105 protein-coding genes, 3 rRNA genes and 2 pseudogenes (2 of these 110 only partly in view) are annotated in these 112,319 nt (G+C 69.8%); 53 read left to right on the top strand and 57 right to left on the bottom strand.

Annotated elements, in window-relative coordinates; genetic code table 11:
* The 4 genes from cysS to STRBO_RS0137800 all read right to left on the bottom strand — a co-directional run.
* On the bottom strand, positions 1-1,273 hold the 5' portion of the coding sequence (gene cysS, locus STRBO_RS0137785) for a cysteine--tRNA ligase (RefSeq protein ID WP_020115719.1). It extends 131 nt beyond the left edge of the window; 1,273 of the gene's 1,404 nt are visible here — the first part of the coding sequence; the start codon lies at positions 1,271-1,273; its stop codon lies off the left edge, out of view.
* Between the two features lie 162 nt (positions 1,274-1,435).
* The gene (ispF, locus tag STRBO_RS0137790) at positions 1,436-1,915 is read right to left on the bottom strand and encodes a 2-C-methyl-D-erythritol 2,4-cyclodiphosphate synthase (RefSeq protein WP_381199685.1); all 480 of its coding nucleotides are present in this window, start codon (positions 1,913-1,915) and stop codon (positions 1,436-1,438) included.
* A gap of 67 nt (positions 1,916-1,982) precedes the next feature.
* Positions 1,983-2,747, bottom strand: coding sequence for a 2-C-methyl-D-erythritol 4-phosphate cytidylyltransferase (ispD, locus tag STRBO_RS0137795; protein WP_005476804.1), 765 nt, complete (start codon positions 2,745-2,747; stop codon positions 1,983-1,985).
* Between the two features lie 351 nt (positions 2,748-3,098).
* The gene (locus STRBO_RS0137800; protein ID WP_003953493.1) at positions 3,099-3,581 is read right to left on the bottom strand and encodes a CarD family transcriptional regulator; all 483 of its coding nucleotides are present in this window, start codon (positions 3,579-3,581) and stop codon (positions 3,099-3,101) included.
* A gap of 722 nt (positions 3,582-4,303) precedes the next feature.
* Between STRBO_RS0137800 and STRBO_RS0137810 the strand changes: the two genes are divergently transcribed.
* Positions 4,304-4,993 (top strand): copper chaperone PCu(A)C, encoded by a 690-nt coding sequence (locus STRBO_RS0137810; RefSeq protein ID WP_005476806.1) that lies wholly within the window; start codon positions 4,304-4,306, stop codon positions 4,991-4,993.
* Positions 4,994-5,068: 75 nt separating this feature from the next.
* Here STRBO_RS0137810 and phoP read toward each other — a convergent pair whose 3' ends face one another.
* Positions 5,069-5,740, bottom strand: a complete 672-nt coding sequence (gene phoP, locus STRBO_RS0137815; RefSeq protein WP_005476807.1) for a two-component system response regulator PhoP — start codon at positions 5,738-5,740, stop codon at positions 5,069-5,071.
* Positions 5,741-5,745: 5 nt separating this feature from the next.
* Positions 5,746-7,011, bottom strand: a complete 1,266-nt coding sequence (gene phoR / locus STRBO_RS0137820) for a two-component system sensor histidine kinase PhoR (RefSeq protein ID WP_005476808.1) — start codon at positions 7,009-7,011, stop codon at positions 5,746-5,748.
* Between the two features lie 287 nt (positions 7,012-7,298).
* Between phoR and phoU the strand changes: the two genes are divergently transcribed.
* The 3 genes from phoU (at position 7,299) to STRBO_RS44025 (ending at position 9,642) form a co-directional block, all read left to right on the top strand.
* Positions 7,299-7,988 (top strand): phosphate signaling complex protein PhoU, encoded by a 690-nt coding sequence (phoU, locus tag STRBO_RS0137825; protein WP_005476809.1) that lies wholly within the window; start codon positions 7,299-7,301, stop codon positions 7,986-7,988.
* A 904-nt stretch (positions 7,989-8,892) separates the two neighbouring features.
* Positions 8,893-9,141, top strand: a complete 249-nt coding sequence (locus STRBO_RS0137830; RefSeq protein WP_020115722.1) for an SCO4226 family nickel-binding protein — start codon at positions 8,893-8,895, stop codon at positions 9,139-9,141.
* Positions 9,142-9,474: 333 nt separating this feature from the next.
* Positions 9,475-9,642, top strand: a complete 168-nt coding sequence (locus tag STRBO_RS44025; RefSeq protein ID WP_005476812.1) for a hypothetical protein — start codon at positions 9,475-9,477, stop codon at positions 9,640-9,642.
* Positions 9,643-9,713: 71 nt separating this feature from the next.
* On the opposite strand, the gene STRBO_RS0137840 is transcribed toward STRBO_RS44025, so the two are convergent.
* Positions 9,714-10,475 (bottom strand): phosphoglyceromutase, encoded by a 762-nt coding sequence (locus tag STRBO_RS0137840; RefSeq protein WP_005476813.1) that lies wholly within the window; start codon positions 10,473-10,475, stop codon positions 9,714-9,716.
* Positions 10,476-10,660: 185 nt separating this feature from the next.
* Between STRBO_RS0137840 and STRBO_RS0137845 the strand changes: the two genes are divergently transcribed.
* Positions 10,661-12,007, top strand: coding sequence for an MDR family MFS transporter (locus STRBO_RS0137845; RefSeq protein ID WP_005476815.1), 1,347 nt, complete (start codon positions 10,661-10,663; stop codon positions 12,005-12,007).
* Positions 12,008-12,076: 69 nt separating this feature from the next.
* Here STRBO_RS0137845 and STRBO_RS0137850 read toward each other — a convergent pair whose 3' ends face one another.
* The gene (locus STRBO_RS0137850; protein WP_005476817.1) at positions 12,077-12,520 is read right to left on the bottom strand and encodes a DUF2000 domain-containing protein; all 444 of its coding nucleotides are present in this window, start codon (positions 12,518-12,520) and stop codon (positions 12,077-12,079) included.
* 49 nt (positions 12,521-12,569) lie between these two features.
* Between STRBO_RS0137850 and STRBO_RS0137855 the strand changes: the two genes are divergently transcribed.
* Positions 12,570-13,436, top strand: a complete 867-nt coding sequence (locus tag STRBO_RS0137855) for a helix-turn-helix domain-containing protein (RefSeq protein WP_051085280.1) — start codon at positions 12,570-12,572, stop codon at positions 13,434-13,436.
* Here STRBO_RS0137855 and STRBO_RS0137860 read toward each other — a convergent pair.
* Both STRBO_RS0137860 and mshA read right to left on the bottom strand, forming a co-directional pair.
* A complete protein-coding gene (locus tag STRBO_RS0137860) occupies positions 13,384-13,896 on the bottom strand; it encodes a type III secretion system chaperone family protein (RefSeq protein WP_005476819.1) in 513 nt (170 codons plus the stop codon). The two genes, STRBO_RS0137855 and STRBO_RS0137860, sit on opposite strands and share 53 nt — an antisense overlap.
* 109 nt (positions 13,897-14,005) lie before the next feature.
* Positions 14,006-15,346 carry a D-inositol-3-phosphate glycosyltransferase gene (gene mshA / locus STRBO_RS0137865; protein WP_020115724.1) on the bottom strand — a complete coding sequence of 447 codons (1,341 nt, stop codon included), beginning with the start codon at positions 15,344-15,346 and terminating at the stop codon, positions 14,006-14,008.
* Between the two features lie 230 nt (positions 15,347-15,576).
* Here mshA and STRBO_RS0137870 point away from each other — a divergent pair, with 230 nt between their 5' ends.
* From STRBO_RS0137870 to STRBO_RS0137880, 3 genes are all read left to right on the top strand, one after another.
* Positions 15,577-16,374, top strand: a complete 798-nt coding sequence (locus tag STRBO_RS0137870; RefSeq protein WP_005476825.1) for a class I SAM-dependent methyltransferase — start codon at positions 15,577-15,579, stop codon at positions 16,372-16,374.
* A 365-nt stretch (positions 16,375-16,739) separates the two neighbouring features.
* Positions 16,740-17,867 carry a C40 family peptidase gene (locus STRBO_RS0137875; protein ID WP_005476826.1) on the top strand — a complete coding sequence of 376 codons (1,128 nt, stop codon included), beginning with the start codon at positions 16,740-16,742 and terminating at the stop codon, positions 17,865-17,867.
* Between the two features lie 605 nt (positions 17,868-18,472).
* Positions 18,473-19,903, top strand: coding sequence for a SpoIIE family protein phosphatase (locus STRBO_RS0137880; protein WP_028797084.1), 1,431 nt, complete (start codon positions 18,473-18,475; stop codon positions 19,901-19,903).
* Positions 19,904-19,965: 62 nt separating this feature from the next.
* On the opposite strand, the gene STRBO_RS0137885 is transcribed toward STRBO_RS0137880, so the two are convergent.
* The 4 genes and pseudogenes from STRBO_RS0137885 to STRBO_RS0137900 form a co-directional block, all read right to left on the bottom strand.
* Entirely contained in the window at positions 19,966-20,310 is a 345-nt protein-coding gene (locus STRBO_RS0137885; protein ID WP_202499175.1) for a DUF2516 family protein, read from the bottom strand.
* Between the two features lie 240 nt (positions 20,311-20,550).
* On the bottom strand, positions 20,551-21,165 hold the full coding sequence (locus tag STRBO_RS0137890; RefSeq protein ID WP_005476830.1) for a hypothetical protein: 615 nt from the start codon (positions 21,163-21,165) through the stop codon (positions 20,551-20,553).
* Positions 21,166-21,279: 114 nt separating this feature from the next.
* Positions 21,280-21,744, bottom strand: coding sequence for a helix-turn-helix domain-containing protein (locus tag STRBO_RS0137895; RefSeq protein ID WP_005476838.1), 465 nt, complete (start codon positions 21,742-21,744; stop codon positions 21,280-21,282).
* Between the two features lie 116 nt (positions 21,745-21,860).
* A pseudogene (locus STRBO_RS0137900) lies at positions 21,861-22,052 on the bottom strand (alpha/beta fold hydrolase); the annotation flags it as partial.
* A gap of 57 nt (positions 22,053-22,109) precedes the next feature.
* On the opposite strand from STRBO_RS0137900, the gene STRBO_RS0137905 reads away from it, so the two are divergent.
* The 3 genes from STRBO_RS0137905 (at position 22,110) to STRBO_RS0137915 (ending at position 25,159) form a co-directional block, all read left to right on the top strand.
* The gene (locus tag STRBO_RS0137905; RefSeq protein ID WP_005476842.1) at positions 22,110-23,003 is read left to right on the top strand and encodes a GNAT family N-acetyltransferase; all 894 of its coding nucleotides are present in this window, start codon (positions 22,110-22,112) and stop codon (positions 23,001-23,003) included.
* A gap of 101 nt (positions 23,004-23,104) precedes the next feature.
* Positions 23,105-23,704 (top strand): DinB family protein, encoded by a 600-nt coding sequence (locus tag STRBO_RS0137910; RefSeq protein WP_005476844.1) that lies wholly within the window; start codon positions 23,105-23,107, stop codon positions 23,702-23,704.
* Between the two features lie 591 nt (positions 23,705-24,295).
* Positions 24,296-25,159 (top strand): nitroreductase/quinone reductase family protein, encoded by an 864-nt coding sequence (locus STRBO_RS0137915; RefSeq protein ID WP_005476846.1) that lies wholly within the window; start codon positions 24,296-24,298, stop codon positions 25,157-25,159.
* A gap of 265 nt (positions 25,160-25,424) precedes the next feature.
* On the opposite strand, the gene STRBO_RS0137920 is transcribed toward STRBO_RS0137915, so the two are convergent.
* From STRBO_RS0137920 to STRBO_RS0137940, 5 genes are all read right to left on the bottom strand, one after another.
* Positions 25,425-27,743: a HelD family protein gene (locus STRBO_RS0137920; RefSeq protein ID WP_005476848.1), complete on the bottom strand. Its 2,319-nt coding sequence runs from the start codon at positions 27,741-27,743 to the stop codon at positions 25,425-25,427.
* 162 nt (positions 27,744-27,905) lie between these two features.
* Positions 27,906-28,529: a TetR family transcriptional regulator gene (locus tag STRBO_RS0137925; protein WP_005476850.1), complete on the bottom strand. Its 624-nt coding sequence runs from the start codon at positions 28,527-28,529 to the stop codon at positions 27,906-27,908.
* Positions 28,530-28,539: 10 nt separating this feature from the next.
* Complete coding sequence (locus STRBO_RS0137930) at positions 28,540-29,631, bottom strand: phosphotransferase (RefSeq protein WP_005476852.1); 1,092 nt, start codon at positions 29,629-29,631, stop codon at positions 28,540-28,542.
* Between the two features lie 206 nt (positions 29,632-29,837).
* Entirely contained in the window at positions 29,838-30,554 is a 717-nt protein-coding gene (locus STRBO_RS0137935) for an HAD family hydrolase (RefSeq protein WP_005476853.1), read from the bottom strand.
* Positions 30,555-30,583: 29 nt separating this feature from the next.
* Entirely contained in the window at positions 30,584-31,444 is an 861-nt protein-coding gene (locus STRBO_RS0137940) for a GntR family transcriptional regulator (RefSeq protein ID WP_005476856.1), read from the bottom strand.
* A 194-nt stretch (positions 31,445-31,638) separates the two neighbouring features.
* Between STRBO_RS0137940 and STRBO_RS0137945 the strand changes: the two genes are divergently transcribed.
* The gene (locus STRBO_RS0137945; RefSeq protein ID WP_005476857.1) at positions 31,639-31,830 is read left to right on the top strand and encodes a hypothetical protein; all 192 of its coding nucleotides are present in this window, start codon (positions 31,639-31,641) and stop codon (positions 31,828-31,830) included.
* A gap of 72 nt (positions 31,831-31,902) precedes the next feature.
* On the opposite strand, the gene STRBO_RS0137950 is transcribed toward STRBO_RS0137945, so the two are convergent.
* The 3 genes from STRBO_RS0137950 to STRBO_RS0137960 form a co-directional block, all read right to left on the bottom strand.
* Entirely contained in the window at positions 31,903-32,820 is a 918-nt protein-coding gene (locus STRBO_RS0137950) for a winged helix-turn-helix domain-containing protein (protein WP_020115730.1), read from the bottom strand.
* A gap of 285 nt (positions 32,821-33,105) precedes the next feature.
* Positions 33,106-34,395, bottom strand: coding sequence for a GNAT family N-acetyltransferase (locus tag STRBO_RS0137955; RefSeq protein WP_005476859.1), 1,290 nt, complete (start codon positions 34,393-34,395; stop codon positions 33,106-33,108).
* Between the two features lie 121 nt (positions 34,396-34,516).
* Entirely contained in the window at positions 34,517-35,134 is a 618-nt protein-coding gene (locus STRBO_RS0137960; protein ID WP_005476860.1) for an RsiG family protein, read from the bottom strand.
* A gap of 216 nt (positions 35,135-35,350) precedes the next feature.
* On the opposite strand from STRBO_RS0137960, the gene dtd reads away from it, so the two are divergent.
* Positions 35,351-35,776 carry a D-aminoacyl-tRNA deacylase gene (gene dtd / locus STRBO_RS0137965; RefSeq protein ID WP_028797086.1) on the top strand — a complete coding sequence of 142 codons (426 nt, stop codon included), beginning with the start codon at positions 35,351-35,353 and terminating at the stop codon, positions 35,774-35,776.
* A gap of 182 nt (positions 35,777-35,958) precedes the next feature.
* Here dtd and ygfZ read toward each other — a convergent pair whose 3' ends face one another.
* Genes ygfZ through STRBO_RS0137980 form a run of 3 tightly spaced genes read right to left on the bottom strand, consistent with a single transcriptional unit; the run spans position 35,959 to position 38,038 of the window.
* A complete protein-coding gene (gene ygfZ / locus STRBO_RS0137970) occupies positions 35,959-36,924 on the bottom strand; it encodes a CAF17-like 4Fe-4S cluster assembly/insertion protein YgfZ (protein ID WP_005476863.1) in 966 nt (321 codons plus the stop codon).
* 9 nt (positions 36,925-36,933) lie between these two features.
* A complete protein-coding gene (locus STRBO_RS0137975) occupies positions 36,934-37,446 on the bottom strand; it encodes a Fur family transcriptional regulator (RefSeq protein ID WP_005476866.1) in 513 nt (170 codons plus the stop codon).
* A gap of 16 nt (positions 37,447-37,462) precedes the next feature.
* Positions 37,463-38,038 carry a heme-binding beta-barrel domain-containing protein gene (locus tag STRBO_RS0137980; protein WP_005476868.1) on the bottom strand — a complete coding sequence of 192 codons (576 nt, stop codon included), beginning with the start codon at positions 38,036-38,038 and terminating at the stop codon, positions 37,463-37,465.
* A 300-nt stretch (positions 38,039-38,338) separates the two neighbouring features.
* Between STRBO_RS0137980 and STRBO_RS0137990 the strand changes: the two genes are divergently transcribed.
* Entirely contained in the window at positions 38,339-38,701 is a 363-nt protein-coding gene (locus STRBO_RS0137990; RefSeq protein ID WP_005476871.1) for a DsrE family protein, read from the top strand.
* A gap of 15 nt (positions 38,702-38,716) precedes the next feature.
* Here STRBO_RS0137990 and STRBO_RS0137995 read toward each other — a convergent pair whose 3' ends face one another.
* From STRBO_RS0137995 to STRBO_RS0138025, 7 genes are all read right to left on the bottom strand, one after another.
* On the bottom strand, positions 38,717-38,980 hold the full coding sequence (locus STRBO_RS0137995) for a DUF3099 domain-containing protein (RefSeq protein WP_005476872.1): 264 nt from the start codon (positions 38,978-38,980) through the stop codon (positions 38,717-38,719).
* Positions 38,981-39,068: 88 nt separating this feature from the next.
* On the bottom strand, positions 39,069-39,356 hold the full coding sequence (locus STRBO_RS0138000; RefSeq protein ID WP_013002600.1) for a DUF1416 domain-containing protein: 288 nt from the start codon (positions 39,354-39,356) through the stop codon (positions 39,069-39,071).
* 93 nt (positions 39,357-39,449) lie between these two features.
* Positions 39,450-40,289, bottom strand: a complete 840-nt coding sequence (locus STRBO_RS0138005; RefSeq protein WP_005476880.1) for a sulfurtransferase — start codon at positions 40,287-40,289, stop codon at positions 39,450-39,452.
* A gap of 432 nt (positions 40,290-40,721) precedes the next feature.
* Positions 40,722-41,450: an LmeA family phospholipid-binding protein gene (locus STRBO_RS0138010; RefSeq protein WP_005476884.1), complete on the bottom strand. Its 729-nt coding sequence runs from the start codon at positions 41,448-41,450 to the stop codon at positions 40,722-40,724.
* 427 nt (positions 41,451-41,877) lie between these two features.
* Positions 41,878-43,056, bottom strand: coding sequence for a hypothetical protein (locus STRBO_RS0138015; RefSeq protein ID WP_005476886.1), 1,179 nt, complete (start codon positions 43,054-43,056; stop codon positions 41,878-41,880).
* A gap of 10 nt (positions 43,057-43,066) precedes the next feature.
* Entirely contained in the window at positions 43,067-43,321 is a 255-nt protein-coding gene (locus tag STRBO_RS0138020; RefSeq protein WP_005476887.1) for a MoaD/ThiS family protein, read from the bottom strand.
* 116 nt (positions 43,322-43,437) lie between these two features.
* A complete protein-coding gene (locus tag STRBO_RS0138025; protein ID WP_037627712.1) occupies positions 43,438-44,376 on the bottom strand; it encodes an alpha/beta hydrolase in 939 nt (312 codons plus the stop codon).
* A 216-nt stretch (positions 44,377-44,592) separates the two neighbouring features.
* On the opposite strand from STRBO_RS0138025, the gene STRBO_RS0138030 reads away from it, so the two are divergent.
* The 6 genes from STRBO_RS0138030 to STRBO_RS0138055 all read left to right on the top strand — a co-directional run bounded on the left by STRBO_RS0138030 (position 44,593) and on the right by STRBO_RS0138055 (position 50,521).
* Complete coding sequence (locus STRBO_RS0138030; RefSeq protein WP_005476889.1) at positions 44,593-45,372, top strand: winged helix-turn-helix transcriptional regulator; 780 nt, start codon at positions 44,593-44,595, stop codon at positions 45,370-45,372.
* Between the two features lie 94 nt (positions 45,373-45,466).
* Entirely contained in the window at positions 45,467-46,489 is a 1,023-nt protein-coding gene (locus STRBO_RS0138035) for a LacI family DNA-binding transcriptional regulator (protein WP_005476890.1), read from the top strand.
* Between the two features lie 226 nt (positions 46,490-46,715).
* Positions 46,716-47,885, top strand: a complete 1,170-nt coding sequence (locus STRBO_RS0138040; RefSeq protein ID WP_005476896.1) for a S1C family serine protease — start codon at positions 46,716-46,718, stop codon at positions 47,883-47,885.
* A 115-nt stretch (positions 47,886-48,000) separates the two neighbouring features.
* On the top strand, positions 48,001-48,186 hold the full coding sequence (locus STRBO_RS0138045; protein ID WP_020115734.1) for a hypothetical protein: 186 nt from the start codon (positions 48,001-48,003) through the stop codon (positions 48,184-48,186).
* 143 nt (positions 48,187-48,329) lie between these two features.
* On the top strand, positions 48,330-49,064 hold the full coding sequence (locus STRBO_RS0138050; protein ID WP_005476898.1) for a response regulator transcription factor: 735 nt from the start codon (positions 48,330-48,332) through the stop codon (positions 49,062-49,064).
* Positions 49,061-50,521 (top strand): HAMP domain-containing sensor histidine kinase, encoded by a 1,461-nt coding sequence (locus tag STRBO_RS0138055; protein ID WP_005476899.1) that lies wholly within the window; start codon positions 49,061-49,063, stop codon positions 50,519-50,521. The genes STRBO_RS0138050 and STRBO_RS0138055 overlap by 4 nt, the downstream gene beginning before the upstream one ends.
* A gap of 28 nt (positions 50,522-50,549) precedes the next feature.
* Here STRBO_RS0138055 and STRBO_RS0138060 read toward each other — a convergent pair whose 3' ends face one another.
* The 5 genes from STRBO_RS0138060 to STRBO_RS45790 form a co-directional block, all read right to left on the bottom strand.
* On the bottom strand, positions 50,550-50,948 hold the full coding sequence (locus tag STRBO_RS0138060) for a PIN domain-containing protein (RefSeq protein WP_005476905.1): 399 nt from the start codon (positions 50,946-50,948) through the stop codon (positions 50,550-50,552).
* On the bottom strand, positions 50,945-51,253 hold the full coding sequence (locus STRBO_RS0138065; protein ID WP_005476908.1) for a hypothetical protein: 309 nt from the start codon (positions 51,251-51,253) through the stop codon (positions 50,945-50,947). The genes STRBO_RS0138060 and STRBO_RS0138065 overlap by 4 nt, the downstream gene beginning before the upstream one ends.
* Before the next feature lie 66 nt (positions 51,254-51,319).
* Positions 51,320-51,520, bottom strand: coding sequence for a DUF397 domain-containing protein (locus tag STRBO_RS0138070; RefSeq protein WP_020115735.1), 201 nt, complete (start codon positions 51,518-51,520; stop codon positions 51,320-51,322).
* Positions 51,517-51,864, bottom strand: a complete 348-nt coding sequence (locus STRBO_RS45785) for a DUF5753 domain-containing protein (protein ID WP_005476914.1) — start codon at positions 51,862-51,864, stop codon at positions 51,517-51,519. The genes STRBO_RS0138070 and STRBO_RS45785 overlap by 4 nt, the downstream gene beginning before the upstream one ends.
* Entirely contained in the window at positions 51,861-52,349 is a 489-nt protein-coding gene (locus tag STRBO_RS45790; protein WP_005476917.1) for a helix-turn-helix domain-containing protein, read from the bottom strand. Before STRBO_RS45790 ends, STRBO_RS45785 begins: the two co-directional genes overlap by 4 nt.
* Positions 52,350-52,497: 148 nt before the next feature.
* On the opposite strand from STRBO_RS45790, the gene STRBO_RS0138080 reads away from it, so the two are divergent.
* The 3 genes from STRBO_RS0138080 (at position 52,498) to STRBO_RS0138090 (ending at position 54,069) form a co-directional block, all read left to right on the top strand.
* The gene (locus tag STRBO_RS0138080) at positions 52,498-52,734 is read left to right on the top strand and encodes a hypothetical protein (protein WP_005476919.1); all 237 of its coding nucleotides are present in this window, start codon (positions 52,498-52,500) and stop codon (positions 52,732-52,734) included.
* Complete coding sequence (locus tag STRBO_RS0138085; RefSeq protein ID WP_005476921.1) at positions 52,731-53,048, top strand: hypothetical protein; 318 nt, start codon at positions 52,731-52,733, stop codon at positions 53,046-53,048. The genes STRBO_RS0138080 and STRBO_RS0138085 overlap by 4 nt, the downstream gene beginning before the upstream one ends.
* A 160-nt stretch (positions 53,049-53,208) precedes the next feature.
* Complete coding sequence (locus STRBO_RS0138090; RefSeq protein WP_005476925.1) at positions 53,209-54,069, top strand: hypothetical protein; 861 nt, start codon at positions 53,209-53,211, stop codon at positions 54,067-54,069.
* Positions 54,070-54,172: 103 nt separating this feature from the next.
* Here STRBO_RS0138090 and STRBO_RS0138095 read toward each other — a convergent pair whose 3' ends face one another.
* Complete coding sequence (locus STRBO_RS0138095) at positions 54,173-55,984, bottom strand: bifunctional metallophosphatase/5'-nucleotidase (RefSeq protein ID WP_005476926.1); 1,812 nt, start codon at positions 55,982-55,984, stop codon at positions 54,173-54,175.
* A 319-nt stretch (positions 55,985-56,303) separates the two neighbouring features.
* On the opposite strand from STRBO_RS0138095, the gene mshD reads away from it, so the two are divergent.
* The 8 genes from mshD to STRBO_RS0138135 all read left to right on the top strand — a co-directional run bounded on the left by mshD (position 56,304) and on the right by STRBO_RS0138135 (position 65,162).
* Complete coding sequence (gene mshD, locus STRBO_RS0138100) at positions 56,304-57,245, top strand: mycothiol synthase (RefSeq protein WP_005476927.1); 942 nt, start codon at positions 56,304-56,306, stop codon at positions 57,243-57,245.
* A 140-nt stretch (positions 57,246-57,385) separates the two neighbouring features.
* Entirely contained in the window at positions 57,386-57,799 is a 414-nt protein-coding gene (locus tag STRBO_RS0138105; RefSeq protein WP_005476928.1) for a GntR family transcriptional regulator, read from the top strand.
* Positions 57,796-58,734, top strand: coding sequence for an ABC transporter ATP-binding protein (locus tag STRBO_RS0138110; RefSeq protein ID WP_005476929.1), 939 nt, complete (start codon positions 57,796-57,798; stop codon positions 58,732-58,734). The genes STRBO_RS0138105 and STRBO_RS0138110 overlap by 4 nt, the downstream gene beginning before the upstream one ends.
* Positions 58,731-59,753, top strand: coding sequence for an ABC transporter (locus STRBO_RS0138115; protein WP_005476930.1), 1,023 nt, complete (start codon positions 58,731-58,733; stop codon positions 59,751-59,753). The genes STRBO_RS0138110 and STRBO_RS0138115 overlap by 4 nt, the downstream gene beginning before the upstream one ends.
* Positions 59,750-60,730: a hypothetical protein gene (locus STRBO_RS0138120; RefSeq protein ID WP_005476931.1), complete on the top strand. Its 981-nt coding sequence runs from the start codon at positions 59,750-59,752 to the stop codon at positions 60,728-60,730. The genes STRBO_RS0138115 and STRBO_RS0138120 overlap by 4 nt, the downstream gene beginning before the upstream one ends.
* A 468-nt stretch (positions 60,731-61,198) precedes the next feature.
* Entirely contained in the window at positions 61,199-63,433 is a 2,235-nt protein-coding gene (locus STRBO_RS0138125) for an RNA degradosome polyphosphate kinase (protein WP_028797087.1), read from the top strand.
* Entirely contained in the window at positions 63,414-64,553 is a 1,140-nt protein-coding gene (locus STRBO_RS0138130; protein WP_028797088.1) for a CHAD domain-containing protein, read from the top strand. Before STRBO_RS0138125 ends, STRBO_RS0138130 begins: the two co-directional genes overlap by 20 nt.
* A 177-nt stretch (positions 64,554-64,730) precedes the next feature.
* Positions 64,731-65,162, top strand: a complete 432-nt coding sequence (locus tag STRBO_RS0138135; protein WP_005476934.1) for an NUDIX hydrolase — start codon at positions 64,731-64,733, stop codon at positions 65,160-65,162.
* Positions 65,163-65,283: 121 nt separating this feature from the next.
* On the opposite strand, the gene STRBO_RS45585 is transcribed toward STRBO_RS0138135, so the two are convergent.
* Entirely contained in the window at positions 65,284-66,441 is a 1,158-nt protein-coding gene (locus tag STRBO_RS45585) for an ice-binding family protein (protein WP_005476935.1), read from the bottom strand.
* Positions 66,442-66,851: 410 nt separating this feature from the next.
* Here STRBO_RS45585 and STRBO_RS45285 point away from each other — a divergent pair.
* The 3 genes and pseudogenes from STRBO_RS45285 to STRBO_RS0138155 all read left to right on the top strand — a co-directional run.
* Positions 66,852-67,226, top strand: a pseudogene (locus tag STRBO_RS45285) (NUDIX hydrolase); the annotation flags it as partial.
* A gap of 365 nt (positions 67,227-67,591) precedes the next feature.
* Positions 67,592-68,422: an SCO4651 family lipoprotein gene (locus STRBO_RS0138150; protein ID WP_005476937.1), complete on the top strand. Its 831-nt coding sequence runs from the start codon at positions 67,592-67,594 to the stop codon at positions 68,420-68,422.
* Between the two features lie 110 nt (positions 68,423-68,532).
* Positions 68,533-68,718, top strand: coding sequence for a hypothetical protein (locus STRBO_RS0138155; protein ID WP_020115737.1), 186 nt, complete (start codon positions 68,533-68,535; stop codon positions 68,716-68,718).
* A 95-nt stretch (positions 68,719-68,813) separates the two neighbouring features.
* Here the strand turns inward: STRBO_RS0138155 and STRBO_RS0138160 are convergent, their stop codons facing one another.
* Entirely contained in the window at positions 68,814-69,179 is a 366-nt protein-coding gene (locus STRBO_RS0138160; protein WP_020115738.1) for a metal-sensitive transcriptional regulator, read from the bottom strand.
* 188 nt (positions 69,180-69,367) lie between these two features.
* Here STRBO_RS0138160 and STRBO_RS0138165 point away from each other — a divergent pair, with 188 nt between their 5' ends.
* Positions 69,368-69,988 carry a DUF47 domain-containing protein gene (locus tag STRBO_RS0138165; protein WP_013002574.1) on the top strand — a complete coding sequence of 207 codons (621 nt, stop codon included), beginning with the start codon at positions 69,368-69,370 and terminating at the stop codon, positions 69,986-69,988.
* Positions 69,989-69,995: 7 nt separating this feature from the next.
* Positions 69,996-70,994: an inorganic phosphate transporter gene (locus STRBO_RS0138170; protein ID WP_005476941.1), complete on the top strand. Its 999-nt coding sequence runs from the start codon at positions 69,996-69,998 to the stop codon at positions 70,992-70,994.
* A gap of 118 nt (positions 70,995-71,112) precedes the next feature.
* On the opposite strand, the gene pstB is transcribed toward STRBO_RS0138170, so the two are convergent.
* The 4 genes from pstB to pstS all read right to left on the bottom strand — a co-directional run bounded on the left by pstB (position 71,113) and on the right by pstS (position 75,302).
* On the bottom strand, positions 71,113-71,889 hold the full coding sequence (pstB, locus tag STRBO_RS0138175) for a phosphate ABC transporter ATP-binding protein PstB (RefSeq protein WP_028797089.1): 777 nt from the start codon (positions 71,887-71,889) through the stop codon (positions 71,113-71,115).
* Between the two features lie 82 nt (positions 71,890-71,971).
* Positions 71,972-73,027 carry a phosphate ABC transporter permease PstA gene (gene pstA / locus STRBO_RS0138180; protein WP_005476943.1) on the bottom strand — a complete coding sequence of 352 codons (1,056 nt, stop codon included), beginning with the start codon at positions 73,025-73,027 and terminating at the stop codon, positions 71,972-71,974.
* Positions 73,024-74,031: a phosphate ABC transporter permease subunit PstC gene (pstC, locus tag STRBO_RS0138185; RefSeq protein ID WP_028797090.1), complete on the bottom strand. Its 1,008-nt coding sequence runs from the start codon at positions 74,029-74,031 to the stop codon at positions 73,024-73,026. The genes pstA and pstC overlap by 4 nt, the downstream gene beginning before the upstream one ends.
* Before the next feature lie 137 nt (positions 74,032-74,168).
* The gene (gene pstS, locus STRBO_RS0138190) at positions 74,169-75,302 is read right to left on the bottom strand and encodes a phosphate ABC transporter substrate-binding protein PstS (protein WP_020115739.1); all 1,134 of its coding nucleotides are present in this window, start codon (positions 75,300-75,302) and stop codon (positions 74,169-74,171) included.
* A gap of 595 nt (positions 75,303-75,897) precedes the next feature.
* Here pstS and STRBO_RS0138195 point away from each other — a divergent pair.
* The gene (locus STRBO_RS0138195; RefSeq protein WP_005476946.1) at positions 75,898-77,454 is read left to right on the top strand and encodes an FAD-binding oxidoreductase; all 1,557 of its coding nucleotides are present in this window, start codon (positions 75,898-75,900) and stop codon (positions 77,452-77,454) included.
* A gap of 262 nt (positions 77,455-77,716) precedes the next feature.
* Here the strand turns inward: STRBO_RS0138195 and STRBO_RS0138200 are convergent, their stop codons facing one another.
* The 3 genes from STRBO_RS0138200 to STRBO_RS0138210 form a co-directional block, all read right to left on the bottom strand.
* The gene (locus tag STRBO_RS0138200) at positions 77,717-78,439 is read right to left on the bottom strand and encodes a phosphatase PAP2 family protein (RefSeq protein WP_005476947.1); all 723 of its coding nucleotides are present in this window, start codon (positions 78,437-78,439) and stop codon (positions 77,717-77,719) included.
* Positions 78,440-78,673: 234 nt separating this feature from the next.
* Positions 78,674-79,681 (bottom strand): C40 family peptidase, encoded by a 1,008-nt coding sequence (locus tag STRBO_RS0138205; RefSeq protein ID WP_020665676.1) that lies wholly within the window; start codon positions 79,679-79,681, stop codon positions 78,674-78,676.
* Positions 79,682-79,747: 66 nt separating this feature from the next.
* The gene (locus STRBO_RS0138210; RefSeq protein WP_005476949.1) at positions 79,748-80,083 is read right to left on the bottom strand and encodes an ATP-binding protein; all 336 of its coding nucleotides are present in this window, start codon (positions 80,081-80,083) and stop codon (positions 79,748-79,750) included.
* A gap of 241 nt (positions 80,084-80,324) precedes the next feature.
* On the opposite strand from STRBO_RS0138210, the gene STRBO_RS0138215 reads away from it, so the two are divergent.
* From STRBO_RS0138215 to STRBO_RS0138235, 5 genes are all read left to right on the top strand, one after another.
* Positions 80,325-81,173, top strand: a complete 849-nt coding sequence (locus STRBO_RS0138215) for a helix-turn-helix domain-containing protein (protein WP_020115742.1) — start codon at positions 80,325-80,327, stop codon at positions 81,171-81,173.
* Between the two features lie 10 nt (positions 81,174-81,183).
* A complete protein-coding gene (locus STRBO_RS0138220) occupies positions 81,184-81,375 on the top strand; it encodes a DUF397 domain-containing protein (protein WP_005476951.1) in 192 nt (63 codons plus the stop codon).
* Positions 81,368-81,646 carry a hypothetical protein gene (locus STRBO_RS0138225; RefSeq protein WP_005476952.1) on the top strand — a complete coding sequence of 93 codons (279 nt, stop codon included), beginning with the start codon at positions 81,368-81,370 and terminating at the stop codon, positions 81,644-81,646. Before STRBO_RS0138220 ends, STRBO_RS0138225 begins: the two co-directional genes overlap by 8 nt.
* Before the next feature lie 75 nt (positions 81,647-81,721).
* A complete protein-coding gene (locus STRBO_RS0138230; protein WP_005476953.1) occupies positions 81,722-82,021 on the top strand; it encodes a hypothetical protein in 300 nt (99 codons plus the stop codon).
* Positions 82,018-82,488, top strand: coding sequence for a hypothetical protein (locus tag STRBO_RS0138235; protein ID WP_005476955.1), 471 nt, complete (start codon positions 82,018-82,020; stop codon positions 82,486-82,488). The genes STRBO_RS0138230 and STRBO_RS0138235 overlap by 4 nt, the downstream gene beginning before the upstream one ends.
* 138 nt (positions 82,489-82,626) lie before the next feature.
* Here the strand turns inward: STRBO_RS0138235 and STRBO_RS0138240 are convergent, their stop codons facing one another.
* Together STRBO_RS0138240 and STRBO_RS0138245 are read right to left on the bottom strand one after the other, a co-directional pair.
* Positions 82,627-83,490 carry an immunity 49 family protein gene (locus STRBO_RS0138240; RefSeq protein ID WP_005476960.1) on the bottom strand — a complete coding sequence of 288 codons (864 nt, stop codon included), beginning with the start codon at positions 83,488-83,490 and terminating at the stop codon, positions 82,627-82,629.
* Entirely contained in the window at positions 83,487-86,051 is a 2,565-nt protein-coding gene (locus STRBO_RS0138245) for a hypothetical protein (RefSeq protein WP_005476962.1), read from the bottom strand. The genes STRBO_RS0138240 and STRBO_RS0138245 overlap by 4 nt, the downstream gene beginning before the upstream one ends.
* Before the next feature lie 609 nt (positions 86,052-86,660).
* Here STRBO_RS0138245 and STRBO_RS0138250 point away from each other — a divergent pair.
* The 6 genes from STRBO_RS0138250 to STRBO_RS0138275 all read left to right on the top strand — a co-directional run bounded on the left by STRBO_RS0138250 (position 86,661) and on the right by STRBO_RS0138275 (position 94,087).
* Entirely contained in the window at positions 86,661-86,969 is a 309-nt protein-coding gene (locus STRBO_RS0138250; protein ID WP_005476966.1) for a hypothetical protein, read from the top strand.
* Positions 86,970-87,173: 204 nt separating this feature from the next.
* Positions 87,174-88,034, top strand: a complete 861-nt coding sequence (locus STRBO_RS0138255; RefSeq protein ID WP_005476967.1) for a DUF8175 domain-containg protein — start codon at positions 87,174-87,176, stop codon at positions 88,032-88,034.
* Positions 88,024-89,340 carry a hypothetical protein gene (locus STRBO_RS0138260; protein ID WP_028797091.1) on the top strand — a complete coding sequence of 439 codons (1,317 nt, stop codon included), beginning with the start codon at positions 88,024-88,026 and terminating at the stop codon, positions 89,338-89,340. The genes STRBO_RS0138255 and STRBO_RS0138260 overlap by 11 nt, the downstream gene beginning before the upstream one ends.
* Before the next feature lie 23 nt (positions 89,341-89,363).
* Positions 89,364-90,902, top strand: a complete 1,539-nt coding sequence (locus tag STRBO_RS0138265; RefSeq protein WP_005476969.1) for an SCO6880 family protein — start codon at positions 89,364-89,366, stop codon at positions 90,900-90,902.
* A gap of 54 nt (positions 90,903-90,956) precedes the next feature.
* Positions 90,957-92,393 carry an ATP-binding protein gene (locus STRBO_RS0138270; RefSeq protein WP_028797092.1) on the top strand — a complete coding sequence of 479 codons (1,437 nt, stop codon included), beginning with the start codon at positions 90,957-90,959 and terminating at the stop codon, positions 92,391-92,393.
* Between the two features lie 71 nt (positions 92,394-92,464).
* A complete protein-coding gene (locus STRBO_RS0138275) occupies positions 92,465-94,087 on the top strand; it encodes a type IV secretory system conjugative DNA transfer family protein (RefSeq protein WP_005476976.1) in 1,623 nt (540 codons plus the stop codon).
* A 31-nt stretch (positions 94,088-94,118) separates the two neighbouring features.
* On the opposite strand, the gene STRBO_RS0138280 is transcribed toward STRBO_RS0138275, so the two are convergent.
* The 6 genes from STRBO_RS0138280 to STRBO_RS0138305 all read right to left on the bottom strand — a co-directional run bounded on the left by STRBO_RS0138280 (position 94,119) and on the right by STRBO_RS0138305 (position 101,617).
* Entirely contained in the window at positions 94,119-94,505 is a 387-nt protein-coding gene (locus tag STRBO_RS0138280) for a cupin domain-containing protein (protein ID WP_005476977.1), read from the bottom strand.
* A gap of 36 nt (positions 94,506-94,541) precedes the next feature.
* The gene (locus STRBO_RS0138285) at positions 94,542-95,078 is read right to left on the bottom strand and encodes a GNAT family N-acetyltransferase (RefSeq protein ID WP_202499179.1); all 537 of its coding nucleotides are present in this window, start codon (positions 95,076-95,078) and stop codon (positions 94,542-94,544) included.
* Between the two features lie 125 nt (positions 95,079-95,203).
* Positions 95,204-95,320: ribosomal RNA gene (gene rrf / locus STRBO_RS0138290) — 5S ribosomal RNA — on the bottom strand.
* Between the two features lie 89 nt (positions 95,321-95,409).
* Positions 95,410-98,533, bottom strand: a 23S ribosomal RNA gene (locus tag STRBO_RS0138295).
* A 319-nt stretch (positions 98,534-98,852) separates the two neighbouring features.
* A 16S ribosomal RNA gene (locus STRBO_RS40820) occupies positions 98,853-100,379 on the bottom strand.
* The 16S, 23S and 5S rRNA genes sit together here, the layout of an rRNA operon.
* Before the next feature lie 680 nt (positions 100,380-101,059).
* Positions 101,060-101,617 carry a MarR family winged helix-turn-helix transcriptional regulator gene (locus tag STRBO_RS0138305; RefSeq protein ID WP_005477488.1) on the bottom strand — a complete coding sequence of 186 codons (558 nt, stop codon included), beginning with the start codon at positions 101,615-101,617 and terminating at the stop codon, positions 101,060-101,062.
* Positions 101,618-101,773: 156 nt separating this feature from the next.
* On the opposite strand from STRBO_RS0138305, the gene STRBO_RS0138310 reads away from it, so the two are divergent.
* Positions 101,774-103,036, top strand: coding sequence for an MFS transporter (locus STRBO_RS0138310; RefSeq protein WP_237547386.1), 1,263 nt, complete (start codon positions 101,774-101,776; stop codon positions 103,034-103,036).
* A gap of 263 nt (positions 103,037-103,299) precedes the next feature.
* Positions 103,300-105,954, top strand: a complete 2,655-nt coding sequence (locus STRBO_RS0138315; protein ID WP_005477492.1) for an RICIN domain-containing protein — start codon at positions 103,300-103,302, stop codon at positions 105,952-105,954.
* A gap of 64 nt (positions 105,955-106,018) precedes the next feature.
* Here STRBO_RS0138315 and STRBO_RS0138320 read toward each other — a convergent pair whose 3' ends face one another.
* Both STRBO_RS0138320 and STRBO_RS0138325 read right to left on the bottom strand, forming a co-directional pair.
* Positions 106,019-107,689, bottom strand: a complete 1,671-nt coding sequence (locus STRBO_RS0138320) for an ATP-binding SpoIIE family protein phosphatase (protein ID WP_005477493.1) — start codon at positions 107,687-107,689, stop codon at positions 106,019-106,021.
* A gap of 223 nt (positions 107,690-107,912) precedes the next feature.
* Positions 107,913-109,277 (bottom strand): NAD(P)/FAD-dependent oxidoreductase, encoded by a 1,365-nt coding sequence (locus STRBO_RS0138325; protein ID WP_005477495.1) that lies wholly within the window; start codon positions 109,275-109,277, stop codon positions 107,913-107,915.
* Positions 109,278-109,758: 481 nt separating this feature from the next.
* Here STRBO_RS0138325 and STRBO_RS0138330 point away from each other — a divergent pair, with 481 nt between their 5' ends.
* Entirely contained in the window at positions 109,759-110,559 is an 801-nt protein-coding gene (locus STRBO_RS0138330) for a TetR/AcrR family transcriptional regulator (protein WP_005477498.1), read from the top strand.
* A gap of 346 nt (positions 110,560-110,905) precedes the next feature.
* A protein-coding gene (locus STRBO_RS0138335) for a sigma-70 family RNA polymerase sigma factor (protein WP_028797094.1) crosses the window boundary here: on the top strand, positions 110,906-112,319 show its 5' portion. 545 nt of this gene lie beyond the right edge of the window; only the first 1,414 of its 1,959 coding nucleotides appear in the window; it begins with the start codon at positions 110,906-110,908; its stop codon lies off the right edge, out of view.

Consider the following 112,319-nt stretch of genomic DNA (forward strand, 5'->3'; position numbering starts at 1 on the left):
GGAGGACCAGTCCCACGAGCGTGTCGACGACCCCGTGGAGGTCCTCGCCGCGGTCGCCGGCGGACCCGGCCCAGTGCGGGTCGAGCGGGTCGAGGCCGAGGACACCGAGCATGGCCCGCACCTCGGCGAGGCGCGCCACGGCCTCTTCCTTGTCGTCGGCGGCCAGCGCGCTGTTGCCCTGCCGGACCGTGGTGTGCACGACGGCCAGCGCCTGCGGCACCCCCAAGTCGTCGTCCATCGCCTCGGCGAACGCCGGCGGCACCTCGGCCGCGGGCTCCACGACCCCGCCGGCCTTCTCGACGACCCGCTGGACGAACCCCTCGATCCGGGCGAACGCCGACTCGGCCTCGCGCAGGGCGTCCTCGCTGTACTCGATCATCGAGCGGTAGTGCGGGGTGCCCAGGTAGTACCGGAGCACGATGGGCCGCCAGTGCTTGACCATCTCGGAGACGAGGACGCTGTTGCCCAGCGACTTCGACATCTTCTCGCCGCTCATGGTGACCCAGGCGTTGTGCACCCAGTACGTCGCGAACGCGTCGCCGAAGGCCTTGGCCTGCGCGATCTCGTTCTCGTGGTGCGGGAAGATCAGGTCGAGGCCGCCGCCGTGGATGTCGAAGGCGGTGCCCAGGTACTTGTGCGCCATGGCCGAGCACTCCAGGTGCCAGCCCGGCCGCCCCCGCCCCCAGGGCGTCTCCCAGGTCGGCTCCCCCGGCTTCGCCGACTTCCACATAGCGAAGTCACGGGGATCGCGCTTACCGGTCTCGCCCTCGCCGGAGGGCTGGAGGAGGTTGTCCAGCTCCTGGTTGGACAGCGCCAGGTACTCGGGGAAGGACCGCACGTCGAAGTAGACGTTCCCGTCGGCCTCGTACGCGTGTCCGCGCTCGATCAGCCCGCGCATCATCTCGACCATCTCGGTCACATGCCCGGTGGCCCGCGGCTCGTAGGTGGGCGGCAGGCAACCGAGCACGCCGTACCCGTCGTTGAACGCGCGCTCGTTCTCGTACCCGATGGACCACCAGGGGCGGCCCTGGTCGGCCGACTTCGCGATGATCTTGTCGTCGATGTCCGTGACATTCCGGATGAACGTCACGTCGTACCCGCGGTACTCGAACCACCGGCGCATGATGTCGAAGTTGAGCCCCGACCGGATGTGCCCGATGTGCGGGGCCGCCTGCACCGTGGCGCCACACAGGTAGATCGAGACACAACCCGGCGTGAGCGGGGCGAAGTCACGAATCTGCCGGGCGCTGGTGTCGTACAGGCGAATAGTCACGCCCCCAAGCGTAGTGGCCCACCAGCCGTGCCCAGAGCCCTTCACCCCAAGGACGGCAGATTCGTGACGTATGCCCGCCCGGCATACGGCCACCGCGCCCTTCGGACGGCCCGAGGGCCCGAAAAAGGGGCGCGGGGAACGGCGCGAGCAAAGGCCAAGAAGTCACCCCGCCCGCACCACGAGCGCCGTGGCCACCGCCATCAGTCCTTCACCCCGCCCGGGGAAGCCCAGCCCGTCCGTGGTCGCCCCGGACACGGAGACCGGCGCCCCCACCACCTCGGACAGCACCTTCTGCGCCTCGTCCCGCCGCTTGCCGATCTTCGGCCGAGGCCCTACCACCTGCACGGCCACGTTGCCGATGACGAACCCCCCGGCCCGCACGATCCGCGCCGCCTCCGCCAGCAACGTCACCCCGGACGCCCCCGACCACTCCGGCCGCCCGGTCCCGAAGTGCTGACCCAGATCACCGAGCCCGGCGGCGGAGAACAGCGCGTTGCAGGCGGCGTGCGCCACGACGTCCGCGTCGGAGTGCCCGGCGAGCCCCGGCCCCTCGCCCTCCCACTTCAGCCCGGCGCACCACAGCTCCCGCCCCTCCTCGAAAGCGTGGATGTCGGTACCGATCCCGACCTGCGGCAACACCATCGCGCCGGACACGGACCCGACCGCCGGCACCCCGGAACCCTCGGCCTTCTCGGAACCCATGGCCTTCTCAGAACCCATCGTTCAGCCTCCTGCGCGCCAGAACCGCCTCCGCGAGCACCAGATCCAGCGGCCGCGTCACCTTGAACGCCTCCTCGTGGCCGGGCACGACCACGACACCGCGCCCGAGCCGCTCCACCATGCTCGCGTCGTCGGTCACCTCCCCGGTGACCGTCTCGTGCGCCCGGAGCAGGGTCTCCCGGTCGAACCCCTGGGGCGTCTGCACGGCTCGCAGCCGCGCGCGCTCGGGCGTGGCGACGACCGGCTCCGGCGCGCCCGGCGCGTCCGCGGGCTCGACCTCCTTGACCGTGTCGGCGAGCGGCAGCGCGGGCACCACGGCGGGCGCCCCGTCCCGTACGGCCTCGATGACCGCGTCGACGGTGTCGACGGGCACGAGCGGACGGGCCGCGTCGTGGACGAGGACGATGTCGTAGCCGGGCGGCAGCGCGTCGAGCCCGAGTTTCACCGACTCCTGGCGCGATTCGCCGCCGGGGACCACGAGGAAGTCCGTCCGCTCGGGCAGGGCGTGCGCGTCGAGCAGGGTCTTGACCTCGGGGGCGCCGTCGGGCGGAGCCACGACGATCACCAGGGAGACGGCACGGGAGGCGGCCATGGCGCGTACCGCGTGGATCAGCATCGGGGTGCCGTTCAGCGCGCGCAGCGCTTTGGGCGCGCCCGGGCCGAGGCGTACGCCCCGGCCGGCTGCCGGGATCACGGCCGCCGTACGGGTTGCCGTAGCGGTCGCGGAAGGCGAAGGACGCGAATCGTCAGACATCGGTTCCTGTCAGGTTTGTGTGCTCGGCCTAGGTGGGTATGGCCACAGCGTGCCGGGCGCGACACCTTGACCGGACCCTTCCGTGACATCTGGTCGAGCCAGCTGCCCGGGCCCGGCACGCCAAGTAGGAGCGGCAGTACGCGTACGACAGGTACGAGCACTCCGTACACACATGAGCACCGGGGCACGCCAAGTATCGCCGAGTATCGGAGTCCCCATTAAGGCGTTCGGCATCCGGACATGAACATGCCGCAGCGCCCGGCGACATTACGTACGTCATCGGGCACCGCGGCATTTCGATGTGCTGCGCCGAACGGCTGAGCGGGCTGGCTGCCTGCCTCAGGAGTCAGTTCAGGACGCGAGGACCTCGTCGAGCAGGGCCTCGGCCTTGTCCTCGTTCGTGTTCTCCGCGAGAGCGAGCTCGCTCACCAGGATCTGGCGGGCCTTGGCGAGCATGCGCTTCTCACCGGCGGAGAGTCCGCGCTCCCGCTCGCGACGCCACAGGTCACGCACGACTTCCGCGACCTTGATGACATCGCCGGAGGCGAGCTTCTCCAGATTTGCCTTGTAGCGACGCGACCAGTTCGTGGGCTCCTCGGCATACGGTGCGCGCAGCACCTCGAAGACCCGGTCCAGGCCGTCTTGACCGACCACATCACGTACGCCGACGAACTCCGCATTGTCCGCCGGCACACGCACTGTCAGGTCGCCCTGAGCGACCTTGAGCACCAAGTAGGTCTTGTCCACGCCTTTGATCTGGCGAGTTTCGATGGCCTCAATCAGCGCGGCCCCGTGATGGGGATAGACCACGGTGTCGCCAACCTTGAACGTCATGTGACAGGTACCCCTTCCGTGGCTATCCAGAGTAACACGGAAACGGCGTGTTCTGAATGGCGTTTTCGCAGGTCAGGGCGCATCTCGGGGCTTGACAACTGCGACAGGAACGTGCTGCGAGGGCCGATCGGAGGAGGGTATTCGCAGGTCGGAGCGGCTCTCCGGGCGGAGTGAAACGCGTACGTTACACGCATCCGGAGGGCCGCACGAGCGCCCGAACGTCCTGCTTTGTCCGCCCCCATGTGTGCGACTTACGCTACTCCGTTCGGTGAGCGGAGTCGGGTACGAGACGAATCCGGAATTGATCAAGGAGTTCGATCAACGGGCGCTGTTCCGCCGTTACCGGATCGTGTTCTGGGCCTGTTCCGCCGGCCTTCCGGCGACGGTTCCCGCGCGTTCTGCCCGGTGTTCGGTCCTGTTCCGGCCCACGTTCCGGCCCGAGTTCCGGCCGGTGTTCCGACGGGCGTCCGGCTGCTGTTCCGACGGCTGATCGATTTTCCGTACCGGAGCGCATTCCCCGGGGGAAATCCAGGGCGCGGCGGCGGCGAGTTCGGCGGGGGTTATGTGAATGCCGGACAGGCGTGTCGGCGGCGACCGTCAATTGCCTCCGACGACTTGCCGGGGGACTTGGGGAGGGTCGGGTGCGGCGGGGACGGGACGGCTCGGTAACCTGAGCCCGCCACAGACCACGTACCGCCCACGTTCTAGGAGTTGCCGCCGCCGTGAGCAGCAGCCTTCGACGCGGCGCCCTCGCCGCCGCCGCCATCGCGTTCTCGATCGCCTCACTCGCCGCGTGCGCCGCCGGCAACAACGCCCAGACGCTGGGGGTCAAGCCGGACAACGCGGCCACGAGCGTCGGCGACATCAAGATCCAGAATGCGATCGTGGTCACCCAGCCCGGTACCGACACCAAGGGCCCCGCCGTGGTCTCCGCGACCGTCTTCAACGGCGCCGACACCGACCAGACCCTGGACTCCGTCACCGTCGAGGGCGCCGGCACCGCCGAGCTGAGCCCCGCCAAGGGTGGGGGCAAGGGCGGCAAGATCGTCGTGCCGGCCGGCGGCTCCGTCACCCTGGGCGGCGAGAACAACGCCTCCGCGGTCCTGACGGACCTCACCGACGCGGTCCAGGACGGCAACGCCCAGAAGGTCACCTTCGACTTCAGCGAGACCGGCGAGGTCGGCCTGCGCGCCTTCGTGGTCCCCGCCGAGCACTACTTCGAGAAGTGGGGCCCGAGCGACATCCCCGAGGCCCCCGCCACCAGCGCCTCCCCGTCCGAGGAGACCTCCGGCTCCCCGTCCGCGACCGCCTCGGGCTCACCCGCCGGCGACGAGACCGCCGAGGAGGGCACCGCCGCCGGCTCCACGGCCTCCCCGTCCACCTCGTCCTCCGAGGAAGCCACCGGCCACTGAGCCCCGCGCACCTACGCCGAAGGGCGGCACCCCTCTCAGGGGCGCCGCCCTTCGGCGTAGAACCACCGGATCGGCCTACGGCTCGAACTTGTACCCCAGACCCCGCACCGTCACCAGGTATCTCGGGGCGCCCGGGTCGGGCTCGATCTTGGCGCGGAGGCGCTTGACGTGGACGTCGAGGGTCTTGGTGTCGCCGACGTAGTCGGCGCCCCAGACGCGGTCGATGAGCTGCATACGGGTCAGGACACGCCCCGCGTTGCGCAGCAGCATTTCGAGCAGGTCGAACTCCTTGAGGGGGAGGTCGACCTTGGAGCCGGAGACGGTGACGACGTGGCGGTCGACGTCCATCCGGACGGGACCCGCCTCCAGCGCGGCGGGGGTGACCTCCTCGGGCTCGCCGCGGCGGCGCAGTACGGCCCGGATACGGGCGACGAGCTCGCGGGAGGAGAAGGGCTTGGTGACATAGTCATCGGCTCCTATTTCCAGGCCCACGACCTTGTCGATCTCGCTGTCCTTGGCGGTCACCATGATCACCGGGACATTGGAACGGCCGCGCAGCTGACGGCAGACCTCGGTGCCCGGCAGTCCGGGCAGCATCAGGTCGAGCAGGACGAGGTCGGCTCCGTTGCGCTCGAACTCGTCGAGACCGTCGGGTCCGGTGGCCGCGATGGCGACCTCGAAGCCCTCTTTGCGGAGCATGTAGGACAGGGCGTCGGAAAAGGACTCCTCGTCCTCGACGACGAGCACTCGGGTCACGGAAGGACCTCCGGGGCGGGAAGCGGGTCGTACGATCCGTACGGGGATGGGTCGGGGTGAGGCTGTCCGTCCTCGGCGTCGAGGTCCGGGTGCTGTGCCGCACGGTCACGGGCCGTGCCCGCCTCCGGCAGCCTGAGGGTGAACGTGGAGCCCTGTCCCTCCGAGCTCCACACCGTGACCTCCCCGCCGTGCGAGGCGGCCACGTGCTTGACGATCGCGAGACCGAGACCCGTACCGCCGGTCTGGCGGGAACGGGCCGGGTCCACGCGATAGAAGCGCTCGAAGATGCGCTCCTTGTCCTTGTCCGAGATGCCGATGCCCTGGTCGGTCACGGCGATCTCGATATGGTCCCCGCCGGGCGCGCTCACCTGGCGTGCGGCTATGCCGACGCGGGTGCGGGCCGGGGAGTAGTTGACGGCGTTCTCGACGAGGTTGCCGAGGGCGGCGGCGAGCTGCCCCCGGTTGCCCCAGACGCGCAGCTCGGCCGTGCCGCCGGCGGCCATCGTGATCTGCTTGGTGCCGGCCTGGTGGCGGCAGCGGTCGACGGCCTCGGCGACCAGCTCGTCCACCCGGACCGGCTCGGCGTCCTCCAGCGGGTCGTCGTTCTGCACCCGGGAGAGGTCGATCAGCTCCTGCACCAGGTTGGTGAGCCGGGTGGCCTCGATCTGCATGCGCCCGGCGAACCGTTCCACGGCCTCGGGGTCGTCCGACGCGCCCATGACAGCCTCGCTCAGCAGCGACAGCGCGCCCACCGGCGTCTTCAGCTCGTGGCTGACGTTGGCGACGAAGTCACGTCGTACGGCCTCGATCCGGCGGGCCTCGGTGAGGTCCTCGACCAGGAGCAGCACGAGCCGGGAGCCCAGTGGCGCGACGCGCGCGGAGACGGCAAGCGCCTCCCCGCGTCCCGTGCCGCGCCGGGGCAGGTCCAGTTCGACCTGGCGTATCTCGCCGTCCCGGCGGGTGTCGCGCGCCATCTTCAGCATCGGCTCGATGGAGAGCTTCCCGCCGCGGACCAGCCCGAGGGCGTACGCGGCGGAGCTGGCCTTGACGACGGCGTCGGCCTCGTCGAGCACGACCGCGGAGGAGCGGAGCACCGACAGCACCGTGTCGACACCGGGCGGAAGCACCGGGTCCGTGTGCAGGGAGGTTCTGGTGGGACGCTTCTGCTCGCGTTCGCTCACACGGAACGCCAGCATGGCGATGACGCCGGTGAGTACTCCGGCGATCGCTGCCGCTGCGGCGACCGCCGCGTTCACGTCCATGCTTCCAGGTTAGGCACGAGGTCGGACATCCCCACAGCGATCGGAGGGCGACCTCGAACACTCGTCGCCCAGAGTTCACCTTGGAGCCAGTATTGGTTCATTTGGGATGGCCGAAACGGACGCGTACGGGCCTGAACGTGGGAGCGTGGGATTCGTCCGGGCCCCCGGTCACCGTTTCGCCGTCGCCGTTCATTCGGTCGTTCGGCCTTCCTGGCCTGGCGGAACGGCCTCCGGAACGGCTTTTCTGGTTACCCACGAGCTGACGTACGTAAGAGAGGGACACCCTGATGCGGGACGCGTACCACGAGGAACTTGACTCGATCGGTGAGGGCCTGGTCGAGATGGCCCGACTGGTGGGGTCGGCTATCGGTCGCGCCACGACGGCGATGCTCGACGCCGACCTCAAGCTGGCCGAGAGCGTGATCGAGGCGGACAAGAAGGTCGACGACCTTCAGCACGACCTGGAGGCCCGCGCGATAGCCCTGCTGGCCAGGCAGCAGCCGGTGGCGACGGATCTGCGGATCGTCGTGACGTCGCTGCGCATGTCGGCGGACCTGGAGCGCTCCGGCGACCTCGCCCAGCACGTGGCCAAGCTGACCCGGCTCCGTTTCCCCGAGAACACCGTCCCGCGTGACCTGCACGCGACGATCCTGGAGATGGGCCAGCTCGCGCAGCGCCTGATGGCGAAGGCCGCCGAGGTCATCATCACCAAGGACGTCGACCTCGCGCTCCAGCTGGAGAGCGACGACGACGCGATGGACCTCCTGCACCGCACCCTCTTCCAGCACCTCATGGACGACCGCTGGAAGCACGGCATCGAGACCGCCGTCGACGTCACCCTCCTCGGCCGCTACTACGAGCGCTTCGCCGACCACGCGGTCTCCGTCGCCAAGCGCGTGGTGTACCTGGTGACGGGTGAGCACGCGGACGAGCTGCAGGCGGACATCCAGCCCGTCACGGGGGTGGAGGGGGCGTAGGGCTCCCGCTGGTGCGGGGGTGGAGGGGGCGCAGGGCTCCCGCTGGTGCGGGGGAAGGTGAGGAGCGCGGGGCTCCCGTTTGCGGGGCTCCGGCGCCTCACGGTCCGGCGGGGCGTGCGGACGCCTCCGTGCGCCGTTGATGCGCCCGGCTGAACCGGCCTGCAATGGGGCAACCCATGGGCAAGGGCAGGAGACGGGCAGCGCACAGGCCGCCGACCCTTCGCGGTCCTGGCTGCCCGGCTGCCACCGACTGCCCCGCCGCCCAGCTACCTCCGAGGAGGGACCATGGCCGAATCCGCATCCCCCGCCAGCCCCAGCACTCCGGACCCGACACAGCCACGGGACACCCATCAGCCCGCGGACATCAGGACTCTGCCTCTGTTCGGCGCCTGTGGCTGCGGCTCCGGATGTGCGTGCGGATGCCAGTCCGGCAACCCGTGCCAGTGCGGCTGACCGGCACGGGCTGCTGCTGTCCGTAGCCGCGAGGAGGGGCCGTCGCTCGGGACGGCCCCTCCTCGCGCTCACGCGTCCCGCCCGTGCCGCATGCGTTCAGCACCAGGCCTCGGAGCTGTCGCCAGCGGCAGCGATCTCCACCGCGAGCGAGCCGTGGCCGGCCTCTCCGAGGGCCGGAGGACACCCTCCCTGACACCGTCCGTGCCCACGACGGCGGCCCCGGCTATCCCCACCGAACACGGGCTCATCGGGTCGGCGGGCGTCACCCCGAACCGCTCCTCCTGCCTGCCGCGCCCGTCGCCGTCGTCCCCGCCCTGCTGAACCCCATGACCGGGACGCCAGCGCACGGTGGTCCGACACCGGTCCGATGCGCGAGGGGTCGCACGCACGGCCGCGCGGGCGCAGCATGAAGGGAGAGGACGGGACGCTGAGAGAAGAGGGAGGTGCGGCCATGGGCAAGTTCATGGACGTCCACCACAACATGAAGGGCATCACGGCGGACCAACTGCGCGAGGCGCACAACGCCGACCTGGCCATCGAGAAGGACGAGAAGGTCCACTTCGAGAGCGCGTGGGCCGACCCCGAGTCCGGCACCGTGTACTGCCTCTCCGAGGCCCCCTCCGCCGACGCCGTCCAGCGCATCCACGAACGCGCCGGCCACAAGGCGGACGAGATCCACCCGGTGCCCCTGGCGATCTGAGCGCGCGGGGCCCTCGGGCAACGACACCGTGCGATACGCGGTCGGCTGGGAGCCGGTACCGGCGGCCGGCGGCCGGCTGCACGTGGCCTGGTTGGACGAGCAGGGCCTCCAGGTCGCCCACGTCTGGGAATCCCAGGAGGCTTTCGAGACCTTCTTCACTGAGCCTCTTCGTGCCGAGGGCCACCCCCCGTCCGGGGCAGGCCCCTCCCCACGGCGCGGTCGGCGCGTCGGATGGCGGACCCGTCAACTGAGCTTGCTGCGAGCCGAGTGGTACCAAGTCCCCGGCGGGAATCCGATGAACGCTCGCACCCTGTTTCGCCTGGCCTTCGCCACGTGGGGACAACAGGTGCCATCGGGGCGCTCCGGGGTGCGGACGCGCCCTACTGCTACCTGGCCGTCGGGGTCGCCATCAGCACGCTGGTCCAGTCATTCGCCCTCGGAGAAGCCCTGCAGGCCCTGCTCGGCGGCGGCCGCGGCCTCGCCCGCCCGAGCCGCGGTTGAGCTGAGCTGAACACAGCAACGAGCCCCCTACCGGCGGAGAGGCCGCGGGTAGGGGGCTTGTTCTGCCCTGCTTACTTCTTCTTGCCCTGGTTCTTGACCGCCTCGATCGCGGCCGCCGCCGCGTCCGGGTCGAGGTAGGTGCCGCCCGGGTTGAGGGGCTTGAAGTCGGCGTCCAGTTCGTAGGAGAGGGGGATGCCCGTGGGGATGTTGAGGCCGGCGATGTCGGCGTCCGAGACGCCGTCGAGGTGCTTGACGAGGGCACGGAGGGAGTTGCCGTGGGCGGCGACGAGGACCGTGCGGCCGGCGAGGAGGTCGGGGACGATGCCGTCGTACCAGTACGGGAGCATGCGGACGACGACGTCCTTGAGGCACTCGGTGCGGGGGCGCAGCTCCGGCGGGATGGTCGTGTAGCGCGCGTCCGAGGCCTGGGAGTACTCCGAGTCGTCCGCGAGCGGGGGCGGCGGGGTGTCGTACGAGCGGCGCCACAGCATGAACTGCTCCTCGCCGAACTCGGCGAGGGTCTGGGCCTTGTCCTTGCCCTGGAGGGCGCCGTAGTGGCGCTCGTTCAGGCGCCACGAACGGTGCACGGGAATCCAGTGGCGGTCGGCGGACTCCAGGGCCAGCTGCGCGGTGCGGATGGCGCGCCGCTGGAGGGAGGTGTGGAGCACGTCCGGGAGCAGGCCGGCGTCCTTCAGCAGCTCACCGCCGCGCGTCGCCTCCTTCTCTCCCTTCGGCGTGAGGTTGACGTCCACCCAGCCGGTGAACAGGTTCTTCTCGTTCCACTCGCTCTCGCCGTGGCGGAGGAGGATCAGCTTGTACGGTGCGTCGGCCATGGCTCCGAGCGTAATCCACGGCCGGGAATCGTCGCCCACCTGGCCGACAGGCGGACAGGCCCGGCCCGCCGCACCCCTTCCACCAACGACAACGGGCCGGGGTCGCTAATTGAGTGGTCCGGCCCCCGACCCCGCTCGTAAGGTGTGCCCGCCGACTTGGCTACTTACGTCCGTGGGGGATCCGCATGCCACTCGTCGCTGCCAGACGTGCCGTCCGGGAGTCCGTCTCCGGGCTGCCCAGGGAGTTCTGGTGGCTGTGGACCAGCACGCTGGTGAACCGGCTGGGTGCGTTCGTCGCCACGTTCATGGCGCTGTATCTGACGCTGGACCGCGGGTACTCCGCCTCGTACGCCGGTCTCGTCGCCTCGCTGCACGGCCTCGGCGGGGTCGTCTCCTCGCTCGGCGGCGGGGTCATGGCCGACCGCCTCGGGCGCCGGCCCACCCTCCTCATCGCGCAGGCGTCGACGGCCGGATCGGTCGCGCTCCTCGGCTTCGTGCAGGATCCCGTGGCCATCGCCGCCGTCGCGTTCCTCGTCGGCGCGACCAGCAACGCCTCCCGCCCCGCCGTTCAGGCGATGATGGCGGACATCGTCCGGCCGGAGGACCGCGTACGCGCGTTCTCCCTCAACTACTGGGCCATCAACCTCGGTTTCGCCGTCTCCTCTATGGGCGCCGGGTTCATCGCCGAGGTCAGCTACCGCGCCGGCTTCCTGGCCGAGGCGGGGATGACGCTGGTCTGCGCGATCGTCGTCTTCCTGAAGCTGCCGGAGTCGCGGCCGGAACCGACGGCGGTGGAAAAGGCCGGGACGCAGGACGTCGGGTTGGGGACCGTGGTGCGCGACGGGCGGTTCATGGGCGTCGTCGGGCTCTCCTTCCTCGTCGCGCTGATCTTCCAGCAGGGGTCGGTGGGACTGCCGGTCGCCATGGGAGAGGCCGGTTTCACGCCCGCCGACTACGGGCTCGCCATCGCCGTCAACGGGGTGCTGATCGTGGCCCTGCAGATACCGGTCACCCGGGTCATCGAACACCGCGACCCCGGGCGGCTCCTCGTCGTCTCGTCCGTGCTCGCCGGATACGGCTTCGGCCTCACCGCCTTCGCCGGGTCGATCGGCGTCTTCGCCCTCACCGTCTGCGTCTGGACCCTCGCGGAGATCGTCAACGCGCCCACCCAGACCGGCGTCGTCGTCCGCCTCTCGCCCGTACAGGGGCGCGGCCGCTACCAGGGCATGTACACGATGTCGTGGTCCGTCGCCGCGCTCGTCGCACCGCTGATGTCCGGGGTCGTCATCGACCGCTGGGGCGCCGAGTGGCTGTGGGGGCTGTGCGCGGTGATCGGGACCGTGGCCGGGGTGGGGTACTGGGTGTTGATGAGCCGGATGCCGGGGTCGCAGGCGGAGGCGGAGGTGGAGGTCGAGTTCGAGGTGGAAGCGGAGGCCAAGGCCGCCTCGTGGGGGCCGACTGTGGAGACGCCGTCCCTTGCGCGTCCGCGTCCGTGCCCGGGCCCGGACGCGGACGTGCGTACGAACCCGTAGGCGGCACGAACCCGTACGTCCCCCGAGGCCGCGCGGCCGGCACCGGCTCGGCCTGAGCGGCCCGGCCGCCTACGGGTGCATCCGCGCCCCCTTCACCACCTTGTCCACCCCGTTGCGCGGCCCGTACACCGCCAGCCCCACCAGGTCCAGCTCCCCCGCCCCCACTGCTCGTACGGCCGCGCGGTTGTCACGGTCGTTGCCCGTGCTGAAGAGGTCGGACGTGAACACGGCGCGGGGCAGGGCCCGGGCCAGCGCACGGGCGTGCGCCGTCCTGAGCACCTCCTTCGTCCCCTCGAAGACGAGGACGGGCTGGCGGAACATCGGGAGGTACGCCGTGCCGTCGGCGTCCTCGTACGGGTCGCCGATCACCTCCGGGATCATCGGTCCGATACCGCTGACCAGGAAGGACGTGACGTTGAGGCGTTGCCAGGTCTCCAGGTCGTCGCGGAGGAGGACGACGATCTTGGTGTCGAAGCGGATGGGGGCCGTGCTCGCGGAGGTCTCGCTGCTCATGAGACGAGACTGCCGACCGGCGTACGCCCCCGTCTTGTACGTTCTTTGCATGTGCCCCCAGCGGCCGAAGTCCGACCGGCCGACAGCTCGGCCGACCCCCCAACGCGAGGTCACCGCCTGGCGGCCGCGGGTGCCCGGCATCGTCGAGGTGTTCCACGCGCACTACACGGAGTACGCGTACCCGATGCACGTGCACGACGTCTGGACGCTGCTGATCGTCGACGACGGGGCCGTGCGCTACGAGTTGGACCGGCATGAGCACGGGACACCGAACGACACGGTCTCGTTGCTGCCGCCCTACGTGCCGCACAACGGGGCGCCGGTCACGGACGAGGGTTTCCGCAAGCGGGTGTTGTACCTGGACCTGGATAGCACCCTGGACGAGAGCCTGATCGGGGCGGCCGTGGACGGCCCCGACCTGCGGGATCCGCTGCTGCGGCGGCGGGTGGGGCAGTTGCACGCGGCCCTCGCGCGGCCGGGGGACGAGCTGGAGGCGGAGAGCCGGCTGGCGCTCGTCGGGGAGCGGCTGCGCGGTCATCTGCGCAGGCCACCGGCGCGTGCGGCCGCACAGCCGCCCGGCGGCCCCACGGTCGCCCACCGGCTGCGCGAACTCCTCGACGAGCGGGTCGCGGACGGGGTCACCCTGGCGGAGGCCGCGGGCACGGTGCACGCCCACCCCGCACATCTCGTACGGGCGTTCGGAGCGGCCTTCGGGATCGCGCCGCACCAGTACCTGATGTCCCGGCGGGTGGAGCGGGCCAGGCGGTTGCTGCTGGACGGGATGCGGCCGGGCGAGGCCGCGGCGGTGGCCGGGTTCTACGACCAGGCCCATCTGACGCGGCACTTCAGGCGGTGGGTGGGTGTCACCCCTGGCCGCTTTCGGAGCGGTCGGCCTTCGCACGGGTCAGGTGGCTGAACGCGTCCAGGTTGCGCGTCGACTCCCCTCGGGACACGCGCCAGGCGTACTCCTTGCGGATCGCGGAGGCGAATCCCAGTTCGAGAAGGGTGTTGAAGGCGCCGTCGGCCGCTTCCAGGACCTGGCCGAGGAGGCCGTCGATGCCGTCGGGGGTGACGGCGGAGAGGGGCAGCCGGGCCGTGACGTAGACGTCGCCGAGCGGGTCGACGGCGTAACTCACGCCGTACAGCTTGAGGTTGCGCTCCAGGAGCCAGCGGTGGACGCCCGCCTCGTTCTCGTCGGGGTGGCGGATCACGAAGGCGTTGAGGGAGAGGGAGTGCCGGCCGACGATCAGGGAGACGGTCGTCGAGAGTTTGCGGGTGCCGGGGAGCTTCACGACGTAGGTGCCGGGTGCCGGGCTCTCCCACTCCAGCTCGGCCTCGTTGAGGACCTGCTCGATGATCGACGCTTCGTCAGCCATGGGGCGAGCGTACCCGTCGGTAGGGGTGGGCGGCGGGTGGCGGATGGGGGGTGGCCACCGCCCTTTCGGTCGGGCGGGCAGTCGGGCGGGCGGTGGGCCACACCGCCGCTCACGCGTAGTGGCCCCGCACCCGGTGCCTTCGGTGGTCCTGCACGGCCGCCGCGTAGACGTCCGCGGTGGCGGCGGCCGAGGTGTCCCAGCCGAAGGACTCGGCGTGGGCGGCGGCGGCCGCGCCCATGCGGGCGGGCAGTTCCGGGTTGTCGGCGAAATCGCGGAGTACGCGCGCGTAGGCGGCGGGATCGTGGCCCTGCACCAGGAAGCCGGTCCGCCCGTCCCGCACGGCGACCGGGAGGCCGCCCACCGAGGCCGCCAGCACCGGCGTACCGGCCGCCTGCGCCTCGATGGCGACGAGCCCGAAGGACTCGCTGTACGACGGCATGACCAGCACGGACGCCGCCCGGAACCAGTCCGCGAGCTGCTCCTGGCCGACGGGCGGCCGGAACCGTACGACATCGGCTATCCCGAGCCGCGCGGCCAGCTTCTGCAGGCCTTCCGGCTTGGCGAGGCCACTGCCGCTCGGCCCGCCGACCACCGGCACCACGATCCTCGACCGCAGCTCGGGACGCTCGTCGAGGAGGACGGCGACGGCGCGCAGCAGGACGTCAGGGGCCTTCAGGGGCTGGATACGGCCGGCGAAGAGGGGGATCAGGGCGTCCTGGGGCAGGCCGAGACGGGCCCTCGCCGCCGCGCGGCCGTCGGCCGGCCGGAAGCGGTCGAGGTTCACGCCCGGGTGGACGACGGCGACCTTGGCCGGGTCGGCCTCGTAGTGGCGTACGAGTTCGTCGGCCTCCTCCGCCGTGTTGGCGATGAGGCGGTCGGCGGCACGGACGATCTGGGTCTCGCCGATGACGCGGGCGGCGGGCTCGGGGGTGTCGTCGTCGGCGAGCGCGGCGTTCTTGACCTTGGCCATCGTGTGCATGGCGTGCACCAGGGGGACGCCCCAGCGTTCAGCGGCGAGCCAGCCGACGTGACCGGAGAGCCAGTAGTGCGAGTGGACCAGGTCGTAGTAGCCCGGCCGGTGGCCCGCCCACGCCTGCATCACACCGTGCGTGAAGGCGCACAGCTGGGCCGGGAGTTCCTCCTTCGCCAGCCCTTCGTACGGGCCCGCGTCGACGTGCCGGACGAGGACGCCCGGGGCCAGCTCGACCGTCGGGGGCAGGGCGCCCGTCGTGGCCCGGGTGAAGATCTCCACCTCGACGTTCTGCGCGGCCAGCCGCTGCGCCAGCTCCACGATGTAGACGTTCATCCCGCCCGCGTCACCCGTGCCGGGCTGGTGCAGCGGCGACGTGTGCACCGACAGCATCGCGACCCGGCGGGGCTTCCGGTGCAGCCGAAGCCGCCCGGCGCCGACCGGGGAGCGCCGTCCGAGCCTGCTGACGTAGTGGCTCACGTGGCGTCCTCCTCGCTCCGGGCATGCCGTTCGGAGGGTGTGGGGCCCTCTGGTCAGGCAGAACGCCGGAGGAGGCCGTTCCATTTCCGTTTTGCAGAAATATTACCGAATCTCGCTCAACCGTTCGATCGCATGGTGAGTGGTGGGGCGGTGACGCCGTCCAGGGACGGGTGCCCCTCGGCAGGGAAGCGCGCGATCACCCGAAGGCGCCGGAGGAATACGCTCACTGCATGGCAAGACCAGTCGGCACCGTGACGCGCGGCACCACCAACCCCAACCGCCTGCGCCGCATGGACCGCTGGATCGCGGCGACGCACGGCGCCGAACTCCGCCGTGCCACCGCGCCCCTCGCCGTCGACCTCGGCTACGGCGCCGCCCCCTGGACCGCCGTCGAGCTTCTGCGCCGCCTGCGCGAGACGGCGCCCCGCACCGAGGTGGTCGGCGTCGAGATCGACCCGGCCAGGGTCGCGGCGGCGAAGCCGTACGCGTGCGAGGGCCTGACCTTCCGGCACGGCGGCTTCGAGGTGCCCGTACCGGGCCGCCCGACCCTCGTCCGGGCGGCGAACGTCCTGCGCCAGTACGACGAGGAGGAGGTCAGGGCCGTCTGGGAGCGCCTGTGCGCCCGCCTCGCGCCGGCCACGCCCTCGTCATCGGGGGGCCTGCTCGTCGAGGGCACCTGCGACGAGATCGGCCGCCGCCACGTCTGGGTCGCGCTCGGCCCGGAGGGCCCCCGCACGGTCACCTTCGCCACCCGCCTCGGCTCCCTGGACCGCCCCTCCGACCTCGCCGAACGCCTCCCCAAGGCCCTCATCCACCGCAATGTCCCCGGCGAACCGGTGCACGCCTTCCTCCGCGACTTCGACCGCGCCTGGGCCGCCGCGGCCCCCTACGCCTCGTACGGGGCCCGCCAGCGCTGGATCCGCACCGCTCGCACCCTCGGCGCGGACTGGCCGGTTCGGGACGGGGTGAGGCGATGGCGGCAGGGCGAAGTCACGGTGGCGTGGGAGGCGTTGGCGCCGAGGGTGTGAGCGGGCATCCCGACCCCATCCGCACCGATTACACAGAGCGATTTTTCGTGACAGACGGGAACGATCGCCTCGGGCCGATCGTCACACGGACGGGAGCAACGCTCTCCCCGACTCGTGAGTCACACAGATGCGAGCGGAAGCGGGCGAGCGGAAGAGCGCACAGAGAGGAGGGGCGGGGAAGGCAGGGCGGACAGGGCAGGGCGTGCAGGGGGCGGACGCGGAGCAGCAAGGGGGAGCCAGGGACGGAGAGTTCGTGGTCGCTCACCCCTGTTGGATCACGCGACGCCGTGACACGATCACCGAGCACCGGCAAGTTACTGACGGTTAACCAGTTCTTTTTCCAAGTGGGGTTGGGGGCAAGAGGTATGGGAGCCGGCAGGCGCAGCCTGACCATGGCGGCCGTGGCCGTGGTCTGCGCGATGACCGTGCTGGGCGCACCGGTCAACGCGTACGCGAGCCAGACGAAACCGACCGAGCCGACCCCGGGTCCGGCCCCGTCGCCGTCGAACACCGCGGGCGGTTCCGGCACTCCGGAGACGTACCCGACTCCCGTGACGAACGAGGAGTTGGAGGCCGTACGCACGAAGCTGGAAGGTCTCTACCACGACGTGGCGGTCGCCACGGACGCGTACAACGCGGCCGAGGAGAAGGCCGACAAGCAGTCCGAGGAGCTCGTCGATCTGGCCCACGAGGTCGACAAGGGCCACGCGAAGCTGGACAAGTTGCAGGATCTCATCGGCGCCGCGGCCCGCGCCCAGTACCGCGGCGGCGGCCTCCCGCCCGAGGTGCAGCTGTGGCTGACGGAGAACCCCCAGGACTTCCTGGAGGGTGCGGACCGTCTGCGCCAGGGCCAGCTCGCGACCAAGGGTCTGCTCGCGGAGATGACCCGGACCCAGGAGGACTTGGAGCAGTACGCCAAGGACGCCTCCGCGCGCTGGAAGAAGCTGGAGACCAACCGCAAGGCCAAGGAGAAGGCCAAGAAGAAGATCAAGAAGCAGATCGCCGCCGCCGAGGAGCTGGAAGGCCAGCTGGAGGACGACGAGCGTGAGCGGCTGGTGCAGTTGGAGGAGGCCGCCGCGGAGAAGTCACAGGCCACGTGGCTGGACTCCGGCATCCTGGACGAGATCAACGGCAAGGCGTCGCCGCAGGGCAAGCAGGCCGTGAAGTTCGCGACGGACCAGATAGGCAAGTGGTACGAGTGGGGCGCCGAGGGCCCCGACACCTACGACTGCTCCGGTCTCACCAGCAAGGCCTGGGCCGCCGCCGGCCTGACCATCCCCCGCACCTCCCAGGAGCAGTGGCGTCTGCTCAAGCACATCGACATCCAGGACATGCGCCCCGGCGACCTCATCATCTATAACGCCGACGCCAGCCATGTCGCCATGTACCTGGGCAACGGCTCCATAGTCCACGCCCCCCGCCCGAACCGTAAGGTGTCGATCGCCGGGGCAGGGACGATGCAGATCCTGGGAGTCGTACGACCGGACGCGTGAGCGGGTCGCCTGCGGCGGGGCGATCCCGGTGCCGGTGCCGACGGCGATGCGGGTGCCGGTCGGCAGCGGCAGCGGCAGCGGCAGCGGCAGCGGCAGCGGCAGCGGCAGCGGCAGCGGCAGCGGCAGCGGCAGCGGCAGGTGAAACGTCGCCCCTGCCGGGCGGGTGCGCCTGACGCGTGAGTGATTCCCGTACCGGGTGGCCGGTGGGGCGGGCGGCTGCGTGGCGACGCGCACCAAGCCGTTGGCCGCACGGCCACCGGGCAGGCGGCAGGCGGCAGGCGGCAGGCGGCAGGCGGCGCACGACCCGCGGGGGCTGGCCAGTGGGCGCCGACCGCGCCCCCGCCGTTCACGTGACCCAGCCCACGTGACTCGCACCACCTTTCCCGACCCGGCTCAACCTCCGCCGCGTGACATACGTCATCCCAGGAGAAAGCCCTGCCATGTCCAAGTGCGGTACATGATGCGGCATATGACTCCGGCCGTTTGCCGCCCGGCGTCCCGCCGAGCATTCCGTTGCGGCGGCGCCTGACGCTATGGTCCCCGTCGGTGGGTCGAGGTCCCTCGCCCCACCGTGCCCTCGGGGGGAGGGAAGGAACCCAAACACGATGCCCGTACCCGTACCGCGGCAGAGAGCGATCCCGGCCGTGGAGAGTGGTCAGGCGCACGCCGTGTCCGCATCCAGCGGACCGTCCGGAGAGGGGGCGGCCATGAACGCCTCGGCCCTGGCCCCTGCAGACAATTCGAAGACGCCCGGCCCCACCGGCGACCGCGCCACGGGCCCGGCCGGCCTGCCCGGCCCCGCCGCACAGCCCGGCGGACCCACCAACCTCACGGTCCTCCTCATCGAGGACGACCCGGCGGGTTCCCTCAACGTGCCCGAGCTGCTCGACTCCACGGGCAAGCCGATCCGCGTCCGCACCGCCCGCAACCTCACCGAGGCCCAGCGGCTGCTGACCGACGACGTCAACTGCATCCTCCTGGACCTGGCACTCCCGGCCCCGGCCCGCCCGACCGACACGGACACCGAGGCGGCCGACTGCCCCGAGGACGAACTCTTCGTCCTCAAACACGTCCTGCGACTGGCCCCCCGCCACGCCGTTCTGGCCCTCACAGACTCCGGCGACGTCGAACGCGGCACGGAGGCAGTACGGGTCGGAGCACAGGACTACCTCTTCCGGGACGAGGTGGACGGCCGCCTGCTGAGCCGCGCGATCCGCTACGCGGTGGAGCGCAAGCGCTCGGACACCGCCGAGCGCCGGCTCACGGAGTCCAAGCTGCGCGCCCAGGAGAACGCCCGCCTGGAGCGCGGCCTGCTGCCGACGCCGCTGCTGGAGGGCTCGTCCCTGCGGTTCGCTGCCCGCTACCGGCCGGGCCGTTCCCGCGCCCTGCTCGGCGGCGACTTCTACGACACCGTCCGCACTCCCGACGGCACCGTGCACGTCATGATCGGTGACGTCTGCGGGCACGGCCCCGACGAGGCGGCACTCGGTGTGGAGCTGCGGATCGCGTGGCGGGCGCTGACGTTCGCGGGGCTGTGCGGCGACGAGTTGCTGTCCACGCTGCAGCGCGTCCTGGAACACGAACGCGAGAGCGACGAGATCTTCGCGACGCTCTGCACGGTCGACATCGCCCCCGACGGCCGCCGCGCGGGCCTCTGCCTCGCCGGCCACCCGGCCCCGCTGATCGTGCGCCACGGCCGCGGCATCCGGCCCACCCAGCCGGCCGACCTACTGCCGCACGACAACGGCGGCCCGGCCCTCGGCCTGCTGCCGAACGCCCGCTGGCCGCGTACACAGATCGAGCTGGGCGCCGCCTGGAGTCTGATGCTCTACACGGACGGCCTGATAGAAGGCCGGATCGGCCAGGGCAAGGAGCGGCTGGGGCAGGACGGCATGGTCGAGATGGTCCGCCGTCAGCTCGCCGAGGGTCTGCGCGGCGAGGATCTGCTGCGCGCGGCGGTGAACGAGGTCCGCGACCTCAACGGCGGCGAACTGACCGATGACGTGGCGGTCCTCCTGCTGGACCGAGAGGGCTGACGGGTCCGCCGAGGCTCCTCCCCGGCTCTTTCCCCTGCCCTTCGCCCTGCCCTGCTCCGGGGTCAGCGACCGCCGTTGTACGGGCCGTACGGACCGTCGCTGCTGGAGCCTCGGCGGCCGCCGCCACCCCCGCCGCCGGAGATCTGCTTGACCGCGGGACGCACATCCACGATGTACACGATGCTCGCGATGACGCCGATGATCGGCAGGAACGACAGGATCGAGAACAGATAGCTCACGACGAGGGCGATCCCGAGGATGATCAGCCAGAACACCTTGGTCTGCTTGTCCGCCGCGCGGAACGCGTCCTCACGCCGGAACGCGGCGTCGAAGAGCCCGAACGCGGCGAGAGCCATCAGGACGATCTTCAGAAGTCCCAGGAACCCCACGAAGCCCGTCATCAGCATGCCGCCCACACCACCCGTTCCGTTCGCTCATCCGACTGCCGACCGGCTGTCCGGTGCCGAGGCCGACTCCTACGCGGCCACCGTACCCGTAGAACGGGCCGGCCACCCCAAAGGTGCCCGGCCCGTCTCCGTACCGCGAAGTACCGCGCGGGTACCTCCGAGATACCGCGCGGGTACCTCTCGCTCTGTCGCCGACTTCTCCGTCGGCTATGTCGCCCACCGGGCGGCGCGTCCTGCCGCCTACTTCGCGGGCGGGGTGGTCTTCTTCGCGGTCGGCGCCTTGCGGACCGGGGCCGGCTTCTTCGGCGCGGCCTTCTTGGCGGCGGGAGCGGGGGCGGGCGCGGCCTGGCCCGGAACCGGCTTGGCGGCCGCCGGCTCGTCCTTGACCTCGACCGGCTTGGAGTTCGGCTCGACGGCGATCGCCAGCTCCTCGATCTCCTCGGCGGCCTCGCCACGCCAGGTCTTCACGGCCTGCTCACCGTGCTCGGCGACCTTCTCGTACGTCTCGCGGGCCTTCACCGCGTACTCGGCGGCGACGCCGACGCTGCGCAGCGCGAGGTCCTGCGCGGTCTCACCGAACTTCTTCAGGTCGGTGTCGAGGGTGCCGATGAACTCGGTGACCTTGGTCTGCAGGTTCTCCTGGGTCTCCTTGACCCGGGCGGTCGCCTTCTCCTGGACGGCCTTCGGGTCCGTCTGGCGTACGGCGTCGATCCGGGCCGGCGCCTCGGCGCGCAGCTGCTCGACGATGCCGGGGACCTTCTTCGCCTGCTGCAGGGCGAGGTCGGCGGTGCCGGCGGCGAAGTAGAACGGCGTCGGGTCGGTGACGGCCTTGCGGATGTCGTCGGTGATGGCCATGGTGATGGTCCTCCGGGTTGCTGTCAGCTGAGGGTTTGTGTGGTTCGGGTCCGCGTACGAGACTTTGGCGCCGAAGCGGGCGAAGTCAGCGAAGTCTTCTGATCATCGAGGTCGTCAACTCGCCGTCCGCCGCGAACCGGCATCGCCGCCGTCGCCGGCCGTACCGGAGCCCGGGCCGGGGGCCGAGGGTGCTTCGGCCTCCGTCACCACGCCGAGGTCCAGGTCGATCTCGAATCCGTTCTCCTTGCGGAAGGACTCGTAGATCTGGAGCAGCACCTGCTTCTGCCGCTCGTTCAGCGTGGGGTCGGCGAGGATGACGGCACGCGTCTCCACCTCGACACGATCCCGCTCGGCGTCGAGAATGCCGGCCCGCACGTACAGCGTCTCGGCGGAGATCCGCAGCGCCTTGGCGACCTGCTGCAACACCTCCGCGCTCGGCTTGCGCAGCCCGCGCTCGATCTGGCTCAGATACGGATTGGACACCCCGGCGGCGTCGGCGAGCTGCCTGAGCGACAGCTGCGCGTTTCGCCGCTGTTCACGCAGGTACTCACCGAGATTGCCGACGTTGAGCGATGCCATGCCTCCACCATGCCCCACCCCCGCTAACTATTGCAAGCACCCGCTTGCAAAAGTGCGCTAGGCCACTCGCGGGCCGGATGCCGGGGCGTGTGCGGGCACGCCCTGAAGCCCGACAGCTACGTCCGCAGGGCCAGGAAGGGCAGCACGACGTCGGCCATTTCGTCGGGTACCTCCTCGGCGAGGTCGTGGCCGGCGTGGAAGACGTGACCGGTGACGTCGTGGGCGAACAGGCGCATCTGGGCCTCGTTGCGGTCGCCGATGAAGGCGGTGCCGCCGAGGGCCAGCACCGGGATGTCCAGCTTTTCCCCCCACCCCCGCTGGCTGGAATGTTCTGGACGTCGCGGTGGCACGGGGAAGCTTGAGGCATGCGTCCGACCGACTGGCATCTCACCGCAGACGTCAACGACTTCCACGCCCGAGCTGGGGACTTCCTTCGCTCGCGCCCCGCTCTGCACACCATGGCGCTGACGGTGACGGAGAAGTACCGAACGGAGGGAGTGGCCTCCCGGCACGGCGCCGCGGGTCCTGTTTTCGGCCGACTGGAGTGCGGGGGCGAGGTCCTCGCGGCCTTCTTCCAGCGCACCCCGAGCGGTTCCCTGAGCGTCACGTCCCTCACTCGCGAACAGGCCGACGCGCTCGCCGCCCGTCTGGCCGAGCTGAAGCACCCGGTCCCCGGTGTGGTCGGGGACCATGACTCGGCCGCCGTGTTCGCCGAGGCGTGGCAGCGGCGGACGGGCGCGGAGCCGGTGCCCAGCACGCGGCTCCATCTCCACCGCCTCGGCACGCTCACCCCACCGGAGTCGTTCCCCGAGGGCAGGGGGCGCGCCGTGGGCGAGGAGGACCGGGAGCAACTCATCCGCTTCTGCCGCGAGTTCTGCGTCGACGTCGGCGAGCAGCCCTCCATCGACCTGATCGACGCCGGCTCCTGGGCCGACTCGCGCTTCGCCGACAGGCACTTCACGTTCTGGGAGACCCCCGACGGCACCCCCGTGTCGATGGCGGCCAGGACCACGGTCGTCGGCGCCATGAGCAGGGTGGACCCCGTCTACACCCCGGCCAACCTCCGGGGGCGCGGCTACGCGGGCGCCGTGACGGTGGCGGCGAGCCGCGCCGCGCTGGCCGCGGGCGCGAAGGAGGTCGTGCTGTTCACCGACCCTGCCAACCTCACCAGCAACGCCCTCTACAGGCGACTCGGCTACGTCCTGCTCACCGACTTCATGGTCTACGAGTTCCCGTCCACCGCGTCGAAGGCCGGCTGAGCGCCGACGGATCGGTGACCACGGCGGATACGCACGGGTGCCCAGCCCCGGATCTCCGGCCCCTCCCCCCCTGCCCCCCGTGCGGGCTGCAGACTTGCTCCATGACCGCCACCCCTCCGAACGCCAAGGCCGACCTCCGCCTCTATCTGCAGTCCGCCCGCGACGCCCTGGTGTGGAAACTCGAAGGGCTGTCGGAGTACGACGCCCGCCGCCCGCTGACCCCGACCGGCACCAACCTCCTGGGGCTGCTGAAGCACGCGGCCGGGGTCGAACTGGGCTACCTCGGCGACACCTTCGGGCGCCCCTCGGGCGAACCCCTGCCCTGGCTCGACGGCGACGCCGAGCCCAACGCGGACATGTGGGCCACCGCCGACGAGTCCCGCGAGGACGTCGTGGGGCTCTACCGCCGGGCCTGGGCCCACGCGGACGCGACCCTCGACGCGCTCCCGCTGGACACGGTCGGAAGGGTGCCGTGGTGGCCCGACGGGAAGGACGAGGTGACGTTGCACCACGCCGCGACCCGCGTGATCGCCGACACCCACCGGCATGCCGGACACGCCGACATCCTCCGGGAACTCCTCGACGGCGCGGTCGGCATGAACGACGGCAACACGAGCATTCCGTCGAGCGACCCGGCATGGTGGGAGGAGTATCGCGGCCGCCTGGAACTCGCGGCCGAGGAGGCCGAACGAAAGGCGTGAACCGGTCCGACGAACAGGCCATTTCCTTCGACGCCGTCACCCCACCTCCAGAACGCGCCGGAATTCAGGCCGAATACGCATTGCCCGGCCCCGGCCCCTCCCCTTATCGTGGGCGCATGACTGCCGGGTCGGCCTCGCGCCGTGAGTGGATCGGTTGCCCGGCCTCCGAGTGAGGCCGGGGCGGGCCAGGAGCCCGCCTGCTGAAGTTCCGCGCGCCGAACACCGTTCTCTTCTCCGATCTCCCACTGCCGAGATCTGACGAGATCTGACGAGATCTGACGAGCTCATCGGGTGCCTACCCGGGTTCCTACGGTGTTCCCGACGCACCACGGGTGCGCCCCTCACGTGTCCGCGCGCACCGAAGTCGCACACCACCACACCGCAGCGAACGCATCACTTCGCATCGCGACACACCGCACCGCACCGCGCCGGATCGCACCGCACCGCCTCCTCGGTAGAGGCTCTCACCCTCACGCATTCCACCGGCGCGTCCATTCCGTCGGCCATTCACCGGCTCACGCGCTGCGGCAATCACCCCTGCCCGAATTCCGCGACAAACTCCGTCGCGCGGCCACCAACGGAAAGCAGAGAATGCCCAACCCTTTCAACCAGCAAGTCATCGACGAGTTCCGCGCCCGCCACGGCGAGGTCGGCGGATATTTCGAGGGCGCCCGGCTGATCCTCCTCACCACCACCGGCGCGCGCACCGGCAACCGGCACACCACCCCCCTCGGCTACCTCCCCGACGGCGACGGCACGATCCTGGTCATCGCGTCGGCCGGGGGTTCGCCGAAGCACCCCGACTGGTACCGGAACATCACGGCCGACCCCCGGGTCACCGTGGAGAGCGGGGCGTTCACCTACGAGGCCGAGGCCGTCGTACTGGAGGGCGAGGAGCGGGACCGGGCGTTCGCGCGAGCCGTCGAGGACGAGCCGGGGTGGGCCGAGTACCAGGCGAAGACGGACCGTACGATCCCGGTCGTCGCCCTGCGCGAGGTCCCCGTGGCCGGCCCCCCGAACATCAACGCCGGTTCCATGGGCGAGGCCATCAAGGTCGTCCATGACGCGTTCCGCCGCGAACTGGCGCTGATCAAGAAGGAGTTGACGGCGAGCAACGGCCGGGCCGGGCTCGGTGCCCAGCTCCGCGTCAACTGCCTCACCTTCTGCCAGGGGCTCCACAACCACCACACCGGCGAGGACATCGGCCTCTTCCCCTTCCTCTCCGACCGCCACCCCGAGCTGGTCCCGGCCCTCACCCGTCTCCACGAGGAGCACGAGCGGATCGCCGCCCTCTGCGAGGAGCTGCGCCGGGTCGTGACGGCCGAGAGCGCCGCCCCCGCGGCCGTACTCCCCGAGGTGGAGCGCCTCATCGACGAACTGGAAGCCCATCTCGCCTACGAGGAGGAGCAGTTGATCCCCGTGCTGGACGCCGTGGCGGTGCCGTCGACATCCTGAGCGGCGCGGTGCGGGGAAGGGCGCGACAGCAGGTGCGCGTGCCCTGCTGAACAACCGGTGAGCAGCGCGCGAGCCCCCTGGGGGGGAGGGAGATCGGGCTCGCGTGCGCGCCGCTCACCGGCACCGCTCACCGTAGCCACGGCCCCGATCACCAAGGTGCCGGTACGGTCATGACTCCGCCGCCTTCCGGTAACACGACGACACCCGGAGACACCCGCCGTACGCGCCGCCGGTCGGGGCCGGCGCCGCTCGCCAGGACGGTCGCTCACCACGGCAGCGCTCGCGCGTGCACCACGTCCAGGCGCGACACCGCGCGCGTGAGCACCACGTAGAGCCGGTGCAGCCCCCGCTCCTCCGCCGCCACGATCGCGGCCGGCTCGACCACCACGACATGGTCGTACTCCAGTCCCTTCGCCTCTCCGGCCCCCAACACCGCCACGCGCGCGCTGAGTTCGCCCGGTCCGCCCGTGGGGATGCCCGCCTCGCCGAGCGCCTCCCGCAGCCGCGGGACGTCCGGCCCGTCGGCCGCGATGACCCCGATGGACCCCTCACGGGCGAGCGCGTCCCGCACGGCGGTGACGGTCGTCCCGGACACGGTCTCGGGGACGGTCGTAAAGACGGCCTCGGCGTCGGCGCCTCCCGCACCCCCGGCCTCCCCGCCCCCGGCCTCCGTACCGCCCGTACCGTCGGCACCACCCGTACCGTCGGCACCACCCGCACCGCCTCTACCGCCTGTACCGCCTGCACCTCCCGCCCTTCTGATCCGCAGCTCCCCGTCCCTCCGCAGGGACCGGGCGGCGGGCACGTCCACCCCCAGGCGCCCCAGCAGCCCGTTCGCCAGTCCGACGATGGCCTGCGGCACCCGGAACCCGGTGGTCAGAGGGACGACGTGGGCGTCCGGCCTGCCCAGGTGGGCGAGGAGTCCGGGCCAGTCACGGGCGGCCCACGGGGTCGTCCCCTGGGCCAGGTCACCGAGGACGGTCACCGAGCCGTAGGCCGCCCGGCGGGCGATCGCGCGGCACTCCATCGGCGAGAGGTCCTGGGCCTCGTCGACGACGACATGGCCGTAGCCCTCCGGGTGGGCGAGCAGCCCCGCGACCTCGTCGAGGAGGACGAGATCGGCGGCCGACCAGCGGGCCGAGCGCCATGTGCGCGGCGGCCTCGCCCAGCCGACGGCCTTCCGCTCGCCCGCGTCGAGCAGCCCCTCCCCCGCGACGGCGAGCGCGTCCGGGTCGCCGAGCAGTCCGGCCAGGACCTCCTCCGGCCGGACCTTCGGCCACACCGCCTCGACGTACGCGCCGACCGGCCGCGACCGCGAGATCCGCCGCACCCACGCGTTCGGGCGGGGCCCCGCCCGACGCTCCGCCTGCATCTGCAGCAGCCGCACGACCCGCGCCCGGACGCGCTCCCGCCCGACGTCGTAGGGCAGGTCCTGCGCCCGTACGTCCGCCACGATCCGTCGCAGCTCGTCCCCGGACACCCGCCAGCGGTACGAACCCTCCGCGATGACGAGCGAGTCGAAGCGATGGAGCTGCTCCGGTCGCTCCGACTGGCCCGACTGTCCCGGCTGCTCCGGCCGCTCCGGCCGCTCCGGCTGCTCCGGCCGCCGCCCGGATCGTCGGTCACCGTCGGCCACCCGCGCGTACAGGGCCCGGCGGAGCACCTCCGCCATCCGGGGGTCGTGCTTCACGGCCGCCGCGCGCTCGTCGTCCTTCGCCGTGACCGGGTGACGGGCGACCTCGTCCGTGACCGTCGACTGGCGTACACCCGTCTCGCCCAGCGACGGCAGCACCTCCGCGATGTAGGAGAGGAAGGTGCGGTTGGGGCCGAGGATCAGCAGTCCGCCGCGGCGGATGCGCTGGGGGTAGGTGTAGAGGAGGTACGCGGCGCGGTGCAGCCCGACGGCCGTCTTGCCGGTGCCGGGGGCACCCTGGACACAGACGGAGGTGCCGAGGTCCGCCCGCACGAGGTCGTCCTGCTCCGGCTGGATGGTGGCGGCGATGTCCCGCATGGGGCCGAGGCGGGGCCGCTCGATCTCGGCGGCGAGAAGGCCGCCGGGGCGGGCGGTGACCGCGCCGCCGGAGGCGCCACCGCGGTCCAGGCGCTCGTCCTCCAGCCCCGTGAGGTCGGCCGAGTCACCCCGGCTCCCCGGCGCCCACCCGAAGCGACGCCGGACGGCGACACCCCGTGGATCGCGGGAACTCGCCTGGTAGAAGGCCCGCGACACCGGCGCCCGCCAGTCGACGACGAGGGGTGGCATGGCGGGAGCCTCACTGATCCGCAACCGCCCGACGTGATAGCTCTGCCCGGCGTGATCGGCGTCCGTGCGGGCGTCGAAGTCCAGCCGACCGAAGAACAGCGGCCCCTCGGGCAGCTCCCGCATCTCCTTGGCACGGCTGCGCAGCCGGTACCCGAGCACCTCGGCGTCCGCCCCCGACGCGGAGACGTCCTCCCCGACCACGACCTGTTCCCCCGCGCCTTCGACCATGGCGGCGAGGGCGGCGCGGCAGGTGTCGTGATACGCGCGCTCGTCGGCGAGCATGCGCCGGAGTGTGGGGTCGACGGCAGGTTCGAGAGAGGTCATTCCACCGAGCCTACCGAAATTACGTGACTGAGTTACATTATTTACCGAGCCTCACGCATCGCGAGCCCGCCTGAACCATCCGAGCGACAGCCGAGCGACACCCGAGCCAGCGGACCGATCCGAGCGACAGCCGAGCGAAGCGGACCGATCCGAGCGACCTCCTCAGGCCCCCACACCTCCGAGCGGAAGCACCCCCTCCAGCCGTCCGAAGACCCGCTCGGCGGCGGCGACGGCGTCCCGCTCGACCTTCTCCACCGGCTCCCCGCGCTCGACCCGCCGCCGGTTCTCCTCCGCGAGCACCCGCCGTACGGCCACGATCTGCCCGGCGGCGACCCGCGCGTCGAGCCCGCCCCCGAGCACCTCGGCGAGCGCGGCCTCGGCCCGCTCCAGATGGCCGTACGCCCGCGCGACCAGCGACGGCGTCCCGTAGAGCAGCCGGTGGAACGCGAGCACCTGCGGATGGTCGTTCAGCCCGGTCACCGGGTCCCGCCGCGCCAGCCCCGCCAGGAAGTGCGCCCGCACGGCCCCCACGACCGACTCCCCCTCGGCCCGCCCGGCCACCACCCGCGCCGTCTCGTCCTCGTGATCGGCGATCCGGTGGAGCACGAGGTCCTCCTTGGCCGGGAAGTACCGGAAGAGGGTCGGCTTCGAGATCTCCGCCGCCGCGGCCACCTCGGCCACGGACACGGCGTCGAACCCCTTCTCCAGGAACAGCCCGATCGCGATCCCGGACACCCGCTCGTACATCCGCTGCTTCTTGCGCTCGCGCAGGCCGGTCTCACTCATACGGACGAGCCTACGCAGCGCCGGCGCCCGCCCGGAGCCACCGGGTGAGCGCCGCCTCGATCGCCCCCACGTCGGGCACCTCCTCGACGCCCAGGGGGTACGCGCCCCTGCTCAGCACCTCCCGGAGCGACCGACTCGCACGGCGCAGCAGGTCCCCGTCCACCTGGGGCTCAAGACACAGGGACTGCGAGGTGCGCATCACGTCGGTGAACACCGACTGCGCCCGCTTGTAGTCGAGGAGCTTCGGGAGATCCTCCCGCCAGCCGTGGGAACTCCCCGGGCGGACGCCCTCCACGAGTGCGCACCACCGCCGCGTCATCCGCCGCTCCTGCTCCGGCGGGTAGCGCATCAGATACAGATGGGTGGCCAGGTCGTAGAGCGGGTCGCCGAACATCGCGAGTTCCCAGTCGATGGCCCAGAGCCGGCGATCAGGGTCGACGATGAGGTTCTCGCGGTGCAGATCCGCGTGCAGGAGACAGAACGGTCGCTCCCGCAGGCCGGCCACGTGCTTTCTGAGCTGCTTGAAGGAGTCGTGATCCAGGTTCAGTCCGGCGAACAGTTCCCCGTACTCCGCAAGGTTGGCTCCGTAGACGCGCTCCTCGGTGAAGCAGATCAGGCGGTCGAGGAATCCGGCGCTGTCACCCTCCGGTGCCCGGTCGCGCGACTCGCACCTCCGCTTCACCAGCAGGGACCGGGGCCGTACGGCGACCAGTTGGCGGAACAGGGTGAGGATCTGCTCGAACACCTCGTCGGGGACCGCCGTGCCGGAGGCGTGGAGCGCTCCGAGGGTCTCTCCTTCGATGAACCGCTGGAGGACGGTGCCCTCGACCTCGATGAGGTCCGGGATGTTGTCGATACGCCCCTGCAGCTCGGTGAGCACACGCTCCTCCGAGTCGAAGCAACGCCGGTCGAACCAGAGCAGACCGGCGCGGGGCTCACGGCACTTCCAGCGGGCGCCCCCCTCGGCGACCCTGGCCTCGGGCGGCAGCCGGAAGACATACGTCTCGTGGTGGTAGCCGCTGAGCGGTCCCTCCACCTCATCCGGGGCGGCGCTCATCTCACCGGCGCGGCGCCACCCCGTGGAATCCGATTCAGCTGGCATTGCCCGTTCTCTCGCCGTGGTCGCACCAGTGGTGAAATCAAGGAAGTGGAGGCACGTTACTCCTCCGTGGGCGAGCATCGTGGCAGAAGCGAAGCATTCACCGGCGGCGGTCCACGGGTTGAACACTCACGCGTCGGTACCCGTACTGACACTCGTCGCACGTCTGTCCGAAGACGCCGTATCCGCAGGACACACGGGTCGCCGGGTCACTGCCCGGCGAGCGGCGCCCGCAGAACGTCCAGGACGAGCTTGAGCGAGTTCACGGTGTGCGGGAGAGGTACACCCGCGTCCAGGAGCGCTTTGAGCTTGCGCTCGTTGTGCGCGTAGCCCAGAAAGGGAACCCCCGCGTCGCGGGCCGCCTCGAAGTCCGTCGGCGCGTCGCCGACCATCAGGGCGCGCGCGGGATCCGCTCCCATCGCGTTGAGGGCCTGGCGCAGGATGTGGGGATGCGGCTTCATCAGGTCGAGGTCGCGGGTGCGGCCGTACATGTAGGGGAAGCACTCGGCGAGGCCGCGGGTGTCGATGTAACGGGCCGCGGCGAGCGCCGAGTTGTTGGTCGTGATGGCGAACCTGGCCCGACGGGACCAGGTCCGGATGAGCGGGTCGGCCCAACTGGTGGGGTACGCCTTCGGCGCGGCGGTCAGCTCCTGCTGGGTGAGCCACTCCTCCAGGTCGACGATGAGGTCGCTGCTGGGGTGACGCCGGCCGAGGCCCAGGAGGACGACCTGCGGGTCCTCCGTGTCGCGCTCCCACTCGGTCAGCAGCCCGCCCAGCCCGCGCCGGTCGATCAACTCCACCAGATCGCGAGCCACTTGGTGCGCGGGATGCCCGGAAAACAGTCGACAGATCGGCCCGTCCAGGTCCCAGAGCACGTAGCGGACGGGGGTGATCAGTTCTCTGAGGGACTCTGTCTGTGCTGTCACCGGTTCAGTCTGCGCCGTATCAGGAGTCACTAGGAGAGTGTCAGGTCCGTCGTGATGGTTTCCCAGAGGGCGTTGAACCATTGCTGGGACTGATCGACGAAGGCCGCGTCGCGGGGTCCCGTCTCCTTCTCGAAGGAGAACAGGAGCGACTGGGTGCCGAAGGCGTCGTACATCTGCAGGGGGCCGTCCTCCATCTGCTCCTCGCGCTGCATGAGCATGTAGTAGGCGATCAGGGCCTCCTGGCCGTTGAGGAGGTACAGCTTGACGGGCGGGGTGAAGGGGAGGGCGCGGAAGGTGACGCGGACGTCGAGCTGGTGGGACGTGCGCAGGGCCAGGAGGTTGTGGCGCAGGACCCGGATCTGGGCGTTGCGCTGGTCGAGCCAGCGCTTGTGGACCGGGTCCTCGTCGTCCGTGCCCCGCCCCTCCACCGGGACCGGGAACGCCAGGTTGATCTTCCGGGAGGGCAGGAGGATGCGTACGTCGATGGACTCGGGACGGATCGTGCCCTCGTGGATGCGGCGCACCGGTTCGCCGAGGGCCATCATCAGGGTCTCGGCGGTGAGACAGGCCGCGTCGACGCGGACGTGCGGTGCGGAGAAGGCCGCGGCGAGGCGGGGGCCGAGGCCCACCATCGTGGACTGCGGTGCGTCCCTCGCGGGGTTGAGTGCCTCGGCGACCCTGGGCGGACTCCCCTTGCTCACGTTGCTCAGCAGCCCGTCCTCCTGCAAGGCACGCAGCGCCTGACGGACCGGGCCGCGCTCCACGCCGAACTCCTCCGCCAGTTCGGCCTGGGTGGGCAGGCGCTCGCCGGGCCTGAGCTCGCCGCCGCGGATACGGTCCCGCAGGGTGTCGGCGATCTCCTGGGACGAGAGCTTTCTGCTGCCGTTCACTGCAACGTTCTCCTGAGTCACGACCAAACGGTACAACTCTCACCCATCTTTGGGGAGTTCAGCGCAAGGTGGTTATAAACCTAGACCAAATGGGAACCATTTAAACGAAGTTGGTTGCCAACTTTCGCGAGTTGGCAGAGGTACCGACTCTCACCGGCCCCTTGGTCACCCAGCCCCTCGGAGGAGGTACCACCATGCCCGCTGCCCTCGCCCTCGCCTCCGCCCTCGTCGTCGTCGCCCTCCAGCGCTTCGTCGAGTGGCGCTACGGCACCATGGGAGTCATCGGCCTGCTGTTCCTCACGATCGGGCTGAAGGCCAACAACCACACGTGCAGCTCGATCGGCGCGGTCATCCTCGCGCTGATGTTCGCCGGACCCGCGATGTGAGGCGAGAACGCCCGCTGACCGTGAGCGGGTGGCACGCCCGCCACCCGTACCCGTGAGCGGGTGGCACGACCCTCAGGTCGTCAGCAGCAGGTCCGAACTGATGGTCTCCCACAGCGCGTTGAACCACAGGCCGGACTGCTCGACGAAGGCCGTGTCCCGCGGGGCCGCGGCCGCATTCCGTTCGAACGCGAACAGCGTGGACTGGGTCCCCTCGGCGTCGTACATCTCCAGCTGCTCACTGTCCACCTCGGCCTCCTTCCGCTGGACCGTGTAGTACGCGAACAGCGCCTCGCGGCCGTTGAGCAGATACAGCTTCACGGGCGGCGTGAAGGGCAGCGCGCGGAAGGAGACACGGACGTCGATGCCGTGCGTGGACCGCAGGGCCAGCAGGTTGTGCCTGAGGACCTGCCCCTGCGCGTTGCGCTGGGCGAGCCAGCGGCGCTGCAGCCGGCCGTCGACCGAGGCGTCGACCGGGGTCGGGAAGGCCAGCGGGATGTCCCGGCTGGGCAGCATCACCCGGACATCGACCCTGGCCGGATCTATGCGCCCCGCGTGAATCTCGCGCAACGACTCACCCACGGCGAGCGTGAGGGACACGGACGTCAGACACAGGGCGTCGATCCGCACATGCGGGGCCGCGAAGGCGGCGGACACGCGCGGGCCGAGCTCCACCATCGTGGGCCGCGGGGCCGCTCCCGGCCCGCCGACGGCCCCCGTTCCCAGGCCCGCGGCGACGGTCGCCGGACTGCCCTTGGAGACGTTGGTGAGCAGGTGCTCCGACTGCAGGACACGCAGGGCCTGCCGTACGGCCCCGCGCTCCACGCCGAACTCGTCGGCCAGCTTCGCCTGGGTGGGCATGCGCTGTCCCGGTCGCAGCTCGCCGGACCTGATCCGGCCGCGCAACACGTCGGCCACCTCGTGGTGTGACCTCTGGGGCCGCTGTGACGACTTCCGCCCATCGACGGCCGTGCGTTCCCGCTCCACGAACAAACACTACAACTTCTCGCCATCTTTAGGCAGTTCGTGGGAAGGTGGTTATGAGACGACTCCAAGAGGACATAAGTATGGTGAAGTTGGTTGCCAACTTCCACAACATGGTCGAACCTTGGGACTGTTGGTGACACCGAGACCGACCGATCGACCTCTCCTCCGGAGGGGAGCCGGGAGTCCGACCGGTCCGCACAGCCACAACTGAATGGATCAGCCACAACTGAATGCGCAGCCACAACTGAACAGCTACGGATTCCGCACACACGCACACACACCACGAAAGGTTCAGAAGATGTCCGGGCACCACGGTCGCCTGGACGTCCGCAGCAGGGCGTCGGCTACGGAGGCGGCGCCCTTCCGCTGTTCCCGGACCCTGCCGAGCGCGCCGAGCCGTACCGCCGACTCGTCGCCCAGCCACAGCGCCGCCAGGTCCGAGGCCTCCAGCACGAGGTCCCCGTCCTCGCTCGTCGGCACACAGCTCACGCCGTCCGGGCCCGCGTCCAGGCGGTAGCGCCCGTCCGCGAAGCCGCCCGCGTCGACGACCTCCAGCACCAGCGTCCCGGTCCCGGCGTACGTACGCGCCTCCAGCGCCCGTACGACGTCCAGGATCCGCACCCACAGCCAGTCCGCCTGCGTGGTGACGCTCACGGCGCGCGGGTCGGGGAAGAAGTGCGGCAGGAGGTCGTCGGGGGCCCGCCAGCCGGACTTGACCTTGGTGATCCAGTCGATCGAGCAGAGGTAGTGCCACAGGGCGCGCTCGGCGGCCGGGGTCGTCGCGATCAGCCAGTTGACGTCGGCCGTGTTCTGCGGCTGCTTCATCTGCCAGCTGTCGTCCGTCTCGTACGAGACGAGCCCCTCGACCTCACCTGCCGCCGAGCGGTACACCGCGTAGAACGGGTCGGTCCAGGAGGAACTGGTGCGCAGGTCCCCCGTGTTGACCCGCCACCAACGCTCGTCGCGGCTCACCGCGCCCGGCTGGGAGTGGCGGAGGCGGTCGTGGAGGGCGGGGCCGAGGGCGCGTACGGCCGCGCCGTCGACGAGGTCGACCCGGCCGCCGTCCGCCGGGCCGGACCAGCGGGGGTCCAGGCCGGTGCGGGGGACGTCGACGGTCCACTCTGTGGTCCAGGTGGCGGGGCCGAAGCCGTAGCGGCCGTAGATCGGGTACTCGGCGGCGATCAGGGTGGCGACGACGTCGCCGCGTTCCTTCGCGGCGGTGAGGTCGTGGGCCATCATCCGGGTGAGGAGGCCCCGGCGGCGGTGGGTGGGGCTGACCGTGACGTTCGAGATGGCGTCGGCGGGGACGGTCCGGCCGCCGACGACCGTCAGTTCCTGGGGGAACGAGCGGAAGGTCGCGACCACCTGGGTGGTGTCGGTGGGGGTGAGGGGGGTGTGCGCACGGGACGCGTCCAGCGCGGCGAGGGTGCGGGACGGCTCGATGTGGGACGAGCGGTCCTTGAGCTCCTGGGGGGAGAGGGATTCCGGGGGACGGAGGAATCCGGTGTTCAGGGCGTTCAGCCAGGCCGGGATCTCGTCCTCGGTGACGGGGCGTACGGCTATGTCGTGGGAGGAGCTCATGGGGCCACGCTAGGGGGCGGCCCGCGGTGTGTCTCGGGGATTTTCCCGCCCCGCCGGTGCGGGGAGACGGGGCTTCTCACGCAGTTCCCCCGCGCCCCTGGAAGGGCGCGGGGTCCGGCGGTCAGATGAGCAGGTCGTCCACCTGGGCCTCGCCCTCCCGGTAGCGGCGGGCGATCTCGGCGCTGCAGTCGTCCGCGGTGCGCTGGAGGCGCTGGCGGCGGCCGGAGATCTGCTGCTCGTGGTGGACGAGACGGGCGAGGCCGACGGTGAGTTCGTCGTCGGTGCGGGCCCGGAGGTCGGAGAGTTCGACCTCGTCCAGCATCTCGGCGGCGAGCCGGCGGTGCTCCTCGCCGTACGGCGTGCCCACGGTGACGTGCCGGGCCGAGGAACGGTGCCGGGCCGGGGCGTCCGTGAGGATCGCCGAGAGGCGGTCCACGAGCGCCGCCGGGTCCGCCGCGCCGCCCCGGCGGGCCAGTTCGGCGCGCAGGATGTCGATACGGCCCTGGAGCAGCCGCCGCAGATAGCTGAGGTCGGCCTCGTCCCGCTGGGCGTCCCGGCGCAGGGTGCGCAGTTCGGGCAGCCGCAGCCGGGACAGTTCGTGCCCGGCCTGGTCCGGCGGCGGCAGCGGTGCGCTGTCCGTGCGCTGGACCGGTGGCCGGCGGATACCGGGGCCGGGCCCCGGGGTCGTACGGGTGGACGTCGCAGTCCCCGGGGGCTGCCCAAAACTCGATGTGCTCATGCGCCTCAACCGTCCCCTCGACCGGTGTGTGTGAGCATCGTGCCACTCTCTGTGGTCACTAGGTGACCGAGTCCCCGCGATCCACCCCAGATGGTCGGTAATGGATCAATGAGAAAGACCGGGCAAAGCGCTCCGCAAACCCCGGTGATCACGAACCCCCCGTAAGAGGGACCCCCTCGCACACGGTTGATGGACGCCGACGGCATGATGGTCGGCATGCGTGCGGTGGTGCAGAGGGTCGACGGCGCGAGTGTGGTCGTCGACGGTGAGACGGTCGGCGAGATCCAGGGCGAGGGATTGTGCGTCCTCGTCGGGGTGACGCACGACGACACCAAGGAGAAGGCGGCGCAGCTGGCCCGCAAGCTGTGGTCCGTGCGGATGCTGCACGACGAGAGGTCGTGCAGCGATGTGGACGCGCCGTTGCTGGTGATCAGCCAGTTCACGCTGTACGGCGACGCGCGCAAGGGCCGCCGGCCCACCTGGAACGCGGCGGCGCCCGGCGACATCGCCGAGCCGCTGGTGGAGGAGGTCGTCGCACAGTTGCGGGCCCTGGGGGCGACCGTGGCCACGGGGCGGTTCGGGGCGAGCATGCGGGTCGGGCTGACGAACGACGGGCCCTTCACGGTGCTGCTGGAGATGTAGGACGCGGGGCCGCCACGGGACGGGCGGGGCAGGGGGCGCAACCCGGCGCGCGAAGGCCGCCGGATCCACCCGGCCGCCCCCGCGTCACCACGGAGCATTTCGGAGCACCACGGCCCAGAACCCCACCCGTACGGCCCATACGGCCCCTGCGGCCGATACGGCTCCTACGGCTCCTACGGCTCCTACGGCTCGACCACCGTCTCCTGTGCCGCCGCCGTCGTGTCCGCCATCAGCCGCGCGTCGACCGGCACGTTGCGCTTGATCAGCGCGAGGGCCACCGGGCCCAGCTCGTGGTGGCGTACGGACGTCGTGATGAAGCCGAGCTTGCGGCCGTCGGGACCGTCGTCGGCGAGGCGCAGTTCCGCGCCGCGCGGCGGGAGGTGGACCTCGCTGCCGTCGAGGTGGAGGAAGACCAGACGACGCGGGGGCTTGCCCAGGTTCTGGACGCGGGCGACGGTCTCCTGACCCCGGTAGCAGCCCTTCTGTAGATGCACCGCCGTGCCGATCCAGCCCAGCTCGTGCGGGATGGTGCGGTGGTCGGTCTCGAAGCCGAGGCGGGGGCGGTGGTGCTCGACCCGCAGCGCCTCGTACGCGAGGAGACCCACCGCGGGGCCCGCCGTGTCCGCGTACGACTCCAGGTCGGCGCGCGGCAGGAACAGATCGCGGCCGTACGGGGTCTCGCGGACGACCGTGCCCTGCGGGATCTCGGTGATGGAACCGGCCGGGAGGTGGACGACCGCGAAGTCGTCCGTCCGGTCGGCCACGTCGACCCGGTTGAAGAACTTCATCGACTCCAGGTAGGCGAGCAGCGCCTGCCGGGTGCCGGGTTCGACATGGATCCAGACGGTGGTGCCGTCGTCGACCAGGTAGAGCGCGTGCTCGATGTGGCCGTTGGCGGAGAGGATCAGCGCCTCGGTGGCCTCACCCGTGGGCAGTTCGCTGACGTGCTGGGTGAGGAGCAGGTGCAGCCAGCTGAGCCGGTCCTCGCCGGTGACGGTCAGGACACCCCGGTGGGAGAGGTCGACGAATCCGGTGCCGTCGGCGAGTGCGCGCTGTTCGCGGAACAGGTCGCCGTAGTGCGCGGCGACACCTTCGTCCACCCCCTCGGCGGAGACGGCGCCGGGCAGGGACAGCAGAGGGCTTTTCATACGCCAAGCCTACGACTCGGTAGTTGAACCCTTGGACGTCGATCCCTGGGAAACCGGTGCCCCGGGGGTCGAACCCTCGGAGGGCGAACCCTTGGCGCGCGCGGCCTTGCGCGAGCAGTCCTGGCAGCGGCCGAAGATCGCGAAGTGCTTCATGTCGGTGTCGAAGCCGAACGTCTCGCGCAGCTTGGCCGTGAAGTCGGCCGCCACCGACACGTCCGCCTCGATCACGTCCGTGCAGTCCCGGCAGACGAGGTGGAGGTGATGGTGCCGGTCCGCCAGGTGGTACGTCGGCGCGCCGTGCCCCAGATGGGCATGGCTGACCAGCCCCAGCTCCTCCAGCAGCTCCAGGGTCCGGTAGACCGTCGAGATGTTGACCCCCGACGCCGTCCTGCGGACCTCCACGAGGATGTCGTCGGGGGTCGCGTGCTCCAGGGTGTCCACGGCTTCGAGCACGAGCTGCCGCTGCGGCGTCAGCCGGTAGCCGCGCTGCCTGAGGTCACTCTTCCAGTCGGTGCTCACCACACCTCAGAGTCTAGGACTACTTGAAGAACGCGATGCCGTCGTCCGGCATGTCGTCCGGCAGGGCCTTCGCCCAGCGTTCGACGTCCTCGGGGGTGACGACCTTCTTCAGGTGCGCGGACATGTAGGGCCGCAGCTCGACGTCGGGCGTCGCCTTCTCGCCGACCCACATCAGGTCGCTGTGCACATAGCCGTACAGCCGCTTGCCGCCGCTGTAGGGCCCCGAGGCCGCCGTACGCGCGACCGCGTCCGTGACCACGTCGATCTGCGGCTTCTGCTTGGCCAGCTCGCCGTACCAGACCTCGACGACGCCGTCGTCACGGGTCATGACGATCTCGACCTTGCGGTCGGCGTCGATGCGCCAGAAGCCGGACTCGGTCTCCAGCGGACGGACCTTGTTGCCGTCCTTGTCCAGCACCCAGGTGTGGGAGTGGTACTCCAGGAAGTCCCGGCCGTCGTGGGAGAAGGTGACCTCCTGGCCGAAGTTGCACTTCTCGGCACCGGGGAAGTCGTGGACGCCCGCGCCCGCCCAGTCGCCGAGCAGAAAGGCGAGGGGGACGAGGTCCTTGTGCAGGTCGGACGGGATCTCGATCATGAGTGGCGTTCCTGGATGTCCTCGACGTGGGTCAGCGCTGGCCCTGGTACAGCTTCTTCACGGTCAGACCGGCGAAGGCGAGAACGCCGACGGCGACCAGGACCAGCAGGATTTCGAAGAAGAGTTCCACGGGGTGCTCCTCGGATGAGCCGGGGGTTCGGTACTGCACAAGGCCGGGGCCCAGCTTACGCGGCCGGGGCCGGGGGTTCGCCGCGAGGTGGGCCTTCGCCGCCCGGCCGCGACGACGATCGCGTTCACCGTGGCCATGTCGGTGATCGCGGCGCGGACTACCATGCGGCCATGGCGAAGAAGCTCGTGATCAAGGTGACGGCCGGGGCGGACGCCCCCGAGCGCTGCTCCCAGGCCTTCACGGTGGCCGCCGTGGCCGTGGCCAGCGGGGTGGAGGTGTCCCTGTGGCTGACCGGCGAGTCCGCGTGGTTCGCGCTGCCGGGCCGGGCCGCGGAGTTCGAACTGCCACACGCCGCCCCGCTCCCCGACCTCGTCGACTCGATCCTCGCGGGCGGCCGGCTCACCCTGTGCACGCAGTGCGCCGCCCGCCGGGACATCACCGAGAAGGACGTCATCGAGGGCGTGCGGATCGCGGGCGCGCAGGTGTTCGTACAGGAGTCACTGGCGGACGACACCCAGGCGCTCGTCTACTGAGCGGCCGGGCCGGGCCTAGGGCCTCGGCCGTCTCCTGCCGTCCAGCTCGTCCCACCACTCGTCGGACTTCGGGTCGCCGGAGGGGTCGTCCCACCAGCGGTCGTCGGGGCCGCGCCGGTTGGCGACGACGGCGGCGAGCGGCGGGATGACCATGGCGACCACGCACATGCCGACCGCGACCGGGACCGACCAGAGGCGTACGACGCCCCACGCCAGGACGAAGAGGGCGAGGCACGTGCCCATCATGGCGAAGTAGGCGTGGCGCCGGCGGGCGTACATGTCTTAAGCGTAGGCCCGCGCACGGCGGAGGGCCGTACCCCGGTTCGGACACCCGGGGTACGGCCCTCCGCCGTCAGGAACCACCGTCTCAGACGGCGATCGCGACCTCCGCCAGGCCGCCCTGCTCGGCGACGACGGTGCGGTCGGCGGTGCCGCCGGGGACGAGCGCGCGGACGGTCCAGGTGCCCTCGGCCGCGTAGAAGCGGAACTGGCCCGTCGCGGAGGTCGGGACCTCCGCCGTGAACTCGCCGGTCGAGTCCAGCAGACGGACGTAGCCGACCACCGGCTCGCCGTCGCGGGTCACCTGGCCCTGGATCGTGGTCTCACCGGGCTTGATCGTCGAGGCGTCCGGGCCGCCGGCCTTCGCTCCACACATGTCTTTCTCCAAGAGAGGTCTGACCGGAAGGGAAGGCCGGTCGGGATGAACGGGACGTGCGCTTGCTACGGGTGCCGCTGGGTGCTGCCGGTCCTACTTGTTGGCGCCGAGCTCGATCGGGACGCCGACGAGGCTGCCGTACTCGGTCCAGGAGCCGTCGTAGTTCTTGACGTTCTCCACGCCGAGCAGCTCGTGCAGGACGAACCAGGTCAGCGCGGAGCGCTCACCGATGCGGCAGTAGGCGATGGTGTCCTTCGCCAGGTCCACCTGCTCGTCGGCGTACAGCTCCTTGAGCTGGTCGTCCGACTTGAAGGTGCCGTCGTCGTTGGCGTTCTTCGACCACGGGATGTTGCGGGCGCTCGGCACGTGGCCCGGACGCTGCGACTGCTCCTGCGGCAGGTGGGCCGGGGCGAGCAGCTTGCCGGAGAACTCGTCGGGCGAGCGCACGTCGACCAGGTTCTGCGAGCCGATCGCGGCGACGACGTCGTCACGGAAGGCGCGGATCGCGGTGTTCTGCGGCTTGGCCTTGTACGCGGTGGCGGGGCGCGCCGGCACCTCGTCGGTCAGCTCGCGGGCGTCCAGCTCCCACTTCTTGCGGCCACCGTCGAGAAGCTTGACGTTCTCGTGGCCGTACAGCTTGAAGTACCAGTAGGCGTACGAGGCGAACCAGTTGTTGTTGCCGCCGTAGAGGACGACGAGGGTGTCGTTGCCGATGCCCTTCTCCGACAGGAGCTTCTCGAAGCCCTCCTGGTCGACGAAGTCACGGCGTACCGGGTCCTGGAGGTCCTTCGTCCAGTCGATCCGGACGGCGTTCTTGATGTGGTTCTTCTCGTACGCCGTCGTGTCCTCGTCGACCTCGACGATGGCGATGTTCGGGTCGTCGAGGTTGGCCTCGACCCAGTCGGCGTCTACCAGGACGTCGCTGCGGCTCATGCTCTTTCTCCTCCGGGGCAGTTACGGCGGGGTGCGGGTGCCTCCGGCGGTTCGGCCGGGGCGCGCAGGATGGGCCCTGGCTCGAACAGGGCAGGCATCGGGGGACGCGGCGGCAGGACTCCGCCGCTCGCTCAGAAAGTGCGACAGAGCATGGCGGCGACGCGGCACAGGTCTACTGCCCGCCGCTTCGTGAGATCCGCCTGTCGCTTCATGAGTGTCGATCGTAGGGACGGACAGGCGGACGTGTCACCGGCATGTCGGATATTGAGACGCGATCGTCCGCAATGTGGGATGAGAAGGGTGCGCACGCCGGTGCGGCACCGATTCCGGAGGGGTGTATCGATCGTCACAGCTGCCCTGCGGACATGACCGTCTCGCCCTTCGGACACTCCAGGTCCGCGGCGGGTATCGCCCCGGATCCCCGTCCCCGTCCTACCCGGCCAGCCTGACGTTCGAACCCCGGACGGTGATGTCCACACCGTCCGACGCGGCCTCGACCTTGTCGAGCTTGATGCCGCCGGGGAGGCCGTCGATCTTCTGCTCGAAGTCGGTGATCGACCGGACCTGGCCCTCCGCGGCCTCGACGACCAGGTTCGGCAGGTTGTCGGCGTGCACCTTCACGGTGTCGCCGTCGACGGTGACCGTGCTGAGCACCGGGTACGTCGTCGACTTGCCCAGGAAGGTGACCTTGATGTCGACCTTGACCTTGCCGCTGCCGCCGTCGGAGAGACCGACGACCTGGGCGGTCGCGCCGGGGAGGATCTGTGTCGGCGCGGACTTGGCGGCCTTGAGGAGTTCGTCGTACGTGATGGTCGCCGTGCCGGTGGCGGTGGCCGCGGTGGCGGAGCTGTAGTCGCTGGAGAAGGCGACGCCGTGCATGTTCGCCTTCAGGTCGGCGATACGGATGCTCTCGTCGGCCTTGCCCGTGGTCGCCTCGTAGTCCTCGATGCCGACCTCGACCTCGTCGAGTTCGCCGCTCGCGACCTGGGTGAGGAACGGGAAGCCCTTGATGGAGACGTCGGGGGTCTTGGCGAGGCCCTCGCTGGTCTTCAGCTGCTCGGCCGCCTCGTCCTCGGCGAAGCCGACGGCGACGCGGTCGGCGATCACGAAGAGGCCGCCCAGGATCACGGCGACGATGACAAGTATTCGCAGTGCGCGCATGGCTCGGTGTTCCCCACGTAGTCCACTCGGCGTTCGGCCCGGCGATCGGTCGGTCCGGCTTCAACGACCTGAGTGGCCGTTCTACGCGAGGGTAATCGGGCGGGTGTGAGGGCGGGGTGGGCCGGGCCGCGTTGTTGATCAGCTGTGACAGGGGGCGCGGGTGGGTGCGAGATGGAGTGCGGGGTGGGGTTCGTCGTCGGGTGCGGCCCCGGTGGGGGCCGATCGCGCAGTTCCCCGCGCCCCTGAAAACAGGGGCTGCGCCCCTTGCTTTCCGGGCGGGGGACTGGGGGAGCCAGGCTTTTCAGGGCCGGGGCCTGGGGTTCTACGGGTGCGGGGGCTGGGATCTTGCGGGCGCGGGGCCCGGTGTTTTCAGGGGCGCGGGGAACTGCGCGGCCTGCCCCCGCCGGCCCGCAGCCGAGACGCGGGGTCAGCCCAGTGCGCGGCCGAGGAGGTACACCGCCGGGGCCGCGGCCGTCAGCGGCAGGGCCACCCCCGCGGTGAAGTGGACGAAACGCGAGGGATAGTCGTACGCGGCCACCCGGTGCCCGATGAGCGCACACAGCCCCGCCCCGGCACCGAGCAACGCACCGGACGTACCGAGATCCGTCGCACCGCCGACGGCGATACCCGCGCCGGCCGCCGCCAGCAGGGACACGACCACCGAGACCGGCGTGGGCAGCGGAAGCGCGCGGGCCAGCACGGCCACCGCCACCGCGACCCCGCCCACGGTCACCGCGTCCGCCACGGCAGCCAGATAGCCGGTCGCGATGATCGACAGCGCGGCCGAGGCCACCATCGCCATCAGCCCGTACATCCGCTCGTCCGGATCCGCGTGGCTGCGCAGCCCGAGCACGATGCTGAGCAGCACCCAGACACCGAGCGTCCCGAGGATCGCCGCGGGCGCGTGCTCCCGCCCGGCCACGAACAGCGCCGCGTCCGCCGCGAGGGCGCCCGCGAACGCCAGCACGATGCCCTGCCGCGCCGGCCACATGCCGTTCAGCCGGAACCAGCCCGCCGCGGTCACGGCCTGGAGGATCACCAGCGGCACGGCGAGGGCGTACTCGCCGATCGCCGCCGCACCGGCCAGCAGCAGGCCCAGGACGGCCGTGATCAGCGCCGGCTGCATCCCGGGCTCGATGATCGGCGACCGCCCCTCGGCCCGCGCCCGCTGGGCGTCGGTGACCCGCGTGTTGCCCGTGAGGGTGGGCGGACCGTAACCCGGCTCGGGCGTCTGCTGCGCCGGGGTCTGCGCAGGCTGAGTCGTCTGCGGGGATGTCTGCGGGGATGTCTGCGGAGCGTGCTGCCCGTGCGGGTCATAGGGACCTTGCTGCCCCTGCTGCCCGTACTGCCCGCTCGGGCCGTCCGTCTGCGGCAGGTACGCCGTCTCCGTGAGGTGGGCGGGGGCGGCCGGCGGGGTCTGGGGCTGGATCTGGGTCTCCCAGGTCTGGCCCTCCCACTGCTGGGTGTACTGCTGGGCGTGGGCGGCCTGGCTCTCGTCGTAGCCCTGCCACTCGGGCTGCGGCGCCTGGGCCCCGTACTGCTGCGGCGGCTGCTGGTACTCGTCGTAGCCCTGGTGGCCCTCGTACCCGTACGGCTGGTTGCTCATGATGTGGGGGTCACCCTCCTGCGAACGGCGGAAGCACCTCGACCGTGCCGCCCTCGGCCAGACGTACCGTCTCATGGGCGCGGGTGCCCACGGGGTCGCCGTCGACGAGGAACGAGCAACGCCGCAGGACGCGGGTGAGTTCGCCGGGGTGTCGGTCGCGGACCGCGTTCAGGGCGTCCGCGAGGGTGGCCGCGTCGTAGGGCTCCTCGGCGAGGCCGGCTGCGGACTTGGCCGCGGCCCAGTAGCGGACGGTGCCCTTTGGCATCTGCGTTCCTCTGTATTAGTCGTGACGGGCATCAGGCTACGGGGCGGTCGGCGCGGTGGGGAAACCGCGGGTGAGCGGGCGCTCGGCGGCACGGCCTCCCCTGCCCCTCGGGCGCGCTACCGGGGGCATGCGTGCACCACCCACTCCCCGATCCGCCCCAGCAATTCCCCGCTCGCCGCGTTCTCCGCGTGTCCCATCCCCCGTTCCAGCCACAACTCGCCGTTCTCGCCCGCCGCTGCCGCCAGCATTTCGGGGTGATCGGTCGGAAAGTAGCCGTCGCTGTCGCCGTGGACTATCAGGAGCGGGGCCGGGGCGATGAGCGGGACGGATTGGACCGGGGAGAGGGGGACGGGGTTCCAGTCGCGGTGATGGATACGGGTCCGGAAGCCGTAGCGGCCGACCAGGCGGCCCTCGGGGCGGGTGATCAGCCAATGGACGCGGCGCATGGGAGCCGTGCCCCGGTAGTACCAGCGGGCGGGGGCACTGACGGACACCACCGCGTCGGGGCCGCCGAGGCGATCGGGGCGGTCGGGGCCGCCGGAGCGGCCGGGGCGCTCGGAGCCGTCGGGCAGGGCGGCGTGGCGCAGGACGACCGAGCCGCCCATGGAGAAACCGACCGTGGCGACGCGCTCGTGCCCGAGGTCGCGGGCCCAGCGGACCGCCGCCGCGAGGTCGAGCACCTCGCGGTCGCCGACCGTGGAGTGGCCGCCGGACCGTCCGTGGCCGCGGAAGGAGAAGGTGACGACGGACCCGTACCGCGTGAGCGCCGCCACCACCCTCCGAACATGCGGACGGTCGGCGTCACCCGTGAAGCCGTGGGCGACGACGACGGCCAGATGGCCGGAGGATGGAGTTCCGGTGTCGTCCGAGGAGTCGTCCGAGCCTTTGTATACAACGGCTTTCGGATCGTATACGGCCTCGATATTCACCCCGTCGTCAGTGCGCAGAAACCTGCGCAAAGGGGTTCGGGGCGGCCGCGAAGTCCTTCGACCGGCCGTCTCAGAGTTCGGAATGCCGAAAGATCGCGTCACATCACCTGCCGGACCAGGACTCATGTGGGCTATTCTGCTGGACAGAGGACTCGGGCAATGTCGCCCCCGGGTCCTTTTGTGCTTTCGGAAGCGTTGTATACGAGCGGGAAACACCAGATGACCGCAGGTGTACGGGCCCCGGGATCGCAGAGCAGAACACTGAGCGACACCGCATTGCAAGATCGCGGTGACGCGCAGTGCCACACACGTCCTCGCAGGGACCGAGGAGGAACCAGACGTATGAGTTCTCTGCTGCTCCTGACCAACGCCCTCCAGCCTTCCACGGAGGTGCTTCCGGCCCTCGGGCTGCTGTTGCACAACGTGCGCGTCGCCCCGGCCGAAGGCCCCGCCCTCGTCGACACCCCCGGCGCCGACGTCATCCTGATCGACGGCCGCCGTGACCTCCCGCAGGTCCGCAGCCTGTGTCAGCTGCTCCGCTCCACCGGACCGGGCTGCCCCCTCATCCTCGTCGTGACCGAGGGCGGCCTCGCCGCCGTCACCGCCGACTGGGGCATCGACGACGTCCTGCTCGACACCGCCGGCCCCGCCGAGGTGGAGGCCCGCCTGCGGCTGGCCATGGGCCGGCAGCAGATCGTCAACGACGACTCCCCCATGGAGATCCGCAACGGCGATCTCTCCGTGGACGAGGCGACCTACAGCGCCAAGCTCAAGGGCCGCGTCCTCGACCTCACCTTCAAGGAGTTCGAGCTCCTGAAGTACCTCGCGCAGCACCCGGGCCGCGTCTTCACCCGCGCCCAGCTGCTCCAGGAGGTCTGGGGCTACGACTACTTCGGCGGTACGCGGACGGTCGACGTCCACGTACGGCGGCTGCGCGCCAAGCTCGGCCCCGAGCACGAGTCGCTGATCGGGACGGTCAGGAACGTCGGTTATCGATTCGTTACGCCCGAGAAGGTGGAGCGCGCCGCCGACGAGGCCAAGGGCAGGGCGGCCTCCCCAAAGGCGGCGGATGCGGACGAGACGGCGCCCCTGGACGCGGTCGAGATCGCGGCCGAGGCGTAATGGCGATCCCGCCGGGCGACGTACGCACTGGTAACCCCCGGGTCCGCCGGCGTACGCCCTGCCCAGCGGCGATCCATCCGCGTAGACTCCGCGCGTGGCCAAGGTGACTCGGGATGACGTGGCAAGACTGGCGGGTACGTCGACCGCCGTCGTGAGCTACGTCATCAACAACGGACCCCGGCCGGTCGCCCCGGCCACGCGCGAGCGTGTCCTCGCCGCTATCAAGGAACTGTCGTACCGGCCCGACCGGGTCGCGCAGGCGATGGCTTCGCGGCGCACCGAGCTGATAGGCCTGATCGTCCCGGACGCGCGCCAGCCGTTCTTCGGCGAGATGGCGCACGCGGTCGAACAGGCGGCGGCCGAGCGCGGCAAGATGGTCCTCGTCGGGAACTCCGACTACGTCGCCGAGCGCGAGGTCCACTATCTGCGGGCGTTCCTCGGGATGCGCGTCTCGGGGCTGATCCTCGTCAGCCACGCCCTCAACGACAACGCCGCCGCCGAGATAGAGGCGTGGGACGCCAGGGTCGTGCTGCTGCACGAGCGGCCCGAGGCGATCGACGACGTGGCCGTGGTGACCGACGACATCGGCGGCGCGAAGCTCGCCGTCGAGCACCTCCTCTCGCACGGCTACGAGTACGTGGCCTGTCTGGGCGGTATCGCCGAGACCCCGCTCGTCGGCGACCCCGTCTCCGACCACGTCGAGGGCTGGCGGCGTGCGATGGACGAGGCCGGGATCCCCACCGAGGGACGGCTCTTCCAAGCCCCTTACAACCGGTACGACGCCTACCAGGTCGCACTGAAGCTGCTGGCGGAGCCGGGGCGGCCGCCGGCCATCTTCTGCTCCACCGACGACCAGGCGATCGGTGTGCTGCGGGCCGCGCGCGAGCTGCGCATCGAGGTACCGAGCGAGCTGGCCGTCGCCGGTTTCGACGACGTCAAGGAGGCGGCGCTGACCGACCCGCCGCTGACGACGATAGCGACGGACCGTACGGGGATGGCGCGGGCGGCGGTGGACCTGGTGCTCGACGACGGAATCCGGGTCGCCGGATCCCGTCGCGAGCGGGTGAAGCTGTTTCCGTCGACGCTGGTGGCTCGGCGGTCGTGCGGGTGCGAGTAGTCCGGCCGCGGGTGGTCCGGGTGCGGATGCTCGACGTGCGTGTGGCGCCGTAGGGCTTGGCCTGGAAAAGCGCGTTGTCCTGGTTGTGGCCCGTGCCCAGTTCGGCCACCCGTTGTCTTCCATGCCTGCGGGACCCCGGCGCCTTTATATGGGGCGAACGAGGTTCTGGTGGGGTTCTCAGGGAGCACTCAGGAACGTCTCATGGTCGGGCGGCACGCTCTGAGTCATGACCGAGAGCTTCCGCCGCAGCGGCGAGTACGAGAACCCTTACCAGGGTCAGCAGCAGCACTCCGGGTACGCCACGGGCGAGACCCAGCAGCAGCCCGCGTACCTCCAGCAGCAGCCCGCCTCCGCGCCGGGGAACCCGGTGAACCCGGAGTGGCCGCCTCCGCCGGCGTACGACCCCGCGTCGGCTTCGGCACCGGCATCAGCACCGGCACCCGCGTACGGCGCTCCCACCGCGCTTCTCACCGAGCCGGTCTCCTCCGCCGGCGCCCCCGGGTCGGCGCCCGCGTCGGGAAGGCGAGCCCGGGGTCCGATCGTGCTGCTGGCGGCCGTGGCGTTCGTCGCGGCGGCGATCGGCGGCGGCACGGCGTACGGCATCCAGGAGCTGACCGGCACGGGCACCGTGGCCTCCAGCTCCACCAGCACGAACGTGGTGCCCACCAGCCAGAAGGGCACGGTCTCCGGGGTCGCCAAGGCGGTCAGCCCGAGCATCGTGGAGATCAACGCGGGCTCGAACGCGGGTGAGTCCACCGGTTCCGGTGTGATCATCACCAGTGACGGCGAGATCGTCACCAACAACCACGTCATCGCCGGCGCCTCCCAGATCAAGGTGTCGACGAGCGACGGCAAGACCTACACGGCCGAGGTCGTGGGCACCGACAGCAAGAAGGACCTCGCCCTCATCAAACTGCGCGACGCCTCCGGGCTGAAGACCGCCACGCTCGGCGACTCCGCCGGGGTCAAGGTCGGCGACCAGGTCGTGGCGATCGGCTCCCCCGAGGGCCTGACCGGCACGGTCACCAGCGGCATCGTCTCCGCCCTGAACCGCGACGTGACGGTGTCGACGGACGAGAGCCAGGGCCGGCAGCAACAGCAGGGCGGTGGCGGCGGGCAGTGGCCGTTCGAGTTCGGCGGGCAGCAGTTCAACGGCGACACGGGTTCGTCGACGACGACGTACAAGGCGCTCCAGACGGACGCGTCGCTGAACCCGGGCAACTCCGGTGGCGCCCTCATCGACATGAACGGCAACATCATCGGCATCAACTCCGCCATGTACTCCGCCGCGGACGCCTCCTCCTCCAGCGCCGGCAGCGTGGGCCTCGGCTTCGCGATCCCCGTCAACACGGTCAAGGCCGACCTGAGCACGTTGCGGGCGGGCGGCTCGGACTGAGGTCCGGCGCTCCCGATCAGTCCAGAGCGGTCCCGCCCGGCTCCGTGCGTCCCCTCCAAGACCCGTCCAGTCCCGTGCAGTCCCGTGCAGTCCCGTGCAGTCCAAGGAGCTCGACATGATCACGAAGATCTCGCACGACGTGGAGAGCGCCGGCGACCCGGCCGGGCTGGGCCTCGCCCTCGCGGTGGCCGCCGAGCTGCACGCGCCGGTGACGCGGGCCCCCGAGGTGGCGTCCGCCGCCCGAGGCACCGCCCGCCGCACCCCGGTCGCCCGACCGCACCGCCGTACCGTTCGCGGCTGATCCGCACGGGCTACTGCGCGACCAGGGGACGTGCGAGGCTGGGGCGGCACCGAGCCCACCGGCCACGACCCACCCGGCACCGCACGAGCACCCCTACGGCGCCCCGGCCCTGTCCACCACCGCACCCGAGGAACGACACCACCATGAGCCCCGCCGAAGGCGCCCCCGAACCCCAGCGCATCCTCATCGTCGACGACGAGCCGGCGGTGCGCGACGCTCTCAAGCGCAGCCTCGCCTTCGAGGGCTACGGCACCGAGGTCGCCGTCGACGGCGCGGACGCGCTGGAGAAGGCGACCGCGTACCGGCCGGACCTGGTGATCCTCGACATCCAGATGCCGCGGATGGACGGGCTGACCGCCGCACGCCGTATCCGCGGGGCCGGTGACACGACCCCGATCCTGATGCTCACGGCCCGCGACACGGTCGGTGACCGCGTCACCGGCCTCGACGCCGGCGCGGACGACTACCTGGTCAAGCCGTTCGAGCTGGACGAACTCTTCGCCCGGGTCCGGGCGCTGCTGCGCCGCAGCACGTACGCCGCCGCCCAGGCCGGCGCCGCCGAGGTGGACGAGGCGCTCACCTTCGCGGACCTGCGGATGGATCTGTCGACGCGCGAGGTCACGCGGGGCGTGCGGCCGGTGGAGCTGACCCGTACGGAGTTCACGCTGCTGGAGATGTTCATGGCGCACCCGCGCCAGGTCCTCACGCGGGAGCAGATCCTCAAGGCGGTCTGGGGCTTCGACTTCGAGCCGTCCTCCAACTCCCTGGACGTGTACGTCATGTACCTGCGACGCAAGACCGAGGCGGGTGGCGAGCCGAGGCTCGTCCACACCGTGCGGGGTGTCGGCTACGTCCTGCGGCAGGGCGGCGCGGAGTGAGGAAGCTCCTGAGCCGCTACCGGTCCCTGCCGATCCGGACCCGGCTGTCGATGCTGGTCGCGGCGGCGGTGGCGTTCGCGGTGGCGGCGGTGTCGGTGACGTGCTGGTTCATCGTGCAGGGGAAGCTGTACGAGCAGCTGAACGATGACCTCGACAAGTCGATGAACATGCCGTCGTTCGAAGAGCAGGCCAAATTCGCGATCCAGAACTGCACGCAGGCCCCGCAGGAGAACAACCCCTTCGGCCGGAACACCTACTTCCAGGTGGTCATGGAGGACGGAACGCCCTGTGTCATGGGTTTCTCCGTCGGTACGGTCAAGGTCACCGAGACCGACAAGGACGTTGTCACGGCTGCGGGCCGCACCGAGGCGGTCTACCACAACAGCACCGACTCGGAGGGGAACGACGTACGGGTCAAGGTCGCCCCGGCGATCTATACCGACCCGGCCTCCGGTAAACCGTCCAATGTGGCGTTGCTCGCCGCCCTCCCCCTCAAGGGCACCCAGTCCACCCTCAACGACCTCGCCCTGATCCTCCTTCTCGTCTCCGGCATCGGAGTCGTCGGCGCCGGAGCGGCCGGTCTGGCCGTGGCCCGTGCGGGTCTGCGCCCGGTCGACAAGCTCACCGAGGCGGTCGAGCACGTGGCGCGGACCGAGGACCTGGGCATCCGCATCCCCGTGGAGGACAGGAGCGAGGACGAGATCGCCCGCCTCTCCCGCTCCTTCAACTCCATGACGAGCGCCCTCGCCAGCTCCCGCGAACTGCAGCGACAGCTGATCGCCGACGCCGGCCACGAACTCCGTACGCCCCTCACGTCCCTGCGGACGAACATCGAACTCCTCACCCGCAGCGAGGAGACGGGCCGCCCCATCCCGGCGGACGACCGCAAGGCCCTGCTCGCCTCGGTGACGGCCCAGATGACCGAACTGGCCGCACTGATAGGCGACCTGCAGGAGCTGTCGCGCTCGGAGGCGGGCCAGCAGGGAGGCAGGCACCTCCAGGTGGTCGACTTCCAGGAGACCGTGGAGGCGGCCCTGCGCCGGGCCCGTCTGCGCGGCCCCGAGCTGACGATCACTGCGGACCTCCAGCCCTGGTACGTCCGCTCCGAGCCGTCCGCCCTGGAGCGGGCCATCGTCAACATCCTCGACAACGCGGTGAAGTTCAGCCCCGAGGGCGGCACGATCGAGGTCTCCCTGGACGAGGGTGTCCTCCTGGTCCGCGACCACGGCCCCGGCATCCCCGCCGACGAACTCCCTCACGTCTTCGACCGCTTCTGGCGCTCCCCGAGCGCACGGGCCCTGCCGGGTTCGGGCCTGGGCCTGTCCATCGTGGCCCGCACGGTCGAGCAGGCGGGCGGCGAGGTGTCCCTGTCCCCCGCGGACGGCGGCGGCACGCTGGCGACGGTACGGCTGCCGGGGGCGGCTACTCCGCCGCCGGAGGGACCGGTCGGGGCCTGAGCGGGGATGCGGGCCGGGGTGCTCGGGGTCAGTGGAAGCCGAGCATTCCGGGGGAGTCGATGTCGATGGCCAGTACGCCTGGCGGGTAGTCGTCCTCGCGTCCTGTCAGGATGATGGACATGCCGCCCGTCTCCAGATGCGGCGTGGCGACGTAGAGAGCGTGGCAGGTATCGGCTCCGCCCCAGCCGTCACGCACCATCCCGCCCACCGTCACAGCGGCTGTCTGCCCGAGTGGGTCCACCTGGATGCCCGGCAGCGCGAGCAGTGTCCGTCCCACACCCTCGTCCTTCTCCTCTGCCCTCATGAGGCACAGGGAGGGAATGTGCAACCAGTCCCCTGGGGTATGCGCGACGTTGTCCGCGACGCGGTGCAGGGCCTCGTGGCCGCGAGCGAGCGCGAGGGCCGCATCCGTGTCGAGCACGATCACGCGACGCGCCCCCGGTCCGAGCGCGTCATCTCGCGGCCGGAGTGCATCTTCTCCGCAGCCATCGCGTAGATGTTGGCCAGGACGTCCGGCCCGCTATCGAACTCCTCGTCCGTGAGCGTGCACCCCATGCGCTCACGGAGCACCTTGCGTGTGGCCGCGACCCGCTCCGCGATCTGCTCCGCCGTCGGCTGCTCCGAGGCCAGCCGCTCGATGAGCTGGCCGAGGGTCATGCCGCGTTCCTTGGCGACCTGGGCGAGGTGATCGCGGGCCTGCTTGGACACCTGGATGGTCGTGCTTTCCGCCATGGAGCCACCATAGCCACACCACGGCGGGAGCGTCCCGCTTCCGAGACCCCCTTCACCCGACGGTGCTCAGCCGACCGCGACGACCCTGACGAACGCGGACCAGGCACCGGCGGAGAACAGGAGCGGACGGCGGTCCGGGGCCTTGCTGTCCCGGACGGGGACTATGCCGGGTACTTCGTCGGTGACTTCGAGGCAGTTCGTCTGCCCCCCATCGCTGTAGGACGACTTGCGCCATGCGACGGCGGTGAGGTCGGGGGTCCGGTTCATGATCTGCACTCCTCCAAAAGGCGCTTGATGAACGCCGTCGACTGCTCCGGAGTCAGCGCCGCGTCCCGGACGAGATCGTAGGACAAGCGGAAGGACAGAACCTTGTCCGGATCGTCGATCAGCTCTCCGATCCCGTTGCCTTCGACATAGGCAACGGGCTCGCCCACTCTCTGCCACAACAGCGTGAGATGGCTGTTCATGACATCGTGCACACCCGCCGCGTAGGGCAACACCTGAAGGGCCACTGACGGCAGTTCGGCGGCGTCGACCAGTCGCGACAGCTGATCCGCCCACACCTGCGCATCAGGAACCGGACGCCGCACAGCCCCCTCATCCAGGATCACGCGGATACTGGGCGCCGGTTCGCGGTACAGCAACTCCTGCCGTCCCATGCGCGCCGCCACCTGTTCCTCGATCTCCTCGCGTTGCCTGCCGTTGTCTGGGCTCTGGACAACCCAGACAACACCGTGCGCGCGTACTCCTCCGTCTGCAACAGCCCCGGCACCGCGAGCTGGAACATCCACATGACCCGAGCCGTCGCCTCCAGATCCATGAACGCCTTGTACTTGTCCTTGATGACCTCCTTGCGCGCGTCCCGCCACAGGCGAACCAGCAGATCACCGCACTCGTCATAGGTATCCAGGTCCTCCATGACCGTTCGCTTGGAGAGTCTCTCCCCCTTCTCCAGGCGATAGAGATAGCTCTTGTCGTACGACGTCTCCGCCGCGAGCTGGGCCAACGTCTTGCCCGCCTTCTCGCGCAGGAACAGCAGTGTCCGCCCGAGCGCGACACGCCCTGATTCTCGCTCCCCGTCAACGACTTCGCTCATGTCACCCCTCACCGTTGTCTGGGGCGCCAGACAACGCCGACCCCCTTCCGCAGCGTACGTCTCACCCGTGACGATCGGAACACGAACGGTAATCACCGCTCGTCAGTCCGGCCCTGAAATAACCCTGAGACGAAAGAAGGGCACCGCCATGCGCGCACTCGTCGTACGGCTCTGTGAGGCACTGCTCCGCCGGGCCGCGCCCCCTCCACCGCCGCCCGAGGCGGAGGAACCGTCGGAACCCGCCCTTCCTCCCCCGCCCCACAAGCCCGTCGACATCTGGCCCTTCGAGCGCTACGACACCCTCGTACGGCCCTACGTGCTCAGCGCGGAGGAGTTGTACGGCCACGACATCTTCGGCTATCACCGCATCGAGGTCCCCGCATGATGGACGGACTGCGTCTGCTGCCGTGGACCACCCCCGACGGCAAGCCCTGCTATCTGGACCCGGACACCGCGCACCCAGGGACGCTCTCCCTTCTCGCCGACAGCGTGGAGACATCCCAACTCGGGTCGGCCGAGGCGGTGTTGGCCGGGAGCAGGGCCGTACTGGGGGACGCGGCGGCCGGGGAACGGGCGGTGCGGTTCGCGCTGACGCGGGCGACGGAGTCGTTGGAGGACGTGCTGCGGATCGCGGTCAGCAGGGGGCGCCGGATCGGCGAGGACGGCCCTGCGACCCGTCACGGTGCCGATCTTGCGTGACGTGTTCGTGACAGGTTTCTGAGTCGGCTCTGAGAATGCTCTGACGCCGCTGTGAGGTCCGTCGTGTTCGCTACCGGTGAGTTCTTCGAGTTCTTCCGTTCCCCAGACGACAGAACCGGTGACCGCCGACGCCGGCGTACAGCAGTAGGAGCGCACAGCTATGCGAACCGCACTCAAGGTCAAGGCATCTCTCAAGAGGGGCGCCCTCGTCGCCGCCTCCACCGCGCTGGCCGTGTCCGGCGTCCTGGCCGGCACCGGCTCCGCGCAGGCGGCCACCGGGCCCGGCGGCGCCACGAACATCCGGGGCGTGGACCCCGGCAACACCGACTCGATGATCGAGCGGCTCTGCAACCAGAAGACGAGCCTGACGGGCGTGTACGGCGCCCTCAACGTCCGGACCGGCGAGTTCAAGACCCAGGACGAGTACCTGCGGGACGTCTTCGGGCTGTTCGTGCCCGCCGGTGACTGGGAGACCTTCCGCGGCTGGTGCGGCAACGCGCAGGCGTCGACCTGGTCCATCACGGGCGCCGCCGTCCGTACCTCTCCCTGGATCGGCAACCGGGGGTCGCAGGGCGACAAGGAGACGTTCGTCAGCAGCTACAGCACCAAGACGTTCGCGAAGAAGAGCGTCGGCGCGGAGATCAGCCTCTCCGTCGCCAAGAGCATCTTCTCCGGCAGCGCGGGCGGCAGCTTCACGTACGAGTGGGGCTGGGAGAAGTCGTCGAGCTTCGAGCGCCGCAGCGAGAAGGCGATCCCGCCGTGCACTCAGATCGCCATCACCTGGTCGCCGTACCAGCGCGTCGTCCGCGTGAACCCGATCTTCTACGTCGAGGACTACTCCTGGAACAAGGGCAACGGCGAGAAGACCGTGCACACCTGGCGCAACCGCTCCTACCGCACCATCTACTCGCACGGCTACTACATCGACGGCATCTCCGACAAGCTCCTGCCCAACGGCCAGCCCGACGGCCGCGAGGACAAGTGGGAGCAGAAGCTGGACCCGAAGACCTGCGCCAAGTGAGGCTGCCGCCCACCCGCCCGCCTCGTCGGTGACGCAAAAGGTTCCCCGCGCCCGAAGAGGGCGCGGGGAACCTTTTTTCGAGCGGCCCGCGGGGCGGGTGTGGCTAGCTGATGATCGTGATCCGGTTGGCCGCCGGCGGGGCGATCGGCGCGCTCGCCGAGGAGTTCGCCAGCAGGTACTGCTCCAGGGCGGCCAGGTCGTCCGCGCCGACCAGGTCGTTCGTGCCCTGCCCCAGCGTCGGGTAGCCGTCACCGCCGCCCGCGAGGAAGCTGTTGGTGGCGACGCGATACGTGGCGGCCGGGTCGATGGCGACACCGTTGAGCTTGATGGTGCCGACGACGACGCGGTCGGCGCCGGTCTTGGTGAGGTCGAGCGTGTACGTCAGACCGGACGACGGCAGCAGCACCTTCGGCGCGGCGGTGTTCGAACCGCTCACCTGCTCCTTGAGGACCTGGATGATCTGGGCACCCGTGAAGTCCTGGAGGTTCACCGTGTTGGAGAACGGCTGGACGGTGAAGCCCTCCGCGTAGGTGACCACGCCGTCGCCCTCGGTGCCCTTGGCCGCGTAGGTGAGCGGCGCGCGCACACCACCGGGGTTCATCAGCGCGAGGTCGACCTCGGGGTCCAGCGTCTTGCCGTACCAGTACTGCGCGTCGGCGATGAGGTCACCCATCGGCGTCTCCGTGCCGACGTTGGGCACATCACCGGATATGTAACCGATGGTGCGGTTGCCGATGGGCGCCGCGAGGGTGTTCCACCTGCTGATGAGGGCCGTCATGTCGGCGGCCTTCGCGACGGTCCGGGTGACCACGTGGTTCGCGGACTTCACGGCCGTACGGGAGATGTCGTTGGTCTGACGGTCGTACGTCAGCGTCGTGTCGGTGTAGAGGCGGCCGAAGGACGCGGCCGAGGTGACCATGCGCGGCTGGCCCGCCGGGTCGTTGATCGTGCAGGCGTACGCGGCGTGCGTGTGGCCGGTGACGACGGCGTCGACCTTCGGCGTGATGTTCTTGGCGATGTCGACGATCGGGCCGGAGATGCCGTCGCCGGCGCCGGGCGAGTCGCAGTCGTAGTTGTACGACTGGGAGGCGGGGAGACCGCCCTCGTGGATCAGCGCGACGACCGACTTGACGCCCTGGCCCTCCAGCTCCTTGGCGTACTTGTTGATCGTCTCGACCTCGTCCTTGAACTTGAGGCCCTTGACGCCCTCGGCGGAGACGACACCGGGGGTGTCCTCCAGCGTCACACCGATGAAGCCGATCTTGACGCCGTTCTTCTTCCACACCCAGTAGGGCTTCAGGAGCGGCTTGCCGGTCTTCTCCTCGATGACGTTCGCCGCGAGGTACGGGAAGTCGGCGCCCTTGAACTTCTTGCCGTCGACGTAGCAGCCGTCGACCTTGTGGCAGCCGCCCTTCTGCAGGCGGCGCAGTTCCTTGGGGCCCTCGTCGAACTCGTGGTTGCCGACGCTCGTCACATCGAGTTCGAGCCCGTTCAGCGCCTCGATGGTGGGCTCGTCGTGGAACAGGCCCGAGATCAGCGGCGAGGCGCCGACCATGTCACCGGCGGCGGCCGTGATCGAGAACTTCGAGTTGGTCTTGCGGGCGTCGCGCAGGTGTGTGGCCAGGTACTCGACACCACCGGCGTTGATCGTCGTGGTCGTACCGTCCTCGTGCCGCTCGGTCACCCGGCCCGAGGAACCGGCCGGCGGCTCCAGGTTGCCGTGCAGGTCGTTGAACGACAGCAGCTGCACGTCCTGGTACCGCGACTTGCTCTTGCCGGGCTTGTGCGACGTCGCCTCACCGGCGCTCGCCGGGATCGCGGCGGCCAGCGCCCCGACGGTCGCCAGGCCGGCCCCGGCGGCGAGGATCCGGTTGCGGCGGCTTCTGCGGCGGTGCGCTTGGGGTGTGGCTGACATGTGCCCCCCTGGATTCGTGAGAAGTAAGGAAAACGTGAGAACAGGCCCCGTCGGCCCGAAGCGTAGGGTCAACGCGCGTAGCGCGACAGGGGGTTCATGGTTACGACCTGGTTGCCGTCAGGGAGGAGTACGAACGAAACGGCACGTATGGGGGCGCCGGATCCCCACGTCCGCGGCTTCGTGGCGGGCCGCGGGCAGCCACATTCAAGCCGCGGCCACCCCTCGGCCAAGCCGCGGCCACGCCGCTGCCACGCGACAACGGGAAGCAACGGCGCTCGTGGGCGCCCCCCTGGCCCACCCCGCGGTTAACCTCGAATCCATGACCAGCGACGACATCGCCCGGACCGGCTCAGCCGCCCGCAGCATCGAGACCCGCCCGGACCTGACCGCCGCCCAGAAGGACGCCGTCCTCGCCCTGCTGGACGAGGCCACCGAGGTGGACGGCCAGCAGGCGGTGTCCGAGCAGGGCCGCCTCCAACTCCGCGGCGGCCCCCGGGAGGGCGTACGCCACCTCCTCCTCAGCGTCGGCGAGGACCTGGTCGGTTACGCCCAGCTGGAGGACAACGACCCGGTCGAGGCCCCCGCGGCCGAGCTGGTCGTCCACCCCTCCCACCGGGGCCACGGCCACGGCCGGGCCCTCGGCTCCGCCCTGCTCGCCGAGTCCGGCAAGCGCCTGCGCGTCTGGGCGCACGGCGGCCACTCCGCCGCCCGCCACCTCGCCCAGGTCCTCGGCCTCACCCTCTTCCGCGAACTGCGCCAGATGCGCCGCTCCCTGACCGACTTCGACCCCGCCGATCCGGTCCTCCCCGAGGGTGTCACCGTCCGCACCTTCGTCCCCGGCGAGGACGACGCGGCCTGGCTCGCCGCCAACGCGGAGGCCTTCGCGCACCACCCCGAACAGGGCTCCCTCACCCAGCGCGACCTCGACGACCGCAAGGCCGAACCCTGGTTCGACCCGGCGGGCTTCTTCCTCGCCGAGCGCCACGGCGAGGGCGGCACCGAACTGGTCGGCTTCCACTGGACCAAGGCGCACGCCGCCGAACAGCTCGGCGAGGTCTACGTCGTCGGCGTCCGCCCCGGCGCCCAGGGCGGCGGCCTCGGCAAGGCCCTCACCACGATCGGCCTGCGCCACCTCGCCGCCCAGGGCCTGCCCACCGCGATGCTCTACGTCGACGCCGACAACAAGGCGGCGGTGACCGTGTACGAACGGCTGGGCTTCGTGACGTACGAGACGGACCTGATGTACCGCAGCGAGACCTGAGGTATCCGGCGAGACCTGAGGCATCGCGGCGAAACCTGACGTATCCGGAGTTTTCCACAGGCTGGGGGCGGTGCTGTTGACACCGCCCCCTTTCTTGCACCACCCTTTCACTACTCAATTAGTGAAAGGGTGGTTGACGAGTGGTCGAGTACCGCATCGACCGGCGCAGCGGTGTCGCCACCTATGTGCAGATCGTCCAGCAGACCAAACAGGCCCTGAGGCTCGGGCTGTTGGAGCCCGGCGACAAGCTCCCCACGGCCCGCGAGGTCGTGGAGGCCACCGCCATCAACCCGAACACGGTGTTGAAGGCCTACCGCGAGCTGGAGCGCGAGGGTCTGGTCGAGGCCCGCCGCGGCCTCGGCACGTTCGTACGGAAGTCCCTGGGCAGCGCCCCGGCCGACTCCCCGCTGCGGGCCGAGCTGGGCACCTGGGCGGTACGGGCCCGGGAGGCGGGGCTCGAACGGGACGACGTGGCGGCCCTCTTCACCTCCGTACTGGACGAACAGTTCACCAAGGACCGGCGAGACCAGAAGGATCAGGGGGACGACGTATGACGGGGACCGCGATGGAGGCGGCCGCGCTCGGCAAGAAGTTCGGGTGGCGGAAGGGGGGCTGGGCACTGCGCGACTGCACGCTGCGGCTGCCGAGGGGACGGGTGTGCGCGCTCGTCGGACCGAACGGCGCGGGCAAGTCGACGCTCCTGGCCCACGCGGCCGGGCTGCTCCGCCCCACCGAGGGCGCCATCAGCGTGCTGGGCACGACCCCGGCCGCGGCCCGCGAGCGCATCGCGTACGTCGCCCAGCACAAGCCCCTGTATCCGCAGCTCACCGTCGGCGAGACCCTGCGGCTGGGCCATGAGCTGAACCCCCGGCGCTGGGACGCGGCCGTCGCCGGGCGGGTGGTGGACGAGGGCGGGCTGAGCCGGGTCGCCAAGATCCGCTCCCTCTCCGGCGGCCAGCGCACCCGGGTCGCCCTCGCCCTCGCCCTCGGCAAGCGCCCCGAACTGCTGCTCATGGACGAGCCGATGGCCGACCTCGACCCCCTCGCCCGGCACCAGCTGATGGGCACCCTGCTCGCGGACAACGCCGAGCACGGCACCACGGTTGTCATGTCCTCGCACGTGGTGGCCGAACTGGAGGGCTCCTGCGACCACTTGTTCCTGGTGGGCGCGGGGCGCGTCCGGCTCGCGGGCCCGCTGGAGGAGATCCTCGCCGCGCACACCCTGGTCACCGGCCCGGCCGGCGATCTCGCCCCGCACACGGTCGTCGAGTCGCGCACGACGGGTCGTCAGCTCACCGCCCTCATCCGCCCGCAGGGCCCCATCGGCCCCGGCCTGCAGAGCGCCGAGCCCACGCTGGAGGAGCTGGTTCTCGCCCACCTGAGGGCGCCCGGGGCGCCGCCCCTCACGCTCGACGACCCGGGCGCCGGTGACCACGCCGACGAGACCGACGGGGCCGACGGGGCCGACGCGCGGGAGGCGGCGGTATGAGCACCAGGACCACCGAGACCGTGGGAACCGCCCACGCCGGGCAGCCGGACAGCCCGGTCCCGACCTCGCCCCCTGCCCTCACCCCCACCCGCGGCCTGATCCGGGCCACCCTCCGCGTGCACCGGTCGGCGCTGTGGTTCTGGGGCCTGCTGATGGTCCTCGTCGGCGGCGGACTGCTGTGGGCCGCGGGCCCCGGCGTCGACGCGGCCTGGGCCGAGCACGTGAGGAGGGGCTGCGCGCCGGCCGACTACTGCGCGCAAGGCCCCGCGTACAGCATGTACGACCTGGTGACCGGCCTGGGCCGCACCATCCTCACCGTCACCCCGGTCCTGATCGGGGCCTGGGCCGGCGGGGCGCTGATCGCCCGTGAGCTGGAGAGCGGCACGGCACACCTGGCCTGGACCCAGTCCGTCACCCCGACCCGCTGGCTCGCCGCCAAGCTGGCGGTCCCGGCCGCCCTGATCGTCTCGGGGACGGTCCTGCTGACCCTGCTGAACCGCCTGGTGTGGTGGCGGGAGGAGCCGCTCCGGCAGGCGAGGGCCACGGAGGACTGGTTCGCGTCCACCGTCTTCGTCGGTCACGGCACCCTCGCCACGGCGTACGCCCTGCTGGGGCTGGCGGTCGGCGTCCTCGCGGGCCTGCTGCTCCGCCGCTCGCTCCCCGCGCTCGGCGCCGGCCTGGTGGGCACGGGCCTCCTCGCGGGCGTCCTCCAGTCCAACCGCCACCGGCTGTGGCCGGCCGAGACCCTCGTCTCCAAGTCGTCCTCGATGCACGACCGGTCGGGCGAGCTGGTCGACCGCGGCTTCATCAGCGGCACGGGCGAGCGCGTCTCGGACCTGAGCTGCACCGGCGACTCCTGCGACCGGACCGACGCCGTCGCCTTCTACGCCGACTTCCACCCCTCCTCCCACTTCTGGCCCCTCCAGCTCGTCGAGACCGGCATCGTCCTCACGGCCACCGCCCTGCTGGTCCGGGCCGCGTTCCGACTCCTGAGCCGTAGCACGGGAGAAGCCGTATGAGCACCGGAACCGTCACCGCGCCCGCCGAGGGCACCACGACCGCCCGCGGCGGCCTGACCCGGACCGTGTGGCGCCTGCACCGCCCGGCACTGCTGGTGTGGAGCGCGTACGTGGCACTCATGGTCGGATGGATGCTCTGGCTGCGGTACGTCAAAGGGGCGGAGATCCGCGCCGAGCGGGCCGCCTGCGGGCAGCTGGAGGACGGGTGCATCGACTTCGAGTCGGCCTTCGGCTACGCCCAGGGCATGAGCTGGGTCGGCACCCTGATCGCCTACGCCTCCTACGCGGTGGCCGCCTGGGCGGGAGCCTCGCTGGTCGGCCGCGAGCTGGAGCGGGGCACGGCACACCTGGCGTGGACCCAGTCCGTCACCCCGGCCCGGTGGCTCACCGTCAAGCTCGCGCTGCCCGCCGTCGCGCTGACCGCCGGCACATCCGTCCTGGTGCTGATCTACCGCTGGACCTGGTCCTCCAACCGGGACGTGCCCGGTGACGAGTGGTACTACACCGACCCCTTCGTCAACCGCGGCCCCGCGGTCCTGGCGTACGCCCTGTGCGCACTGGCCGTCGGCGCCCTGGCGGGCCTCGCCCTCAGGCGGGCGCTGCCCGCGCTGGCCGTGGCCTTCGGTTTCATGGTCGCGTTCCGCGCGTGGCTCGACGTGCGGTACGACGAACTGTGGCCCACCACGACCCTCACCGGCACCGCCGCCGGCCGGCTGCCGATGACGGCGGACCAAGTGGAGCTGGGCGCGATCACCGGCTCCGGCACCCGCGTCAACGACCTGACCTGCTTCGATGCCGATTCCGACCTCGACTACACCCGGTGCATGAGCGGGCACGGCTTCACCGACCTGTACGCCGAGGTGCACCCGGCCTCGCACTTCTGGCCCCTGCACCTCATGACGACCGGCGTCGTCCTCACCGTGGCCGTCCTCGCCACCGCCGCCGCTTTCCGGCTGCTGCGCCGCCGCACCCGCTGAAGGCGACGGCCACCGGCGGCACTCCGACCAGGCACGCCCCTCCTACGGGGGGAGGGGCGTGCCGACGGCGTACGACAGATGAACAGCGCGCGTCGGCCGAACGGCGTGCGCCGGGGCCCGGCGCACGTCCGCGCGGAACCGGGGGGCCTCCCCGCGCTATCCCGCACGTAAGGTCTCCGTAACCGGCGATTAAGACGGTCTTGCGACGCTTCCGCAATGAACCCCGTCGTGCCCGAGCCCTCGCCTCCCCCACGCAACGGCCCAAGCAACGGGAAGAGCGCGGGGAACGGCCCCCGTGCGACCGCGCCCGTCGCCCCGGACCACGCCACCGGTGTCGTCGACGTCGTCGCCCGTATCGACGCCGATATCGCCGAGAACGACGCCGTGAACGCCTCCGCGCCCCTCGCCACACTCCCACCGGCCCTGTCCGACGCGCCTGTGATGCTCGCGGCGCGGAAGAATGGTGCCATGAGCCAGTCCAACGCCCAGGCAGACCAGGTCCAGCACGCACAGCCGACCGTAGGCTCCATAACGGGCCACCGCCCGCACACGGTGTCGGCCGTGGTCTCCGACCTCGAACCCGACATCGACGCCGACCTCGACGGATACGAGGAGGAGGAGCACGAAGGCGCAAGGCTGCCGCAGGGCCGCTTCCTCGACCGGGAGCGCAGCTGGCTCGCCTTCAACGAGCGCGTCCTGGAACTGGCCGAGGACCCGAACACCCCCCTCCTCGAGCGGGCGAACTTCCTCGCGATCTTCGCCAGCAACCTCGACGAGTTCTTCATGGTCCGCGTGGCCGGCCTGAAGCGCCGTATCGCCACCGGCGTGGCCACCCGCTCCGCCTCCGGCCTGCAGCCCCGCGAGGTGCTGGAGATGATCTGGGCCCGCTCCCGTGAGCTGATGGCCCGGCACGCCGCCTGCTTCCACGAGGACGTCGCCCCGGCGCTGGCCGAGGAGGGCGTGCACCTGGTCCGCTGGAGCGAGCTGGCGGAGAAGGAGCAGGCCCGTCTCTTCACGCTCTTCCGCCACCAGATCTTCCCGGTCCTGACGCCGCTGGCCGTCGACCCGGCGCACCCCTTCCCGTACATCTCGGGCCTCTCCCTGAACCTGGCCGTACGCGTGCAGAACCCGGTGACCGGCACCTCGCACTTCGCCCGGGTCAAGGTGCCGCCGCTGCTGTCCCGCTTCCTGGAGGCCTCCCCGGGCCGGTTCGTCCCCCTGGAGGACGTGATCGGCGCTCACCTGGAGGAACTGTTCCCGGGCATGGAGGTGCTGGAGCACCACGCCTTCCGGGTCACCCGCAACGAGGACCTGGAGGTCGAGGAGGACGACGCCGAGAACCTCCTCCAGGCCCTGGAGAAGGAGCTGATGCGGCGCCGCTTCGGGCCGCCGGTGCGCCTGGAGGTCGAGGAGAACATCAACCAGGAGGTCCTGGACCTGCTGGTGCGCGAGCTGAAGATCAACGAGTCCGAGGTCTACCCGCTGACCGGGCCCCTGGACCTCACCGGCCTCTTCCGCATCGCCTCCCTGGACCGGCCGGAGCTGAAGTACCGCAAGTTCGTCGCCGGCGTCCACCGCGACCTGGCCGAGGTCGAGTCGGCGTCCGCGCCGGACATCTTCGCCGCCCTGCGCAGCCGGGACGTGCTGCTGCACCACCCCTACGACTCCTTCTCCACGTCGGTGCAGGCGTTCCTGGAGCAGGCGGCCGAGGACCCGGACGTCCTCGCGATCAAGCAGACCCTGTACCGGACGTCCGGCGACTCCCCCATAGTCAACGCGCTCATCGACGCCGCCGAGGCCGGCAAGCAGGTCCTCGTCCTGGTGGAGATCAAGGCGCGCTTCGACGAACACGCCAACATCAAGTGGGCCCGCAAGCTGGAGGAGGCCGGCTGCCACGTCGTCTACGGCCTGGTCGGTCTGAAGACCCACTGCAAGCTGTCCCTGGTGGTCCGTCAGGAGGGCGACACCCTCCGCCGCTACAGCCACGTCGGCACCGGCAACTACCACCCGAAGACGGCACGGCTCTACGAGGACCTGGGCGTGCTCACGTCCGACCCGCAGGTCGGCGCGGACCTCTCCGACCTCTTCAACCGGCTCTCCGGCTACTCGCGCCGCGAGACCTACCGCCGTCTGCTCGTCGCGCCCAAGTCCCTGCGCGACGGCCTCATCGCCCGCGTCAACAAGGAGGTCCAGCACCACCGTGCCGGACGTCCCGCCTACGTCCGCATCAAGGTCAACTCGATCGTGGACGAGGCCCTCATCGACGCCCTGTACCGGGCCTCGCAGGCGGGTGTGCCGGTCGACGTGTGGGTGCGCGGCATATGTGCCATCCGGCCCGGCGTCCCGGGCCTGTCGGAGAACGTCCGGGTGCGCTCCGTCCTCGGCCGCTTCCTCGAACACTCCCGGGTCTTCGGCTTCGGCAACGGCGGCGAGCCCGAGGTGTGGTTCGGCAGCGCCGACATGATGCACCGCAACCTCGACCGCCGGATCGAGGCTCTGATCCGGATCACCGACCCCGGCCACCGGGCGGCCCTCAACCGCCTGCTGGAGACCGGCATGTCCGACCTGACCTCCTCCTGGCACCTCGGCCCCGACGGCGAGTGGACCCGGCACTCGTACGACGCGGACGGCCAGCCCCTGCGCAACGTCCAGGAGATGCTCATTGACGCCCGGAGGCGCCGGCGTGGCACAGCAACACCTTGACCCCACCAAGGAACCCACGGTCGTGCCCGCGGACGCCGTCGCCGGCTATCTGCGGGCCCAGGCCACGGAGTTCCTCCGCGCGCTGCGCACCCACCGCGAGACCGGTGGGGGCGCGGCGGCGGGTGCCGAGGAGTCCACCGACGCGGCGCTCGCCCTGCGCCGCTCGGCCCGCCGCATCAGCGGCACGCTGCACACCTTCCGCCCGCTCCTCGACACGGACTGGTCGGAGTCGCTCCGCCCCGAGCTGGCCTGGCTGGCCGGCACGCTGGGCCGCGAACACGCCTACGCGGCTCGCCTGGACCGCCTGGTGGCCGCCCTCAACCGCCTCTCGGGAGCGAGCCCGTTCCCGGCCCAGCAGGCGATGCCCAGCCGCTCCGCGGGCGGCCTGCCCGCCACCGGCCCCGCGGGCGGCCGCTCGGCCACCGCCGCCGCGGCCCGCCCCACCACCGCCGCCGCCGCCGCCGTCGGCACCCGCCCCGCGGCGAACCCGGACCGCGGCAACCTGACCGTCGGCGCGGCGAAGGCCGGCGCCCTCCTCGACCGCCAGCTCACCCTCGCCCGCACCCGGGCCCACTCCGCCGCCCTCCAGGCCCTCGGCTCCAGCCGCTTCCACGCCGTCGCCGACAACGTCGCCGTGCTCGCCAGCGAGGTCCCCCTCACCCCCGCCGCCCCGACCGCGGACCTGCGCCCCCTCGCCGCCGCCGCCCACGACCGCCTGCGCGACGCGGTCACCGGCCTGCCCCTGCGCACCGCCGGCCACCCGTACAACGCCGAGGCCCTCATCCAGGGCCTCTCCGCGGACACCGCGCCCCACCCGCAGGACGCCCCCTGGCACCAGGTACGGCTCCTGCTCCGCCTCCACCGCTACGCCCTGGAGGTCCTGTACCCCGAGGCCGTCCCCGTCGACGTACGCCTCCTCGCGGCCGGCGAGGCCCTCAACCGCCACCGCGACGCCTCCGAGGCGGCCTCGGCCGCGGCCGCCGCCGCCCGCACCCCCCGTATCGCCCCGGCCACGGCCTACGCCCTCGGCGTCCTGCACGCCGACCAGCGCCACGAGGTGGAGGCCTCCCGGTACACGTTCCAGCAGTCCTGGCAGAAGGAAGCGGTGAACACGTCGTGACCGAGAGAACAGTGACGCCGTCATCCGGGCGGCCGGCTGCGTCCTGTGGCGCCGCTCGCCCGAGGCCGGGGACCTGCGGATCTGCCTGGTCCACCGGCCCCAGTGCGACGAGTCGTGGCATCGCTCATCACGGCGAATGAATCCGCAGGTCAGAGGCATGACGAGATCGAGGTAGTGATGGACGTCACACCACTGGTACGTGCAGCGGGCTGCGCCCTGTGGCGCCGGTCGTCCTCCGGCGGGGGCATCGAGCTGGCCTTGGTCCACCGGCCGAAGTGGTCGGACTGGTCTCTGCCGAAGGGGAAGCTCAAGCGCGGCGAAGACGCCCGGGACGGCGCCCTCCGCGAAGTCCTCGAGGAAACCGGCATGCACTGCGCTCTCGGCCCGGAACTCCCGACCGTCCACTACACCGACCACCAGGGGCGCCCCAAGCAGGTGCGCTACTGGGCGGCCGAGGCAACGCGCGGCACATTCATCCCGAACAGCGAAGTCTCCGACCTCCTCTGGCTGCCTCCTGAGGCCGCGACACATCGGCTCACGCACGAGAGGGACCGAACCATGGTGTCCTCGCTCCTCGAAGCGCTGCACAAGACAGGAACAGTCCGTTAGAGGGCGGGCTTCGGATGGCCGGGGTGAGCCGCCCGTGCGCAAAGCCGAGGGGCGCCCCCAAGGGAGGGCGCCCCTCGCTCATTTCGCAGGCCTCCTCAAGAGGATGAGGCCGTGGTCCCGCTCAGTCCTCACACTTGGCGTTGGACTCGGACTTGGACTTGGACTTCCACAGCCAGTCCTTCCCGTGCTCCTCCCAGGGCGGCGGACCCTCGTGCTTGGAGCAGTGCTGCTTGTGACCGCCGTGGTCCCCGTCGTCCCCGTGGTCGCCGTGGTCGCCGTGGCCACCGCCGGGCCCCGCAGGACCCTGCGGTCCTTCAGGACCTTGAGGGCCTTCAGGACCTTGAGGTCCGGTGTCTCCCTTGGGGCCCTCAGGTCCGACAGGCCCGGTGGGCCCGACAGGACCGGTCGGTCCGGCAGGTCCCGTGGGTCCGACCGATCCGGCAGGCCCGGTGGGTCCGACCGATCCGGGAGGCCCGGTGGGACCGGTGTCTCCCGCGGGGCCCTCAGGCCCGGTGGGACCGGCAGGCCCGGTGGGACCGGCAGGTCCGCTCGGACCGGCAGGTCCCGTGGGTCCAGGAGGACCGCTGGGGCCGGCGGGCCCGGTCACGCAGAACGGCCTCGTGATGTCGTTGTTGTCCAGCGTCACCGCGGCGTTCTGCGCAAGTACTCGGCCCTGGACGTCGGCGCCCGTGTTCAGCGTGATGGATGCCAGGGCCATGATGGTGCCCACGAAGTCTGAATCTGTCCCGAGAGTGGCGGAACTGCCCACCTTCCAGAACACGTTGCAGGCCTGCGCACCGTTGATGAGTCTGACGCTGCTGTTCGAAGCGGTGATCAGCGTCTCTGTGGTCTGGAAGATGAAGACGGCGTTGGGGTCACCCTGGGCATTGAGCGTGAGCTCTCCGGTGATTCCCAACGTCGGGTTCGAGTAGACGCCGGGCCCCAGTACCCGTCCGCCGAGTTCGACCGCGACGGAGGTCCCGGTTCGGCCGGCCGCGTTGTTGTAGGCCGTGGTCAGATCCGACTTCGCCGTACCAGCCGCCCCGTTGGCGATGTTCAGGGTGCCGAAGATCTCGCCGGGCGGGAAGCCCGTCACGGAGGTGCCCGGACTGAGCCCCACGTCGCCGATGATGTCGGAGTCGCCGGTGTTGGTGATCGTCGAACCGGCCAGGATCGCGTAACTCTCGGCGGTCCCCAGCGGAACAGGGGGTTCTGCCGCCTGCGCGGTGGTGTTCCAGGCCAGAGTGGCCATGGCCAGCAGCACCACTCCGGGCACCACTGCGAGACGCGCCTTGAGGCGGCGGTGTATACGGGGTCTGCCTCGCGGCGGAGGCGGTGCGTCTACGACTGTCATGAGACTGGCCTTTCTTGTCGTCATTTGAGCTCAGCCGCACCGGCACAAAGGCATCCCGGCCTCCGCGGTGAGTTCCGGTCGGGCCGGAAGCCGCGTCTCCTGTCAGGGTTCCGCGGCTCCGACCGAAGGAAGGGGACGCTGAGGCGGGAGCCTGCCGATGAGGATGATTCGTGATCAACCAGTCAAAAGCTAGCAATAGCCCAAAAAAGTACATACACATATAAGGCCGTACGAGGTGCAAGTTGTGTGTTGTTCACTCTGCCGGTCGTGTCGGTGCTTGATTCCGGCCATCGGCCCGTTCTCGGGGAGGGCGGGGCCACCAGCCGGATCACGGAGTGCCGACCTGCTCGAACGGGCCGTTCCGGGCTCGACTCCACCGCTGGAAGAACGGGTGCCATGACGACTGGTCGCATCCCAAGGGGAAGGTGAAGCCTGACGAGGACGCCCTCACCGGCGCGCTGCGCGAGGTCGAGGAGGAGACGGGCCACCGCTGCGCGCCCGGCCCCCGGCTGCCCACGGTCCACTACGTCGTCAACGGCCGGTCCAAGCAGGTGAGTTACTGGGCCGCCGAGGTGACCGACGGTCACTTCACGCCCAACGACGAGGTGGACCGGATCCTCTGGCTGGACCCGGCCGCCGCCCGCGACCGCCTCACCCAGCCCCGCGACCGGGAACTCGTCGACGAGTTCCTGACGGCCCTGCGCCACGCCCAGGGCGCCAACGCCCGGACCCTCACACCACGCTCGCCGCGTGCCCCTCCGCATCGGTCCGGGCCATGCTCCGGGCCCGCCGGGCCGGTCCGCGCCAGCCGCAACTGCATCTCGCCACACAGAACCGGCCCTGTTCGACGGTGAGGGTGCGGTGCTGCTGCGGGGGTATCGGCTCGTCCTGATGCGCCACACCGACAACGCTACCCAGGGCAAGGGACCGCGATCCCTTCCGCCCCCGGCCGGCGCGAGCCGCCCGGCGCCCCCGCCCCTCGCCCCGCGTCCTCCCGCGTGACGACCGCCTCGACCTGTCGTTATCCGACCGAGCAGGAGACCCGGTTCGGACCCGGCCAGGGGGTTGGCAGGCGATGGTGACGCGGCGGCACAACAGAACGGGCGCGGCACTCGTCGCGGCGGGACTCCTCGTCGGCGCGACCGGTGTGACGGGCTGCCAGGGCGGCCCCGACGACGACGCTCTCCCCTCCGACCCGGTGGAACTGCTGCGCCGCGCCGCCCCCGCCCTCGTCCGCGCGGGCAGCTCCAAGGTCCGTACGGAGATGGAGATGGCCACCGGCGGCACCCGCGTGACCATCCACGGCGACGGTGTCTACGACTTCGGCAGACAGCTCGGCAGGCTGAAGGTGCTGCTCCCGCACGACCCCGCCGGCCGCAGCGAGCACCGCCCGATCACCGAACTCCTCTCCCCCGGCGCCTTGTTCATGAAGAACCGGGGTGCGGGCGTGCCCGCCGACAAATGGGTCCGCGTCGACACGGGCACCCTCTCCGACGGCAATCTGGTCACCGGCGGCGCCACCGACCCCTTCGCCGCGGCCGAGGTGCTGCGCGGGACGCGTACGGCGAGGCTCGTCGGCGAGAGCGAGGTGGACGGCACCCGGGTCCGGCACTACCGCGGCACCGCCGACCTCACCACCGCCTCCCGCGTGGCCTCCGAGGGCAACCGTGCCCCGCTGCGCGCCGCCGCCCGGGGCTTCGCCACCGCCCGGGTGCCCTTCGACGCCTACCTCGACGACGAGGGCCGTATCCGGAAGGTCCGCCACCGCTTCAGCTTCGTCAACGGCGCCCGGCAGGGCACGATCGCCGTGGCCTCCACCACCCTGCTGTACGACTTCGGCGTCCCCGTCGCCGTACGGCTGCCGAAACCCGAGGACATCTACGCCGGGAAGATCGCCGAGGAGTAGGGGAGAGAGCCGGTAGCAGAGAGTACGGGGCTGGAAATGGTCCGTTGGGGCCATGCGCGGGCTGTGTGCCGCTGCCTACCCTAGGAGTCGGTGGCGGCTGAGAAGAGGTGATGCGCGTGGCTCCGGCAGGCGGTACGGCGGTTCAGGACCACGTGGCCCTCGCCGAGATCGAGCTCTGCGGCGACCTCATCATCGCGGCCTCGACCACCGACGGCGACCGCCTCAGCCCCGATCGCATCGACGAGGTCCTGCGGGTCTGGGAAGAGCGCGCCCACGAGGACGGACCGCCCCGGTAGCGGACGGCCGCGCACGCGTCGCCCTCCGGCGGCTCGGCGCCCGGCCACCGCACCCGGTGGCCGAAAAACACCCCCCGCGCGCGAGGCCCCGGCGCTCAGGTCCGCAGCAGCCGCCCGATCGCCTTCGTGGCCTCCTCCACCTTCGCGTCGACCTCGGCACCGCCCTTGAGAGCGGCGTCGGCCACGCAGTGCCGAAGGTGTTCCTCCAGCAGCTGGAGCGCGAAGGACTGCAACGCCTTGGTGGAGGCGGAGACCTGGGTCAGTATGTCGATGCAGTAGACGTCCTCGTCGACCATCCGCTGGAGCCCACGGATCTGCCCCTCGATGCGCCGCAGACGCTTGAGGTGTTCGTCTTTCTGATGGTGGTACCCATGGATTCCACGGTCGTGGTCGGTCACGACACCCTGCTCCACGCCGTCTACGGCGGAGGGCGCTCCCGCGCCGGCCCCTGTGGTCGTCATCGCAGCCTCCAGACATATACCCCTACCGGGTATATGGTAGCGAACTTTGGCGGGTATACGCCCTGCGGGCGGCCCCCGTGCGAGCCGATTGGCCTGATGGGCGACACTGGGGAACGGCCCATTAGCCGTGGCCGGATGATGCGCCTAGCATCAGCCTGACCGAAACCCATGCATACCGAGGACCCCACGTGCGCTTTCGTCTGACCCCCAGGGAGACGAGCTTCTATGACATGTTCGCCGCATCCGCGGACAACATCGTCACGGGCTCGAAGCTCCTCATGGAACTGCTCGGGGCGGACACCGCCGGCCGGGCCGAGATCGCCGAGCGTATGCGGGCCGCCGAACACGCCGGTGACGACGCCACACACGCGATCTTCCACCAGCTGAACTCCTCGTTCATCACGCCCTTCGACCGCGAGGACATCTACAACCTCGCGTCCTCCCTCGACGACATCATGGACTTCATGGAGGAGGCCGTCGACCTGGTCGTCCTCTACAACGTCGAGGATCTGCCCAAGGGCGTCGAGCAGCAGATCGAGGTACTGGCGCGGGCGGCCGAGCTGACCGCCGAGGCCATGCCGAACCTGCGGACCATGGCCAACCTCACCGAGTACTGGATCGAGGTCAACCGCCTGGAGAACCAGGCCGACCAGATCCACCGCAAGCTGCTGGCCATGCTCTTCAACGGCAAGTACGAAGCCATCGAAGTGCTGAAACTCAAGCAGATCGTGGATGTGCTGGAGGAGGCGGCGGACGCGTTCGAGCACGTGGCGAACACGGTGGAGACCATCGCCGTCAAGGAGTCCTGAACCCTTCATGGACACCCTTGCTCTGGTCGTGACCATCGGGGTCGCGCTCTTCTTCACGTACACCAACGGCTTCCACGACTCCGCGAACGCGATCGCGACCTCGGTGTCGACCCGCGCGCTGACGCCCCGCGCGGCCCTCGCCATGGCCGCGGTGATGAACCTCGTCGGCGCGTTCCTCGGCAGCGGCGTCGCCAAGACGGTCAGCGAGGGCCTGATCTCCACGCCCGAGGGATCCAAGGGGATGGGCATCCTCTTCGCGGCCCTGGTCGGCGCGATCACCTGGAACCTCGTCACCTGGTACTTCGGGCTCCCGTCGTCCTCCTCCCACGCCCTGTTCGGCGGCATGGTGGGCGCGGCGCTCGCGGGCGGTACGACCGTCTACTGGTCCGGGGTGCTGGAGAAGGTCGTCATCCCGATGTTCATCTCACCGGTGGTCGGCCTGGTCGTCGGCTATCTGGTGATGGCGGCGATCATGTGGATCTTCCGCCGCGCCAACCCGCACAAGGCCAAGCGCGGTTTCCGTATAGCCCAGACCGTGTCGGCGGCCGGCATGGCCCTCGGCCACGGTCTGCAGGACGCCCAGAAGACGATGGGCATCGTCGTGATGGCGCTGGTCATCGCGGACGTCGAGGACTACGGCGACCCCATCCCGATCTGGGTCAAGATCGTCTGCGCGGTCATGCTCTCCCTCGGCACCTACGCGGGCGGCTGGCGCATCATGCGCACCCTTGGCCGCAAGATCATCGAACTCGACCCGCCGCAGGGCTTCGCCGCCGAGACGACCGGCGCGTCGATCATGTTCATCACGGCCTTCATCTTCAAGGCCCCCATCTCCACGACCCACATCATCACCTCGGCGATCATGGGCGTCGGCGCCACCAAGCGCGTCAACGCCGTCCGCTGGGGCGTGGCCAAGAACATCATCCTCGGCTGGTTCATCACGATGCCGGCCGCGGCCCTGGTCGCCGCCGCGAGCTTCTGGATCGTGAACCTGGCCGTCCTGTAGCGGCCGCAGGCACCCAGCGACGGCGGAGGGCCCGCCCCCGGGAGACCGGGGGCGGGCCCTTCACCTACCTCGCGGCGGCACCGCCATGCAGCACCGCGAGGGGTTCTTCGCGGGCGGCCTAGCCGAAGCGCCCGGAGATGTAGTCCTCCGTGGCCTGCACGGACGGGTTGGAGAAGATGCGCTCCGTGTCGTCTATCTCGATCAGCTTGCCGGGCTGCCCGACGGCCGCGAGGTTGAAGAACGCCGTACGGTCCGAGACACGCGCCGCCTGCTGCATGTTGTGCGTCACGATGACGATCGTGAAGCGCTCCTTCAGCTCACCGATGAGGTCCTCGATGGCGAGCGTCGAGATCGGGTCGAGCGCGGAGCACGGCTCGTCCATGAGCAGCACCTTCGGCTCGACCGCGATCGCGCGGGCGATGCACAGCCGCTGCTGCTGGCCACCGGACAGACCGGAACCCGGCTTGTTCAGACGGTCCTTGACCTCGTTCCAGAGGTTCGCGCCCTTGAGGGACTTCTCGACGATCTCGTCCAGCTCGGACTTCTTCTTGCCGCCGACCAGCTTCAGGCCCGCCGCCACGTTGTCGTAGATCGACATCGTGGGGAACGGGTTCGGACGCTGGAAGACCATGCCGACCTCACGCCGTACGGAGACCGGGTCGACCCCGGTGCCGTACAGGTTCTCGTCGTCGAGCATGACCTTGCCCTCGACCCGGCCGCCCGGCGTGACCTCGTGCATGCGGTTCAGGGTGCGCAGGAACGTGGACTTGCCGCAGCCGGAGGGGCCGATGAAGGCCGTCACCGTGCGGGGCTCGATGGCCATCGAGATGTCCTCGATGGCCCGGAACGAGCTGTAGTAGGCGTTGAGGCCGCTGACGTCGATTCGCTTGGCCATGGAGATCACTGCTTCTTTCGCGGGGGAACTGGTCGCTGTATGGCCGCGTCAGCGACCGGCCACGCGGGGGAGCCGCATGTTGTCATCGTGGGGCCTTCCAGCGGGCGATGCCGCGGGCCGCCAGGTTCAGGATCATGATGAAGGCGATCAGCGTCAGCGACGCCGCCCAGGCACGGTCGTACGCCGCTCCGGAACCGCCGCTCTGCTGGAACTGCAGATAGATGTACATCGGCAGCGAGGCCTGCGGGTCGGCGAAGGGGTTCGCGTTGATGTAGTTCGAACCCCACACCAGCAGCAGGACCGGAGCGGTCTCACCGGCGATACGGGCGACCGCGAGCATCACACCTGTCGTGATACCACCGATGGCGGTCGGCAGCACGATTTTGAGGATGGTGCGCCACTTCGGCACGCCCAGCGCCAGCGAGGCCTCGCGCAGCTCGTTCGGGACGAGCTTGAGCATCTCCTCGGTGGAGCGGACGACGACCGGCAGCATCAGGATGGTCAGCGCCATCGCGCCGGCGAATCCGGAGGGGCCCATGCCCAGGATCAGGATCCAGGTACTGAGGATGAACAGACCCGCGACGATCGACGGGATGCCCGTCATGACGTCGACGAAGAAGGTGACGGCCTTGGCGAGCCTGCCGCGGCCGTACTCGACCAGGTAGATCGCGGTCAGCACACCGATCGGCACGGAGATGACGGCGGCGATGCCCACCTGCTCCAGGGTGCCGAGGATGGCGTGGTAGATACCGCCGCCGGGCTCGGTGGTGGAGACCACGCCCATCGAGTGGGTGAGGAAGTAGACGTCGAGGACCTTCACACCGCGGCTGACGGTCTCCCAGATGAGGGAGACCAGCGGGATCACCGCGAGCAGGAACGCGACCCAGACGAGGCTGGTCGCGACCCGGTCCTTGGCCTGCCTCCTGCCCTCGACGCGCGCGGCGATGCCGTACGAGCCGAGGACGAAGAGGACGCCGGCGATCAGGGCCCACTGGATGGAGCTTTCGAGGCCGGCCACGGCGCTGATGCCGAGGCCCAGGGCGACCGAGCCGGCGGCGACCGCCCACGCGAACCACTTGGGCAGGGAGGCGGCACGCAGCGTGCTCGGGCCCTTCGGGGTGAGAGTTGCGTTGCTCATGCGTTGGCCCCCGAGAACTCCTTGCGGCGGGCGATGATCAGCCGGGCCGCGCCGTTGACCAGCAGGGTGATGACGAACAGGACCAGACCGGAGGCGATCAGGGCGTCCCGGCCCATCTCGGTGGCCTCACTGAACTTGCTGGCGATGTTCTGGGCGAAGGTGCCGCCGCCCGGGTCGAGCAGGCTGAGGTTGATCTCGAAGCTGGACGACAGGACCATCGCCACGGCCATGGTCTCGCCGAGCGCGCGGCCGAGGCCGAGCATGGAGGCCGAGATGACACCGGAGCGCCCGAAGGGCAGCACCGCCATGCGGATGACCTCCCAGCGGGTGGCGCCGAGGGCCAGGGCGGCCTCCTCGTGCATCCGCGGGACCTGACGGAAGACCTCACGGCTCACGTTGGTGATGATCGGCAGGATCATGATCGCGAGCAGGATGCCGACGGTGAGCATCGAACGGGGGGCGCCGCCCTGCCATTCGAGGATGCCGGTCCAGCCGAGGTAGGCGTTCAGCCAGCCGTAGAGCCCGTCGAGCTGCGGTACGAGGACCAGGATGCCCCAGAGGCCGTACACGATGGACGGCACGGCGGCGAGGAGGTCGACCACGTACGCGATGGGCCCGCCGAGCTTGCGCGGGGCGTAGTGCGTGATGAAGAGGGCGATGCCGACCGCGACCGGGACCGCGATGGCCATCGCGATGACCGACGAGACGATGGTGCCGAAGGCCAGGACCGCGATGCCGAAGACCGGCGGGACCGCGGTGGGGTTCCACTCGAAGGTGGTGAAGAAGTTGGCCTCGTCCTTGCCGATCGCGAGCGCGGCACGGTAGCTGAGGAACACGGCGATGGCCGCCATGAGCACCAGCAGGAAGATGCCGGATCCCCGGGACAGGCCGAGGAAGACCCGGTCACCGAGGCGGGTCACGCCGCGCGCGACGCGCTTGTCCTCGCGGGCCTCGGAAGGCGGTGGGGTGGGGGGAGCGGGAGTGTCTTTGGTCGATATGTCCATCAGGTTCTCCGGTCTGCGGAGCCGGCACCGGACGGGCGGCGGCTCGGGGCGGAGCCGTCCGCGGTGGCGGGAGACTCCTGGCGGCGGTGCACCGGACGGTGCGGCCCAGTCCCGGTCGGGGCTGGGCCGCACTCAGGTCAGCTCAGTTCCGAGATGGTCGTACGGACCTTGGTGATGATCTCCTCGGGCATCGGGGCGTACCCGGCCTCGGAGAGCAGCGCCTGGCCGTCCTCGGACGCGACGTAGGTGAGGAAGGACTTCGTGGCGGGCAGGGTGTCCGCCTTGTTGCCCTTGTCACAGACGATCTCGTAGGTGACGAGGGTGATCGGGTAGGCGCCCTCGGCGGTGGGCTTGTAGTTCAGCTTCAGCGCGAGGTCCTTGCCCGTGCCGACGACCTGGGCCTCGGAGATGGCCTTGGTGGCGTTCTCGACGGTCGCCTTGACCGGCTCGGCGGCCTCGGTCTTGACGTCGACCGTGCTGATGCCGTCCTTGGCGTAGGAGAGCTCCATGTAGGAGATCGCGCCCTTGGTCTCCTTCACGCCCTGCGCGACACCGGAGGAGCCCTGCGCGGACTGGCCGCCCTTGGCCTGCCAGGCCTTGCCGCCCTCGTACTTCCAGCTGTCGGGGGCCGCGGCGATCAGGTACTTGGTGAAGTTGTCCGTGGTGCCGGACTCGTCCGAGCGGTGGAAGGCCTGGATCTTGAGGTCGGGCAGCTCGGCGTCGGGGTTGAGCGCCTTGATGGCCTTGTCGTTCCAGTTGGTGATCTTGCTGTCGAAGATCAGGGCGAGGGTCTTGGCGTCCAGGATCAGGTTCTCGACACCCGGGACGTTGTAACCGACGGCGATCGGACCGCCGACCATCGGCAGGTCGATGCCCTGGCCGTCGGTGCAGACCTTCTTGGAGGCCGTGACCTCTTCCGGCTTCAGCGCCGAGTCGGAGCCCGCGAAGGCGACCTGGCCCTGGGTGAACGCGGTGATGCCCGCGCCCGAGCCGCTGCCCTTGTAGTTGATCACGACGTCCTTGCAGGCGCTCTGGTACTGCTTCACCCAGGCGTCGATCGCGTTCTTCTGCGCGGAGGAGCCGTCGGCCAGCAGCTGACCCTTGGCGTCGCCGCAGTCGATGTTGCCGGCGGCGGGCGCCGAGCTGTCGCCACTGCCGCTCGCGCCGCCACTGGTGTCGTCGGACCCGCAAGCCGAGAGGGTCAGGACGCCGGTGAGGGCGACAGCACCGAGAGAAAGGGCGCGCAGCCGGTTCTTGCGCTGAAGCTTCACTTTCGGGAGTTCCTTCCAGGAGCCGCCGTCCACATGGCGGCGTGCGAAGTCGTCGTACAGCCTCGGGACCTGTCCGGCTGGTGCCGCCAGTCCCTCGAACTGCTGTCGTCACGGGTTGTGGGGCCGCATTTCGGTCCACCTCCCGCACCGGGTAAGGCCGAAATTAGGCAGATCAGGTGAAGCCGCCAATGGCCAGAAGTGAACGGCGAGTGAACCCCTGCCGAAAGTGCGGTGAGGTCACGGAACGCTCACGGGAAGAGCACGTGGAGATTCCGATACGGCGATCCCCGACCGCGCATCTCACGGACCTCAAGCGTGGCACACGCCCTCACCGCCCTCACGTTGCATCACACACTGCACCCATTCAACTACAGAGAGGAACAATCCCCAGACCGGCCCCCCTCTACGCCCCTCCAGCACCCCCGCCCGGCCACCAGGGCCGCGGGCCGCGCAGAATCGGGGGTCGCAGGGGCCGGCCCCCGGGGCCGGGACGGACGGAGGAGACGGAGGGGAGAGGGAGGAGAATCCGGGAACCCCGCTCCCACCAACCCCGTCTCGTTCCACGACCCACCACGCGGTGCACCGGGAGACGCACATGGAACGACGCATGTTCATCGGCGGCGCGGCCGCGCTCACCACCCTGACGGCCTCGGCCTGCACGGGCACCGGCCCCGGCCCCGCCAGCCGCGCCACGGACACCTCCCTGCGCACGACCACGACCACCGGCACGGGCATCGCGTCCCGGGCCTCCGCCGCCAACTGGGCCGCCCTGGCCCGCGACCTCGACGGCCCCCTCGTCCGCCCCGGCGACAAGGCCTGGTCGACGGCCCGGCAGCTCTACAACACCCGCTTCGACACCCTGAAGCCCACCGCCGTCGCCTACGTCGCCCACGCCGACGACATCCGAACGACCCTCGCCTACGCCAGGGCCCACGACATCAAGGTGTCGATACGCAACGGCGGCCACTCCTACGCGGGCTGGTCCTCCGGCAACGGCCGCCTGGTCGTGGACGTGTCGAAGCTGAACAAGGTCCGCACCTCCGGCGCTGAGGCGGTGGTGGGAGCCGGCTCGAAGCTCATCGACGTCTACCGCGCCCTGGCCGCGAAGGGTGTGACCATCCCCGCCGGCTCCTGCCCGACCGTGGGCGTCTCCGGCCTGACCCTCGGCGGCGGCCACGGCGTGGCCTCCCGCGCCTACGGCCTGACCTGCGACAGCCTCACCCAGGCGACGCTGATCACGGCCGACGGCAAGCAACTGACCGCGAACGCCACCACCAACAAGGACCTCTTCTGGGCCCTACGAGGCGCGGGCAACGGCAACTTCGGCGTGGTCACCGAACTCCGCTTCAAGACCCACACCGCCCCCCAGGGCGTCACCGCCTACCTCACCTGGCCGTGGTCCAGGGCCGCCGCCGTGGTGAAGGCCTGGCAGGAGTGGGGCCCGACGCAGGCCGACGAGATCTGGTCCTCCTGCCACCTGGAGAACGGCGGCGGCCCGTCCGTCGCGGTCGCCGCCTTCTCCCTCGGTACCTACGGCGACCTGGAGAACGCCCTCGACCGCCTCGCCGACCGCGTCGGCACCCCGGCCCGCAGCGTCTCCCTCAGGCGCCGCTCGTACGAGGACGCCATGGAGGGCTACGCGGGCTGCGGCTCCTTCTCCACCGACGCCAAGTGCCACCTGCCCGGCTCGACCCCGGGCCGCTCTCCCCAGGGCGCGCTGGGCCGCGAGACGTACGCGGCGCGCTCGGACTTCTTCGACCGCTCGATCTCCTCGGCGGGCATCCAGACCCTGCTGACCCAGATCACGGGCGTGAAGGGCGGAGCCGGCAGCATCGCCCTGACCGCCCTCGGCGGCCAGGTCAACCGCGTCTCCCCCACGGCCACGGCCTTCGTCCACCGCCGCTCCCGCATGCTGGCCCAGTACCTCGCCTCATGGAAGAGCGGCGCCTCGGGCACGACGGCCCAGTCGTGGCTCACCACGGCCCACAGGTCCATGACCCGCCACGCCTCGGGCGCCGCCTACCAGAACTACACCGACCCCACCCTCACCGACTGGCGGAAGGCCTACTACGGCGACGCGGCCCCCCGCCTGACCACCCTGAAGAAGAAGTACGACCCGAACCGCTTCTTCACGTTCCCGCAGGCCCTGTAGGCCCAGTGAGGGGCGCGGGGAACCGCGCGACAAGCCCCCACGAACCCGCACCCGCCGAACAAGCGACCCCCCGAGCTACTGGGCGCTCAGGGGGCGAAAGGGCCGGGGAACGAAAGGGCCGAGGGGCGATAGGGCCGGGGGTCGAAAGGGCCGGGGGTCGAAAGGGCACAGCCCCTGGGGATGGGACGGGTAGGGGCGGCGGGGGGCGAACCCGTCCCAGGCGCACCCGGGCCAGGCAGCAAGCCACGGCGCAGCCGACCCCTCAGGCAGCCAGATCCCGCTCCTCCGCGGAAGCCCCACCCACCCGAGCCCCCGGAATCACCGCACGCCCCCCGTCCCGCCCCCGAGCCCGCACAACCCACCCCACCCGAGGCGACCGCTCCACCGCCTTCATCAACGGCGTGAGCAGAGCCATGGCAAGCGGCGACAGCAACAGCACGACAGCGGTCCCCAAGGCGAACCCACCGATCACGTCGGTCGGATAGTGCACCCCCATGTACACCCGGATGAACCCGCCCAGCAGCCCGATCACCAGCCCGACCATCCCGAACCTCCGGTTGGCGACGAACAACCCCACCGCCATGGCCATGATCAGCGTCGCGTGATCGCTCACGAACGAGTAGTCGGTCTTGCCGGAGACCAGCACCTCCAGCCCCTCATGATCGAGAAAGGGCCGAGGCCGCTCCACGAAGCCGCGTATCGGCACGTTCACCAGCACGGCGACCCCGGCGGCGAGCGGCGCCCACAGCAACGCGGCCACGGACGAGGCGGCATCCTCCCCGCCCCGCTTCCGCACGCCCCACCAGCACCACACGATCAGCAGCACCATCGCGACGAGCAGCCCGTACTCACCCACGAACTCCATCACCCGGTCGAGCCAGGTCGGCGCGTCCTTGGCGAGGCCGTTGATCTCGTACAGCAGCTCGACGTCGGGATTCGATCCGGAATCAGCGGCAATTGCGGCATGCGCGGCGAGTCCAGCCATCGTGCTGCGGCCCTTTCGTCATCGTTCTCGCGACCGCACCCTTACGTGCGCCGCGCTTGCCACCCCCGTGGTCTACGTAGTGCTTCCGCGTGAGCGTCAACGGGCTACGTCAATCAGGAACGCACACTCCCCTTCAATGCGTTCCACCCTCCACCGAATGATCACGCAGACGTTATCGAAGAGAGACACATCTCTGCAGCTCAGGGCAGGGGTTCACAGGCAATTACGGCGCCGTCAGACCGCTGTGGGCAATGCTTTCGCGCCATCTTCGGTGACCCGGGTGGCGCCGAAGTAGTCGGGGGTGTCAATCGGGTCGAAACGGATGACGGCCCCCGTGCGCGGAGCGTCGATCATATATCCGCCCCCGACATAAATTCCGACGTGCCGAATGGCGCGGGAGTTGGTGAGGTCGTCGGAGAAGAACACCAGATCCCCGGGCAGCAGCTCATCCCGTGAGGGATGCGGGCCGGCGTTGTACTGATCGTTGGCGACCCGCGGCAGCGTGATCCCCACGGTCTTGTACGCCGCCTGCGTCAGCCCCGAGCAGTCGAAGCGTCCGCCCTGCTCAGCGGTGCCGGTGCCACCCCACAGATACAGCGTCCCGAGCTTCTTCTGCGCGTACGCGATGGCCCCGGCCGCCTGCTCGCTCGGATCGACCCGCGACGTGGGCGCGGCGAAGCTCTCCGACAGCGTGGTGATCGTCTTGACGTAGTTCTGCGTCTCCTTGTACGGCGGCACTCCCCCGTACTTGATGACGGCGTACGCCCCCGCGTTGTAGGAAGCGAGCATGTTCGCCGTCGGATCACCGGGTACGTCCTTCACGTACTTCGCGAGCGAGCAGTCGTACGAGGCGGCCGACGGAATCGCGTCATTCGGGTCCCAGACGTCACGATCCCCGTCCCCGTCCCCGTCGAGCCCGTGCGTGGCCCAGGTCCCCGGGATGAACTGCGCGATGCCCTGCGCGGCGGCGGGGCTCTGCGCCTTCGGGTTGAACCCGCTCTCCTGGTACAGCTGTGCGGCCAGCAACGCCGGATTGATGGCGTCGCACAGATTGCCCCACTTCTGCACGAGCGTCTGATACGCGGCGGGCACGGCGCCCTTGGCCAGCCCGACGGACTTCCCGCCGATGCCGCCCGCGAGGTTCCCGGCGACCATGTAGACACCCACGACCAGCAACAACACGAAGCTGAGCCCAACGCTGCCGGCAGCGATCACCACGATCCATGCCTTACGCACCGTCAACCGCCCCTCACCGCGCGCCAGTCCGCCGTCAGCAAGTGTAGAGCGGACCCCGTCCCGACGGAATGATCACTCGGCGGCCCCACGGTCGACCCACAGCAGCTTCCCACCCTGCGAGACACCGAGGTTGCGCAACACGGACACGCCCCGATCCTCGGAGCAGGCGCGTACGAGCCGCAGCCCCCGCCCACCCTCGGCGTCGAGCTCGACAGGCCGGGCGTCCTCGGTGAACCCCACCGGCACCCGCCGGTCCCGGTCCCCCACCCCGACACGCAGCCTCCCACCGATCGCCAGCACCCGCAGGCCGTACTCCTGCGCGGTGTGCCGATGAGCATTGGTGAGCAGCTCTGCAGCCAACAGTTCGGCGGTGGGGGTGAGTTCGGAGAGCCCGTGGGCATCGAGCACGGCCCGGAGGGTGGCGTGGCCGACGCCTGGAGAGCGGGGGTCCCGGGGGAGACGAAGGGTGTAGTTCCAGGACGGGGAACCGTGGCCCGGAAGTCTCCGATCACAGAGGGGAGTTGGTCGGATACCACTCCTGGGGGACAAGGTAGTGTCGAGGTTTAAGTTGTTAGACCTAGCAGCGCGAACTTCTTCAGTGTTTATACGTGTGGGTGACACAGCCCGCCGAAGGAGAGCAACCTTGGCCATGAGAGGCAGCCCCACCGGGCGTCAACTCCGGCTGGGTACCGAACTCCGCAAGATGCGCGACCGAGCAGGCCTGACCTCGACCCAGGCCGCGCAACTGCTCGGCATCAAGCAGAACCAGGTCAGCAACATCGAGGCCGGCCGCCACGGCGTGAGCCCCGAGCGCCTGCGCACCATCGCCTGCCACTACGACTGCTCGGACAAGGCCCTGGTCGACGCGCTCACCGCCATGCCCCCCGACCGCAAACGGGGCTGGTGGGAGGAGTACCGCGAGCTGCTCTCCAGTGGTCTGCTCGACCTGGCCGAAGCGGAGCACCACGCCCACTCCTTGCGCAGCACGACCACGGCCCGCGTCCCCGGACTGCTCCAGACCCGCGAGTACGCGCTCGAAATCTTCCGCCAGGCGGTCGTCGAGCTCTCGCCGCCCGACATCGAGCACCGGCTCTCGTTCCGCATCAAGCGGCAGGCCGTCCTCTTCCGCGGGGAGAACCCCACTCCGTACGCGGCGATCGTCCACGAGGCGGCGCTCCGCATGAAGGTCGGCGGCCCCACGGTCGCCCGGCAGCAGCTGCAGCACCTGCTCGACATGAGCGAGCGGGACCACGTCACCCTGCGCGCCGTCACCTTCGACGTCGGCGCCTATCCGGGATCGGGACAGTCGATCTACTACTTGCACGGCGCCGTACCGCAGCTGGACACCGTCCAACTGGACCAGTCCCACGGCGCCACATTCGTCGACGCCGAGGCCCAGTTGCACAAGTACCGGACCCTCTTCGACCGGATTGAGGCGATCGCGCTCAACCCCGACAAGACCCGGGACCTCATCCACAACGTGATGCGAGACCTGTGAGGGAACGCCCATGACGCCGTACTGGCAGAAGTCCTCCTACTGCAGCGAAGGCGAGGCCTGCGTCCACATAGCCACCGGACCCGCCACCATCCACCTCACCGAATCCGCCGACCCCACCCAAGCCACCCTCACCACCACCCCCTCCTCCTTCCGAGCCCTCCTCCACGTACTCAAACCCGACAGGGAACCCACCCGTGTCTGACATCCCCCAGGACCTCGACTGGATCCGCGCCGCCCCCGACGACGCCACCGGCCCCGGCCCCTGGATCGAACTCGCCTTCGGCGAGGGGAACGGCGAGGACGACCCGGAAGCCCCCGTCTACATCCGCGAGACGAGCGCCCCGGACAACGTCGTGACCACGAACCGCCGCAAGTGGGACGCGTTCGTACTGGGCGTACAGGCAGGCGAGTTCGACCACTTCGTGGAGGGGGTCGAAGGCTTCGAGCCGACGGTGCGGCAGCCGGAGGCCTAGGTTCTGGCCCGAGCGACACCCTCCCCATTGTCCTGCAGCTCACAGCCGGGTAACACCCGGTGTTACCGTGGTGGCATGGCAACCGTACGTTTCTCGATCAGCATGCCCGCCACCGTGCGCGACCGAATCAAAGAGCACGCCGCAGACGCCGGACTCGACGTCTCCACCTTCTTGACCATCGCCGCACAGGCACAGATGGACCAGCAGGACCGGGTGAGGAAGATCTTCGAGCCCTTCGAGAAGGCCCGCGAGGAGGCCGAGGAGCAGGCCGGTACGGGAATCTGGGCAGGTGACGACATCGAGCCGACAAAGGCGGAGCAGGCGGAAATCGACGCGATCCTCGGCCACGCGCCGCGCAACGAGGCCGCCGCGTGAACGTGGTCGTCTACGACACGGGGATGTTGATGGCCCTGGTCGGTCAGGACCGCCGGGCACACGTCCTGCACAAGGGCTTCGTCGCGGCCGGGGGGCACAAGCCGATCATCCCCGGTCCCGCCCTGTCACAGGCATGGCGGACAAGCCCGAAAACGGCCTACGCCTGGAAGCGGCTCCTTGCCGATGCTTTCGTGTATCCCGCCGACAGGGCCCGATACCCGGATGACCTGCCCCCTCGCTGTCTTCCCTGCGCGGGCGGAGTGAACATCGAAGGCTGGAAGACACTCGGCGACATGATCGGCTCTGCCGCCCTGCCACCGAAGAAGCGCCCTGACCCGGTCGACGCCCTTGCCGTACTCATCGCCGCCGGCCACGGCGGAGGCAGTGTTCTCACCTCGGATCGCGACGACATCGAGGCATACGCCGCGACACTCCCCGGCAGCAATGTCTCCGTCGTCGCCGTGTGACCTGCGGCCCGCGCCTGCCTCCCGCAGCCGCGCCGCCTCTTCCCTGGCCGCCTCCAGTACTCCTTGTGGAGCTGGAACGCTTCGACGAGCGCGGCGTTGAACTGCTCCTCGTCCCGCCAACGCCTCAGGTACGCCCCGTCACGTGTCGAACTCGCCTACCCAGGACCGCTCCAGCAGATTCTTGGGCAGATACTCGGACTCGACCTCGATGGGCATACCGACGTCGTAGGCGAGGCAGGCTACGGCGAGGGGGCCGAGGGCGACGGTTCCGCTGATGGACTCCCGCCGGTCCTCGTCCGCGTTCCAGTACTCCTTGTGGAGACGGAGCGCCTGGAGAAGCACCGTGTTGAACTGGGTCTCGTCCCGCTTGAGGAACTGCAGGAACAGATCGAGCGGTGGATAGAGGATCTTCAGCATCAGCTCGCGGTCGGCGATTCGGAGCCCGCCCGGGTCGGTACCCTGGAATGCCGCGGTGAACTTCTCGCTGAGACCCGGCCGTTCCATCCAGTACGCCTGCAACGCGTCGGCCCAGTCGTAGATGTACTCGTCGTACACCGCTCCCGACGCTCGCAGCAGCTCGATCGGCACATCACAGAGCTTTGTCATCCGGTCCTGGTCACGGCAGATGATCGACAGCCAGAACGCGGTGATCCAGTTTCCCGCGTCGGTGAAGTGCTGAGCACCGATGGCCGGGATGGTACGCATCTTATGGGCGATCCGGCACTCCACCGAGGCCTCGGTCGTGCTGGCCGCGGAGAACAGGGCGGAGCCGATCTGCAGCGCCGCCACCCACGCTTCCCAGGTCTCGGACTTGTCGGCGGTGGGGTCGTGAAGACAGTGCAGTTCCGCCGTGCTCAGGGCGCTGCTGAAAGTCAAGCCGAACGCTTCGGGAAACTCCGGGAGCCTCTCCACGTCCTTGAGGAGGTTCCGGTCACACATCTCGATGAAGCTCGTCGGGTCCCCGGCGGGAACTTCATCCTCGCGTGGCACGCGTGTGGTCACTTGTTGCTCCCGGCCTTGCCAAGGTTGAACTGCGCCATCTCATAACCAGCATATTTGCCGTCCGGGGTGGCGTCCGCCTTCACCAGGACGTAGTCCACCTGGTCCTTGAGGAGGGCTTCCTCAAGCTTCGTCGCGAGTGTCATCTCTTCCGCATTTCCCGCCTTCTTTGCCCTTTCCTGCATTTTCTGGACAATGGTCTCGAAATATTCCCGGGTGCCCTGTTGCACACGGTTTCCCAGGTGGCTTGTGCGTTCGCCCACCTGAGCTCTGGGAGACCCCTTGGCCTCGACGACGACGTACCCGCCACCCGGCTTCTCATAGATCTGGTCGAACCGATTGTTGCCGAAGACCCCGTCGTCCACGCGCCGCGCACCCGCATAGTGGTCCGGTATGGCATGGTGCTCCGCGACCCGCTCGCCGAACAGCTCGCTCTGCTTGAGCATGTCGCCGTGCAGCGGGGAGTGCGCGGCTTCGGCGGCGTCCATCGCCGCCTCCGCCTCGGCCGTCCGGTTCGTCATGTACTCCTTCTCGGCCCGGGTCAGCGCCTTCTCCGCCGCCTTGTCGGCCGTGATGGCGTCACGACGCGTCAGCGCCCATTCGTCGAGTCGCTTCAGCACACCGCTTTCGACGTTCGTCCGAACCCCGGTGCCATGTGGGTTCGGATCCAGGTATTTCGCCTGGATGGCGGGCGGCAGGTCGCTCTTGGATATCCACTTGGTGGGATCTGCCGGGTCCCGCACCAGAATGGGCAGACGCTGTCCGAACACCTCTGCCGAGGCCGACCTGCGGTAGCCGTTCGACCGGTAATGGTCCTTGAACCAGCGCGGATCGCTGTTGGCGAGATCCACATGTCGTTGCATGACGGCCCGCGCGTCCGACTGGCCGGAACGCCCCGCCTCCGACCCGCCTCCGTCTCCGGCCCCTTCGCCCGTCCGGCCGCCCGGACCCGCCGACTCGTCACCGAGCCCACCCGCGTCACCGGCCGCGTCGTCACCGGACCGGCCCAGATCGTCCAGCACACCCGGCCCGACCGCGCCGCCTGTCCGGGGCGGCAGACCATCACCGCCCCGGCCGCCGCCCGCAGTGACGCTGTCACCCCCTCGGCCGACGACCCCGGCGCCGTCCCCCACACGCGTACCGACCCCGGCACCCGCGGTCTCCCGCACACCCGACGTCCGCTCCCCCCGAGCCCCGGCCTCCCCCGCCCGCCGCTCCGCGGTCCCCTCATGGCGGATGCTGTCCAGCGACTCCCGCACCGTCCCGTCGGCGTTGTGCATCACCAGCGTCTTGGTGTCGAGGTAGACGACCTCGCCCTCGGGGGTCGTCATGCGGACGGAGTTCTCGGGGGTGAGCCCGGCCGGGAGGTCGTCGGCGATGTTCGGCGGTTCGGCTATCCGGTACGTGCCCTCGCCGAGCCTGACATGCGTACCGTTCGTGATCCCTCGCAGCCCGGCCATGACATCGCTGATCTTCACGGCGGTCCCGCCGATGCTCTTCGCGATGTACGTCATCGGGTCGACGATCCGCCCCGCCTTGCCCGCGAAGGAGATGGCCTTCGCGATCGCACCGGCCTTACCGGTCGCCGCGACCGCTCCTCCCGCCCCACCCGTGAAAACGGTCGTCAGGACGTTGAACGTCACCGCCCCCGCCGCCCGCGACGGGTTCTTCCCCCACTCGTCGTACGCGATCAGCGCCTTCCCGGTCTCCACGACCGCCGTACGGGAGTCGCGCAGCCAGGAGGGGAGTTTGTCGGCCGGGGTAAGCCAGTACGCGGCACCGAGCGGCGTTCCCGTGATCAGGACGCCGGTCGCGAGCTTGCCGAGGCCCACCCAGGCCTGGCCCGCCGCGTCCCAGCCGTTGAAGCCGACCAGGGTGCCGAGGCCCTTGATCGTGCCCCACACGCCGTCCACGACGAAGCCGACCGTGAAGTCCCAGGCGTGCTCGTGGAAGTAGTACCAGGGGTTGGACTCCTCGACGACGTCCCCCCACGGCAGCCCGCCGGCGTTGTTCAGGTCCTCGGCCCGGTAGCCGTACGTGTTCTCTTTGTCCGACCCGTCACCGACGGCGAGCGGCTCCCCGCCGACCAGCGCGACGATCTTGTTGTGGCAGTCCCGCTCTGCGGCCTGAAAGGCGGTCCAGGCTGCGTTCACCGCGTTGCGGCGGGCCGTGTTCTCGTCGATGAGGTCACCGTCCGCGACCCAGTCGTCGTCGTCCGCGACGCGCCGTTCGAAGGCCGCCGCCTCCTCGCGAAGCGAGTTCAGCCTGTCGACCAGGGGCCGGACCTCCGCCGCGTAGTCGAGCAGCGCCTTGGAGACCGTGCCCAGCTCGGTCTGCAGGTCGTGGCCGGCCGCCGCGACCGGCGCGGTCGTCGCGAAGAGCTGGTCGGCCTCCGGGGCCTTGTAGAAAGGTTCCAGCAGATGGAAGTTGGCGTCGATCAGCAGACCCGCGGCACCGATCGCCGTCCCGTCGAACGCGATGTCCCCGGCGTCCGTCTCCAGCTGCTCCAGATTCCCCGTGAACTCCGGTATCTCGGCCGAGACAACGGGCCTCTCCTCGCTCACGCCTACCCCCGTGGACGCCGTCGCAGATACGTTCCCTCAACTCGAGGCCCAGCCAGCTCACCTGACGCACGGACACATGGGGCACCCAGTCGATCATTTGTACCAAGATTGCGATCGCGATCCCATGCAGTTCTGGCCAAAGCTCGACCCCACCGGGACATCGAGCCCCACACACGACCCTTACGTCCACATCAGGCACACTCGAACCCCGGAGAACACCGGATCGACAGAACAGGCCCGACGCCCCGTCAGAAGCGGGGCCGAGCAAGCCCCCAGAGGCGACGAAAGGGGAATAACGACGGAACCACACCACAGGTTCCGTTTCATCCTCATTGCCCGACGTGACCTGCCGTGATACACAGAGTGACGATGCGACCCTTCGCTCACCGTTCCGCGCCCCCCGTCAGGGGCCCACGCGGGCCGACGGCAAGGGATCCGTACGAAAACCGCCAATCAATGACGCCAAGTCGACATACGTCAGCGCCATTGTCGGCGAGAATGGGCCCGACCTCTGCGCACCCGCGCGGAGGCGTGCGGAGCGGACGCCGAGGCGCACGCCCCGTACAGCCACGAAGACAACAGAACTACCCATTAGGGGCGGTGACTTACATGTTCGTTGCGGCCGACAAGGGCGACATCACCACCATCATCGGCGGAATCGCCCCGGACTGGGGGCCTTTCGGCAGCCTGGGCAACGAGGCGCGCGTGATGATCGAGGTCGTGATGGCGATCGCCATCCTTCTCTGCCTCGGCATCGCGATCTGGGGCGCGGCCAAACAGCGCATCGGCGCGACCGCCCTGCGCGACACCTTCAGCGCCGAACAGGGCAAGGGCCTCATCATCGCCGGCCTCACCGGCGTCTTCATCATCGGCTCCCTGGGCACCCTCTTCACCATCGTGTACGGCATGGCCGTGTAGCGCGGCGGCCCGCCCTCGTCCCGGCCGGGCCGCCGACTGCGCCCAGTTCCCCCGCCCACCCCACCCGTCCGTCGTGCCCACCGGCTGAGGTTGCGTTTCCCTGATGTCGAGTCTCCACACCGCGCCCGCGCGGGAACCAGCGCGGCTACCGTCGTACTGCTACGCCTTTCGGTACGACGTCGAAGTTGAAGGGGCGACTGCGGCATGAGTCTCGGCGACGAGCAGGGGTACGGCGAGTCCTCACGCTCCGGTGACGACGCGTACGGGGGATACGCCGGCACCGGCCAGACCCGAACCCGCCTCCCCGAAGGCGGCGGCGACCCCTACGGCGGTGCCCCGCGCCGCCCCCGCTCCTCCTCCAGAAGCCTCGTCACCATCGTCGGCGTCGTCGTCCTCCTCATCGCCGCGATCGCCTTCGCGAACCGAGGCGGCGACAGCACCACCACCGACGACTCCGGCAACGACAAGACGGAGACGGCCCCTACGGCGGCTTCGGGGGAGCGACCGGTCACCACGAAGACCGGCGGCATCCCCTCCGGCTTCGCCCACGACCAACAGGGCGCCGAATCGGCGGCGGCCAACTACTCCGTGGTGCTGGTCTCGGCCGACATCCTCAAGCCCGCCCGGCGGAGCGAGATCGTGCAGCAGGTCTTCGCCTCCGACAAATCAGCCGATCTGGAAGACAGTCTGAACCGCGTCTACAGCAAGAACTTCCTGACCAAGGTCGGCCTGGATGAGAACGGCAACGCACCGGACGGCAGCACGTACGTCTCACGCACCATGCCGGTCGGCACCACGACCACCAGCTACTCGGACAACACCGCGATCGTCGAGGTCTGGTGCACAGGTGTGTTCGGTATGGCATCCGAAAACACGACCAACCCGGTCACCAGCGACTGGTTCACCATGACCCTCCAACTGCGCTGGGAGAACGACGACTGGAAGGTCGACAGCTTCGCGCAAAAGGAAGGCCCCGCGCCGGTCAACGGCGACAACAAGGTCTCGACGTCCGACGAGATCTCGAAGGCTGTCGAGGAGTACGGAGGGTTCACCTATGCCCGGTAAATCACGCCGTGCACTCAGGGTCACCGCAGCGTTCACAGCCGTACAGACCGCGCTCCTCCTGCTCGCGACACGTGCCGTCGCCGCACCTACACCATCCCCCTCTTCCAGCGGTGATTCCTGCTCATTGCTCTCCGGCGCGGCCCGGGAGTACTGCGAGAGCGACAACGGTGGCGGTGGCGGAGGGTCGGGGACCACTCCCAACGACCTCACCACCACCCTCGACCCCCTCTCCTCCCTAGCCCAAGGCTGCGCCGACGCCGCCTCCTGGACCATCGACAAACTCTCCGCCGCGGTCAACGACACCGCGAACGTCGACTTCACGAACCCCAAGTTCCTGCAGCAGTACGCCGTCGTGTTCGCGGCGTCGACCATCCTCACCCTCGTCCTGTGGCTGCTCGCGGTCGCGAAGCGGGCCGTGCGGGGCGTCCCCCTCACCACGGCCCTCTCGGAGGCCGTCGGCTTCCTCTGGCTGACCGTCCTCGCCTCCGCCTTCACCCCCCTGATCCTCTACACCATCGTGTCGGCCACCGACGGCGTCACCGACGTCCTCGCCAAAGCCACCGGCGACCAGACGGACACCTTCTTCGGCACCTTCTCCGGCGCCCTGAAGAAGGGCGAGGACATCGGCGGCGGCCCGATCATGCTGATCGTCGTCTCCCTCGTCTCCATCCTCGCCGCCGGCGTCCTCTGGCTGGAGCTGGTCATCCGCGCCGCCCTGCTCTACGTCGGCGCACTCCTCGGCACGGTCGTCTACGCCGGCCTCGTCGACAAGAACCTCTGGGGCCACGTCCGCCGCTGGGCGGGCATCATGATCGCGGTCATCCTCATCAAACCGGTGATCGTGATCGTCCTCGGCCTCGCCGGCGCACTGTCCGCGGACGACGGCCCCAACGCCTTCTCCGCCGTCGTCTCCGGCCTCGCCATCATCCTCCTCGCCATCTTCGCCTCGGCGATGATCTACCGCTTCGTCCCCGGCTTCGGCGACGAGATCGCGGGCTCCCGCAACAACCGCATCATGCGCGGCGCCGAGAACAAGGCCGCCGCCGTGATCAGCTCCCCGGCCAGCCTCGTCGCCCAGGGCATCAAGACCCACAGCTCCCGGGCCGACAACAACGGCGGCGGCGGGAACAACACCCCCCGCCCCGCCAACCCCGCATCCGGCGGCGTGGCCGCCCACAGCTCGCGCCCCGCGAACGGAGGCGGCGGAAATCTCCCCGCCGCACCCCCGCCCCGCACGAGCCCGATCAACACCCCCCACGCCGGCAACACCCGCAACAGCAACCGCACGGGAGGTGAAGGGCGTTGACGACTGATTCCCACGCGGCCCATATGTCCCATCCGGTCACGCCCCGCCGTACCTATCTGATCGGGCGCGCCCGGCCGAACGCGATCATCGGCCGGAACCGCGAGTCCGGCGAGATCGCGCTCATCATCGCGGGCGCGTTCCTCGGCATGATGTCCGGCCTCCTCGTCCCCGTGCTCGTCCCCCGCATCGCCCTGCTCACCGGCTTCCCGATGCTCGCGCTGGCCGCGGTCTACGTGCCGTACAAGCGCCGGACGTTCTACAAGTGGTTCGAGATCAACCGCAGTTACAAGCGCAGCCTGCGCCGCGGCACGACGTACCGCTCCGCCAACATGGAGGCCGGCACCCGCCTCGACGGCCGTGAGGTCGAGGTCGGCCCCCCGCCGGGCATCGGCCGCATCACCTGGCTGGCCGCGCCCTTCGGCCCCGACGAGATCGCCGTCCTCCTGCACGCCGACCGCCGGACCGTCACCGCCGCCATCGAGATCGAGGGCCCCGGCGTCGGCCTGCGCGACTCCGAGGACCAGGAAGCCCTCGTCGACCGCTTCGGCACCCTCCTCAAGCACGTGGCCAACGGCGACGGCTTCGTCACCCGCCTGCAGATGCTCGCCCGCACCCTGCCCGCCGACCCGGACGCCCACGCCAAGGACGTCTCTCAGCGCGGCGACGACCGCGCCCCGGGCTGGCTCCAGCAGTCGTACGACCAGCTGCAGTCCATGGTCTCCACGAGCAGCGAACAGCACCGCGCGTACCTCGTCGCCTGCATGCACTACTCCCGCGAACTCGCCGCCGAGGGCCACGCCATGGCCCGCGCCGCCCGCCCGCAGGGCCGCAAGCTCGACAAGGACGCCGGCCTCGCCGTCGTCATGGCCCGCGAACTGACGGACATCTGCTCGCGCCTCCAGGAGGCCGACATCCGCGTACGGCAGCCGCTGGGCCAGGGCCGCCTCGCCTCCCTCATCCACTCCATGTACGACCCGGACCACCCCATCGACCACATCCAGGCCATGACCAAGCGCAACGCCTGGCCGGCCGAACTCGACGCGATGGAACCGGACTACCTCCAGGCCAAGACCCGCGAGTCCTCCACCCGCGCCCCCTGGTGCCACGCCACGGCCTGGGTGAAGGAATGGCCGATGACCCCGGTCGGCGTCAACTTCCTCGCGCCCCTCCTGGTCCACACCCCGGACGTCATCCGCACGGTCGCCGTCACCATGGACCTGGAGCCGACCGAGGTCGCCATCGAACGCATGCTCACGGAGAAGACCAACGACGAGGCGGAGGCGTCCCGCGCCGCCAAGATGAACCGCACCGTCGACCCCCGTGACGTGGCCTCCCACTCCCGCCTCGACCAGCGCGGCGAAGACCTCGCCAGCGGCGCGGCCGGCGTCAACCTCGTCGGCTGGATCACCGTCTCCTCCCGCTCCCCGGAGGCCCTGGCACGCGACAAGCGGACGATAAGGGCCTCGGCCGGCAAGTCGTACCTCAAGCTGGAGTGGTGCGACCGCGAACACCACCGGGCCTTCGTCAACACGCTCCCGTTCGCCACCGGAATCCGAAGGTAGGGCTGCCGCGATGCGGGATCACCCGACCCAACCGCACCTGGAGGTGAAGCGCTGATGCGAGACCCCATGTCCGCCCTCACGGACGCCTTCACGTCCTTCCTCTTCGGCAAGGTCGAGACGACCCGCCTCCCCGTGCGCACCTCCACGGGCCAGGCCCAGGCCGTGTACCTCCCGACCGCCGCCCCCGGCCTCGGCGACTCCGGCGTGATCATCGGCCGCGAGGTCTACTCCGGGAAGGGCTACATCTACGACCCCTTCCAGCTCTACGGCCAGCAGCTCCCCGCCCCCCACTGGCTCGTCCTCGGCGAGTCCGGCAACGGCAAATCGGCCCTGGAGAAGACGTACGTCCTGCGCCAGCTGCGCTTCCGCGACCGCCAGGTCGTCGTCCTCGACGCCCAGGGCGAGGACGGCGTCGGCGAATGGAACCTCATCGCGGAAGAGCTGGGCATAACTCCCATCCGCCTGGACCCGACCGCCGCCCTCGACATGGGCATCCGCCTCAACCCCCTCGACCCCTCGATCACCACGACGGGCCAGCTCGCGCTGCTCCGCACGATCATCGAGGTCGCGATGGGCCACGGCCTGGACGAACGCTCCGGCTTCGCCCTCAAGGTCGCGCACGCCTACGTCAACGAGACCATCGTCGAACGCCAGCCGGTCCTCACCGACATCGTCGAGCAGCTCCGCCACCCCGAGCCGGAGTCCGCGGAGGCGATGAACGTCGCCATAGACGACGTACGGGCCTGGGGCCTGGACGTGGCGCTGGTCCTGGACCGCCTGGTCGACGGTGACCTGCGCGGCATGTTCGACGGCCCCACCACCGTGGGCATCGACCTCGACGCGCCCCTCATCGTCTTCGACCTGTCCCACATCGACCGCAACTCCATCGCCATGCCCATCCTCATGGCGATCGTCGGTGTCTGGCTGGAGCACACCTGGATCCGCCCCGACCGGAAGAAGCGCATCTTCCTGGTCGAGGAGGCCTGGCACATCATCAACAGCCCCTTCGTCGCCCAGCTCTTCCAGCGCCTGCTGAAGTTCGGCCGCCGACTCGGCCTGTCCTTCGTCGCGGTCGTCCACCACCTGTCGGACGTCGTCGACGGCGCGGCGGCGAAGGAGGCGTCCGCGATCCTCAAGATGGCCTCGACACGGACGATCTACGCCCAGAAGGCGGACGAGGCGAGAGCGACGGGCCGCGTACTGGGCCTGCCCCGCTGGGCGGTGGAGATCATCCCCACCCTCACCCCGGGCATCGCCGTCTGGGACGTCAACGGCAACGTCCAGGTGGTCAAACACCTGATCACCGAGACCGAACGCCCCCTGGTCTTCACCGACCGCGCGATGACCGAATCGTCCGCCGACCACCTGCGGGACGAGGACGACGCCCTGCGCGCCGCCGAACTGGAGGCGGAGGAACGGGCGGCCGCGTTCGTCGAACACCGGCTGAGCGAGTTCGACGGCTACGGCTCCTCCGAGTCGACGGTGGCCTGAGCGGCACCGGTACCAGCGCAAACGGACACAGTCGGGCCAGGGCAGGGTGACAGCGTGAACGGCGGCATGCGATGAGACCGGACGACGGACGCCCCCAGCAGGGCGGCGGCATCCCCGACGGGCTGCTGATCGCCCTCCTCGGCTTCCTGGTGGGCCTGACCCTGCTGGTCTGGTCGGCCACCGGCCTGGCCGGCCTCTTCGCCCACGGGGCCTGGCCCGACGCCGTCACCTTCGGCCGCACCCCGTTGGCCGTACGCAGCCTGGTCTCCGCCCCCCAGGACCTCGCCGCCGCCTGGCCCGACACCCCCGCCGACCAGCTCTCCGGCTACGGCCTCTTCTGGGGCCTCGTCATCGGCCAGCTCATGATCCTCCTCGTCCTGACCGTCTTCACGATGGGCACCCTGGCCCGCTGGAGGGCCGTCCGGGCCCGGGAGAAGGCAACTCGGCACCCCCGGCCGGCGGACGCCCCGACAGCGGCGCCCACCGCCTCACCCGGTCACGTCACACCGCCCGTGCACGCCCCCGTGGAACAGACGACCCCGGCCCAGCCCCACGGCGCCGGCCAGGACCACCACACGGCTCCGACGGCCCACACCGCCTTCCCCACCACTCCCTCGACGCCGGCTCCACCCGTCTCGCCCGCTCCACCCGCATCACCGGCCTCACCGGCCTCACCGGCCGAAGCCGACGTGCCGACGAGCCCGCTTCCCCCCACTCCCGTGCCCTCGACAACGGGCGCCCCGCACCCCGGCGGTTGGACGCACACGATCTCCCCGGTCGTCCTGGGCACCGCCGACTCCCGCCGGCCCGCCGCCGTCCACGCCGTACGGGACGCCGAGGGCCCCGCCCTGGTGGTCACCTCCGACCCCACGCTCTGGTCGGAGACGAAGGACGCCCGCGCGAAGCTGGGCCCGGTCCTCCTCTACGACCCCGGCCACCGCTGCGACACCCCGGCCCGCCTCCACTGGTCCCCCGTCACCGGCTGCGAGGACAAGCCGACGGCGGCGGCCAGGGCGACCGCCCTGCTCGCCGCCATCCGCCCCGCCGCCAAGATCGACCAGGCGATGGCGGACACGGCGGAAACCCTCCTGCGCAGCTACCTCCACGCCGCCGCGATAGACAACCGCACCATCCGCCACCTGCACCGCTGGGCCCAGGGCAGCAACGTCCAGGAAGCGGTACGCACCCTGCGCACGAACCAGAAGGCCGCCCCCGGGGCGGCGGGCGAACTGGAGTCGGCCCTCACCTCGCACCCCGAACGCCGCGACATCGCCCAGCAGTTGACGGCCCGCGCCCTCTCCGCCCTCTCCACGGTCAACGTCCGGGAATCCTGCACGCCGAACCGAGCCGACTCCCTCGCCCTGGATTCCTTCGTGCACGAAGGGGGAACGCTCTATGTGGTCGGCGACCCCATCGAGGACCCCAAGGCGAACCCTTCCGCCATGCCTCTTCTGACGGCCCTCGCCTCAAGCGTGGTCGAGCGCGGCCGGCGCATGGCCGAACGGTCATCCTCCGGCCGCCTCGACCCACCACTCACCCTGGTCCTGGACGACGTGGCAGCCGTGGCCCCACTCCCCCAGCTCCCCGCCCTGCTGACCTCCGGCCCCGACCATGGCCTCCCCACGCTGGCCCTCCTCCGCTCCCGCGAACAGGCCAGATCCCGCTGGCCGAACCACGAACTCCCGCTGCCGTAGCGGCTGTACGCAGCCGAACCCCGAAGCTCTGTCACTCCACGGGCTGCCCGTCCCCCGAGGGCACCGCGTACCCGGCGACGGACGGCCACCGCACGGTCAGCACGACCGACTCCTCCTCCGCGACCCAGGAGTGATCCACCCCACGCCCCCACACCACGTAGTCGCCCTGGCGCTCCAGCACGACACTACGACCGGGGAAGTCGACCCGGAACCGGCCGCTGATCAGTACCTGGAGGGCGGTTCGTTCCTCACCCCGAACCCACTGCGCACGCGTGTCGCCCCGCGGGTGGACCCCCCACTTGATCTCCACCGCCTCACTCCGGCGAGGATCCCCCTCCGCCTTGAAGTGCCCGAGCAGCCAGCCGCGGTCCAGCGCCGCGTCCTTACCCGCATTGCCCACATACACGCTGTCGTCCATGCCGCCGAACGCTAACACCAGCCCGTCCGACGCCTCCTACGCGGACGCCAGCACGTACTCCAGCTCCAGCCCCTCATCCCCTTCGACAGTCACCCCGCTGCCCACGAAGCCGACCCGTCGATAGAACGCCGCGGCCCGCCCGTTCCCCTCGTTCACGAACAACCGCACCCGCTCGACCCCGGCCCCCCGGGCCCAGTCCACGGCGGCCGCGAACATCGCCTCGCCCACGCCCTTCCCGCGAAACCCGTCCCGCACGAACACCCCCACCAGATGCGCCTGCCGCCGCTCGACGATCCCCCCGAAGAAGTCCCGCGCGCCGGCCTCCTCCAGCAGCACGATCACCGTCCCGACCCATCCGCCGTCCTCGCCCTCCACGACAAACTGCTGCCGCTCCCGAGCCCCCTCAGCAGCGCTTTCGGTCCGCTCCTTCCAGAAGGCGTCCGGCCGCGCCGAGGCCTCCTCATACGTCTCCAGGAACGCGAGATGCGCCACCGGATCCCGCAGCGCCGCCAACCGCAGCTCACGCACAGCCCGCCACTCATCGGCCCGAACGGCTCTCACCAGCAGATTCATGCCGGCCACGGTAGTACCGGGTCACCGCACGGCTCATCTGGTTTCTTGTCCGAGAACGGCGAACGGTGACGGTCCGGAAACGCAGAAAGGCCCACACCATAAGGTGTGGGCCTTTCGCAATATTTGTTCGGCGGCGTCCTACTCTCCCACAGGGTCCCCCCTGCAGTACCATCGGCGCTGTAAGGCTTAGCTTCCGGGTTCGGAATGTAACCGGGCGTTTCCCTCACGCTATGACCACCGAAACACTATGAAACACTCAACCGCACCACACCGTGACCATGGCATGGGGTTGTTCGTGGTTTCAGAACCAACACAGTGGACGCGAGCAACTGAGGACAAGCCCTCGGCCTATTAGTACCAGTCAACTCCACCCGTTACCAGGCTTCCATATCTGGCCTATCAACCCAGTCGTCTACTGGGAGCCTTACCCCATCAAGTGGGTGGGAATACTCATCTCGAAGCAGGCTTCCCGCTTAGATGCTTTCAGCGGTTATCCCTCCCGAACGTAGCCAACCAGCCATGCCCTTGGCAGGACAACTGGCACACCAGAGGTTCGTCCGTCCCGGTCCTCTCGTACTAGGGACAGCCCTTCTCAATATTCCTGCGCGCGCAGCGGATAGGGACCGAACTGTCTCACGACGTTCTAAACCCAGCTCGCGTACCGCTTTAATGGGCGAACAGCCCAACCCTTGGGACCGACTCCAGCCCCAGGATGCGACGAGCCGACATCGAGGTGCCAAACCATCCCGTCGATATGGACTCTTGGGGAAGATCAGCCTGTTATCCCCGGGGTACCTTTTATCCGTTGAGCGACGGCGCTTCCACAAGCCACCGCCGGATCACTAGTCCCGACTTTCGTCCCTGCTCGACCCGTCGGTCTCACAGTCAAGCTCCCTTGTGCACTTACACTCACCACCTGATTGCCAACCAGGCTGAGGGAACCTTTGGGCGCCTCCGTTACTCTTTAGGAGGCAACCGCCCCAGTTAAACTACCCATCAGACACTGTCCCTGATCCGGATCACGGACCCAGGTTAGACATCCAGCACGACCAGACTGGTATTTCAACGACGACTCCACCCGAACTGGCGTCCGAGCTTCAAAGTCTCCCAGCTATCCTACACAAGCCGAACCGAACACCAATATCAAACTGTAGTAAAGGTCCCGGGGTCTTTCCGTCCTGCTGCGCGAAACGAGCATCTTTACTCGTAGTGCAATTTCACCGGGCCTATGGTTGAGACAGTCGAGAAGTCGTTACGCCATTCGTGCAGGTCGGAACTTACCCGACAAGGAATTTCGCTACCTTAGGATGGTTATAGTTACCACCGCCGTTTACTGGCGCTTAAGTTCTCAGCTTCGCCACACCGAAATGTGACTAACCGGTCCCCTTAACGTTCCAGCACCGGGCAGGCGTCAGTCCGTATACATCGCCTTACGGCTTCGCACGGACCTGTGTTTTTAGTAAACAGTCGCTTCTCGCTGGTCTCTGCGGCCACCCCCAGCTCAAGCAGCAAGTGCTATCACCGGTGATGGCCCCCCTTCTCCCGAAGTTACGGGGGCATTTTGCCGAGTTCCTTAACCATAGTTCACCCGAACGCCTCGGTATTCTCTACCTGACCACCTGAGTCGGTTTAGGGTACGGGCCGCCATGAAACTCGCTAGAGGCTTTTCTCGACAGCATAGGATCATCCACTTCACCACAATCGGCTCGGCATCAGGTCTCAGCCACAAGTACGACGGATTTACCTATCGCACGGCCTACACCCTTACCCCGGGACAACCACCGCCCGGGATGGACTACCTTCCTGCGTCACCCCATCACTCACCTACTACAAGTCTGGTCCGTCGGCTCCACCACTTTCCTTTCCCCGAAGGGTCCGGAACGGCTTCACGGACTTAGCATCGCCTGGTTCAGTGTTTGACGCTTCACAGCGGGTACCGGAATATCAACCGGTTATCCATCGACTACGCCTGTCGGCCTCGCCTTAGGTCCCGACTTACCCTGGGCAGATCAGCTTGACCCAGGAACCCTTGGTCAATCGGCGCACACGTTTCTCACGTGTGTATCGCTACTCATGCCTGCATTCTCACTCGTGAACCGTCCACAACTCGCTTCCGCGGCTGCTTCACCCGGCACACGACGCTCCCCTACCCATCCCAGCAGGCGTTGGCCCTATATGCTGGAATGACACGACTTCGGCGGTACGCTTGAGCCCCGCTACATTGTCGGCGCGGAATCACTAGACCAGTGAGCTATTACGCACTCTTTCAAGGGTGGCTGCTTCTAAGCCAACCTCCTGGTTGTCTGTGCGACTCCACATCCTTTCCCACTTAGCGTACGCTTAGGGGCCTTAGTCGATGCTCTGGGCTGTTTCCCTCTCGACCATGGAGCTTATCCCCCACAGTCTCACTGCCGTGCTCTCACTTACCGGCATTCGGAGTTTGGCTAAGGTCAGTAACCCGGTAGGGCCCATCGCCTATCCAGTGCTCTACCTCCGGCAAGAAACACACGACGCTGCACCTAAATGCATTTCGGGGAGAACCAGCTATCACGGAGTTTGATTGGCCTTTCACCCCTAACCACAGGTCATCCCCCAGGTTTTCAACCCTGGTGGGTTCGGTCCTCCACGAAGTCTTACCTCCGCTTCAACCTGCCCATGGCTAGATCACTCCGCTTCGGGTCTTGAGCGTGCTACTAAAATCGCCCTGTTCGGACTCGCTTTCGCTACGGCTACCCCACTCGGGTTAACCTCGCAACACACCGCAAACTCGCAGGCTCATTCTTCAAAAGGCACGCAGTCACGACGCACCGAGTAAACTCGATGCGCGACGCTCCCACGGCTTGTAGGCACACGGTTTCAGGTACTATTTCACTCCGCTCCCGCGGTACTTTTCACCATTCCCTCACGGTACTATCCGCTATCGGTCACCAGGGAATATTTAGGCTTAGCGGGTGGTCCCGCCAGATTCACACGGGATTTCTCGGGCCCCGTGCTACTTGGGTGTCTCTCAAACGAGCCGTCAATGTTTCAGCTACGGGGGTCTTACCCTCTACGCCGGACCTTTCGCATGTCCTTCGCCTACATCAACGGTTTCTGACTCGTCTCACAGCCGGCAGACTGTAAAAGAGAGATCCCACAACCCCGTATACGCAACCCCTGCCGGGTCTCACACGCATACGGTTTGGCCTCATCCGGTTTCGCTCGCCACTACTCCCGGAATCACGGTTGTTTTCTCTTCCTGCGGGTACTGAGATGTTTCACTTCCCCGCGTTCCCTCCACTTGCCCTATGTGTTCAGGCAAGGGTGACAGCCCATGACGACTGCCGGGTTTCCCCATTCGGAAACCCCCGGATCAAAGCCTGGTTGACGACTCCCCGGGGACTATCGTGGCCTCCCACGTCCTTCATCGGTTCCTGGTGCCAAGGCATCCACCGTGCGCCCTTAAAAACTTGGCCACAGATGCTCGCGTCCACTGTGCAGTTCTCAAACAACGACCAACCACCCATCACCCCCGGTAACCACCGGAGTTCACTGGGGCCGGCACTGAAGGCAACCGTAAAGCACGGCCATACCCTCAGACACCCAACAGCGTGCCCGGCACCCTCACCACTCAGATCAGCTTTCCACGCCCCCGAAAGGACAGTACTCACAGCCTGAGATGACTCAAGATGCCGAATAATCAACGTTCCACCCATGAGCTAACCAGCATCAGACGTTCGCTGATGATCTGGCCTCTGACCTCACCCCGTAGGGATCGGTAGAAGTGCTCCTTAGAAAGGAGGTGATCCAGCCGCACCTTCCGGTACGGCTACCTTGTTACGACTTCGTCCCAATCGCCAGTCCCACCTTCGACAGCTCCCTCCCACAAGGGGTTGGGCCACCGGCTTCGGGTGTTACCGACTTTCGTGACGTGACGGGCGGTGTGTACAAGGCCCGGGAACGTATTCACCGCAGCAATGCTGATCTGCGATTACTAGCAACTCCGACTTCATGGGGTCGAGTTGCAGACCCCAATCCGAACTGAGACAGGCTTTTTGAGATTCGCTCCGCCTCACGGCTTCGCAGCTCATTGTACCTGCCATTGTAGCACGTGTGCAGCCCAAGACATAAGGGGCATGATGACTTGACGTCGTCCCCACCTTCCTCCGAGTTGACCCCGGCAGTCTCCTGTGAGTCCCCATCACCCCGAAGGGCATGCTGGCAACACAGAACAAGGGTTGCGCTCGTTGCGGGACTTAACCCAACATCTCACGACACGAGCTGACGACAGCCATGCACCACCTGTCACCCGACCACAAGGGGGGCACCATCTCTGATGCTTTCCGGGCGATGTCAAGCCTTGGTAAGGTTCTTCGCGTTGCGTCGAATTAAGCCACATGCTCCGCTGCTTGTGCGGGCCCCCGTCAATTCCTTTGAGTTTTAGCCTTGCGGCCGTACTCCCCAGGCGGGGAACTTAATGCGTTAGCTGCGGCACCGACGACGTGGAATGTCGCCAACACCTAGTTCCCACCGTTTACGGCGTGGACTACCAGGGTATCTAATCCTGTTCGCTCCCCACGCTTTCGCTCCTCAGCGTCAGTAATGGCCCAGAGATCCGCCTTCGCCACCGGTGTTCCTCCTGATATCTGCGCATTTCACCGCTACACCAGGAATTCCGATCTCCCCTACCACACTCTAGTCTGCCCGTATCGAATGCAGACCCGGGGTTAAGCCCCGGGCTTTCACATCCGACGCGACAGACCGCCTACGAGCTCTTTACGCCCAATAATTCCGGACAACGCTCGCGCCCTACGTATTACCGCGGCTGCTGGCACGTAGTTAGCCGGCGCTTCTTCTGCAGGTACCGTCACTTTCGCTTCTTCCCTGCTGAAAGAGGTTTACAACCCGAAGGCCGTCATCCCTCACGCGGCGTCGCTGCATCAGGCTTTCGCCCATTGTGCAATATTCCCCACTGCTGCCTCCCGTAGGAGTCTGGGCCGTGTCTCAGTCCCAGTGTGGCCGGTCGCCCTCTCAGGCCGGCTACCCGTCGTCGCCTTGGTGAGCCGTTACCTCACCAACAAGCTGATAGGCCGCGGGCTCATCCTTCACCGCCGGAGCTTTCCACACTCATCGGATGCCCGAGAGTGTTGTATCCGGTATTAGACCCCGTTTCCAGGGCTTGTCCCAGAGTGAAGGGCAGATTGCCCACGTGTTACTCACCCGTTCGCCACTAATCCCCACCGAAGTGGTTCATCGTTCGACTTGCATGTGTTAAGCACGCCGCCAGCGTTCGTCCTGAGCCAGGATCAAACTCTCCGTGAATGTTTACCCGTAATCGGGTTGACACCACGAGAGCGGAACAGTCAGGCGGAATAAGCCCGACCGTTCACAGCGTCCTCGCTGTGTTTTACTTCAAAGGAACCTCGACCACCGGAACACTGTCCCGGCGGACGGGGTATCAACATATCTGGCGTTGATTTTTGGCACGCTGTTGAGTTCTCAAGGAACGGACGCTTCCTTTGTACTCACCCAAGCTACTCTCGGGCTTTCCTCCGGGCAGTTTCCCTTCGGTCTTGCGTTTCCGACTCTATCAGACCGTTTCCGGTTCCGATTTCCTCGGTGCTTTCCAGGTTTTCGCTTTCGCGTTTCCCTTTCCGGCGGTTCCGACTCTACCAGATCCTTTCGGGCCTGATTCCCAGTCAGCGGGTGTTGTCCTCGCGGCTGTTGGGCCGTTCCGACGTTCCAAACCTTAGCGGATCCGCTCGGCAGTTCCCAATCGGGTCTGTCGAACCCAAATCGAATTACATTCGGGCAAGCCGAATTCACCCCGACTGGGAGATCGCACTGGTTGGTTTGTGTGCCGCTCGAAGCGGCGGAGCCGCTGTCGCAGAACCGTTAAGGCTCCGTGGCAACCCGAAGAACTCTACGGATCGCGGGGCGGACTGTCAAGCATCCCCCCGGTGAGCCGCGGGCAAACCTCGGCCACCGCTCGACCGTACTCCTCAGTCGAGGTCGGTGAGGCGGCCGCCGGCGTCCGGCTGGGCGTGCTCGACGCGGCGGAGGAGCCGGGTCAGGACCTCGCCCAGGACACTGCGCTCCAGAGGGGACAGGTCCTGGAGGAGGTCCTCCTCGAAGACCGAGGCGAGGCGCATGACCTCCAGCCACTTCTCGCGGCCCTCGGGGGTGAGCTCGACGATGACGCGTACCCGGTTGTTCTCGTCGCGTTCCCTGGTCACCAGACCCTCCGCGACCATGCGGTCGATGCGGTGGGTCATCGCGGCCGGGGTGAGACCGAGCCGCTTGGCGAGTTCGCTCGGGCCCATGCGGTACGGGGCGCCGGAGAGGACGAGGGCCTTGAGGACCTCCCAGTCGGCGTTGCTGATGTTGAGCGCCGAGGTCTGGCGGCCGTAGGCGACGTTCATACGGCGGTTGAGGCGGGAGAGCGCCGAGACGATCTTCTCGACCTGGGGGTCCAGGTCCTGGAACTCGCGCTGGTACGCGGCGATCTGTTCTTCGAGTGTCGGCTCGGTGCTGCCGGAGGTGCCGGGGGTGTCGCCCATGGGCGAAGTATGGCACGTCACCGCTTGGCATCGAAGTCCTTCGAGGTGTACTGTTTAGCTTCTAAGTTTTAGCTTCGAAGTCTTCAACGCTCACGTCTGAGTCGAGGGCTTCCCTTACCTAGGCAGGTGAACGTGACCAGGGGGACGGGCGCAGCGATGCGCCGGATTCACATGGGCAGCGCACTCGGCGCATTCGGACTCGGCTTCACCGTCCCGTATCTGTACGTCTACGTGGCGCAGGTGCGGGATCTCGGGGCGACGACGGCGGGGCTGGTGCTGGCGGTCTTCGCCGTGGCCGCGCTGGTGGTGCTGCCCTTCGCGGGGCGGGCCATAGTCCGGCGCGGTCCGCTTCCGGTGCTGCTCACCGCCCTGGTCACCGCTGCCGTCGGATCGCTGAGTCTGGGGCTCGCCGCCAGTGCGACGACCGTGCTGCTGTCCGCGGCGGCGCTCGGCGCGGGCCAGGCCGTGACGCAGCCGGCGCTGGCGACGATGATCGTCGACTTCTCGCATGCGGAGAACCGGTCCCGGGCGTTCGCCACGCAGTTCTTCCTGCAGAACCTCGGGCTCGGGGTCGGCGGGCTGATAGGCGGGCATCTCGTCGATGCCACGCGCGCGGGGTCGTTCGTTCTGCTGTTCTCCATACAGGCGGCGATGTTCCTGCTGCTCGTGGGTGTGATGGCGACCGTGCGGGCGCCCCGGACCCCCCAGGTCGAAGGGGTGACCGCCGCGGCGGTCAAGGGGAGCTGGAAGCAGCTGCTCGGCAATCGGGCCATGGTGCAGCTGTGCGTGCTGGGCTTCGTGCTGTTCTTCGCCTGCTACGGGCAGTTCGAGTCGGGACTGAGTGCGTACGGGGTCGAGGCGGCCGGGATATCGACGTCCGCGCTGGGCACGGCGCTCGCCGCCAACACGGCCGTGATCGTGATCGCGCAGTTCGCCGTGCTGCGGTTCGTGGAGCGGCGTCGGCGGTCTCGGGTGATCGCCGCCGTGGGGCTGATCTGGGCCGTCGCATGGGGCGTGGCCGGGTTCGCCGGGCTGGGGCAGACGAGCGAGACGATGGCGACCGCCGCGTTCGTCTCGACCTACGCGCTGTTCGGTCTCGGGGAGGCCATGCTGTCGCCGACCGTCGCGCCGCTGGTGGCCGATCTGGCGCCGACAGGGATGGCCGGGCAGTACAACTCCGCCTTCGCGCTGGTGAAACAGCTCGCACTGGCGGTCGGTCCGGCGGTGGGTGGGCCCATGGGGGCCTCGCTGCATGCCCCGTACATCGTGACGTTCCTGCTGTTCTCGCTGGGCATCAGCGTGCTGGCACTGCGGCTCGGGCGGCGTCTGACCGGTGTGCAGGATCAGCCCTCGCTCGCGGGCAGCCGGGTGGTCGCCGGGAGTGGCGCCGTCGCGGAGCCGGTGGCGGCTCGGGCTTGAGGGGCCGGTCCTGAGCGTGTGCCCGCCGTGCTGAGGACGGCGGGCACGGCGGGCCCGCATCCGGCGGCGCTCCGCCGTGCCCGGTGCGGGTGACGACCACGGAGATCAGCCGGGCGGGAGGGCGCCGCAGATGTCGACGCGGAGAAGTTTCGAATCTTTTGGCAACCCTGTGCGGAGCTGTGACCACAAGGAAGCGGATTCGGTCACAGCGGTGACCGGATTCGCTCTACCTCTGGTCAATGGCTGCAAGGAGCACCCTTCCTATGAACAACCCCACGAACGGCGGACGGCGCGGTCGGCACCGTCGGCGGTGGACCGCGACCGGTCTGGTGCTCGGTGTACCGGCCGTCCTGGTGCCGTATCTGCTGTTCGCGCAGGAGGACTCGCAGGCGGCGACGGTCGAGCACGACGCCTACTACCGGCTGGTGTCGGTGCGCAGCGGCAAGGTGCTGGACGTCGACGGGTACTCCACGGCCGACGGCACCCGTATCCAGCAGTGGACCGATCAGAACACCTCCAACCAGCAGTGGAAACTCAAGCCCGCCGGGGGCGGCTACTACGAGCTGGTGAACCGCAACAGCGGCAAAGTGCTGGGCATAGCCGGTGACTCGACCGCCGGATCGGCCGCCGCCGAGCAGCAGACCGACAACTCCTCCACCTCCCAGGAGTGGCGGATCGGCCACGTGAGCGGTTCCGACGCCGTCACCCTCACCTCCCGCAGGAGCGGCCTGGTCCTGGACGTCTCCGGTGGGTCCAAGGCCCAGGGGGCGGCGGTCGTCCAGTATCCCGGCCGGGGCGGCACCCACCAGCAGTGGAAGCTGGTGAAGACCGCCGACAGCAAGGCGTCCGGGAGCGGCGGCACCCAGGCCGGCCCCGCCGCCGGACCGTACGCGTGGAAGAACGCCCAGGTGGTGGGCGGCGGTTACGTCACCGGTCTGGTGTTCAACCAGAAGGAGAAGGGCCTGCTGTACGCGCGCACCGACATGGGTGGCGCCTACCGCTGGGACACCGGGGCCGAGCAGTGGATCCCGTTGACCGACTGGGTCGGCGAGAAGGACTGGAACCTCCTGGGCATCGACTCCCTGGCCACCGACCCCTCCGACCCCAAGCGGCTCTACCTCGGCGCGGGCACCTACACCAACGGCTGGGCCGGCAACGGCGCGATCCTGCGCTCCACCGACCGGGGCCGCACCTTCAAGCGCAGCGAACTCCCCTTCAAGCTGGGCGCCAACGAGGACGGCCGAGGGGCGGGCGAACGGCTCGTGGTCGATCCGTCGGACCACGGCACCCTGCTGCTGGGCACCCGCAGGAACGGCCTGTGGCGCAGCTCCGACTACGGCGCGAACTGGAAGCAGGTCTCCTCGTTCCCGGTCAAGGACGGGGCGGGCAGCGGCGCCGGCATCTCCTTCGTGACGTACGGCCCGGCCGGCAGCAGGACCATCTACGTCGGTGTCGGCGACAAGTCCACCTCCCTGTACCGCTCCACCGACGGCGGCGGCACCTGGCAGGCGGTTCCGGGTCAGCCCTCCGGCCAGCTGCCGCAGCACGGTGTGATCTCCGGCGACGGCTCGCTGTACGTGACGTACACCGACGCCCTCGGCCCCAACGGGGTGACGGGGGGCTCGGTGTGGAAGTACGCACCGGCTCGCGGGACGTGGAAGAACGTCTCCCCGTCCCAGGGCGGTTACGGCTTCTCCGGTCTGGCCGTCGACCCGCGCAAGCCGTCCACGGTGATGGTCACCACCCTCGACCGCTGGTGGCCGGAGGACGAGCTGTACCGGTCCACCGACGGCGGTGCGTCCTGGAAGGCGCTGGCCGACAAGTCGAAGCGGGACGCCTCCGCCGCCCCCTACGTCGGTACCGGTATCGGGCACTGGATGACCGCCCTGGCCATCGACCCCTTCGACTCCGGGCATGTGCTGTACGGCACCGGCAACGGCATCTGGCGCAGCAAGGACGTCACCGCCACCGACAGCGGCCGTACCAGCCACTGGACCATCGGGGCGCGCGGCCTCGAGGAGACCGCACTGGCGGACGCGATCGCCCCGCCTGGCGGCGCCACCGTCATCACCTCCATGGGTGACCAGGGCGGTTTCCGTCACGGCGACCTGACCAAGGTGCCCGCCGGGCGGCTGGCCAACCCGGGGATCCTGCACAGCTCCGACATCGACTTCGCCCAGGCCGAGCCGTCGATGATGGTCCGGGTCGGCAAGGGCGGTGAGCAGGACGGCGGTTACTCCACCGACGGCGGCCGGACCTGGCGCGGCTTCAGGGCGGAGCCTGTGAGCGGCGCCGCCGGCGGCCACATCGCGCTCGCCGCGGACGGCTCCGCCATGGTGTGGACCGAGGCCGGTGAGGCCCCGTACCGCTCGACGGACAAGGGGGCGAGCTGGTCACGGGTCGGTGATCTGGGCAGCGGCGCCGTGGTGGTCGCCGACCGTTCCTCGGCCAAGACCTTCTACTCGCTGTCCGGCGGGACGCTCCATGCCAGCACCGACGGCGGCGCGACCTTCCGTGCGCGGGCCGGCAGCCTGCCCGACGGCCGGCTCATGGCCGTCCCCGGCATCACCGGAGACCTGTGGATCGCCGCCGGCGACAAGGGACTGCTGCACTCCACCGACGGTGGCCGCAGCTTCGCCACGCTGAAATCCGTGCGGTCCGCCTCCGCCCTCGGCTTCGGCAAGGCCGCGCCCGGCGCCCGCTACCAGGCGCTGTATCTGATCGGGACCGTCAAGAACGTCACCGGAGTCTTCCGCTCCACCGACAAGGGCGCCACCTGGCTCCGCGTCAACGACGACGCCCACCAGTGGGGCAGCATCGGCGGCACCGGCGTCATCACCGGTGACCCCGACACCTTCGGCCGCGTCTACGTCGGCACCAACGGCCGCGGACTCCAGTACGGCACCCCGCTGTCCTGAGGTACCGCTCCCGGGGCCCGGGTCCGGGCCCCGGGACAGGACGGCCGAGGAGCCCTGCCGCCGCTCAGGTCGCGCGCGGCAGGGCGAACTCGCACCACACCGCCTTGCCGCCGCCGGGCGTGCGGCGGCTGCCCCAGTCGGAGGCGATGGATCCGATGATGGCGAGGCCCCGGCCGGACTCGTCGGCGGGGTCGGCTCTGCGACGGCGGGGGAGGTGGTCGTCGCCGTCGGTGACTTCGACGATCAGGCGGCGGTCGGTGCGGCGCAGACGCAGGCGCATCGGCGGGGTGCCGTGCTGGAGGGAGTTGGCGACGAGTTCGCTGGCGGCCAGGACGCCGAGGTCGTGGAGTTCCGGGGAGAAGCGCCAGCTAGTCAGGACGCCGGAGGCGAACGCGCGGGCACGGGGGGCGGCTTCGACACCGCCGAGGAGTTCCAGGGCGGCGTTGCGGAAGAGTTCGCCGTCGGGGCCGACACGGGCGGGGTGCTGGAGGACGAGGACGGCCACGTCGTCGTCGTGGTCGGCGGTGACTCCGGTCGAGCGGACCAGGCGGTCGCAGACGACCTGCGGGGTGCCCGTGGCACCGGACAGGGCGCGCTCCAGGGCGGCGATGCCCTCGTCCAGGTCCTCGTTGCGCCGCTCCACGAGTCCGTCGGTGTAGAAGACGGCGGTGGAGCCGGGGCCGAGGGGGATCGAACCGGAGGTGTGGGTCCAGCCGCCGGTGCCGAGCGGGGGGCCGGTCGGTTCGTCGGCGCGCAGGACCGTGCCGCTCTCGTCGCGGACGAGGATGGGGAGGTGGCCCGCGGAGGAGTAGACCAGGCGGCCCTCGTTGGGGTCGTGGACGGCGTAGGCGCAGGTGGCGATCTGGTTGGGATCGATCTCGGTCGCGAGACCGTCCAGCAGCTGGAGCACCTCGTGCGGGGGCAGGTCGAGGCGGGCGTAGGCGCGGACGGCCGTGCGGAGCTGGCCCATGACGGCCGCCGCGCGCACGCCCCGGCCCATGACGTCGCCGATGACGAGGGCCGTGCGACCGCCGCCGAGGGTGATGACGTCGTACCAGTCGCCGCCGACGGCGGTCTCGGTGCCGCCGGGGTGGTAGACGGCGGCGATGCGCAGGTCGTCGGGCTCCTCCAGCTCCTGCGGGAGGAGGGAGCGCTGGAGGGTGACGGCGGTCTCGCGCTGGCGGCGTTCGCTGGCGCGGAGGCGTTCGGCGGCCTCGGCGTGGTCGGTGACGTCGGCGGCGAAGATCAGGACGCCGCCGCCGCTCTGCCCGGCTGCGCCGGGGACGGCGACGGGGGTGCAGGTGATCGTGTAGCTGCGGCCGCCGGGGGCCTTGCGGGACTTGACCGTGCGGGGCTTGGAGCTGCGCAGGACCTGGTCCAGGAGCGGGAGGAGGCCGAGGGCGTCCAGCTCCGGCAGGGCCTCGCGGGCCGGTTCGCCGAGCGGGCGGGAGCCGAAGGCCGCGGCATAGGCGTCGTTGACGTAGGCCGTGCGGTGGTCCGGGCCGTGGACGAGGGCGACGAGGGCCGGGATGCGGTCGAGGATCTCGCGGGTCGGGAGGTCGTCGACGACGGGTACGGCGGGCGGGTCGTCCGGGGGGGCGTCGGTCTGCCGTTCGACGCGGGCCGCGGGCACGGAGCCGTCCCCCCGCCGGTCCGGGGTGAGCGTGTGTTCGGTCCGCGCTGCGGCGCGGCGCTGCGTACCGGGGAGCCGGGCGCTCCAGCGCGTGAAGTTCACCGAATCCTTGCCTCGTGCCTCGTGTTGTCGTCTGTGGCCGGCTCCGGATCCGGCCGTGGCCCGGGGTTTGCCCCGGGTGCGGCGGTGGGGGACGCCTGGTCGTGGGTACGTGTGGGCGAGGGGATGCCCCGCCCGGGATCATGGATCACGTCGCGGACCAGTCTGACCGACCGGGCCGACATCCGTCAGACGTCGGCCCGGTCGGCGGAGTTCCTGGATCCGGTCAGGACGACCCCTTCGGGTCCTCCGGGGGCTTTCCACCGGCCGCGAGTTCGAACTCCGCACGGGGGTGTTCGAGTGATCCGAGCGAGACGATCTCCCGTTTGAAGAGGCCGGCGAGGGTCCATTCGGCGAGGACGCGGGCCTTGCGGTTGAAGGTCGGCACCCGGCTCAGGTGGTACACCCGGTGCATGAACCAGGCGGGGTAGCCCTTGAGCTTCCGCCCGTAGACGTGCGCGACGCCCTTGTGCAGGCCCAGGGAGGCGACCGAGCCCACGTACTTATGGGCGTACTTCTCCAGGGGCTGGCCGCGCAGCGAGCGGGTGATGTTGTCGCCGAGGGTGCGGGCCTGGCGTACGGCGTGCTGGGCGTTGGGGGCGGTCTCCTTGCCGGGTTCGGCGGTGACGTCGGGGACGGCGGCCGCGTCACCCGCGGCCCAGGCGTGCGCGACGCCCTCCACGGTCAGCTCGGCGGTGCACTTCAGCCGGCCCCGCTCGTTCAGCGGGAGGTCGGTGGCGGCGAGGACCGGGTGCGGCTTCACGCCGGCCGTCCAGACGACCGTACGGGTCGGGAAGCGGGCGCCGTCGCTGAGGACGGCGACCCGGTCGGCGCACGACTCCAGGCGGGTGTGCAGGCGTACGTCGATGTTGCGGCGGCGCAGTTCGGTGACCGTGTAGCGGCCCATCTCCTCGCCGACCTCCGGGAGGATGCGGTCGGAGGCCTCCACGAGGATCCACTTCATGTCCTCGGGCTTCACGTTGTGGTAGTACCGCGCGGTGTAGCGGGCCATGTCCTCCAGCTCGCCGAGCGCCTCCACGCCGGCGTAGCCGCCGCCCACGAAGACGAAGGTCAGGGCGGCGTCGCGGATCGCGGGGTCGCGGGTGGAGGAGGCGATGTCCATCTGTTCGATGACGTGGTTGCGCAGGCCGATGGCCTCTTCGACGGTCTTGAAGCCGATGGCGTAGTCCGCGAGCCCGGGAATGGGCAGGGTGCGCGAGACGGAGCCGGGGGCGAGGACGAGTTCGTCGTACGTCAGCTGCTCGGCCTCCGTGCCCTCCTCCTCGGTGGCGAGGGTGTCGAGGGTCGCGATGCGTTTGGCGTGGTTGATCGCGGTGGCCTCGCCGATGACGACCTTGCACCGGTCCAGGACGCGGCGCAGCGGCACGACGACATGGCGGGGCGAGATGGAGCCCGCCGCCGCCTCGGGAAGGAAGGGTTGATACGTCATATAAGGGTCGGGGGACACGACGACGATCTCGACGTCACCGCGTCCGAGTTCCGGTTTCAGCTGTCGCTGCAGACGCAGCGCTGTGTACAGCCCGACGTATCCGCCGCCGACGATGAGAATGCGCATCGGTTCCTTCACCATCCCATGACGCACCTTGCTCGCTGGTTTGTCCACAGGCCCGGCAATTTGTGTGACCGGTCTCCACAACCGCGCGGGGATGGCCGATTCGCCGATGTGTGCGGCAGATGCGCAGGTCAGGTGGTGTTAAACGGGCGGCAGGAGGGGGTTCAAAACGGACGTAAACGGCCCGTACGCTGATCGGGGGGCTCTCCGTGCGGAACGTGCCCCTTCTGAATTGACTCCCTCTCAACTATGTTCGTGTGTCGACGGGGTGTAGGGGGGATGCGTTCAAGAGGTTCGGTCGGGTCCGGGGTCGAGGTCGTGGATCTCGGGTTCGGGTCCGCTTTCCGGGCGGTCCGCGACGGGCGGGCCTGCGCGGGGACCGGGTTGCCGACGAAGGAAATCGGTGACCACCGAGGACCTTGGACGCTCGTTCCGCCGCTCCGGCTTCCGATGACGGGGAGAGTCTCCGGGGGGAGACGTCATTACCGGGGGAACACGTATGCATATTCAGGAGTCCCATTGGTCGTCCGCCTCCACCATCGCACCCGGTGGTGCGATCGGCTCGGCGGGCGGCAACGGACGCGGTGACGGAGTGAGGTCCACTCCGCTCCGCGTGGACGCACAGCGCAACCTCGAGCACGTGCTGCGCGCGGCGCGCGAGGTGTTCGGCGAGCTGGGGTACGGCGCGCCGATGGAGGACGTGGCCCGCCGCGCGCGGGTCGGTGTCGGCACGGTGTACCGGCGCTTCCCGAGCAAGGACGTCCTGGTCCGCCGGATAGCCGAGGAGGAGACGTCTCGGCTCACCGAACAGGCCAGGGTGGCGCTCGGACAGGAGGAGGACCCGTGGCAGGCGCTGTCGCGGTTCCTTCGGACGTCCGTGGCCTCCGGCGCCGGGCGGCTGCTGCCGCCGCAGGTGCTGCGGGTCGGGGTCGCCGAGGACGGGTCCGACGACATCGGCGGGATCCTCGCGGACGAGGCGCGGGTGCCGCAGCAGCGGGTGCAGCCGACGACCGAGCTCCGGCTGGTCCCGGCGGATCCGGGTGCGGGTGGTGCCGTGGGCGCCGCCGGTTCCGGTGGGCTCGCGGACGATGCCGGGGCTGCGGCGCTGCTGGAGGTCGTGGGGCAGTTGGTGGAGCGGGCCCGGGGCGCCGGTGAGCTGCGCGAGGACGTGACCGTGGCGGATGTGCTGTTGGTGATCGCCACGGGTGCGCCGGCGCTGCCGGACGCGGCGCAGCAGGCTGCCGCGTCGGCTCGGCTGCTCGACATTCTGCTGGAGGGGCTGCGGTCCCGGCCGTCGTGATCGTGGCCGGGTGACGTTACGCCTCAGGGGCGGTGCGGGGTGGTTTCTTCACCCCGCACCGCCCCTGCCCGTTCCCCTGCCTGTTCCGGCGCCCGTTCCCCTGCCTGTTCCGCCGCCCGCCCCGCTCACCTGCTTCTTCCCTCAGCCCGGGGGCGCTGCACCTTCGGCCCCGCCGGGCAGAGGTTTCGGGGCGCGGGTTACTCATATGGGTGAATGGTCGTACCGAGGCCTGGGAAGCCCCCTCGGACGAGTGGTATGCCCGTAGTACCAGGGACTGAACAAAAGCCAATATGGCACTCTGCCCTGGTGTTGGGGACTGGGTCGGCCGGCGGCGGGGGCTTCCGCGATGGGCGTTGACGGGCGGGACGAGCCGAAGTCGCAGACGGCGGCCGAGGCGGAGGCGGAGCCTCAGGTGCCCGCGCAAGGGGGCCGCGGGGTCCCGGCTCAGTGGGACCGGCTGGATTCCGGGGTCCTGCCACCACGGGTGCCCGCCGACGCCGATCTGATCGACTGGATGCGGTCGGGGGACGACTCGGCTTACGAGGAGCTGTACCGGCGCCATGCGGAGGCCGTACGCAGGTACGCGCGTACCTGTTGCCGGGACACCCATACCGCCGACGATCTGACGGCCGAGGTCTTCGCCCGGATGCTGCAGGCGGTCAGGGGCGGCTCCGGACCGGAGCACGCCGTACGGGCCTATCTGCTGACGTCCGTGCGGCGGGTCGCCGCGACCTGGACGAGTTCCGCCAGGCGGGAGCAGCTGGTCGACGACTTCGCGGTGTTCGCGGCGCAGGCCTCGCGGGGAGCCGGCGCGTCGGACACGGACACGCTCGACCTCGGCGCGGACGTGCGGACGATGCACGAGGCCGAGCAGTCGATGGCGATGCGGGCGTTCCGTTCGCTGCCTGAGCGGTGGCAGGCCGTGCTGTGGCACACCGAGGTCGAGGACGAGTCGCCGAGCGAGGTCGCCACCCTCTTCGGCCTCGACGCCAACGGCACCCGGGTGCTGGCCAGCCGGGCCCGCGAGGGGCTCAAGCAGGCGTATCTGCAGGCCCATGTGAGCGCCAGGCTCTCCGGCGACCCCGGCGAGTGCGGGCGCTACGCCGACCGGCTCGGGGCCTACGCCCGGGGCGGCCTGCGGACGCGGGCCGAGCGGGGCCTGCGCGCGCATCTGGCGGAGTGCGCGGCGTGCCGGCTGGCCGCCGGGCAGATCAAGGACGTCGCGAGCGGGATCCCGGCGGTCGTACCGGTCGCGGTCATCGGCTGGTTCGGCGCCGCCGGCTACGCGAAGGTCGCCGCGCTCGTCGCCGGGGGCACGGGGGCCGGGGCGGCCGGTGTCGCCGGCGCGGCAGCGGCGGGCGGGGGTGCCGGCGCGGCGGGTGCGGGTGGTGGGGCCGCCGTGGAGGGGCTCGGCGCGCCCGCGAAGGCCGGGATCGCGGTGAGTGTGGCCGGGATGGTCGCCGCGGCGGTGGCGCTCGCGCTGACGGGCGGCGACGTACGGCCCGAGGAGCCGTTGGCCCGGCCGTCCGCCTCCCGGCCGGTCGGGGTCGCGCCGGAGCCGGAGCCGGAGCCGGAGCCGTCGACACCGCGGGGCGGGCCCGCGCGGGGTGGGCCCGCGCGGGGTGGGCCCGCGCGGGGTGGGCCCGCGCGGGGTGGGCCCGCGCGGGGCGCGCCGACGGTGGTGGTGCCGATGTCCAGGCCGTTGCCGGCGCCGAAGCCGTCGCCCTCGCCGTCACGGCGGGCCGTGGCCCCGCCACCGG

The sequence above is a fragment of the Streptomyces bottropensis ATCC 25435 genome (assembly GCF_000383595.1).
GTDB lineage: Bacteria > Actinomycetota > Actinomycetes > Streptomycetales > Streptomycetaceae > Streptomyces > Streptomyces bottropensis.

Excerpts from the sequence above, each read along its gene's own strand:
- ispF (WP_381199685.1), bottom strand. The coding sequence starts at position 1,915 with ATGGTGTTGCCGCAGGTCGGGATCGGTACCGACATCCACGCTTTCGAG.
- ispD (WP_005476804.1), bottom strand. The coding sequence starts at position 2,747 with ATGTCTGACGATTCGCGTCCTTCGCCTTCCGCGACCGCTACGGCAACC.
- STRBO_RS0137800 (WP_003953493.1), bottom strand. The coding sequence starts at position 3,581 with ATGACGTTCAAGGTTGGCGACACCGTGGTCTATCCCCATCACGGGGCC.
- phoR (WP_005476808.1), bottom strand. The coding sequence starts at position 7,011 with ATGGACGTGAACGCGGCGGTCGCCGCAGCGGCAGCGATCGCCGGAGTA.
- phoU (WP_005476809.1), top strand. The coding sequence starts at position 7,299 with ATGCGGGACGCGTACCACGAGGAACTTGACTCGATCGGTGAGGGCCTG.
- STRBO_RS0137830 (WP_020115722.1), top strand. The coding sequence starts at position 8,893 with ATGGGCAAGTTCATGGACGTCCACCACAACATGAAGGGCATCACGGCG.
- STRBO_RS0137840 (WP_005476813.1), bottom strand. The coding sequence starts at position 10,475 with ATGGCCGACGCACCGTACAAGCTGATCCTCCTCCGCCACGGCGAGAGC.
- STRBO_RS0137845 (WP_005476815.1), top strand. The coding sequence starts at position 10,661 with ATGCCACTCGTCGCTGCCAGACGTGCCGTCCGGGAGTCCGTCTCCGGG.
- STRBO_RS0137850 (WP_005476817.1), bottom strand. The coding sequence starts at position 12,520 with ATGAGCAGCGAGACCTCCGCGAGCACGGCCCCCATCCGCTTCGACACC.
- STRBO_RS0137855 (WP_051085280.1), top strand. The coding sequence starts at position 12,570 with ATGTGCCCCCAGCGGCCGAAGTCCGACCGGCCGACAGCTCGGCCGACC.
- STRBO_RS0137860 (WP_005476819.1), bottom strand. The coding sequence starts at position 13,896 with ATGGCTGACGAAGCGTCGATCATCGAGCAGGTCCTCAACGAGGCCGAG.
- STRBO_RS0137870 (WP_005476825.1), top strand. The coding sequence starts at position 15,577 with ATGGCAAGACCAGTCGGCACCGTGACGCGCGGCACCACCAACCCCAAC.
- STRBO_RS0137875 (WP_005476826.1), top strand. The coding sequence starts at position 16,740 with ATGGGAGCCGGCAGGCGCAGCCTGACCATGGCGGCCGTGGCCGTGGTC.
- STRBO_RS0137880 (WP_028797084.1), top strand. The coding sequence starts at position 18,473 with ATGCCCGTACCCGTACCGCGGCAGAGAGCGATCCCGGCCGTGGAGAGT.
- STRBO_RS0137885 (WP_202499175.1), bottom strand. The coding sequence starts at position 20,310 with ATGCTGATGACGGGCTTCGTGGGGTTCCTGGGACTTCTGAAGATCGTC.
- STRBO_RS0137890 (WP_005476830.1), bottom strand. The coding sequence starts at position 21,165 with ATGGCCATCACCGACGACATCCGCAAGGCCGTCACCGACCCGACGCCG.
- STRBO_RS0137895 (WP_005476838.1), bottom strand. The coding sequence starts at position 21,744 with ATGGCATCGCTCAACGTCGGCAATCTCGGTGAGTACCTGCGTGAACAG.
- STRBO_RS0137905 (WP_005476842.1), top strand. The coding sequence starts at position 22,110 with ATGCGTCCGACCGACTGGCATCTCACCGCAGACGTCAACGACTTCCAC.
- STRBO_RS0137910 (WP_005476844.1), top strand. The coding sequence starts at position 23,105 with ATGACCGCCACCCCTCCGAACGCCAAGGCCGACCTCCGCCTCTATCTG.
- STRBO_RS0137915 (WP_005476846.1), top strand. The coding sequence starts at position 24,296 with ATGCCCAACCCTTTCAACCAGCAAGTCATCGACGAGTTCCGCGCCCGC.
- STRBO_RS0137920 (WP_005476848.1), bottom strand. The coding sequence starts at position 27,743 with ATGACCTCTCTCGAACCTGCCGTCGACCCCACACTCCGGCGCATGCTC.
- STRBO_RS0137925 (WP_005476850.1), bottom strand. The coding sequence starts at position 28,529 with ATGAGTGAGACCGGCCTGCGCGAGCGCAAGAAGCAGCGGATGTACGAG.
- STRBO_RS0137930 (WP_005476852.1), bottom strand. The coding sequence starts at position 29,631 with ATGCCAGCTGAATCGGATTCCACGGGGTGGCGCCGCGCCGGTGAGATG.
- STRBO_RS0137945 (WP_005476857.1), top strand. The coding sequence starts at position 31,639 with ATGCCCGCTGCCCTCGCCCTCGCCTCCGCCCTCGTCGTCGTCGCCCTC.
- STRBO_RS0137955 (WP_005476859.1), bottom strand. The coding sequence starts at position 34,395 with ATGAGCTCCTCCCACGACATAGCCGTACGCCCCGTCACCGAGGACGAG.
- STRBO_RS0137960 (WP_005476860.1), bottom strand. The coding sequence starts at position 35,134 with ATGAGCACATCGAGTTTTGGGCAGCCCCCGGGGACTGCGACGTCCACC.
- dtd (WP_028797086.1), top strand. The coding sequence starts at position 35,351 with ATGCGTGCGGTGGTGCAGAGGGTCGACGGCGCGAGTGTGGTCGTCGAC.
- ygfZ (WP_005476863.1), bottom strand. The coding sequence starts at position 36,924 with ATGAAAAGCCCTCTGCTGTCCCTGCCCGGCGCCGTCTCCGCCGAGGGG.
- STRBO_RS0137980 (WP_005476868.1), bottom strand. The coding sequence starts at position 38,038 with ATGATCGAGATCCCGTCCGACCTGCACAAGGACCTCGTCCCCCTCGCC.
- STRBO_RS0137990 (WP_005476871.1), top strand. The coding sequence starts at position 38,339 with ATGGCGAAGAAGCTCGTGATCAAGGTGACGGCCGGGGCGGACGCCCCC.
- STRBO_RS0137995 (WP_005476872.1), bottom strand. The coding sequence starts at position 38,980 with ATGTACGCCCGCCGGCGCCACGCCTACTTCGCCATGATGGGCACGTGC.
- STRBO_RS0138000 (WP_013002600.1), bottom strand. The coding sequence starts at position 39,356 with ATGTGTGGAGCGAAGGCCGGCGGCCCGGACGCCTCGACGATCAAGCCC.
- STRBO_RS0138005 (WP_005476880.1), bottom strand. The coding sequence starts at position 40,289 with ATGAGCCGCAGCGACGTCCTGGTAGACGCCGACTGGGTCGAGGCCAAC.
- STRBO_RS0138010 (WP_005476884.1), bottom strand. The coding sequence starts at position 41,450 with ATGCGCGCACTGCGAATACTTGTCATCGTCGCCGTGATCCTGGGCGGC.
- STRBO_RS0138015 (WP_005476886.1), bottom strand. The coding sequence starts at position 43,056 with ATGAGCAACCAGCCGTACGGGTACGAGGGCCACCAGGGCTACGACGAG.
- STRBO_RS0138020 (WP_005476887.1), bottom strand. The coding sequence starts at position 43,321 with ATGCCAAAGGGCACCGTCCGCTACTGGGCCGCGGCCAAGTCCGCAGCC.
- STRBO_RS0138025 (WP_037627712.1), bottom strand. The coding sequence starts at position 44,376 with ATGAGTCCTGGTCCGGCAGGTGATGTGACGCGATCTTTCGGCATTCCG.
- STRBO_RS0138030 (WP_005476889.1), top strand. The coding sequence starts at position 44,593 with ATGAGTTCTCTGCTGCTCCTGACCAACGCCCTCCAGCCTTCCACGGAG.
- STRBO_RS0138040 (WP_005476896.1), top strand. The coding sequence starts at position 46,716 with ATGACCGAGAGCTTCCGCCGCAGCGGCGAGTACGAGAACCCTTACCAG.
- STRBO_RS0138045 (WP_020115734.1), top strand. The coding sequence starts at position 48,001 with ATGATCACGAAGATCTCGCACGACGTGGAGAGCGCCGGCGACCCGGCC.
- STRBO_RS0138050 (WP_005476898.1), top strand. The coding sequence starts at position 48,330 with ATGAGCCCCGCCGAAGGCGCCCCCGAACCCCAGCGCATCCTCATCGTC.
- STRBO_RS0138065 (WP_005476908.1), bottom strand. The coding sequence starts at position 51,253 with ATGGCGGAAAGCACGACCATCCAGGTGTCCAAGCAGGCCCGCGATCAC.
- STRBO_RS0138070 (WP_020115735.1), bottom strand. The coding sequence starts at position 51,520 with ATGAACCGGACCCCCGACCTCACCGCCGTCGCATGGCGCAAGTCGTCC.
- STRBO_RS45790 (WP_005476917.1), bottom strand. The coding sequence starts at position 52,349 with ATGAGCGAAGTCGTTGACGGGGAGCGAGAATCAGGGCGTGTCGCGCTC.
- STRBO_RS0138080 (WP_005476919.1), top strand. The coding sequence starts at position 52,498 with ATGCGCGCACTCGTCGTACGGCTCTGTGAGGCACTGCTCCGCCGGGCC.
- STRBO_RS0138085 (WP_005476921.1), top strand. The coding sequence starts at position 52,731 with ATGATGGACGGACTGCGTCTGCTGCCGTGGACCACCCCCGACGGCAAG.
- STRBO_RS0138090 (WP_005476925.1), top strand. The coding sequence starts at position 53,209 with ATGCGAACCGCACTCAAGGTCAAGGCATCTCTCAAGAGGGGCGCCCTC.
- STRBO_RS0138095 (WP_005476926.1), bottom strand. The coding sequence starts at position 55,984 with ATGTCAGCCACACCCCAAGCGCACCGCCGCAGAAGCCGCCGCAACCGG.
- mshD (WP_005476927.1), top strand. The coding sequence starts at position 56,304 with ATGACCAGCGACGACATCGCCCGGACCGGCTCAGCCGCCCGCAGCATC.
- STRBO_RS0138110 (WP_005476929.1), top strand. The coding sequence starts at position 57,796 with ATGACGGGGACCGCGATGGAGGCGGCCGCGCTCGGCAAGAAGTTCGGG.
- STRBO_RS0138115 (WP_005476930.1), top strand. The coding sequence starts at position 58,731 with ATGAGCACCAGGACCACCGAGACCGTGGGAACCGCCCACGCCGGGCAG.
- STRBO_RS0138120 (WP_005476931.1), top strand. The coding sequence starts at position 59,750 with ATGAGCACCGGAACCGTCACCGCGCCCGCCGAGGGCACCACGACCGCC.
- STRBO_RS0138125 (WP_028797087.1), top strand. The coding sequence starts at position 61,199 with ATGAGCCAGTCCAACGCCCAGGCAGACCAGGTCCAGCACGCACAGCCG.
- STRBO_RS0138135 (WP_005476934.1), top strand. The coding sequence starts at position 64,731 with ATGGACGTCACACCACTGGTACGTGCAGCGGGCTGCGCCCTGTGGCGC.
- STRBO_RS0138150 (WP_005476937.1), top strand. The coding sequence starts at position 67,592 with ATGGTGACGCGGCGGCACAACAGAACGGGCGCGGCACTCGTCGCGGCG.
- STRBO_RS0138155 (WP_020115737.1), top strand. The coding sequence starts at position 68,533 with ATGCGCGTGGCTCCGGCAGGCGGTACGGCGGTTCAGGACCACGTGGCC.
- STRBO_RS0138160 (WP_020115738.1), bottom strand. The coding sequence starts at position 69,179 with ATGACGACCACAGGGGCCGGCGCGGGAGCGCCCTCCGCCGTAGACGGC.
- STRBO_RS0138170 (WP_005476941.1), top strand. The coding sequence starts at position 69,996 with ATGGACACCCTTGCTCTGGTCGTGACCATCGGGGTCGCGCTCTTCTTC.
- pstB (WP_028797089.1), bottom strand. The coding sequence starts at position 71,889 with ATGGCCAAGCGAATCGACGTCAGCGGCCTCAACGCCTACTACAGCTCG.
- pstA (WP_005476943.1), bottom strand. The coding sequence starts at position 73,027 with ATGAGCAACGCAACTCTCACCCCGAAGGGCCCGAGCACGCTGCGTGCC.
- pstC (WP_028797090.1), bottom strand. The coding sequence starts at position 74,031 with ATGGACATATCGACCAAAGACACTCCCGCTCCCCCCACCCCACCGCCT.
- STRBO_RS0138195 (WP_005476946.1), top strand. The coding sequence starts at position 75,898 with ATGGAACGACGCATGTTCATCGGCGGCGCGGCCGCGCTCACCACCCTG.
- STRBO_RS0138200 (WP_005476947.1), bottom strand. The coding sequence starts at position 78,439 with ATGGCTGGACTCGCCGCGCATGCCGCAATTGCCGCTGATTCCGGATCG.
- STRBO_RS0138215 (WP_020115742.1), top strand. The coding sequence starts at position 80,325 with ATGAGAGGCAGCCCCACCGGGCGTCAACTCCGGCTGGGTACCGAACTC.
- STRBO_RS0138220 (WP_005476951.1), top strand. The coding sequence starts at position 81,184 with ATGACGCCGTACTGGCAGAAGTCCTCCTACTGCAGCGAAGGCGAGGCC.
- STRBO_RS0138230 (WP_005476953.1), top strand. The coding sequence starts at position 81,722 with ATGGCAACCGTACGTTTCTCGATCAGCATGCCCGCCACCGTGCGCGAC.
- STRBO_RS0138250 (WP_005476966.1), top strand. The coding sequence starts at position 86,661 with ATGTTCGTTGCGGCCGACAAGGGCGACATCACCACCATCATCGGCGGA.
- STRBO_RS0138255 (WP_005476967.1), top strand. The coding sequence starts at position 87,174 with ATGAGTCTCGGCGACGAGCAGGGGTACGGCGAGTCCTCACGCTCCGGT.
- STRBO_RS0138260 (WP_028797091.1), top strand. The coding sequence starts at position 88,024 with ATGCCCGGTAAATCACGCCGTGCACTCAGGGTCACCGCAGCGTTCACA.
- STRBO_RS0138265 (WP_005476969.1), top strand. The coding sequence starts at position 89,364 with ATGTCCCATCCGGTCACGCCCCGCCGTACCTATCTGATCGGGCGCGCC.
- STRBO_RS0138270 (WP_028797092.1), top strand. The coding sequence starts at position 90,957 with ATGCGAGACCCCATGTCCGCCCTCACGGACGCCTTCACGTCCTTCCTC.
- STRBO_RS0138275 (WP_005476976.1), top strand. The coding sequence starts at position 92,465 with ATGAGACCGGACGACGGACGCCCCCAGCAGGGCGGCGGCATCCCCGAC.
- STRBO_RS0138280 (WP_005476977.1), bottom strand. The coding sequence starts at position 94,505 with ATGGACGACAGCGTGTATGTGGGCAATGCGGGTAAGGACGCGGCGCTG.
- STRBO_RS0138285 (WP_202499179.1), bottom strand. The coding sequence starts at position 95,078 with ATGAATCTGCTGGTGAGAGCCGTTCGGGCCGATGAGTGGCGGGCTGTG.
- STRBO_RS0138305 (WP_005477488.1), bottom strand. The coding sequence starts at position 101,617 with ATGGGCGACACCCCCGGCACCTCCGGCAGCACCGAGCCGACACTCGAA.
- STRBO_RS0138310 (WP_237547386.1), top strand. The coding sequence starts at position 101,774 with ATGCGCCGGATTCACATGGGCAGCGCACTCGGCGCATTCGGACTCGGC.
- STRBO_RS0138315 (WP_005477492.1), top strand. The coding sequence starts at position 103,300 with ATGAACAACCCCACGAACGGCGGACGGCGCGGTCGGCACCGTCGGCGG.
- STRBO_RS0138325 (WP_005477495.1), bottom strand. The coding sequence starts at position 109,277 with ATGGTGAAGGAACCGATGCGCATTCTCATCGTCGGCGGCGGATACGTC.
- STRBO_RS0138330 (WP_005477498.1), top strand. The coding sequence starts at position 109,759 with ATGCATATTCAGGAGTCCCATTGGTCGTCCGCCTCCACCATCGCACCC.